Source organism: Xanthomonas sp. AC360 (assembly GCF_979258225.1).
The window spans coordinates 3,444,125-3,557,427 of the sequence record NZ_OZ409846.1; the positions used below are offsets into that span (position 1 = coordinate 3,444,125).

Consider the following 113,303-nt stretch of genomic DNA (forward strand, 5'->3'; position numbering starts at 1 on the left):
CGTTTGAGCTTGTGCAGGTAAGCGGTGTCGGGCGGTGTGTCCGAGCCGATCGACAAGCTGACGCCATGCATGACGATGGGGGTCTCGGCCGCCAGCTTGCTCAACATGGCGCGCTGGTAGCCGGCGTCATCGAGATAGTTCTCGGAAATGATTTCGAACCAATCCACCCGCGCTCCCCCGGCCAGGATGGCCGGGAGATGCTGCGGACGGAGCCCGACACCGAATCCAAGGTTGGGCAGCCCCAAGCGTGGCAGCGGAGCACCTTCTTCCGCTGCGTCGTGGGCATCTCGTGCTTGGGTAAGGCCTGAGTGCATCACCTTGGCAGCCCGTCAGGTGGACGGAGGCAGGGCGATACGCAGATCGGTTGGATTGGGTTTGGTGCCAGGCGGCAATTTTCGGTTCGCCATCACTTGTTCGAACGCTTGCCATGCGATGTCATAGACAGAGTCGCCCACAGCGAAGGGCAGTTTCGCTATCGGCGTGGGCGTGTTGTCCGAACCGGTGAAATCGAACAGCTCCATCGTGCCGGCGGTGGGATACAACTGCGAGGCGGAGATGGGCACGGCGCATCCACCCAATCCTCCGCATTTGTTGTCTGCGGGCGCGCTGAAGAAGTCCGGCAGGCCGCAGGTGCCACCTACCGCCGAAGCACGCGGCGCAGATTGGCCAGCACCCGCCGCGTCCTCCGAGCGACTGCGAGCAATTGCCGCCTCCACTCACCCCATGAGCAAATCCGCAGCCTCCTTGGGTGGCGCAGGTGTTGGAGCCTTTGCAGCTGTGATAGATGGCGGGTGCCGCACAGTTTCCGCCGGATGCATCCAGTGCCAGGCCCTGGCAGGCGTGCTGCAAGGCGCTCGTGGGTTCTGGCGCAACTCCTTGCCGCAAGGTCGGGGCGCTGCCGTAGACGGCCCAATACAACCCCATGCGATCACCCGAGCCAACCATGGAGGGGAACGGGAACTGCACGGACAGATCGCCCCAGGATTTGGTCAGCACGGTGGTGATGCCGGCCAGTGAGCCTTGTGCGACGTTGTCCAAACCGACCGGATCGACCAGCTTCAAGTTGTTGAGCGCAGTCGCTACTTCGGACGGCTTGGGAATGCTGGTCGGTGCCGTGGCAGGATCGAAATCGGCACTGGTGAGCAACGCCTCTGTCCAGACGTTGCCGGAGACTGCGTGCCACTCACTCCACGTCTCCACCTGATCGACCAGACCAAGCAACTCCTCGAAGCGCTCGTAATGATCCTGTCCGCCATTGCTCGATCGCGCTGCTGCATCTGCCGAGGGCGCGGGGTCGCCCGCGTCGGTGTAGGACGGATAGTTGTTGGCCAACGCCGCCTCGTCGGGCTGGAACTGCACGATCACGCTGTTGAGCGTCACAAGCGTGGCTCCCGTTTCCAGTGCGCGCTCATGGATCATGCCCAGGAACGCGCTGGTGGTCTGCCAGTCGATCCCGCCTTCGCCTTGATCGCAGATGGCATACATCATGTAAATGGCCTGCGCTGCCGCAGCCAGGGGATGGGTTTCGGTGATCTGGGTGTTGAGCTGCGGGTATTCTTTTTGGATCTTGTCGGTGACGCCATTGAACAAATCGCGCTGACCTGTGGGGCCGGCAAACACCTTTTCCCACAAGGTCTGGTTGTCTTCGTATTTGAGCGTGATGTATTGGAAGATGCAAAAATACATCCAGCCAATGGTTCCGAATTTCGGCAGATCCACTTCCGTATCTGTCGCAGTCCAGCTGTTGAACGGCACGGTCGGGAAATAGGCTGTTTCCAGCACCGATGGCTTGATCTTGGCACGTGCGGTGTCGTGGTTTTCCTCGATCACCGTGAACAGCGCCACTTGCGCGTCTGTCAGTCCTGCAAGGTCGACCGTCAGCCCGCTGCCCACCGTGCCTTCTTCCAGGTCTTGCAGATCGATGATGTGCGGAATGACGGTTTGTGTGGGGCCGTAGCAGATCCAGTTGTAGTTGGCGTCCTGCAGCAGCGGGCTGTTGAAGCTCGGGGTGACACCGACCGCGCCACACAGGTTGGCAGCCATCTGAAGATGCAGCATCTCGTCGATGAAGACCGAGAAGAGTAGGTTGTAGGCGCGCTGCGGGGCGGTCTTCTCCGGTGGGGCGCCCAGTGGCAGTGTCCCGGTGGCCATGCCCGGCCAGCGGCGGCCCTTGTAGTAGGAAATGCCATTGGCATTGATCGCATGCGTGCCTTGTATCGACTTCATCGTGCACATATAGAGCGGGACGGTGAACAGCTCTACATTGACCGCCGCTTGGACTAACGCCTGCAACGCGGCCTTGTCGGCGGCGAGATTGGCGATCGGCTGATTGACGATCTGACGGGGTGCTCTGGGGATGCTGCCCAAGACGGTGTGCGTTTCGGTCGCGCTCATACAAACCTTCTCCATGGATGTCCTAGCATTCGGCTGGGTGGCGAGATTGCATGCGTGTGAAGCGCATCCATCCGTCCCAGTGGCGACGAGAACCGCAGCCGTTCGCGCAGTCCTTGCGTCTAGGCACACCTGGAGATCAAGGGCGCTCTTTTGGTTTCCTGAGACCCTTTGAAGATGTAGGCGATAGCATCGACGTATATGCCTGGCCCTGAGGCGAGTCAATTGCTCAGTGCGCCCGGGAATGGCAATGCGTGACCAAGCCGACTGGGATTTCGTGACCCAGCGCATCAGTGGCACCATTGGCCTTCGTTGAGCATGCCGAGTGTGGCACTGAGCCTGCTGCTGGTTGTTTGCACGATGGGTCGCGCCGACTTAGGCCTAAGCGCTCATGAAGGTCTGGCTCAGCACCGGGAAATCAGGTTCCATGTGCTTGTCGAACAAGGGTGCAGGACAGTTTCCCTCGGCTCGGATAACGGCTGTTTCATCACCTCCTGACAGCACGGGAGACGTGATGCTTACGGCGTTTGAGTCTGCTGAGGCCTAATCTGACTCTGCTGGACGCAAGACCGAAGGTTGCTCACTCTGCGGGAGGTGTGAGCAGCGTCTTACCGGCACACGCCTTGGATACGACAGGTGCCTGCGTCTCGACGGCTGGCGGTCGCTGTGCCGAATGTTGCAGGTGAGTCCAGCCGCAGCCACGACTCGACAGGCATCTAGCTCCTTGCGTTATTGGCCCGCCAACATGCAGCTTGTTCACCCGTCCGGTGAGGGACGTCTCATGCGATGCGACAGTGCTGTCGATACTCAATGCAATGGACAGAGCCGAGTTGCGCATCCACCTCAATCATCTGGACGATGCAGTGCCAGCACTGCGAGCATCGAGTCCTGATCGAAGCCATTTCTTGCGCGCGTTCGCGGGTATGGCGCAGCTCATTGAAGCGAGAGCACTCACGTTAAAGGACGCTGAGTTCGTTGAACGGCGCATCGACGAGATTTTGACTTGGCACGGACTGAAAGAAGCCGAAGGCCAGACCTGAGTCGAGCAATGTGTTGTCACAGCCCAGCCATCCCGATGGCTGTGTGCTTTCCACGCGCAGCGACGCGAGCGTTAGGCAAGCACTTGTCCGAAAACGCCGCATTACGGGTCACAGAGCCCAGCAATCGCTTCGGACATACCTCTGTCCCGTCCACCCGAACGCTGTTTAGTCCGCAAGCTTTGTGGGGGTGGGTCAGCAATCCCGGTTGATTGGCGAGCGGAACCATGTTGCTGATAAAGTAACAGGCAAGGAGAGTCGGAGATCTCATTCTTAGCGTGCCTGCAGATCAGACAATTCCTACACAGATGCCAATGCCCATCCGATCTGAGCAGGTGGCCTGATCCTGTAATCTTGCGAGCGGACGGTCGTCTCAAACAAGCCAGGGATCACAGATGGAAGGCAGCGCGTCATGACCGGCAAGATCAAGCTCAGCGCCGCCATCGCGCTCTTGCTCCTTGCCCTTATCGCAGGGGTCTACCTTTCCGGTCAGTTGATTTTGATGCTGTTGAAGGTGGCTGGGCCGCTTAACGTCGGCACCTACTGGTCATATTTCAAAGTGCTCGACCTCCCGCAGTTCGCTCCCTATGCCAGCAAGATCAAGCTCGCCGGCGCCCTCGGTTTTGGCATGCCGCTCCTGGCCTGGATCGCACTGCTAATCCCGCTATTCAAACCGAAAGCCGCTGCCTTGCATGGCGACGCACGCTTTGCCTCCGGCAGTGATCTTGCCAAAAAGGACATGCTCAAACCGTCGCCCACCGGCATTGTGGTTGGCAAGCACGGTGGCAAGTTGGTGCGTCTGCCTGGTCAGCAGTTTGTGATCCTGGCCGCACCCACGCGCTCGGGCAAGGGGGTGGGCATCGTCATTCCCAATCTGCTCGACTACCAAGGATCAGTGGTAGTTTTGGACATCAAGCAAGAAAACTTCGATCTGACTTCCGGCTGGCGCAAGAGCCAAGGCCAAGAGGTCTTTTTGTTCAACCCCTTTGCCGAAGACGGGCGCACCCACCGTTGGAACCCGCTCAGCTACATTTCACCGGATCCCGCGTTTCGCGTCTCTGACCTGATGAGTGTGGCGGCGATGCTCTACCCGGATGGCTCCGACGCGCAGAAGTTCTGGGTGAGCCAAGCGCGCAACGCCTTCATGGCATTGACGCTCTATCTGTTCGATAGCCTGGACGATCAGATCAAGCGCAAGCATCCGAAAGAGACCTGGATGTTCCCAACCCTTGGGATGCTCTATCGCGTGTCATCGGGCGATGGAAGCGACTTAAAGGGCTACCTCAAGAAGCTTTCGCAGCGCGACTTCCTGGGCCGCGACGCCAAGACGGCGTTCGACAATTTGCTCTCGCAAGCCGAAGAAACCTTCGCTTCGATCATGGGCACGTTCAAAGAGCCGCTCAACCAGTTCATCAACCCGATCCTGGATGCATCAACCAGTGACAACGATTTTTTGCTAACCGATGTGCGCAAGAAGAAGATGAGCATCTACATCGGCATCCAGCCGAACAAACTGGCCGAAAGCCGCTTGTTGATCAACCTGTTGTTTAGTCAGCTCATCAACCTCAACACCAAAGAGTTGCCGCAGAACAACCCGGCGCTCAAACACCAGTGCTTGCTGTTGATGGATGAGTTCACGGCCATCGGCCAGGTCGACATCATTGCAAGCGCAGTGAGCTATATGGCCGGCTACAACATCCGCCTGCTACCGATCATCCAGAGCATGGCGCAGCTCGACGCGACTTACGGCAAGGATGTCTCGCGCACCATCATCACCAACCATGCCTTGCAAATCGTCTACGCCCCACGGGAGCAGCAAGACGCCAACGACTACTCGGACATGCTCGGCTACACCACGGTGCGCAAGAAGAACAAGTCGCACACCAGTGGTAAGCAAAGCAGTGTGTCCTACTCTGAGACCGAGCAACGCCGCGCATTGATGCTGCCGCAAGAGTTGAAGGCGATGGGCTTTGATAAGGAAGTCTTCCTCTATGAAGGCATCCCAAGCCCGGTGCTTTGCGAGAAGATCAAGTATTACGAAGATGCGTATTTCATCAAACGACTACTACCCAAAGCCGAAGTGAAGAGGCTAGTTGCTGCCGTCTCGGGCTCATAAAATTAGCACCTGAAAAAATTTCGAAATATTGCTGGGAAATCGATATGCCATTTATAAATGAATTCATTCCTGAGCCGGATGTTGTGAAATACGACTTAGAGGCAATCGATAGAGACTTCGTAGTCGGTGGCACCAACGCAAGAGACTGGACAATTGATCGTGATCGCTACATGTATTTGCGCAATGTCGCAAACGATGGCGGCACCGAAATTGAAGTCAGAAACCAGACGAAGTTTTCATTTTATTGGCATGGCGAGCTCCTGACGCTGAGACTGGATTTGGTCGACGGTGGAGGTGCGCGAGGTCAGCCCGGTTGGTCTCATTGGAGACTGATGTGGATCAATGGTGGGGATGGACTGCCTGAGCATCTCAAGGCTGACAAGGAACAATTCATGGCTGAACTCAAAGAGGCCTTGCTCACATACAAGGATTTTGGCGTCCATTCCAGAAATACGGACTATCACATCGTTCTTGAAGTCAATGATAACTTATTTTCTAAGATGTAATTCTGTCATAAAGTAGGGTGTCACCATGGCATTCGTAAGCGAGTTTATTTCCCCAGATGATGTTGCTAGATACGATATTTTATCGATTGATCGTAAATTTCTGATTGGAGGAGCCAACGCCAGGGATTGGGTCATTGATCGTGAGCGTGAAATCTATTTGCGAAACGTGGCGCATGGCGGGGGGAGTGAGCCTGAAATTCGTAATCAAACGCACTGGACATTTTATTGGCGCGGTGAACTGCTGACGCTGCGACTTGATATGCTTGAAAGTGGAGGAGAAAGAAAAGGGGCTGGCTGGTCTCGTTGGATGTTAATTTGGATCAATGGCGGGAAAGGCCTCCCGGCTCATCTCAAGTCAGAAGCATCACAAATCATTGAAGACTTAGGCGTGGCGCTGACGGCACATAAAGGATTTGGAGGAGTTCACTCAAAGCATATCGATTACAACGCCAAAATTGAGATATCGGAAGGCTGTGCGATATGGTAAATTCATTGAGTGCGGAAGAAGCTATTACTTTACTGAAGGAGCGACCCGATGCGTATCGTTCAGGCGAGGATCTGCGCACACTTGCAGCACAGGTAGATGCAGATGCACGAGGCCGTGTGACGGTTCTTTATAGCGGTCCGGCGGCGAAGGGGGGCTGGTCAACGGATGTCATCGCCGCGATGGTTGAGATGTGCGAAGACGTTAGAATCATCAACTGCTACCTTAAGCTTGGCATCACTCACCAGGCGCAGCGAAGATGGAACAATGCGTGTCGCTATATTCAATCACTATCATTCTCATGGATGGTGGGACGATCCGTAGATGAGCGATGCTCCCGAATCCCGTCAGGCAATGGGCTTCCCGGCAGGTCAAGCATAAGCCTAGGCGTACGCCGTGGGAGCAACCTGTGCAGGATGCGCTTACGCTGGATACTGATGTGCCTATTGCGTCTCAGTAATCCGCTTCTAATAGGGAAACCGCTGACATGGTAAAAATCAAAAATCCATCCATGAAAATTTCGCTGCCTCCTCCTCCGGTGCCGCAGAGGATGCGCGAAATACTAAAGGACTATCCGGATCTAATTGAGCGCGTTCAGGAAGTATTGGATGCTTATGTCGAGAAGCCATATAATTTAATGCCGTTTGAGGGCGCTATTTGGGCTCTTGAGGGTAGGTTGGAATCTTTTATATCCGAGACCCGCGAGGAGCTCGAGAAAGCACAAGCTAGTGGTGATCCTGACGCGATAAGATACGCGGAAGAAAAAGAGCGCGCTACGCGTCATGCGAGTTCAAAAAATCGCGGCATGTCAGACTTAAATGAGATCTGGGACTACATGGAAGCCCATAAGGAGTCTCTGATATGAATGAAGAGGAATCTCGCCTCAGTGACGCCGAGCATCGCAAAGTATTTGAGCAGAAAATTCTCGATGATGCGGCGCTGGAGACAAAGTCATCTTTTGAAAAACCAAAGGCAATCATCCTCGCGGGTCAGCCTGGCTCTGGGAAGGGAGGCCTTGCAAGAATCGCAGATAATGAGCTGGGCAGGGATGCCGTTTCGATTGATGCCGATGAATTGCGTAAATCACATCCCCAGGTAGAAATCCTTCGCAACGCCCACCCTTATACCTGGTCCGACTATACCCACCCCGATGCCAGTCGCTGGGCCAAGGAACTGCTGCAGACCACTATCGAAGGCAAGAAGAACCTGATCTTCGACACCACGCTCAGCAAGGGCGACTCAAGCGCGAGCCTGATCAAAGATTTGCAATCCAGAGGCTACGACGTCGAGGTGCGCGTCATGGCCGCGCACAAGCTGGAAAGCGAGCATGGTGTTGACGCCAGATTTTCTCGGCAACTGGATCAAGAGGGTTACGGCCGCTATGTGCCTGAAGGTACGCGTGAGGACATTTACACCAAGCTACCGGTCAGTCTGGACACCGTGCACGCGCAGACCAGCGCGCCAATCCGCATCTTCAACCGCCAGGGTGCAGAGCTCTACGACAGCCGCACCGATGCACGACCACCAGGACAGGTCCTGGAGCAGGCACGTAATGCGTGGTTCAAGGATCCTGCTTTTACACAGCAGCTACGCGAGCGCTGGCAGCAACAAGCTAATTGGCACCGTGATTTGCCGGAGCATGCGCGAGAAATCCCGAATTCCAACGCTGCGATTCAGGAGCAATTGCTCGCAGAGCACGCCGAGCTCAAGGTGAGCGATGGAGTCGCTAGTCGTCTGGAAGGCATCGCCACCATCGACGAACTGGTGCGTCCAGGTGCTCCGCCTGCGCGCACACCCGTGCCGGAGCCGGAGATTCCGGGGCTGCGTCGTGCCGGCATGACGGCCGGCCTGGCGGGTGTGGGAGTTGCGGCAGGTGCCTTCGATGCGGTGCATACCGGCGAGCGCGTGAGTACGCTGTTGGCACAAGACAACCTCACCGCTGCGCGCTCAGAAGCGTTGCATTTTGCTGCCCGAGGCGCTGGCGGCTGGGCCGGAGGTGCTGCTGCCGCTGCCGTTGTTGGCACAACCGGCGCCGGTCCGGTCGCGCTGGTGGTGGCCGATGGTTATCTGTTCAGTGCCGCTGCTGACAAGGCCGCTACCCTGTGGGACAACCGTCAGATCTATGCACAGACCGACAAGCAGGGTGTGAGCTGGGAGTTCAACGGCAACCAGTGGCTTCGCCAAGAAAAAGCCGATCTGCCCAACGATGGCGTCGATGCGCCGCAGAAGGAGGCCATGTTCGCACTGCCTGAAAAGGCGCGCGAGCTGAACTATCACGCTAGTGGCGAAGCGACCGAGCAGGCGCTGGGCAAGGTGCAACCCAGTAATCCTTATGTGCAGCCATCCAGTGAGGCAGATGCTGCGCATCTTTACGCACGGGATTGGCGGCACGATCCGGCAAGTGGCCAGTGGTCACGGATGATCGCCGACGAAGTTGATCTGAACGATCGGCCCATCTGGACATTGGATCCAGCAAGTCCTGAGCGCAATGCTGCGTTGGATCAGCAGGCAGCTCAGGTGGTAGACGCCAACATCGCCCGTGGCCCAGCTGCAATTGCGGCAACCTATCAAGCTGCCCATCAGCGCAATGGCTGGGACGATTTCGGTCCCGTGCCAGCTGCGGTGCAAGCAGCCTTGAATCCGGATTCGCTGCAAGCATCGGACGGCAAGCAGTATCAGCGCGATACGCAGGGCCAGTGGCGGCATGACGGCGTTGCTGCCGAAGGCAATGTTTCGTTGGAACTCAACGCAACGCGCGAACGCTTGCAACCGGCATTGGAGCAGCACGCGCAGGCAATGGCACAGATGCCCGCGCGGCAAGCACCAACGCTGCAGCAGCAGGATCAGGCCAATACCGAGGCGACTTATGCTGCCTATGGCGTTGCGCCAAATGCCCAGACCGCAGGGGCGATCCAGCTCGCGGTGCAGAAGACGCGCGAGGCAAACGGGATTGATGCAGCGACCAGTTCTCTGGCATTGGAGCATGATGCGACCGGGCAATACTCGGTGGACAGCCCCATCCAGCATCTGAGCCGTGGCGCTGACGGTGTGGTGCGCGTTGCAGCAACCACCAGCGCCGCCGATATCCATCAGGCGCTTGGCCAGGTGCAGTCGCTTCGGCAGGAACAACCGCCTTCGGCCAGTGCACCAGAGCTGCGCATTGATGCGCAATCGCCCCAAGAACGCGATGCCTACGAGCAAGCGTTGCGCGAGGCCAATCGGCAAGGTGTGTCCACGCAAGAAGCGCAACAGGTCGCAAGCTTTGCGGCTACGACCGTTACCGCTCCCCGTGTGGATGAAACCCAAGCGCCTCAGGCAGCCATTGATGCGCAGCGGGATCGAGACGTTGCACGCGCTGCTGAGCAGCCTGCTGTTGCGGAGACGGCAACGCCTGCCCCGGCCGTGATTCCTGCACCCGTCAATGCGCAAGCGCAGGAAGAGCCGCGCCCGGTCGCCAAGCCTGCTGAGCCGAAGCCCGAACCTGTCCCACAACGCGAACCCCAAGAGACCCACACACCTGTTGTTGCTGCACCCTCTACGCCATTCCCGGCCCAGTCTAAGGCGGAGGCATTGGTTCCAACGATGGCGAGCGCGTCTGCGCCGAGCGTGGGATCAGCATCATTCGCTTCGACCTCTCCCGTTCAAGCGTCTACTCAGGCCAATGCACCGACGCAGCCGGCATCAAGTGACGTGGAAGGGCTTCGCCTCGGCGATCGGGGGCAAGAGGTCGAGTTCTTGCAGTATCGATTGCAGCAAGTTGATGCGCGCGGTCCCAATGGTCAGGCCGTGCCGCAAGACGGGCACTACGGTCCGGAGACCGAACACGCGGTAAGGCAGTTCCAGCAAGACCAAGGTTTGCCGGCAACGGGCATTGCCGGCCAAGACATGGATGCAGCGTTGTCCCAGGCACAACACACGCGCCGAGAAGCTTTGAAGCCCACAGAGCCAACATCGGTGAATGCGGCGGTGGAGCAGGGCGGTGAGCAGCAAGCCCGAGTAGCCACGTCACAGAACGATGCGCCATCGGCTGTTCGATTGCAGGCGGATCAGCAAGAGGCCATGCGAACCTCGTCGCCGGCAATCCCAACCCAGAGCGAAGTGCCGGCACAGACCGTCTTGCCTGAGCGCACGTCCTCCTCCTATGCGTCATCGCCTGGCTTTGGTGGGACAACCGCGCGTTCAAGCGCAGGTGAACAAGAAGAGGGTCGCGTCGAGCAAGCGAGGCCTTCGCAAGATGTCGCTCAACACGCGGTTCCTTTTAATCATCGGGATTACGCGCTGTTCTCTGCCATCCAGGCGCAGCTCCCAAAGGGCACGTCTGATGAGAAAACGGTCGAAGTGCTGCATGCCCTCAAAGAGTCAGGGATTGAGCGCGCGGATGAACTGCGGAAAGTGACCATCCACGAGGATGTTGCTTTTGTCTTTGGCAAAACGCCGGGGTTCCATTCGGAAGTCGCACTCAACACGCCATCGCCTGGCATCAATGAGACCTTGCAGAAGACGGAGGCGTTGGATCAACAACGGGCGCAGGAAATGGTGCAATTCCAGCGCGAGCGCGAAGAGATCGACAAGAAACCAACGGGCCCAGTGATGACGCTTGCTGCGCGCTCTCAGCAGCACGTGATGTCGGACGCGTCCGGTGGTGACGGAGGCGGTTGAAGTTCAAGGTTTAAAACGCTTTTTTCGCTAAGGGTGCAGTAGGTAGTTTGTTACTGCTTGCAGAAAAGTTACGCCCCGCAAACCCAGCCTCATACAAAGAAGATCGCGAAGCCAGCCATCGCTCATTGCGGTCTGCCACCGCCTCGCAGTCGCCGGTTGCCGCATTCTTGGCAGTGCATCGGCAAAATTACCTCAGACGCCGTTGTAAGCGTCTGCGATGGGCGCGGCCTGATCTACCTGCCGAAACAACGCTGGCGTTTTTGTTGTCGAGTAGGTCAGGGCAGCAAGCAGTCTTTCTGCGAGCGATAGCGCCGCCAACAAATAGCTGACCATCACGGCACATCAAAGGCTCAGATCACCGCAGCCTTGACCTTAAACACTTCCACAGCACGGATCAGCTGCACGGAATGGTCCTCCAGCGCACGCGCGGCGGTGCTGGCGGCTTCGACCAGGCGGACGTTTTGCTGGGTGGTTTCGTCCATCTGGGCGATGGTGTGATTGACCTGTTCGATGCCGCCGGCCTGTTCCTGCGAGGCGGCGGAGATGTGGCCCATGATGTCGGTGACGTGCTGCACGCTGGTAACGACTTCGCCCATGGTGGTGCCGGCCTTGTGCACCAAGGCCGAGCCATCGGCCACGCGCTGTACCGAGTCGTCGATCAGGCGTTTGATTTCCTTTGCGGCATCGGACGAGCGGTGCGAGAGCGTACGTACCTCCGAGGCGACGACGGCGAAGCCGCGGCCTTGCTCGCCTGCGCGTGCGGCTTCGACCGCTGCATTCAACGCCAGGATATTGGTCTGGAAGGCGATGCCGTCGATAACCGAGATGATGTCGGCGATGCGCCTGGACGAGGCCTCGATGCCAGACATGGTGTCGATCACCTGGCCGACCACATCGCGTCCCTCCGAGGCGATAGTGGCGGCGCCGCGTGCGAGCTGGTTGGCGCGGCCGGCGTGCTCGGCGTTTTGCTTGACGGTGGAGGTCAGTTCTTCCATCGAGGCTGCGGTTTCTTCGAGATTGGCAGCCTGTTGTTCGCTGCGGCGTGCCAGTTCCTGATTACCGCTAGCGATGTCTTCGGCGGCAAAACCAATACTGTTGGAGGTTGTTTGTATCTGGCTGACGATGTCGGTGAGGCGATGCACGGTGCTGTTGGCATCGTCGCGCATGGCAGCGAATACGCCGTGGAAGTTGCCCGACATGCGCACGGTCAAATCGCCGTCGGCGATAGCGCGTAGCAGCTGCGAGAACTTGGCCAGGTTGCTGTCTGCCGTGGCCATCATGGTGTTGAGGTTTTCCACCATCAGGCGGAAGTCGTGCTCGAACTTTTCCGGTTGGCCGCGCAGCGCGAAGTCGCCCGCGCAGGCGGCCTGGGTCAGTGTGTGGATCTGTGCGTTGATGGCGCGCAGGTTCTGCTTGACCTGCTGCATGGTGGTGCTGATGGCGGCTTTTTCGCCGGGGTAGTGCTCGATTTCCGGGGCGAGGTCGCCGATTGCATAGCGGCCCATGACCTCGGTCATGCGCAACTGGGTCTGTACGTGTGCGTGTACCAGCGCGTTGGTGTCCTGCACCATGTGCGCGTACTCGCCAGGGAACTGCTGCGCGTCGGTGCGGTAGCTGATCTGGCCGGCGTCGTGACGCGCTGCCATGGTGCGCTGCGCCGAGATGACATCGCGCAGGCGGCGTTGCATCTGCTGCATGGCTCGCAGGAGCTGGCCGGATTCGTCCTTGCTTGCCGCGGTATCGGGTGTCCCGAGGTCGCCTGCGCTGATGCGCTCGGCCAGTTGCAGCGACAGACGCAGGGGCAGCACCACGCTGCGAGTGAGCAGCAAGGCAATCGTTGCGCCCAGCAGTAGCGCGATCACGGTGGAGATCACCATCAGCATGGCAAAGCCACGTGCGGTGGCGACGGCCTGCTGGGCGGCTTGGCGGTTCTTCTGCTCTTGCAGATCGATGAAGGCATTGATGCTGGCCAGCCAATCGATGAAGGCCGGGCGTGCTTCCTGCAGCAGGCGTTGCTCGGCATGCGGCCGGTCCGATGCGTCGCGGAACGCGCGCACCTGTGCGATCAATGGCAGGGTGCGCTGCTCGATGGATTTGATCTGCTGCAGAATCGTTTTTTCCCGCGCGTCGGTCGAGGCGGCGATCATGGTGTCGAGCGGCTGCGCGGAGCGCGCATAGTCGGCGGTGAGTTTGTCGATCAATTGCTCCGCAGCGTGGCGGTCGGCCGGCGCGTCCATCAGCACGACATCGCGCAAGGCGATTGCGCGGTCATGCACACTGCCGCGGAAGTTGATCGCATACCGTTGTTTGACGCTGTTGACTTCATTGATCGCGGTCAATTGCCGATCGATGCTGCGCACGCGCTGGATGCCGACCACGGTGAGGATCACCATCAGGACGATGATCGCGAGAAAGCCGAGGGACAGGCGTTGACCAATGCGGAGATCGGAGAGGGTGTGCATAGGGGAGATCGGTGATCCGGAGAAACGGAGCGCTGGGGAATCCCGGCATGGGCAGGGATGCGGGGGCGGGAGCAGATCGTCGAGAGGGCGGCGTTGCTACCCCGATCGTGTCTCGCCTCGTTCGTTAGCGACCTCAACTATTGGAACTGTACGCATCGCGTATCCGATATTCAGGCGCGGTTGGATCGCGCTGCATCGGCGATGGCTGACGATTGAGCCGGCGATGTTGGATTCTGCGCAGCCGCGAGATGGCGATGGGCTTGCTGCAGAGTGCCGATGCGGTGTGGTCAGCGACGCAGGCATTGCTTGCGCGAGTGGCTGCTGCATGCGGCGCGCGCATATTTGATATGCGTACTTTGATTATCCAAGGCAGCGACGTGGTGTGCGTTGGTCGGCACGCACCGATACGGTGGTGCGGTCGTCACGGGTCTAGCGCGTAGCCGCGAGTGCGCTGTTTGCGCTGGCTTCTTCGCAGATCCATTGCCGGAAAGCGGCAATCCGCGGCAGGTGGGAGCTCTCTTGGCGGTTGACGAGGTAATAGGCCAGGGGCGAGGGGAACTGCATCTCCGGGAACAAACGGATCAGCCGGCCGGTAGCGATGTCGTCATGCGCCATCACGCTGCGCGCCAGCGCGATGCCGTGTCCCTCGATGGCGGCCTGCAGCACGGCGGCTGCATTGTTGATCTTCAGGCCCCGGATCGCATCCACGCCGACGACGCCTGCCTTATCGAGCCACGCGGTCCAGGATGGGAAGTTGGGATGCGTCTCCATCGAGAGGTCGTGGATCAGCGTCTCGCCTGTCAGCTGCGCCGGTGCGCGTAGCCGGCCGATCAGCGCTGGCGAGCAGACCGGATAGACCTCCTCGTCCATCAGCTTGAGGGCCACCAGGCCCGGCCACTGGCCAGCGCCATAGCGCACGCCGATGTCGATCCGTTGCGTTAGGAAATCCACAGGTTTGAGGCTGGTCTCAAGCCGGATGTCGATGTCGGGGTGCGCGGTCTGGAAGCGATCGATGCGCGGGAGCAGCCACTTGGCTGCAAAGGCCGGGCTGACGGTCATGGTCAGCATGGTGCCGCCGGACTGTTCCTTCAGCCGTTCCAGCCCAAGGGTCAGGCGATCCAGCCCAGCACGCACATCGGGCAGCGCCTGCTCGGCGGCGGGCGTGGGCAGCAAACGGGCGCGGCCAGCCTGGCTGCGATGAAACAAGGGGGGGCCTACCCAGTCTTCCAGTGTTCGTACCAGCTGGCCGACCGCCGCCGGTGTGACATGCAGCTCGGCCGCAGCCGCCGAAAAACTCTGATGGCGAGCGCTGGCTTCGAAGGCACGTAGTGCATTGAGGTGGACGGGCGACTTTTTCACGATAAAGATTTTCTTTCAGGTCGGGACACATTAACTGGTTTGTGGCCATGCCGCCCCAGCCGAACAATGGCCGCCATCCCACGGCCTACCCGCCGCGCCTTCGTTGGCGATGCAGGTGGGTGGTGTTGGCTCATCCCGGCGACCAGTTCGCCGGCTGTCTTTCTGACCTGCCTGACGGCAGGCACGTCGAGGTTTGATCATGGACACGCAATTCAACGGTAAGAAGCTATTGGTCGTCGGTGGCACCAGCGGCATGGGGTATGCAGTGGCCCGGCACATCCTGCTTGGTGGCGGGCATGCGGTGATCGTCGGCCAGCGCGCCGAGAAGACCGAAGCAGCCCGCCACGCGCTGGCCGCACTCGGATCGGTGGAGGCATTGAATGCCGATCTGACCAGCCAGCAAGGCATTGCCGAGTTGTTGGCGGCGATCGACCGCTCGCATCAGCAGATCGATCTGCTGGTCAATGCAGCGGGCGTGTTTTTCCCCAAGCCGTTTCTGGAGCACCAGCAGGACGACTACGACCGCTACATGGCGCTCAACAAGGCGTTTTTCTTCATCACGCAGAAGGTCGCCGCCAATCTGGTCGCACACGGTCGCAGCGGTGCGATCGTCAATATCGGTTCGATGTGGGGCAAGCAGGCGATTGCGGCCACGCCGTCATCGGCCTACTCGATGGCCAAGGCCGGTCTGCATGCGTTGACCCAGCATCTGGCGATGGAATTGGCGCCGAAGGGCATCCGCGTCAATGCGGTCTCCCCGGCGGTGGTGGACACGCCGATCTACGAGGGGTTCATTCCGAAAGCGGACGTGCATGCAGCACTGCAAGGCTTCAATGGGTTCCACCCCATCGGCCGTGTCGGCACTGCGCAGGACGTGGCCGAGGTGATCGCGTTCCTGCTATCGGACAAGGCCGCTTGGGTCACCGGTGCAGTCTGGGACGTCGATGGTGGTGTGATGGCTGGCCGCAACTGACATCGACAACGCGTTGCACTCGGCGTCGCCTGCACGCTGCTGCATCGGGGCCTTGCGTGGCGTCAGCTGTCTGCCAATCTTGGCGCCATGGATTGGCTGCCTCGCTCGATGGCGCCAACCGCGTGATAGCTATGTTCCGTGTGCGCGCTGAGCTGGGAACATCGGTATGCCGCGCGGTGAGCGGAGGTCGCGCTACAGAGTTTGTAAGCAGCTTTATTGAAAACCGCGCCCACCGACCATCACGACTGGTCCTTGCCCGCCTGCCGCCGCGGGACCTTATGCGGCATGGATGCCGCATAAGAGCCTCCATGGACGGATTCACGGCGTGTCCCGCGGCGTTAGGCGGGTAAGGGCCATGCAGCCGGGGCGCAGATCAGCGGCTCTCCACTAGCAAATGCAAAGCAGCCAAGCACACCGAAAGCAACCGAATTAGAGCCTCAATGGAAGGATTCACGCCGTGTCCCGCGGCGGCAGGCGGGCAAGAGCTTTTGCAGCCGGCGCGCAGATCAGCGGCACTCCACTAACGCATGCAGAGCAGCCAGTCACGTCCAAGGCAACCGTGAGCTTCCGTTCTTGAAGACGCCGAAAAAAGTCGCGAGCCATGGGCCGATAAAGATGAACTGAGAACGCGAGAGCGCATGTACGCGATCTACACCGCGAACACGCCCATCGCACGGCCCAACCGGCAGTGACGCGCCAAATCCCTGTTGGTTAGCACATGTCCTCACACGCGGCGCAGTACCGTGGCGCATCGGCAGCACCAACGGCTGGATATACGTCGCCTGCCGCAGGTTGGGTGATGACGGTGGTGTGAGCGGTCGATCGTGCCTGTTGGCGATACGTCGCGCGGTCTTGGGCTCTCTTCTAATGGTTTGGCACAGATGCACGGATGGGTGAACAGTCATCAGGGCGCAGGCGGTGAAGCGATGCGGTGGTGTCGTGCGGGCGATCTGCGGCGTGGCGTGATCGTGCGGATGCGCGCGGTATGACCACTGCATTTCCGCATGGCGACAGCGCCATGGCGCAGGCGGTGCGCGTATACGACTGGGCTGCTACGCCGTTGGGGCCGAGCGCGCAGTGGCCGTCGCCATTGCGCAATGCGGTCAGCTTGATGCTCACCTCGCCGGAGAGCATGTACGTGGTGTGGGGCGAGGCGCTGACGTTTTTCTATAACGATGCGTACGCGCCGATTCTGGGGCCGCGTCGGCCGCAGGCACTGGGCGCGCCGCTGCGCGAGCTGTGGGCCGATGCGTGGGATGCGGTACGTGCGCCGATCGAGGCAGCGTTTGCCGGAAGCGCCTCGCGCTTTGAAGAAGTGCCGATTGGTATGAACCGCTACGGCACGCCGGAAGAGACCTGGTGGACGTTTTCGTTTTCGCCGATCTATCTGGACGATGGCAGCATCGGTGGCGCGTTCTGCGTGACCAACGAGGTGACCGCGCGCAAGCTGGCCCAGGCGCGGTTGGCCGACGAGCACGAGCGCTTGATCCGCTTGTTCGAGCAGGCGCCAATGTTCATGGCGTTTTTGAGCGGGCCGCAGCATCGCGTCGAGTTCGCCAACCCGTGCTACTCGCGCTTGGTCGGCCACCGCGACGTTTTCGGGCGGCCGCTCGCCGAAGCGTTGCCGGACGCACTTGAGCAAGGGCATCTGCGCCATCTGGATGAGGTGTATCGCTCCGGGCGCGCCTATACGGCCAATGCGGTGGTGTACGACGTCCAGGCAGTGCCAGGCGGGCCGACCGAGCGACATCTGCTGGACCTGGTGTATCAACCGATTGCCGGTGCCGACGGCACGGTCTCCGGCATCTTCGTGCAAGGGTTGGATATCACCGATCGCATCAGCCTGGAACGCGCGGTGCGCGAGGCAGAAGTGCGCAACCGGCAGATCCTCGATAGCGTCATGGACTACGCGATCATCGCGACCGACATGCGCGGCCAGGTGACTTCATGGAACGAAGGCGCGCGCCGCATTCTGGGCTGGAGCGAGGCCGAGATGCTCGGGCAATCGCTGGAGCGCACATTTACCCCGGAAGATGTGGCGAATCGACAGCTTCTGATTGAAGCCGCCGCAGCGTTGGAAAGCGGTAGCGGCATGGACGAGCGCTGGCATATGCGTAAATCCGGCGAGCGGTTCTGGGCCAATGGATCGTTGATGGTGCTGCGCGAAGAAACTGGCGTAGCGATTGGCTTTGTCAAAGTGCTGCGCGATCGCACCGCCGAGCGCTTGGCCGGCCAAGCCTTGATCAAAAGCGAGCGCCGGCTGGACGCCTTGGTGCGCGCGTCGTCGCAAGCGATCTTTTCTGCCACTGCCAACTGGGGCGCGTTGCGCCTGCATGCCGGCGATGGCTTGTTGGACGATGGTCGTGCGGCCAATGCGCGCTGGCAGCAGGAATGGATTCATCCGGATGATCGTGCGCCGTTGCTAGCGGCCATCCATGCTGCGATCGACGATAAGGCTGCGCTGGAGCTTGAGCTTCGCGTACTGGATCGACAACAGGTGCGCTGGACGCTGCTGCGTGCAGTGCCCTTGCTCGATGCAGAGGGCGAGATCGATGAGTGGTTCGGTACGGCCTCGGACGTCAGCGATAGACGCGAGGCCGAAGAGCAATTGCGCGTGCTGACCGAAACCCTGGAACAGCGCGTGCGTGAACGGAGCGCGGCGTTGCTGCTGGCCGAAGAAAAACTGCGCCAGAGTCAAAAGATGGAAGCCGTAGGCCAGCTCACCGGCGGCCTGGCGCACGACTTCAACAATCTGTTGACCTCCATCACGGTGGGCCTGGAGCTGCTGCAGGCGCGAGTCGAGCAAGGCAAGTACGACCGCTTGGAACGCTATGTGGAAATGGCGCAAACCAGCGCCGCTCGTGCCGCTGCGTTGACGCAACGCCTGCTGGCATTCTCGCGCCGGCAGACGCTGGCCCCCAGCGCGTTGGAAGTGGACGCGCTAGTGCACGGCATGCGCGAAATCATCTCGCGGACCTTGGGGCCATCGATCACGTTGCAGGTGACGCCGGCTCCGCAGCCGTGGAAGGTGCTGGTAGACGCGCCGCAGTTGGAAAACGCGCTGCTCAATCTGTGCCTCAATGCGCGCGATGCCATGCCCGATGGCGGTGTACTCACCATCCGGCTGCACAACCGCTCGCTGGATTCGGTGGCGGCCCAGCAGTTGGATTTGCCGCCTGGCGATTATGTGTGCCTGAGCGTGCAGGACACCGGTACCGGCATGACGGACGAGGTCATGTCCAAGGTGTTCGAGCCGTTTTTCACCACCAAGCCGATCGGGCAGGGCACCGGTCTGGGCCTATCGATGATCTACGGGTTTACCCGGCAGTCCGGCGGGCACGTGCGCATCGATTCGGAAGTGGGTCTGGGCACCACCATGGCCCTGTATTTGCCACGTTTCAGCGGGATAGATGCGCAGGACGAGGCAGTCGCCGCACCGCAACAGCCGCAGCGCGCAGCAGCGCAGAGCTGCACCATCTTGCTGGTAGAGGATGAAACCGCAATCCGCATCTTGATCTCGGAGGTGCTCACCGAGGCCGGTTATCGCGTCATCGAAGCGGCCGAAGGCAGCGCTGCGGTGGAGCGCTTGCGCTCGTTAGAGCCAATCGATGTGTTGGTGACCGATGTCGGCCTGACCGGTGGCTTGAACGGGCGCCAGGTGGCCGATGCGGGCCGGCAATACCGACCCACGCTACCGGTGCTGTTTGTGACCGGCTACGCGGCAACCGCGGCCGTCGGCGCCGGACAGCTGGACGACGGCATGGAAGTGTTGACCAAGCCGTTCCTGGCGGCCGACCTGAAGCTGCGCGTGATGCAGTTGCTGGAGCGGCGTTTGCAATGACCGTGGCTGCCGCGCGGGTAGCGGAGCCATCGTCGCGCTCGAGTCGTCGGCGTTGGGCGCGTTCACGCTGCAGCTTGAGAACGCAACACGTCGGCTGCAGTCACGTGTGCAAAGCGCTTTGTACGCCTGGCCTGCGAGGCATGAGAGTGCCTTGGTTGCGCCCGGTTACAGCGTTGTCTGCACGATGCCCAGCAAGTCACGTAACGAGAATGGCTTGGTGAGCAAGCGCATGCCGGTATCCAGAAAGTCCGCCCGTTGGGCGCTGGCGCCTGCGTAGCCGGTCATGAAGATGATCGGGAGTGCGGGGTACAACCGCCGCGCATTGTCGGCCAGGTCGCGTCCGTTCATGCCCGGCAGGCAGATATCCGACAGCAGCAGGTCGAACGGACAGGCCGTGACGAGCTGCTCCAGCGCCTGTTCGGCATCGGCAGACACGACGACCTGATAGCCCTCTTCGCACAGGATATCCGCGGTCATTGCGCGAATGGCGTCGTCGTCTTCCACCAACAGAATGCGTGCATTACATGATGCGTCGTTCACCGCTATCCTCAAGCGATCGCAACAACGCGACCTGCTTCACTGCCAAGGCTATGCGTGCGCCCGTGACGAATGTGTCGGAGTTGTCACGCAGCGCATCACAAAAGCCCGGGGCACGCCGCAGATTGACACCCCAAAGCAGCGAAAATTCGCCACTGCGGTCACGGCAAAAGATGGGCAGAACGCACAGCGCGTCAAGCTAGGCAAGCTGATCAATTCAGTCTGTGGCAACGGACGATCACGCGCGCGTGTTAACTTAAATGGCATGAAAAATGTAAAGCCGATGATCGCAAACCGCATCACGACCGGGACGACGGGGCTTGACACGATCCTCCGCGGAGGACTGCCGGCCAATCGGCTCTATCTGCTCGAAGGCCAGCCCGGCTCCGGCAAGACTACGTTGTCGCTGCAATTCTTGCTCGATGGCGCAGCCAGAGGCGAGAGCTGCCTGTACGTCACGTTGTCGGAAACCATCGACGAGCTCAACGAAGTTGCCGCGTCGCACGAATGGTCGCTGGAACCTTTGCACATCTTCGAGCTGGCCTCGGCCGAAGCGTTTCTGGGCGACGGGCGCCAGCAGTCCATTCTGCATCCTTGGGAAATGGAACTGGATGGCACGATCAAGTTGATCCAGGCCGAAGTCGATCGGGTCAAGCCGACGCGCGTGGTCTTCGACTCGTTGTCCGAACTGCGTCTGTTGGCGCAAGACTCGCTGCGTTACCGACGGCAGGTGTTGGCGCTGAAGCAGTTCTTCGCACCGCGCAACATCACCGTGTTTCTGGTCGATGACCTCACCGACGAGAATGGCCAGCGCGATGCGCATCTGCACAGCCTGTGTCATGGCGTGATTTCGCTGGAACGCATGACGCTGGACTTTGGCGCAGCGCGGCGACGCATGCAGGTGCAGAAATTGCGCGGGGTCAACTTTACCGCCGGCTACCACGACATCACCATCGTGACGGGCGGCATGCGGATCTATCCGCGTCTGATCGCCTCCGATCATCACGTGCCGTTTGTCGGCGATGCGGTGTCCAGCGGGGTGGAGCGTATCGATGCACTGCTGCACGGTGGCCCCTTGCGCGGCACCAGCACCTTGCTGACCGGTCCGGCCGGCTCGGGCAAGACCAATGTCGCCCTGCAATATGTCAGTGCAGCCTGCGAACGTGGCGAGCATTGCTGCGTGCTGCAGTTCGACGAGCGCACCGGCACCTTGCTGACGCGTGCCGAAAACCTGGGCATGGATTTACGCAAGCACCTGGCCACGGGCATGTTGGAACTGCACCAGATGGACCCTGCAGAACTGACGCCCGGCGAGTTCTCCTGGGCGGTGCGCGAAAGCGTGGAGTCGCGGAACTGCCGCATCCTGGTGATCGACAGCCTCAACGGCTATCTGTCGTCGATGCCGCAAGAAAAGCAGCTGATGCTGCAGATGCACGAGCTGCTGTCCTATCTCAACCAGAGCGGCGTGACCACGTTCCTGATCAACCCGCAGCATGGTCTGGTGGGGACGATGTCGACCGGCAATCTCAATATCTCCTACATGGCCGACACCGTGATTCTGTTTCGCTTCTTTGAAGCGCAGGGACGGATCCGCAAGGCCTTGTCGGTCATCAAGAACCGCAGTGGCGCGCATGAAGATTCGATTCGCGAGATGCGCATCAGCAGCGGCGGTCTGCATTTGAGCGAACCGCTGGAAAGGTTCCATGGCGTGCTGACCGGCACCCCACAGTTTGTCGGGGACAGCACGCCCTTGCTGGATCGTGCACTTGACCAACTGTGAAGCGGATGGGTCTGTGGTCCACATCATCGCGCCGTTCGGCCGCGATGCGGAAAGTATTGCAAGCATTGTCGGTGAGCGTGGACTGACGCGCCGGGTCTACGGTGCGTTGGCGGCATTGTCCGGCGACCTGCTCGACAGTTCCGGCGTGGTGGTGCTGACCGAAGAGGCCGTCGGCGGCGATCTGCAGCAGTTGCAGCAGATCCTGCAGGGTCAGGCGGCGTGGTCGGATATTCCATTCGTGCTGCTGCGCGCCCCGCGTGGCAGCCAGCATGGTCGCCGGGTGAGCCTGCCTGCCGAGATGACCAATGTCATCGAGCTGGAGCGGCCGCTCAGTTCATCGTCGCTGTTGAGCGCGATTTCCAACGCATTGCGGTCGCGACAAAAACAGTTTGTGATCCGCGACCAGATGGCAGAGCTGGCCGAAGGCCGTGCTGCACTGGCATTGAGCGAAGCCGAGTTGCGCCGCGTCACCGATGCCTTGCCGGTGTTGATCGCCTTTATCGACAAACACCTGGTGTATCGCTTCGCCAATCGCTCGTACGAAGACTGGATCGGTATCCCGCCGCAAGAGGTGATCGGACGTCCGCTGGTGGATGTGATGGGGCCTGCGGTGGTGGCCGAGCGGCGCGCCTGGATCGAAGCCGCGCTGTCCGGTCAGGCGCTGACGGTGGAAGCGAGCTGGCCGCATGCCGATGGGCGCCGCCGCGATGCCGAGATCCGCTACATGCCGCGCTTCGATGCAGAGGGCAAGGTGGATGGCTTCCACGTGTTTGCGACCGACATCACCGCACGTGCGCTGGCGCTGGAGTCGATCCAGGAGCAGGCCAACCTGCTGGAGGCCAAGGTGGCCGAACGCACGGCCGAGTTGCAGCAACAGATGCTGGCGCGCGAATCCAGTGAGGCCGCGCTGCGTCAAGCGCAAAAGATGGAAGCGGTGGGCCAGTTGACCGGCGGCATTGCGCACGACTTCAACAACATGTTGACCGGCATCCTGTCGGCCTTGGATCTGGCGCGTCTGCGCATCGATCAGGGGCGGACCGAGGGACTGGGACGGTTTCTGGATGTGGCCTCGGCCTCGGCCTTGCGCGCGGCCGCATTGACCCAACGCCTGCTGGCGTTTTCGCGCAGGCAATCGCTGCAGGCGCGGCATCTGCAGTTGAACGATCTGGTGGTGTCGCTGCAGGAATTGCTGGCGCGCACGCTGGGCGAGTCGGTACGCATGGAAGCCGATCTTTGCGATGCGCTACCGCATGCGTATGTTGACGAAAACCAGCTGGAAAGCGCGTTGATCAACCTGGCCATCAACGCCCGCGACGCCATGCCGGACGGCGGCCAGTTGCGCATTTCGACCCGGCATCTGCATGTCGACGAACACCGTCTTGAACTTGGCCGTGGCATCAGCCTGGCGCCGGGCGACTACGCCGTGGTGTCGGTGGCCGACACCGGCACCGGCATGCCGGCCGATGTGCTGGAGCGCGTGTTCGAGCCGTTTTACACCACCAAGCCGATCGGGCAGGGCACCGGCCTGGGCATGTCGATGATCTATGGCTTCATGCAGCAGTCCAACGGGCAGGTCTGGGTGGAGTCGGAAGTGGGCGTGGGCACCACGGTGAGCCTGTATCTGCCCGCCGGTGTCGCCGTGCAGAGCGTGGCGATGGGGCCGCAAGGCGGAGCGGTGGTGGCCGGGCAGGGACAGCAGGTGCTGGTGGTGGAAGACGACGAACAAGTGCGTCTGCTGGTGACCGAACTGCTCGGCGAGTTGGGCTACGAGGCCGAGGTTGTGGCCGATGCCGACGCCGCGCTGCCGATCCTGGCCTCGCAGCGACGGATCGATCTGCTGGTGACCGATGTCGGGTTGCCCGGGCTCAACGGACGCCAGTTGGCGGAGATTGCGCGACAGTCGCGCCGCGATCTGCCGGTGATCTTCATGACCGGCTACGCCGAGACCGCACGCGACCGCGGCGAGTTTCTTGCCGAGGGCATGAGCATGATCGCCAAGCCCTTTACGCTGGGCGAGTTCAGCGGGAAGTTGCACGAGGTGCTGGGGCCGTCGTCCTGAGCGATGCAGATGCGGGATCTGCTGCATTGCTTGCGCATTGCTTCTTGGTAGCCGCGTCGACTGCCTTCACCCAGGAACAAGTGCGGGCTGTCCACGCAACCTCGCGTGGTCCGCTTCAGCCTATGTCTCTGCGTCTACCTACCGCCGCTGCGCACCATGACACCCGGCAATGCGCCTAGCGAGCTGACGTCGCCGCCTCAGGCACGCCTGCACGTGTTTTGCGCTGCTATCTTCAGCGTGCAGCACGCCCGGATTGCCGCGCGCTTGCCATCGATTCGGCCACGGCAATCTTGTCCGCCACCGCGTTCTGCATCGGCGAGCCGGGTTCCAGCAAGCCATGCAGATGCCGCCAATGGGTGGTGGCTGCGGCGTAGTTGTGCTGCTGGAAATCACTGATGCCCAGTAGCCACAGCCCACGCTGATTGTCCGGCTCGCGCGCGATCAGCTGCTGCAACCGCGTCCGCGAGGCCGCATCGATGGCGAAATCGCTGTGTGTTGCCATGTCGGCGGCGATCCAGCCGACGATGGCCGCGCTGGTGTCGGGCGCGATCTTCAGTGCCTGCGCGTAGGCATCGCGCGCCTCGGCGGAGCGGTTGTTCTGCTCATGCGCTTTGGCCTGTTCCATCCACGAAGTGAGCGCTGCCAGTTGCGCCTGTTCGGCAGCGCTAGGTTGTGGTGGTACCGCATCGGCTGCAGCAGCCGTTGCGATGGGCGCCGTCTGCGGTGCCGTCACGTAGACCGCATGTGCGATCGCATCTGGTGCGCCAACCAGCCGATACAGGCCGGCGGTGGCGATGGGCAGGCCCAGTACCAGCAGAACCGGCAGCGTGTAACGTGCATTGCCATTGCGCGTGGGTGTGCGCATCAGCGGCAGCAGTAATAGCAGTAGCGCAACCACCACCAGCGCAGCGCTCAAAAAATAAAAACCCGTCATCACCATTCTTCCTCTGCCTGCGGTGCCACCGCAGTGCCGACACGTGCGCGTTTACGCACGGTGTGAATCACTACCGCAGCGCCGGCGCCCAACATCAGCAACGGCCCGAACCACAACAGCCAGGTGCCGCGCTTGACCGGCGGGTCGTACAACACAAAATCCGAATAGCGGTCGACCATGTACTGCTTGATCTGCGCATCGCTCTTGCCGGCCTGCAATTGCGCGAACACCTGATGACGCAGATCGCGCGCCAGGGTGGCATTGGAATCGGCCAGGTTCTCGTTCTGGCACACCAGGCAACGCAGTTGCGCGGTCAGTTGTTGATACCGCGCTTCTTCGCTGCGGTTCTTGAACGGCAACGGGTCCACCGCCTGCGCCTGCACGCAGGGCGCGAGCACTATTCCCAACAGCAGCACCAGCAACAGGCGCAGCTTGCGCGCCTGGTCACGCCGATGCGCCTGAAATACGCCATATCCCAGCATCACGGTGCGCCCTTGGGCAGTGCGGCGATGGCAGGCAGCAGCTCATCGTTGATGACATCGGGGGTGAGCACGCCGATGTGCTTGTAGCGGATCATGCCCTGCGCATCGATCAGGAAGCTTTCCGGCGCGCCGTAGACGCCGAAATCGATGGCGGTCTGGCCGGCTTCATCGGCGATGACCACCGCGTACGGATTGCCCAAGCGTGCCAGCCAGGCAGTCGCATCGGCCGGCGCGTCCTTGTAGTTGTAGCCGACCAAGGGCACACCGAGCCGGCTGGCCTGCGCCATCAGTACCGGATGCTCGTGCACGCATTCGGCGCACCAACTGCCGAACACGTTGAGCACATACGGCTTGCCCAGCAGTTGCTCACGGGTGACAAGCTGGTCGGGCGCATCCAGCCGCGGCAGCGAGAAGGCCGGTGCCGGTTTGCCGATCAATGGGGAGGGCACATCACGCGGGTTGTGCTGCATGGTCCAGTAGATGCCGAAGCCGAACAGGGCGGCGACCAACAAGAACCCCAGCAAGGGCAGCATGCGCTTCACGGGTGCGACTCCTGCGCGATGATGGGCGCTTGGTATGCGGGCGATGCAGCCGCCTTGGCTGCGGAGACCGGCGCGCGAAAGCGCCGAGCGCAGGCGCTGACGAAGCCGCCCAGCATCATCAACAGGCCGCCGGCCCAGATCCAGCGGATGAAGGGCTTGTAGTACAGCCGCAAGGTCCAATCGTGTTCGATGTGCTGGTCGTCCAGCGGCTCGCCGAGCGCGACATAGAGATCGCGGGTGATGCCGGGATCGATCGCCGATTCGGTCTGGATGCGTTCGCTGCTGTACAGGCGTTTTTGCGGATGCAATTGCGCAATCACCTTGCCATCGCGGCTGACCTGCACGCTGCCTTGTTCGGCCTTCCAGTTCGGCCCGTCGACCAGCTGCACACCGTCGAAGCGGAACGCGTAGCCGGCAATGTCCGCGCTCTGGCCGGGCGACAGCCGTACATCGCGTTCGACCGACAGGCTGTCGGAGATCAGCACGCCGGCGACGAACACCGCCACCCCCGCATGCGCGATCAACATGCCGGCCATCTCTGCCGGAAAGCGCCGCCCACGCGGCATCTCGCGCCAACGTTTATAGACATACAGCGCCGTGCCGGTGGCCACCCAGGCTGCCACGCCAATGCCGGCGATGGCCTTGGCCTGGCCCTCGGCAAACAGGCTGCCGACCAGCGCGCAGGCGATTGCAGCGATGCCGGCGCGGGCACCCAGCGCCTTCAAGGGGGCGGCGTCGGCCTGGCCCCAGCGCAGGTAGGGGCCGAACGGCAGCAACAGCACCACCGGCAACATCAGCAACGGGAACAGCAGGCCGAAATACGGCGGCCCCACCGACACCTTGCCCAGGCCGAAGGCATCGGCAATCAGCGGGAACAAGGTGCCCAGCAACACCATCGCTGCGGCGACGGTAAGCAATAGATTGCCGATCAGAATCCCAGTTTCGCGCGAGGCGGCGGCAAACGGTTTACCGCTGGCGATTCTGGGTGCGCGCAAGGCGTAGAGCAGTAACGAACCACCGACCACTGCGACCAGGAAGATCAGGATGTACAGCCCGCGGCGCGGGTCGGCGGCGAACGCATGTACCGAGGTCAGCACACCCGAGCGCACCAGGAAGGTGCCCAGCAGCGACAGCGAGAACGCCAGGATCGATAGCAGGATGGTCCACGCACGCAAGCTGCCGCGTTTTTCGGTCACCGCCTGGGTGTGGATCAACGCGGTGCCCACCAACCACGGCATGAAACTGGCGTTTTCCACCGGGTCCCAGAACCACCAGCCGCCCCAGCCCAGTTCTGCATACGCCCACCAGCTACCGGCCACGATGCCGGCGGTGAGGCAGGCCCAGGCCACATTGGTCCATGGCCGCGCCCATCGCACCCAGGCCTGCTCCAGTTCGCCGCCCAGCAGGGCCGCCACCGCGAACGCAAAGGCCACCGAGAAACCGACATATCCGGTGTAGAGCACCGGCGGGTGGAAGGTCATGCCCGGATCCTGCAACACCGGATTGAGCTCGTTGCCGTCCAGCGGAATCGGCGACAGCCGCCCGAACGGATTGGAGGTCAGCAGGATGAAGGCCAGAAAGCCCACCGACACCAGGCCCAGCACCGCCAACACGCGTGCAGCGAAATACTGCGGCAGATGCCGGCTGAAGGCGGCCAGCAACACCGTCCAGGTGGCAAGGATGGCGATCCACAGCAGCAACGAGCCTTCATGCGCGCCCCACACCGCGGCGAAGCGGTAGTACCAGGGCAGGGCGATGTTGGCGTTGGCGGCGACATAGCCGACCGAAAAATCCAGCGACAGCAGCGACCAGGCGAGCAGGCCGAAGGCCATCCACACAAACACGGCCTGGCCCACCGCTGCCGGCCGCGCGACGCCCATCAAGGCGGTATTGCCGCGCCAGGCACCGATCAGCGGCAACACGCCCTGGGCAAGCGAAAGCAGCAGCGCCAGGATCAGTGCGATCTGGCCGAGTTCAGGCGTCATGAGTGGGTCGCAGCGTGCGGCAAAAAGAGATTGGCGAGTGAGCGGCGCGCAGCCAACGCCGCCTCAACGCGGCGCGGCCAGCGGCATGGCGGTGGCGGGGATCGGCTTGCCGACATGGCCTTCGGCCATCGCGTCCTTGAGTTCTTTCGGCATGTAGGTTTCGTCGTGCTTGGCCAGCACTTCGTTGGCGACAAAGCGTTCGCCCTGCATGCGCCCGTTGGCGATTACCGATTGGTTGTCGCGAAACAGGTCCGGCAGGATGCCGGTGTACTCGACCTGGGTGGCCGCATGTTTATCGATGACGGTGAAGCTGACTTTCAGCGAGTCGCTGGCGCGCTGGATCGAGCCGGCCTTGACCATGCCGCCGAGACGGAACTGTTGATAGCTGGCCGCTTCGCCGGCGTGCACCTGGCTGGGCGTGAACAGGTAGCTCATGTTCCGCTGCAGCGCGAACACGATCAGCGTCACCGCGAGCGCGGCGGCGGCGATGACGCCAAGCACCAGCCACAGACGTTGTTTGCGCGTGGCATTCATGGCGCGTCGCGCTCCAGCGTTGGCGCCGGTTGATCGCGCGCACGACGCGGAGTTTGCCGTTGCAACTGGCCACGCAGTTCGCGCGGCAGGCGTCGGCGGCGCAACCACGGCGCGGCCAGGTCGGCCAACAGCACCAGCACGAACAACGCGTAGGACGTCCACACGTATTGGCCGTAGCCGCCCATCGCCAAAAACGTATTCATGCGGTGCGCTCCGTCAATACGATGCGGCGCGCCCAGTCCTTGCCGCTTTCCAGCGCCAGCAGGTCCACGCGCACGCGGCCGAACAGGCTGGCGACGTAGTAGCACTTGGTGGCCAGCATCATCGTCAGTAACGGCCACAGCATGTCCGCGCCCATCTTTGAGGGGCCGAGCAGGCGCACGGTGGAGCCCTGGTGCAGCGTGTTCCACCACACCACCGAGTAATGCACGATGGGCAGATTCACCAGGCCGACCAGGGCAAGCAAGCCGGCGGCACGCATCGCCTGACGACGGTCTTCCACCGCGTGGTACAGGCCCAGCACGCCCAGATACAGAAACAGCAGCAGCAACTCCGAGGTCAGTCGCGCGTCCCAGGTCCACCAGGTGCCCCACATCGGCTTGCCCCACAGCGAACCGGTGCACAAGGTGATGAAGGTGAACGCCGCACCGATCGGTGCCGATGCCATGGTCACCACTTCGGCCAGCTTGATCCGCCACACCAGCGCGATAAACGCCGACACGCCCATCGCTGCGTAGATGAAAAGACTCATCCAGGCACTGGGCACGTGGATGAAGATGATGCGGTAGGCATCGTGCTGCTGATAATCCGGCGGCGCCAGCACCAGCCCGCCGTAAGCGGCCACCGCGCCGAGCAGCAAGGCCAGGCCCAGCGCCCACGGGCGCACGCGTCCGGCGAAGCGGTAGAACGTCGGCGGCGAGCTGAGTTTATGCAGCCACAAGGGAATCCACTTGGCCATGCCGGTGTCGTCAGTTGGAATGTTTGGAAGGCGACAGCGCATCGACGGCGGCGCCTGCATTGACCTGCAGCTGGCCGTCGGAGACCTTGCTGGTGCGTTGCAACAGGTCGCGCAGCGCAGTGGCATCCATCGACGGCGACAGCGACAACAGCAGTGCGGCCATGCCGCTGACATGCGCGGTGGCCATCGACGAGCCGGAGGTGAAGTCGTAACGGCCGTTCGGCTGGGTGGTCAGAATGTCCTTGCCGGGTGCGCTGAGCACGCCGGGCATGGCGGTGGTGGCGCTGCTGCTGCGAACCACCAGCACGCCGGGCACATCATTGGGAAAGCCATCCAGCCGCCCGTTCGGCGGCATTGCCGCGACCACGATGCGGCCTTGCTGCACCAGATGCAGCAGCATCTTGCTCAGCAGCGGGTCGGCCGGGCCGCCCAGGCTCAGGTTGACCACGCGTGCGGAGCTGTTGTTGATCGCCGCCAGCGCCTTGGCCAGGGTGAAGGTGTTGCAGCGTGCGGTGGCGCCGACCGTGGGCGCATACCAGCACGCCTTGTAGACGCTCAGCATGGCCTTGGGCGCCATGCCGACGATGCCTTGATGGTTGTTGCTGCCGGCCGCAATGATCCCGGCCACTTCGGTGCCGTGCGAATCGCTGCTGGTCATGCCCGGCTTGTCGTCGACCAGGTCGTGCACGTCGCGGATGCGCGATTTCAGATCGGGGTGGTTGGTGTCCACGCCGGTATCGACCACTGCCACCAGCACACCGCGCCCCTGGGTGACAGCCTGCGCGCTGGCGGCATCGGTATCGATGAAGCCACGCTGCATGTCCACGTATGGGTCGTTGTAGCCGGACAACGGCGTGGTCTTTTCCGCCGCATCGGTAGAAAACACCGAGAAATCCTGCACCGGCTGCACTAGCTCCACGCCCTCGTCGTCAGCCAGCGCGGTGACCAGCTCGTCGCGCGACACGCCCGGTGGCGGCTGCAGCACCGCGCAATACAGGCCCAGCGAGGTGATCGGCCAGCCGGACACTTCGCGCAGCTTGTAACGCTGCTTGATGGCTTCCATGCGCACGGCGGCCTTCTGGCCGGCGCCGTAATAGCTGGAGGCGTAGCCGATCAGGCTGGAGCCGGCACGGGCCGGCGGCGCGCTGAGCGGATTGGCCACCGCCAGCAGGATGTCGCGGCTGCTGTCGGGCGTATGCGCATCGGCGGACGTCGCGTTGGCGTTGGCCACATCCTCAGCAGTGTTCTGCAACGCTGCGGCATGCGCATTGCCATGCACGCCCATGCTGAGCAGTGCGGCGACCAGGCCGATGGCGAAGAAACGGCTCATGGGGCGGAGACGATCTCGGCCAGCCGGATGCCCGGATTGGCGCGCAGTTGCTGCACGGTCCGTTGCGGCTGGGCCGGCGGCTGCGGCGCAGCAGGCACCACGGTGTAGGCGCCCATGTCGTTGGGCCCACCGATGACCTGCAGCTGCTGCGCATGCAGCAGTCGATCCCAGTCGGCCACGGTCATGCTGGCATCCGGCACCACGCGGATGGCGCCTTGCGGCACCGGCAGCGCAGTGGCGCTGCTGAGTGTGCGGTAGTCGTGCGACGGTGCCGGCGAGGCCAGCTTGACGCCCATGACACCCAGGCCGATGGCCTGTACCAGCGCGGCGGCGGCCAGCGCACGCACGGTCCAGCTGCCGGAGCGGCGCACGGCCGGTGCCGGTGCGATGCGTACCTCGGGTGCATCCAGACGACCGAGCAGGCGTTGCAGGCCGGCGTTGGCGTCCAGCTTGACCGCCGACGGTAGCGCCAGCGCCTGACGCAGGCGATTTTGCTGGGCGAACTCGGCGCTGCACGAGGTGCATTTGGCCACGTGCGCGATCAGCCAGGTGTTTTCTTCCTCGGTCGCGCTATCCAGCAGAACGGCCGGCATCAGTTCCCAGGCGTGCGAGCATTCCTTGCCAGGCGCGATGAAAAACGTCTTCATTGCAGGGTCTCCGTGTAAGGGGTGTTGCCGGCCAGGCCGGGCAGCACATTGCGTAATTTGACCCGCGCATGAAACAGCCGGGCTTTGATCGTGCCCACCGGGCACTGCATGATTTCGGCGACTTCTTCCAGCTTGTGGCCGACGCCGTAGACCAGTTCGATCACCAGGCGCTGATCCGGCGACAGCCGTTCCATGCCCTTGTCCAGCCAGTCGCGTAGCTCGCGGTCGTCGTTGTCGTCGGTGCTGGGGGCGTGGTCTTCCACCAAGACGGTATCGTCGATGGACTCGCCATCGTGCTGGCGCAGGCATTTGAGCCCGCAGCGGTAAGCGATGCCCATGATCCAGGTCGACACTTGCGAGTCGCCACGGAAATCGCCCGCTTTTTGCCAGGCAATCCAGAAGCAGTCGTTGATGGCCTCTTCGATGATGTCCGGGCGGCGCGTCAGGCGCGACAAAAACCGGCACAAGCGGCCGTGGTAGCTGTGGTACATGCTCGCCAGTGCGTCACGATCGCCCGCAGCCATGCGGCGCAACAGCATGCGGTCGGTGGCATCGCCAAGGGTGTCGGACTCATTCATCGAAGCAGGCATGGGGTAGGACACCTCTAGGTGCCCGCAGGCGGGCGAAAGGTTGCGGTTGAATCAGAAACTGCGGGACACCATGCCCACCCACGGCGTTTCGCCGGGCCCGCCTTGCGCGCGCGGGGTGTTGTTGCTGGTGACGACCCGGTCCAGCTTCACTGTCCATGCCGCGCGGCTCCACTTCAGGCCAACTTGCCCATACCGATAGCGGCCGGAACTCTGGGCGCCGTAGGACATCGCCGGAAAGTCCGAGATGCCGGCACCGGCCGAGAGGCTGAAATCCCCCGTCAGCGGCACGTTGGCGGTGACGTCGACCACCATGTTCCAGGGCGAGCGTTGCGCGCGCGGGAAATTGAAGCTGGAGAGCGAGAAGGTGAGCGTGTCGCGGTAGGACCAGGCCAGGCTGGCTTCCTGGCGGTCGAAGCTGCGCGACTGGCGGTCGGCCGGATAGGCGTAATACAGCAGGCTGGCCTGCATCTGCCAGCGATCGCCCAGCATCCAGCCACGCGCGCCCTGGAACGTGAGCGCCACCGGGTCGCTAAAGGAGGGCGACTGCAGCGCCGCGGAGGCCGATATCGACCAGCCGGGCGAGGGCAGCCAATAGCTGGCTGCCTGCAAGGTGACGCGGTTGGGTGCGATGGAGATGCCGCGGTCGATCAAGGTGGACGCCACCGCCACTGCGCCGCCGACGTTGTCTGCCACTGCAGTGCCGCAGGGGCCCATGACCAGCGCAAGCAGCAACGCGCGACGCAACCCCAGCTGCCGGCACCGCTGTAACTGGCAAGGCACCCTCGGCAGGATGGGAAGGCGCGGCTGTCGTGCCGAGCCACTCGCGGGCCACGGCTGCCCGTCGCAGACGGTGTGGCGTCGCGGTCGGCAAGGGGACGGCTTGGCGGGCGAAACGTTCGGCAAGGGCGTGGGACGTGGACCGTAGCGGTGCGCGATGGTGACCCATCACGCGGGGCGAGACCGCCGTGTCTGTGGCGGTTCCGTCCGTATACGCGAAGGGTTCGTGTCAGGCAACGCGGGCCGTGCACCTGTGCAGGTGCAGCGGTGACCCGCATGCAGGCCGCGGACACTGCGGCCGGCACGCTGTACCGGGCTTGAAGCGATCCTCATAATGGCACGCGTCGCGTTCAGGCCTGCGCGGGCGATACCGCACACCGGCACGTCACTTCTGACCGCGCCGATTGCGCTTGCGCCATGCGTGCCGGCCCGGCCAGTGGTGCCAAGGCGGGCCGGCACACTCTCAACGCAGGTTGCTGAGGTAGGTGACCAGGGCGTCGAGTTCCTTGTCGTCTTCAAGCCCTTCGTACTTCATCTTCGTATTCGGCAGCGTGGCCTTGGAATCTTTTTTGAGGAAGTCCTTGAGGCTGGCGGTATCCCAGGTGCGCTTGCTTGCCTTGAGATCGGCCGAGTAGCCGCTGAAGTCCGCCACGGTGGCTGCGGGACGATTGACGATGCCGAACAGCGACGGGCCTTTCTTGTTCTTGCCCTGCGTCGCGCTGTGGCACTCGGCGCATTCGCTAATGAACACACTCTTGCCATCGGCGGCGCGTGCCGAGCCGGGCAGCAGTGCGCCGGCCAGCAGCAGGCCGGCCAGCGACGCGCAAAACAGGGTTGGGTGGAATGACTTCATGGGGGTCCTTACGTGTGGGGGGATCAGAACGTCAGATTGACCGACATGGTGAAGCTGTCCAGATCACGCGGGTTGGTGATCGGCGGGCCGCGGAACACGTTGGAGGTGCTGCCGTTGAACTTGTCGAACCGGAACCAGCCCGCAGACAGACGCAGGTTGGCGATCGTGGTGTAGGTGCCTTCCTTGCCGAACGGAGTCCAGTACAGAAGGATCAGATTGCTGGTGGTGTCCGGAATGCCCACCGGCGAATAACGCGCCGCATCGAACGAGCCGGTGTTGATCATGTGCGCGGCCAACACGCCGTAGGTCTGCTTGAACGCGTAGTTCATGCTGATGGTCTGATCGCGCACGTTGCCGCGCTCCAGCGCGGGCATGGTCGGGTCGGCCGACATCAGCGGGGTGCCGTATTTGCGGCGCTCGTAGATGTTGACGTAGGCCAGCGACATCACGTGCTCGCGGGTGCCCAGGAACTGATAGGTCAGGTCGTAGCCGAAGTCGGTGAGGTCGTCGCTGGGCCCGTTGCGCGGACGCTGGCGGCGCGTGTTGAGCGCAGTCAGGCCGACCGAGAAGAACTGCCGCTTCATGTCCTTCATATAGGCAAGACGCGCATAGCTGGTATCGCTGAGCTTGCCCGGGTCGCCGTTGATCGGCCAGCCGAGGCGATCCTGCGCAGACGGCGACAACGCGCTGTAGCTGCCCACTTCGCCGTACCAGTTGCGGTCGTACAACCCGTACACGCTGGCACCGATGACGCGGTTGGACAGCGACGAGGAGCTGAGCATGGTGGACGCGCCGCCGTTGGAGGCCGGCGTCAGGGTGGAGGCATTGGGCAACACATGGATCGGGTCGGAGATGCCCGGATTGTTGTTGACGCTGACGCCGATCATGGTGTCCTTGCCGGCCATCTGGAACGGCTTGCTGACAAAGCGCAGATCCACATCGTCCAGGCGCGTATCGAAGGTGGCGTTGCCGCTGTTGTTGGAGCGGATTTTGGAGTAGCCGCCGATGTTGTCGTTGACGCGGCCGGCCAGATACAGATCGGCCTGGGTCAGGCGTGCGGTGCTGTCACCACGGCTGGGATTGCTGCGCGCCCAGGTGAGCTGACCGGACACCGGAATCTTGGTGCCTTCGCCATTGGTATCGGTGAAACCGCCCAGCTTGAAGCGCATGCCGTAGGGCGTCAGCGACGGACCATAGGAGCCGATATGGCAATCCGCGCATGAAGAACCGGTTTGCCGGGCGAACGAGGGAATCGCCTGTGCCTGCGTGCTGGCCAGCAGCAACAACGGGCCGGACACGCATAACAAGGACGTCAGGGAAGCGGTGCGCGATGCGCTGGTGCGGCGCGGAGCAGGCTGGGAGATAGGCATGGAAAGTCCTTGTTCGACGGTGCGGGGTTCAACGGAGAGAGAGCGGACGAGGGCGAGGGAGGTGCGGCGACTCATGCGCGCTTGCCCGGCAGCACGCGGTACAGCAGGCCATCGCGCAGCACCAGGTGATGCCAGAGCGCAGCGCCGATATGCAGGGTTACTAATGCCAGCAACGCCCAGGCGGCATTCAAATGCCACACGCCCAGGGTGTCGCCCAGATCCGGGTCTGCCTCGATGAGATTCGGCAGCGCCAGCCCGAACAGATAAACCGTCTTGCCGAACGCGTTGCTCAGCGACCAACCGATCAACGGCAACGCAAGCATCAGCCCGTACATCGCCAGATGGGTGCCGCCTGCGGCCAGGCGCGTGATCAAAGATGCGGGCGGGCCGGGTGGCAGCGTGCGCAAACGCAGCCGCAGGCCGACGCGCAACACGAACAACAGCAGCACCATCAGGCCGAAATGGCGATGGCCTTCGAGCAACCATTGACGCAATGCGCGTCCATCGAGCTCGGCGCGCAGCAGAATCAGGCTGGCCGCCATCACCAGGCATAGCACGGTGAGCCAGTGCAGCACCCGCATCGGTTTGGGTAAAGGCGTCGCGCCCGCCGCAGGCGCCGCCTGTGTCGAGGAGGGCAGCGCTGTGGCGCTGCCGGTGGCTGCCGTGTCGGGAGCCTGGGGGGATGGGTGCATCTGGTTGGTGTCCTCACCGGTGGTGGTCGTTGGTTCCGGCAGTGCGTGCTGCGCTGCCAGGCCTGGCTCCCCACGCCGGCCGGAACTGCGGCCAGGTGAACGTGCACCGATATGTGCGGAGCTACCGATGAAAGGTTGCGTCGCCACAACGAATTTTTATCGTTCCGGAATGCGCTCGAAGGCGAAGCTGCGCTTGCACGCACGTGGCTTCGCAGGGTCGTGACGTCGCGCAACCTTTCGCGCATCCCGGCGCACTCAGGCATGTCGCACTACGTGCAGTCAGCGCTTACGCCCCGGATCATGGCCTTCGAACCCATCCAGTTGCATACCCACGGCGACGATCGTGGCCTGCTCATTTCGTTGGAGCAGCAGCGCAATGTCCCGTTCGAGATACGCCGCGTGTATTACCTGTTCGGTACCCGCAGCGGCGTCCACCGCGGCCAGCACGCGCATCGCCAGCTCAATCAGCTGGCGGTGGCCCTGCATGGCTCGGTGACGATCCTGCTGGACGAAGGCAAGGGCGATGGCCCGACCGAGGTGACCTTGAACGACCCCTCGCAAGGCCTGCTGCTGGGCCGCATGGTGTGGCGCGACCTGCATCATTTCAGCCCCGACTGCGTGCTGATGGTGCTGGCCGACCAGCTCTACGACCCGGGCGATTACATCCTGGATTACGACGAATTTCTGGGCGAAGTGCGTGGGGAGCAGGAACAAGCGCGTGGGGAACAGGAACAGTTGAGTGCACACGCCAGCATTGTCGCGGGCAGGATCGCACTGCTGGGAGCGCAGTCGTAAATGGTCGGCTTGATGGATGTGCCGTTCCTGGATTTACGCGCGGTCAACGCACGTTACGCGGATGAACTCAAAGCCGCTGCCGCGCGGGTGATCGATGCTGGCTGGTATGTGCTCGGCCAGGAACTGGCTGCATTCGAAGAAGAGTTCGCCAGTTACTGCGGCGCGGCGCATGCGGTCGGGGTGGGCAATGGGCTGGACGCGTTGTCGCTGATCCTGCGCGGCTACCGCGAGCTGGGCGTGCTACGCGAGGGCGATGAGATCATCGTGCCGGCCAATACCTTCATCGCGACGTTTCTGGCGATCAGCCAGAACCATCTGGTGCTGGTACCGGTGGAGCCGGACCCGGTCACCTTCAATATCGACCCGGCCAGTGTGGAAAAGGCGATCGGGCCACGCACCCGCGCCATCATGGCGGTGCACTTGTACGGCCAGCTGGCTGACATGGCGGCGCTGCAGACGCTGGCGCATCGCTACGGGTTACTGCTGATCGAAGATGCAGCGCAAGCGCATGGTGCAGCGATGCAGGGCAAGCGTGCAGGTGCTTTCGGCGATGCCGCCGCGTTCAGTTTCTTTCCGACGAAAAATCTTGGTGCGCTGGGCGATGGCGGCGCAGTCGTGACTTCCGATACGCGATTGGCCGAGCGCATCCGCGCGCTACGCAACTACGGCTCGGAAGTGAAGTACCAGCATCTGTATCAGGGCGTGAACTCGCGCCTGGACGAGCTGCAGGCCGCCTTGCTGCGCGTCAAACTGGGTTATCTGGACGAAGAGATCGCGCTGCGGCGCGCGGTGGCGCGGCGTTACCTGCAAGGCATCGACAGCCCCTTGATCGTCTTGCCGACAGTGGTCTCCGACGAACAACATGTCTGGCATCTATTCGTGGTGCGCAGCCCACAGCGCGATGCCTTGCAGGCGCATCTCTTGCGCCATGGCATCCACACCCAGATTCATTACCCGGTGCCGCCGCATCGGCAGCCGGCCTACGCAACACTCGGCGATGCGTGCCTGCCGGTGAGTGAGCGCCTGCACGCCGAAGTGCTGAGTCTGCCGATGGGACCCGCGCTGGATGCAGCGTCGGTGGAACGCGTGATCGCCGCCTGCCAATCGTTCGGCACCGGCGCATGAATCTGGTGCGCAGCAGCGCCTACACCGGCGTCGCGACGCTGGCGAAGTTGCTCGCTGCGCTGGTGGTGGTCAAGCTGGTGGCCGTCTACGCCGGGCCGCAGGGCGTGGGGCGACTCGGCCAGTTTCTCAATGTGATGTCGGTGCTGGCGGTGTTGGCGGGTGGTGGCATCAGCGCTGGTATCGTCAAATACGTCGCCGAGTACCGCGACGACCCGCCGGCCCAGGCGCGCTTGCTCAGCGCGGCGTTGTGGTACGCGTTCTGTGCGTCTTGCGTGCTGGCGGTGCTGGCGGTGGCGTTCAGCGGGTTGCTTGCCGAGCGGCTGTTGGGCGATGCCAGCTACCAACCGCTGATTTGCGTGCTGGCAGTCGCGCAGTTGGGCATCGCGCTGGTCAATTACATTCTTGCAGTGATCAACGGGTTTATGGATGTGCGCCGCCTGGCCATCGTGCAGGTGAGCGGCGCGGTAATCAGCGTTGCGCTGGTTGCATGGCTGTCCAGCATGGCGCAGCTGCAGGGTGCATTGCTCGCACTGGTGCTGGGGCAGGTGGTGTGGCTGTTGGCGGGGGTGCCGGCGCTGCGGTGCAGCCCATATTTTCGGCGCGAGATGTTGCGCCCGCGCTTCGATGCGGTGATGACACGCAGGCTGGCGGCCTTTTCGGTGATGACGCTTACCTCCACCTTGGTGCCGCAGCTGGTAATCATTCTGGTACGCGACCATCTTGTTGCCCGGTTTGGGTGGGAGCAGGTGGGCTACTGGCAGGCAGTGAGCCGGGTGTCGGATGCCTACCTGCTGTTTTTCACTACCGCCATCAATGTGTATTACCTGCCCAAGCTGGCCTCACTGCATGCGCGTGCCGCATTGGGGCGCGAGCTGCGCGCTGCGTATCGTTACGTGATGCCGGCGGTGATCGTGATGGCGTTGGGTGTGTATGTCTGCCGCGATTGGGTGACCTGGCTGTTGTTCGACCCGCAGTTTGCTGCGGCCAGAGCGCTGTATGGCCCGCAGCTGGTGGGCGATGTGGTCAAGATCGCCGCCTTCGTGTTGTCGTATGTGATGTTGGCCAAGGCCATGACGCGCTTGTTCGTGGTGTCCGAATGCGTGTTTGCCGCTAGCTATCTGGGGTTGGTGTACCTGTTTACCGGGTACTTCGGGCTGATCGGTGCGATGTACGCCTTCGTCGCCAACTACGTGCTCTATCTGCTGTTCAATATCGTGGTGGTGCGGCGCTATCTGGTGCAGCCGGCATGAACGATCTTACGCAACCGGCAGGGCGCGCGCGCTGGCCCTTGGTGTCGGTGTTGATCCCCGCGTTCAACCATGAGCGTTTCGTGCAGCGTTGCCTGGACAGCGTGTTGGAGGACCCGTACCCGTGCAAGGAGATCGTCATCATCGACGATGGTTCCAGCGATGCCACCGGCGAAAAGATCGCCCAGTGGATCGCCGCTCACGGGCATCGGCTGCCGGTGCAGTTCGTGCAGCGCGCGAATCGCGGTGTGACAGCGACGCTGAATGAGGCTGCGCGATGTGCGCGGGGTGACTATCTGCGCATCGTCGCAAGTGACGACTATCTGATTCGAGACGGTCTCGGCAGGCAGGTCGCTTATCTTGAGGGCAATTTCCGTAAATCCGCTGTCATTGGCGATGCGATCGTTGTCGATGCGGAGGGCAGGCAATTGCACCAAAGTGCGATGCGTGACCTTCACTTGGCTAACAAGAAATTGTACGGATCCGATGCAGGGATCCGTCGAGCTGTTATCAGTGAATGGGCGGTGAGTGGCGCCGTCATGATGCTCAGGCGTAGCGCCTTCGATAAAGGGATGACGTGGGATGAGACGCTCAGGATCGAGGATTGGGATTTCTTTCTTCGATTGGTTGCCGGCGATCATCTAGGGTTTATTGACGTTGCCGTGTGTGCATATCGGTTGCATGAGACCAATGTGAGTAAGACGCGAGATGTCGAGAGGCGATTGGAAAATCTGAGTGAGTTTGCAAGGGTTGCAGCGCGCAGCTGTGATCTATTCACAGGTGTCGAGTCGTGGATGCTGCGTGCCAAGTTGAGTTTAATACACGCAAAGATGTCTTTTCTGCGAAGAAGATACCCCTCCGTCCTTTGGCACCTCGCGGCACATTCGGTCAGGAACTTCATTGCTCTGTGCAGTTCGAAGACAGGGGTGTTGGGGTGACCATCACGGTTGGATCGTTGATGCGGAGGCCTTACACGTACTTGGCTATCCCCATCGTCATCAGCTGTTTCATCACAGCTGTCACTTACGAACTTCCACGTGGATACTCGCAAGGACTCGTCTGGCTACTTGCGGCGGCGATGGGCGTGTTGGTTCTGGACTTGGTGGTTGGAACCAAGTTACCGAGCTTCGAACGTTTCCGTCGTCATCGCTACGCCGGAACCCGCGATGCGTTTCTGGCGATGACGCTGGCAACCGTGGTCACGGTGTTTTGCATTGTCGACGTGGTGGTGTTTCCGATTCCGTTATTCAGCGATCCATCGTCGTATGCCACCTTGAGCCCGTTGCGTTCGCACGTGCGGCATATCTCCAACATGTGCTGGATCCTGCCGCCGATTGCGCTGCTCTGCGTACGCCATCGCGGCCTGCGCGCGGCAATGGTGACGTTTGGATTTGTGTTCCCGATCATGGTGATCGACCGCAATCGCATCTTTGCCGGCCTGTTCTCGTTCGTGCTGGTGATGGTGTTGCGGCGGGACCCGGCGCGCACGTTGCCGTGGAAGACCATCGGTGCGCTGGTGCTGGCAGGTGGCGGCGTGTTCTCAGTGCTCGGTGCCTTGCGCTCCGGCTCGCTGGCAACCGTGGCATTGCCGTTCAGCGCGTTTTACCGTGCCATGCCGCAGGGCGTGCAGTGGCTGCTGCTGTACATCAGTGCCGGGCCGTACAACTTTGGCGCCATCCTCGCCAAGGGCTACGAAAACGCCAGTTTTCTGATCAACCAGCTGGTGCCGTTCAGTGGTTCGATTGCCACCGCCGATACCAGCATTCCACTGGATGCGCCCAACATCAATGTGGGCACGGAGTTCTTTCCGTTTCTGATGGCCTGGGGCGCGCCGGGGGCGTTGCTGGCGCTGTTGGCGTTGTATGCCGGCCTGGTGTGGAGCGTCCGCCGCCTCAATAGCTCGCTGTCGATTTTCCACGTGCTGATTTTCTTACGTATCGCCTACGCCTGCCTGATGTCGCCATTCGCGCCTCAGGCGTTCACCTGGACCAACTTTGGCTTCATTGCGCTGTGTTTGGTGCTGCACGCCTGCACCGTGTTGTTGCCCACCCGCCATGCAGCACCCCCATCTGTCGCGTAAGCGCGGCAACCCACTGTCACGTATCAGAGCCTGCGCACCATGAATCAACACGACGAAATCTATCTGATCGATCTGTGGCGCATCCTGCGGCGCGAATGGCGTTGGGCGCTGGCTGCGTTGGTGCTGGTGCTTGGCATGACGTTCGTCTTCCTGCGCGTGGCAAAGCCGCAGTGGGACGCCACCGCGTGGATCCAGGTGGGCGAGATCGGTCCCACGCCTGCCGGCCGCGACCCCAAGGTCGAGCCGTTCCAGCGGGTGATCGATCGCATGAAGACGCGGCTGTTTCAGGACGCTGTCCTGCACCAGGCCGGGGTGCCGCTCAAGAGCCGTGCCGCGCAGCTGTATCGCGGTAGCCTGAAGCCGGATCCGGACCCATACGCCAATCTCATCGGTGTGACCATTCGTGCCGAGTCGGCGCATCAGGCGCGCACGTTGGCGATGGCCACCGTCACTGCATTGCAGAGCTTGCATGGCGACACCAATGCCGCTGCGCTCGCGCTTGCGCGTACTCGCCTGCAGGGGCTTGACGAGGATCTGCGCGTTGCCATGCTCAATCGCGAGCAGCTGCAACAGCAACTGCAAGCCGGCACCGCAGCAAGTCCGGCGCAGGTGCTGGCCGGAGTGTTGCTGACCGACAACACCGCCACCATCCGGGCGATCAAGAGCGAGCGCGACGATCTGATCGCGCGGCTGACCGCGCGTTACACCTATCAAACCTCGCTGGCGTGGCCGTTGTATGTGCCCGAGCAGCGGGCGTTTCCGAATGCGTTGATGGTCTGGGCGGTCGGTCTGCTCGGTGGAGCGGGCTTGGGCGTGCTGGTGGCGGTGGTGCGCAATGCCTGGCGTCGCCGCCGTGCTGAAGGCGCCGGTGCCATCGCTTAAGAGCTAGCAAACACGATTGCGCGCACCGGCATGCGGGCGCAGCCGCATGCCGGTGCGGCATGGACCATGCGTTCGCTCCGGCGTTGGGTGCGCCGTGCAGAATACTCCCAAAGTTCTATTAGCCGCTCCATGACAAGCGCTCGCCGCCGTCCACTGCGCGTGCGTCAGAAGTGGCGGGCCGATCCTTGACAGCGCCGTTGGCACGCGCATGCGCGGCACGTCGTGATTGATACGCGCAGCGCTGCCAGCGGGGTTTTGTCACCGCTGGATCTGTCTCTAGTCCATCCAGGCACTGCTCGTGCGCGCGGTCGGACTGCAACCAAACCGACTAGTGCTGGCACTCACGGGTCTATCAAGCGATACCGCGTTGGCGGTGCCGCGTCTGGAGAGTGTCGTGAAATCAGCAGGACGGGTGGGGGAGGCGATGCATGTCAGTGGTCAGTGAGCATGCCGCGCGCGGCGGGACGGTCGCGCCGGAGCAGTTGCTGGAGACGCAGCGCGCGTTCGACAGCGTCGCCCCCGATTACGACGGTCCGCGCGGCAACAACGCGCTGATCCAGCGCATGCGCACCACGCTGTGGGACACGGTGGCCGCAGAGTTGCCGGTCGGCTCGCGCTTGGTGGATCTGGGCTGCGGTACCGGGCTGGATGCGGGCGAGTTCGCGCGCCGCGGCTACAACGTGCTGGCAACCGATTGGTCGCCGGCCATGATCGAGCGCACCCGCCATCGCGCGGTGACGCAGGGTCTGGAGGAGCGTCTGGCGGCCGCGCATGTGGGTATCCAACAGCTCGACCAGCTGGAGGGCACCTTCGACGGCATGTATTCCAACTTCGGCCCGCTCAATTGCGCGCCGGATCTGCCGGCGGTGGCCGCAGAATGCGCGCGTCTGCTGCGTGCTGACGGCTGCCTGGTGTTTTCGGTGATCGGGCGCATCTGCCCCTGGGAAATCGGCCATTACGCGTTGCGCGGGCGCTTCAAGCGCGCGGCGGTGCGTGCGGCCAAGGGCGCAACCGCGGTGGGCATGAACGGCCACACCATCTGGACCTGGTACCACCTGCCGCGCGAGTTCTATCGCGCCTTTGAAAAGCACTTCGTGCTGGACAGCTACCGTGCCCTGAGCCTGTTCCTTCCGCCGCCGTATCTGGTCGATTTTTGCGAGCGCCATCCGCGCGTCTCCGAGCGCCTTGGCTGGCTGGACGACCGTTTCGGTGGGTTGCCGCTGTTGCGCGACATGGGCGATCACTTCCTGATCGTGATGCGCAAGCGCTGAGTGGAGATGCCCATGTCCATGGCCGATGTCTGTCTGCAGGGCGCGCGATCGATCACGCTCGCGGGCCCGTCGCGCGCAGCGGTGAACCTGCGCGTGGGCCGCTTTGGTGGCACGCTGGGCACCGGGACCTTGCGTCTGGATCTGCAGGGGCATGTGCTGGCGCCAGGCCTGATCAACGCGCACGAGCACTTGCAGGTGAACTGTGTGCCGCCGCTGCCGCAGGGCGCGCCGTTCGCCAACAGCTACGCATGGATCGAGGCGTTTCAGGCGCACTTTCAACATCCGGAAGTGGCTGCGGCATTGCGCGTGCCCAAAGCGGTGCGCTTGCGCCATGGCGGCCTGAAGAATCTGCTCGCCGGCGTGACCTGCGTGGCGCAGCACGACCCCTGGCATGCCACGCTGGATGAGGTCGATTTTCCGGTCAGCGTGCTGCACGAATTCGGTTGGAGTTATGCATTGGGTTGGACCGGCTACGGCCCACCGGTGCAGGGCAGCTTTGCGGCAACGCCGGCGGCGCACCCGTGGATGATCCATCTGGCCGAAGGTACCGACGCAGTGGCGCGTGCCGAGCTCGACGATCTGGATAGGCTCGGTTGCCTGGCGTCCAACACGGTGCTGATCCACGGCGTGGGCATGGGCGAGCAGGATATCGAGCGGGTGATCGCGCGTGGCGCGGCGGTGGTGTGGTGCCCGTCGAGCAATCTGGCGCTGCTGGGGCGCACGCTCGATCCATGGCAGTTGTGCAAGGCCGGGCGGCTGGCGCTGGGCAGCGATTCGCGCGTCAGTGGCGCGCGCGATCTGCTCGAAGAACTGCGCATTGCCGCCCGCAGCGGGCTGGCGCCGGACCTGCTATTGGGCCTGGTGACCGAGCAATCCGCACGCATTCTGCGCATGCCAACACGTGGACGCATCGCGCCGGGCGCTGCTGCGGATCTGGTGATCGTGCGCGACCGCGGGGGCGAGCCCGCCAGCAGCGTGATCGGCTGCGAACGCAGCGAGTTGCGTGCGGTGATTCGCGATGGCAAACCGCGCATCGCCGATCCGGATTTTGCGTCGTGGTTCGACGCCGCCGGCATCCAGACCGTTCCGGTGGTGCTGGATGGACGCCCCAAGTTGCTGGACGCCACATTGGCCGACCCGGCAGTACTAGCGCTCGAACCCGGCCTGCAACGGGTGCAGGACGTCCAGCAAGCGTCTAGCGCAATGGCAGCGATGGGCGTCGCGTCGTGAGCGCGGTTCCGGTACTCGAGCCTGACGCGGCGTATGCGTTGTGGGCCCAGGCGTATCCGCCGCACGCGCACAACCCGGTGATGCAGGCCGAAGAGCGCGCAATGCTTGGCTTGATGCCCGCTACCTTGCAGAACCAGCATGTCGTGGATGCCGGCTGCGGCAGCGGCCGCTACATGCTGCATGCGTTACGCCGTGGCGCACGCCATGTCACTGGTGTCGATCTGTCGCCGCAGATGCTCGCGCGCGCCCAAACCGAACTGTCGCAGCATTGGCCAGCTGCGCGGGTGCAGCTGCAGCAGGGCAGTCTGGACCAGTTGCCGCTTGCCGATGCGGTTGCCGACCTCAGTGTGTGCGGCCTGGTGCTCGGGCACCTGCAGCGGCTGTGGCCGGCGCTGGAAGAATTGCATCGCGTCACCCGCATCGGCGGCATCGTGTTGTGCAGCGACGTGCATCCGATCGGCCATGCATTGGGTTGGCGCCGCGATTTCAAGGCCGATGGCCAGCACTATGCGGTGCGACACATCCAGCATCTGTACAGCCATTGGCATTCGGCATGCGTGGCCTTGGGCTTCGCGATCGAAGCGGTCGCCGAGCCGATGCTGGACCCGGCCGATATCCCCGCTGGCGCACGCTTCGACCAGGCGGCGCTGCAGGTACCGGTGGCGCTGGTGCTACGGCTGCGGCGTCTCGAGTGAGCGTCGCGCCGGGGCTGTCCCTCCGCAATACGCGCGGCATAGGCCCTCAGCAGGATCTGCTGTGGTGCTGCGTGGAGGGCGGCGACGTTCACTCCGCACAGCGCGCCAGCCCAGCGGCGATCGCACCGTGACACGACATGTCGCACAGCTCAACCTGGTGCCGACGCCCGCCGGCCTGAGCGCCGACCAAGTGTTTGCGCAATGGCCTTCGCTTGCCGACATTGCCGAGGCGGTGGCCAGTGCAGATGTACGCGTTTCGGTGATCCAGGCCTCTGCGTTGAATGTGCGCATCGCACGGCAAGGCGTGGACTATCGCTTTGTCGATCTTGGCTTGCGCGGAAGCGCCGCGCGTGCAACCACGTTGTCGGCGCTCTTGCGCGAGATCAACGCCGACGTGATCCATGTGCATGGCCTGGAATTCGCCGGTGATGCGCGCAGGCTTGCGCGCCTTCTGCCGAATGTGCCGATCCTGCTGCAGGATCATGCCAATCGCCCGCCGCGGTGGTGGAGCAGGGCGGTGTGGCGGGCTCGCTATCGCGCCGCTGCCGGTATCGCGTTTACCTCGTTGGACATGGCGCACCCGTTTCTGCGCGCGCGTCTGTTTCAACGCCGCACGCAGCTGTTTGCGATTCCCGAATCCAGCAGCCGCTTTATGCCGGGTGATCGCCTGCTGTCACGCGAGCACACGCAACTGCATGGCGACCCATGTGTGCTATGGGTGGGCCATCTGAGCGCAGCCAAGGACCCGCTGTGCGTGCTCGATGCGGTTGCCATGGCGGCGCGCCTGTTGCCCGGTCTGCGGCTATGGTGCGTGTTCGACCAGGCGCCCTTGCTGGAACAGGTGCAGCAGCGGCTGCGCGACGATGCGCGTCTGGCGGGGTGCGTGCAGCTGTTGGGCAAGGTCGAGCATGCGCGCGTGCAGACGCTGTTGCAGGCGAGCGATGTCTTCGTGTCCGCCAGCCATGCCGAAAGTTGCGGCTATGCCGCGCTGGAAGCGTATGCCTGCGGCGCCCTGCCGTTATTGACCGATATTCCGGCCTTCCGCGCACTCAGCGATGACGGTGCGGTCGGCGAACTCTGGCCGGTAGGCGATGCCAGCGCATTGTCGGAATTGTTGTTGAGCGTAGCGCGGCAGCGGCCCAGCCGTGCGCAGGTGCGGGCGCACTTCGATGCGCGGCTGTCGTTCGCGGCAGTGGGGCAGCGCTGGGCGCAGGCGTATGCAAGCCTGCTGAAACCACTGCGAGCGCACACGCGATGAAGTTGGCGCTGGTGGTGCCGGGCGGGGTGGATCGCAGCGGCGATGTGCGTGTGATTCCGGTGTTTCTGACCTTGATCGAATGGCTGGCACGCAGCCACGAGGTGCACGTGTTCGTGCTGCATCAGGAACCCTTGCCCGATACCTGGATGCTGCGCGGCGCCAAGGTCCACAACATCGGCGCGCGACGCACGCGTCTGCGTGCCATCGGCGCCATTGTCGAAGAACATCGGCGTGCGCCGTTTGCGGTGATCCAGGCAATCTTTTCCGGCTATTGCAGCCTGATCGCGGTGAGTGCGGCAACGCTGCTGCGACGTCCCAGCGTAGTGCATATCGCAGGCGGTGAGCTGGTCGCGCTGGATGCCATCGGTTATGGCGGCCGGCGGCGGTGGCGCGGACGCCTGCGCGAAGCGGTGATCCTGCGCTTGGCCGATCGTGTTACCGCTGCCAGCGTGCCGATCATCGATTCGTTGCAAGCGCTCGGTATCGGCGCGCAACGCGTGCCGTTAGGGGTGGATTTGCGTGCCTGGCAGCCCGTCCCACCGCGTCCGCGCGAAGGCGCGGTTGCACGTTTGCTGCACGTGGCCAGCCTCAATCCGGTCAAGGACCAGAGCACCTTGCTGCGCGCAATGGCCGCACTCAAGCGGGCCGGTGTGGCTTTTACGCTGGACATGGTCGGTGTCGACACGCTGGACGGTGCCATGCAGCACCTGGTGCAGCAGCTAGGCCTGCAGGAGCAGGTACGTTTTCTGGGTTTCAAGACCCAGCGCGAGTTGCGCCCGATCATGCTGGCGGCCGATCTGCTGGTGATGTCATCCCTGCACGAAGCCGGGCCGATGGTGCTGCTGGAAGCGGCCGTGGCCGGTGTTCCGACCGTCGGTACGGCCGTCGGGCATTTAGTGGAATGGGCGCCGATCGCAGCCCTGGCGGTGCCGCCAGGCGATTGGGCGGGCATGGCCGAGGCGATCCGGCAGGTGCTCGGCGATGACGAGCTGCGTCTGCGTCTGGCATGGGCGGCGCAGTGCCGCGCGTTGCGCGAAGACGCGGCCATGACCACGCGTCTGTTCGAGCAGATCTACCGTCAGTTATGCGAGCGCCGGCCGCTTGGCCCAACAAACTAGAGCGACCCCCAAACCTACTGCGCAGCTGCCAGGCGGGCAAAGCTGGTACTCGGTGCGGCATATGGCACGCGGACACGGCGGAGCTGCGCGCGCCGGACATATCCACCTGGCGACTGCTCGCCACGTTGTTTTGATCGCGCTCGAGGGCGCGATTCAACGACACATCGTGCGCAGCCAGTACGCACGATTTGGTCCAGCGGCCATGTAGCGTGGCTAAGCACGCAGCATCCACTGATTGCTGCTTTGGTCAGCCAATTTGAACGCCGCGATCAACGCAGCATGCAAGGCTGGGGTGTCGGCGCATGTTCCGCGCCAACGCAGACATCAGACGCCAGCACCGCATTCCACAGGACACCAACGCAGCTTTATGCAGGCTGCAGATACCCATCGAGCGCGGCACGCACCACATACAGCATGTCGGTGCGCGGGACAGGCCGGGTCAGCCTAGTCATCAGACGACGTGCCTGGGTCTGGCGCACCCACGGCTGGCCCTGCAGCCACAACTGCGTCTGCAACATGTCGGCCCGCTCCTTGCGGCTCTCTGCCGACGGCACTACGCGTTGTCGCAGATACTGGCGCGCCTCACGCAGCGAACCCGACCACTCGATGCCGGGTAGTGCAGACAACCACAGGTTCGAGCACGAGGCGGTGGTGAGCGTTTGCCGCGCCGCGCGCATGCGCAGCAGTCGCGGACACTGCGCATGCAGGCGTGCCATCACCGTCGCTGGCACCACTGCGCGGTAGTAGCGTTGCAACAACAACAGCGGAGGCAGTGCCCACCATGGCGAGATCGCCGGGTCTTCCCACAGCTCCTGCCAATCGCGTGGCCCCATGCGTGTGGCCAACAATGCCAGATCGTGCAGATGCATCAGCCGGATGCTGCGATGGCAGATGCCGCCAGCGGCATGCAGCAGCAGGTGACGCATCAAGGCGCCGATGGAGGGGTACGGGTTCAGTCCCGGCTGCGCGCGCTCCGGCCAGACCAGCGCGGTGATGTCCACGCTACGCACTGGCAGGCGTTCCTGGATGCGCGTATGCAGCTCGATATTGATCGGTGCGTCGCGGTGCTCGCCTAGGCCCGCAACGGCATCGCCCCGCAGCGGTTTGAACACCTGGTGCTTCCATTGTTCGAACGACGCCACGTAGCCAAGTTCGCACAACAACGCTGCCGCCGCAGGCGCGTCGTCCGGCTGCACCAGCAAGTCGATGTCGGCCATCGGGCGATCGCCGGGCAGATACACGCCAAGCCGATGCAAGGCGCTGCCCTTCAGTCCCACCAGCGCAATGCCGGCACTGCGTGCAGCCGCGTCGATCTGCGTCAGCAGCAGCGCGATACGCCGGTGCCGGTCTTCAACATGGCTGCGCTGCTCGCTCAGGAAGGCCGTCCATTCGGCGTTCTGCCACAACGAGCGCCGCTGCAGCAACGGCGACACGCCATGCGCCGCCGCCGCCGCCGCGGCCAGCTGCCACTGCAGCCGGTTCCACTGCGGCGCGTTGTCGCCAGGCTGCGCCAGCTCGTGCGCCAGCTGCTCGGTGGCAGTGTGCAGGCCATGTCTGATGGTGCGAAGCGAAGGCTGCATGCAGGTGATCCGGAAAGTCGAACAGGTTGGCGAACGGGATAGCGATGCTGATTGTTGGTGGTGTTGCTGGCAGGGCGTGACGCCATTGCAGTAGTGCGGAAATGGGGTTTCCGCACATGCGACATGATGGTGATCGGGCGGTCGCTTGCTGCCTCGTTGATCAGCCCACCAGCAGCGTTTCCAGCTGGCGTGGCTGCCGCGTCGCCAGGGTGGCAAGCGGCTCGGTGCGGTGGAGATGTTCCGATGCGATCAGTGCGGCCCAACGCGCTTCCAGTTGCTCTGACGCTTGCGAAAGGGCGTCGGCCGTCATCGTTGCGCGCGCCTGTTGCAGGTCGACCTGGGTATGCAGCAGATTGCGCACGCTGCGGTAGAACTCCGAGTCGTAGGCACCATGGAACATCATGGCCAGGTCGTCGCTGTCCTGCCAATGCGTCTTGCCACCCAACTGGTTCTTCACTTCTTCATAGAACTTGGTGCCGGGCAGGGGATACGACACGCTGACGCCGATGATGTCGGGGTTGGCCTGTGTCACCAGTGCGCGCGTGGCCAGAATGTCCTCGAGCTCTTCGCCCAGATACCCCAACTGGATGAAGAAGCCGACGCGGATGCCATGTGCGCCCAGCCGTTCGCGCGCCGCGATCACTTCGGCCACCTGCGTGCCTTTGGTCATCTTGTCGAGGATGCGCTGGCTGCCGCTTTCCGCGCCGATCCAGGCCTCCGCGCAACCGGCACGCGCTAGGGCGGCAGCCATGCGTTCGCTGGCCAGATCGGCACGGGTCTGGATGGTGAAGGGAATCGCGCCGTCGTCCTCGCTCAAACGCTGCGCAAACGTCTCGACCCAATCGATATGGAAGCCGAAGATATCGTCGGCCATCCACAGATGGTCGGGCTGGAAGTTACGTTTGAGATGGATCATCTCTGCGGCCACGTCTTCGGCGCCGCGGCGTTTGTAATGGTTGCCCCAGATCGGCTTGGCGCACCAGTTGCAACGGAACGGGCAGCCACGCGATGCCGCCATGTTCAAGCTGAAATAGCCATGCCGTTGCTGCCAGAACTGCCGATAGCGCGGCATGTCGACCAGGTCCCAGGCAGGCAACCCGCTCAAACGCGCATCCGGTGGCTGCGCACCGGGATGTGCGCGGACTGCTGCAGGGTCGCTGGTGGCAATGCGTGCAACGCCGGCCAGCCAGGCCTGGTCATCGATCTGCGGATTGGCCTCGACGCGTTCGATCAGTTCGATCAACGGCGCGATGCCTTCGCCGATCAAGGTCGCATGTGCGCCGGCGGCCAGAAACACGTCTGGGTTGTCGGAGGCATCCGAGCCCGCCACCAGCACCCGGCACCCGGCGGCGCGCGCCTGCCGGATCATGTGGCAGGCAGCCTCGCGCATCCGGCTCAGGCACATCTTAGTCAGAAAGTTGAAGTTGTCTTCGTAGAACACCACCAGGTCCGGCTGCGCCTCATGCAGCGCGCCGGCATAGTCCTCCACGTCGTCGGCCAGCATGGCGTCGAACAGGCTCAGCGCATGCCCACGCTCGCGCAGCAATGCGGCAATCTGCAGGGTGGCCAACGGCGGATACGGCTTGCCGCGCTCCCATTGTTTTGGGTCGTAACGCAAGAAATACGAATGACTGACCTGGATCTTTAGCATCTGCACAAGGCTCTCGTTCTGTCGCCAGATGACGCGCAGCGGTGGCGTGCGCAGACACCGGCATTCGGCTCGGCAGTAGGTGCGCACGCAGGCGCCTTTGGTTGCGCTGTTGCGATGCGTCGCAGCGTCGATGGAAGGCGGCGGTACATCGCATTCGACGATGCAACCTTTCTTTGGCGAATCAGCACACACCGGCTGATCGATGCAATGGATGACAGGCATGCCGCAGTCGGCTGCGTTGGCGCAACACACGCCGGTGAGCGAACGCGCATGCGTGGTTCCGCCGAACACTTTTGCACCGGACACTCTCGCGTCAGACCCGTTCGGTGAGCAGCGTGCGCGTCGTTTCAGCGTACAGCGGCAGATTCTCGGCGCGCTCTTCCACTTTCACAGCGATAGCGAAGCGTTGCTGGCGTTGGTGGATGCCGCCTACGCGGGCCTGCCGGCGTACTGCCTGCCTGACGCGCCGCAGTTTCATCTCACCCTGGATCTGGTGCCACGCGCGCCGGGCGCCATGGTCGATACGCCCCCGCCGGTGCGCACGCATGCGGTTGGCGGGCTGGTCTGCGGCGTCATGGATGCCAGCAATTACCTGATGCTCTCGGTGCCCGAGCGCCGCGCGATGCTGGTGGTGTCCGAAGACATGCTGGCGCATGCGTATCACGTGCGCTATGAACTCATCGAATTTGCGGTGTTCCTGCTTGCCGCGCGTGGCATCGGGCTGGTGCCCTTGCATGGTGCCTGCGTTGGCCGGCACGGTCGCTGTGTGCTGTTGCTTGGCGCCAGCGGTGCGGGCAAATCCACGCTGGCGCTGCACAGTCTGCTGCATGGCCTGGAGTTCATCGCCGAAGACGGCGTGTTCGTGGCGCCGGAGAGTCTGCTGACCACCGGGGTTGCCAACTTTCTGCATCTGCGGCCGGAATCGCTTGGCCTGCTCGATGCGCGCACGCGCGCATGGATCGGCGCAGCGCCCACCATTCGTCGCCGCAGCGGTGTGGAAAAGTACGAGGTCGATATTCGCCACGGTCATGCCACCCTTGCGCCCACGCCGTTGCAGCTAAGCGCGGTATTGATGCTGTCCAGCCAGTCTGCCGATGCCTCCGCAGCGGGCCTGGTGCCGGTGCCGGTCACACAGATTGCCGAATCCCTGGCGCGCGATCAGCCGTACGCTGCCGGTCAGCCCGGCTGGCAGCGGTTTGTCGCGCAGGTGCAGCGCGTCGGGATGTTTACCTTGCGTCGCGGCGCGCATCCGCACGCCTCGCTCGAGGCGGTGCTGCGGGTGTTGCGATGACGGCCTGCATGATCGAAAGCGCGTGCAATGCGCTGGATGACACGCGCCGAGCGGCACGGCATGCGCGCGGCGGCGCCGATGCATAAGCCTGCGCACGGCGGCCGGAGTCAGGCAGCGCTACGCAGCTTCATCGACACGCTGGTGCCCACCGACCTGCCGGCTGTCGGGTTGTACGTCGCGCTGTCGCTGGCGGCCGCGTGCGTCGGCAGTATCGTTGCAGTGTGCCTGGTGCCGCTGGTGCAACCGGGCCACAGCGTGCAGTTGGCCGGCTACCAACTCGCATTGCCGGGTGGCCTGCCGCTGCAGGCGAGCCTGTTCGTGGTGGTGAGCCTGTTGTTCGCCGCGCTGCGCTGGTGCGGGGCGCGCCTGGCCGCACGCCTGACCAGCCGCTATGCAGTGGGCCTGCGTCGGCGCGTGCATGCCGCCTTGATCGATGCGCCGTTGCCGGCACTGGCTGGCGCCAGTTCGGCCGAAATCGCCAACGTGCTCACCTACAACATCGAGATCGCAACGCAAGGCTTCAGCGCCGTGCTGCAGTTGCTGGTGGCAGGCATCACTGCAGTGGTCAGCGTGTGCATCGCGGTGTTGATCGCACCTGCGTTGCTGTTTGCCACGCCGTTATTGTTGGTGCTGGCCTGGCTGGGTGTGCGGCTGTCCAGCAGCGATGCGCAGGCACGCATCAGTCGCGACTATGTGGCCGACATGACGCAGCTGTTCTGGTTGAGCGAAGATTTTCCGCGTCGCCTGCGCCATGTGCGCTCGTTCCAGCGCGAAGAGGTCGAAGCACAGCACTACGAACGCATTTCAACGCGGTTGGGGCAGGGCTACGCGCAGCAACAGGAACTGGTGGCCAGCAGTCGGTTGGTCCTGGAATTCACCGCCGTAGCCGCAATTGCCGGCATCCTGGTGCTGGCCAATCTATGGCAAGGCGCCGACCGCGCCGCGCTGATCACCGTCAGTCTGCTGCTTGGTCGCTTGCTGCCGTATCTGGTAACGACGCGGCAGAGCGTGCAGCAGTTACGTTCTGCGTGGCCGGCGCTGCAGTTGTGGCGGCGCCATGTGGATCTGGGTGCACCGCGCATGCAGGCATCGGCCGACGCAGCGCAGCCGCTGCCGGCCGCGTTACATGTCGAGCGCATCGAATTGGCGGCGCCGCTGCCCGCGCTGGATATCGGCCCGCTGTTGCTGGTGCCCGGCGAGATGACCTTGATCGTCGGCCCTTCCGGCGTCGGCAAGAGCAGCTTGATGGACGTGCTCTCCGGGCAGGCGCCGCCCGTAGCGTTCGATGCGCATATGGGCGGGCGTCGGCTGGATTTCGCCGCTTACCGGCAACTGATCCGGCACAGCGCCTACATTGGCCAGGGCGTGCGGCCCTGGCAGCGCAGCGTGCGCGATTGCCTGGAGTGGGCGTTGCCGGGCACCACCGAGACCTGCATGTGGCAGGTCCTGGCCGAGGTCGGTTTGCACGCGCGGTTGCAGCGCGACGGCCACGGCTTGCTCACCGCGATCAATGGCCCGGAAAGCCGCCTGTCCGGTGGCGAGTTGCAACGTCTGCTGTTGGCGCAGGTGTTGCTGCGCGCGCCGACCCTGGCGGTACTGGACGAAGCGACCAGCGCACTCGACGCGCAGGCCGAACATCAGCTGCTGTGCACGTTGCGACAGCGCCTGCCGCACACCGTGCTGGTGGTGGTTTCGCATCGCACCAGCCTGGCCTCGGTGGCCGATCGCACTGTTGCACTTGGACAGACACCGGTTTTGCAGCCGCAGGGCAAGAGCGCGGCCTTGGTGAAACGCCACGGCGCATGACGTGAGACACGTGCATCGCCGAGCTGTCACACCGCTGCGCAGGCGCTAGCCCGCAATCTCTTCCAGCGCACGATTGCGCGTGCGCGGCCCGAACACGGCGATCACGCTCGCCACGATCGACATGCTGATCACGATAAAGGTCAGCACGCCATGGCTGCCGACCTGGGCAAGCAGCCAGCCGATCAACACGCTGCTCACCGCCGTCGACAGACGGCTGAACGAGTAGCAAAACCCGACCGCACGCGCACGCAATCCTGTGGGGAACAGTTCGGCCTGATAGCCGTGGTAAGCAAAACTCATCCAGGCATTGCAGAACGCGATCATCGCCCCGCACAGCACCATGCCGATGGCGTCATGCTGCAGCAAAAACAGCACGCCAAACATCACCGCGCCCAGCGCCGATGCGGTGATCTGCCACTTGTTTTCCCAGCGCTGCGCAAAGCGCAGCAACAGCAGCGGCGCAAGCGGGTAGGCCAGCGAAATCGCAAACGAATAGCCCAGGCTCTTGGTGACACCGGTGCCTTGCGCTGCAATCAAGGCTGGCAACCAGTTGCCGAAGCCGAAGAAACCGATGGCCTGAAAAATGTGGAACACCACCAACATGCCGATGCGCCCGCGATACGGCGCCCGCCACAAGTCCGACACCCGCGCTTGGCTGGCGGGCGCTGCGGCGGCCAGTTGCGGCTCGGGCAACGGCGCGCCGATATCGCGCACGCAGCGCGCTTCCAGTTGATTCAGCACCGCATCCGCTTCGGCATGGCGGCCCTGCGCGGCCAGCCAGCGCGCCGATTCCGGCAAGCGGCTGCGCAACCACCAGATCGCCAACGCAAACACACCGCTCAGCAGCACGACCCAACGCCAGCCGCTCACTCCCAGTGGCGCATGCGGCACCAGCAGCCACGCGGCCAGCGCCACTGCGGGCACCGCCAGAAACTGCACGAAGAAGGCAAACGCGAACGCCGCGCTGCGCATGTGCCGCGGGACCAGCTCGGACAGATAGGTATCGATGGTCACCAGTTCGATGCCCAGCCCGATCCCCACCACAAAGCGCAGCACGATGACCCCGGTGGCCGTGCTCTGCAGACCCATCGCCACGGTGGCGGCGGTGTACCAGACCAGTGCGAAGGTGAACACCAGGCGGCGGCCGAAGCGGTCAGCGAACGGACTCAACAGCGCGGCGCCGACGAACAGCCCAAGAAACGTTGCTGCGGCGAATGCGGCCTGGTCCGACATCCCAAAGACGCCATCGGCACCCTTGGCAAAAATGCCGTCGGCAATCAGCCCCGGGCTGATGTAGGCGGTCTGGAACAGGTCGTACAGCTCGAAAAACCCGCCCAACGCCAGCAGGCCGACCAGCCGCCACAGCGTGGCGCTGGCCGGCAGTCGGTCGATGCGCGCGGAAATCTGAGCGGCACCGGAGTCATGGGCAGGCGGGGCGGTCATGGTCATCGTGGTACCGCATTGCAAGGCAAACCGCATCATAGCCAGCGGCCTGATCCGGCAGCGCCGGCCCTTCGTCGCGCGGTTGATGGGTTCGCGCCTAGGTCACTGCATCTGCTGCAGCGACGCGGCCATCTGTCCATAGAGCAGTCGATACAACGACTGTGCAGCCGCCAGGCGGGCGCGACCGGTGTTCGGCGGGGCAGGCACTGCTCGTGCACTCCCGTTCTTGCGCGCCGTCCTCACCTACCTGACGACTGCCGACGATGGGGTGTCGGCCACTGTTGATGACGCAGGCCGCGCTCCGCACCCGGTGTTCGGCTGCTGGAATGCTGTAATCCCCTCAGCGCCAGACAACCGACTGGCAATGCCGCCCGGTCAGCCCCATCTCTTGCACATCACTTAGTTCCGGAGCCGTCCGATGACGCCCATTTCCGTGCTCGACCTGGCGCCCGTCTGCGAAGGCAGCGACACCACCCACGCCTTCGCCAACATGCTCGATCTGGCGCAACATGCCGAGCGCTGGGGCTATCACCGGTACTGGCTGGCCGAGCACCACAACATGCCGGGCATTGCCAGCGCCGCCACCGCAGTGTTGATCGGCCACGTCGCCGGCGGCACCAAGACCATCCGCGTCGGTTCCGGCGGCATCATGCTGCCCAACCATGCCCCTCTGCAGGTGGCCGAACAGTTCGGCACGCTGGCGTCGCTGTACCCGCAGCGCATCGATCTGGGCCTGGGCCGCGCCCCCGGGACCGATCAACCCACCGCACGCGCCTTGCGCCGCTATTTCGACGGTGCCGACCAGTTCCCGCAGGACGTGGCGGAGTTGCTGCGTTACTTCGCCCCCGCAGTGCCGGGGCAGTTGGTGCAGGCCGTCCCCGGTGCCGGGATCGATGTGCCGGTGTGGCTGCTGGGGTCCAGCCTGTTCAGTGCGCGGCTGGCTGCCGCGATGGGGTTGTCGTTCGCGTTCGCCTCGCACTTCGCGCCCGATGCGATGGACGAGGCGGTGGCGATCTACCGCCGCGAATTCCGCCCGTCCGCGCAGTTGGCCAAGCCGCACGTCATGCTCGCCCTGAACGTGGTGGCTGCCGAGACCGAAGCGCAGGCGCGTCGGTTGTTCACTACCCAGCAGCAGAGTTTCGTCAATCTGCGTCGCGGCAAGCTCAGCAAGATCCCGCCGCCCATCGACGATATCGACAGCTTCTGGCAGCCGCATGAGCGTGTCGGTGTGGAGCGTGCCCTGGCATGCACCGTGCTCGGCGATGCCGACCAGGTTGCGCAGGGCGTGGCCGCCTTTATCGATCGCCACGGCCCGGACGAGTTGTTGTTTACCGCCAACATCTACGATCACGCCGCGCGCCTGCGTTCGTTCGAGATCGCGGCAGAAGCGGTCCGCGAGTTGGACGTGACCACTGCGTGATTCACGTCGCTTTGCGCGTCGATCCGCTCAGATGCATGCATCTCCATTGGGAACACACGCATGCAACTTCAGGAACGTAGCGAGAGCATCAAGCAGTTGGCGGAATTGATTCGCGGCGTGGACATTGCGATGTTCACCACCGTCTCGGCGGACGGCAAGCTGGTGAGCCGCCCGCTGGGCACGCAGGAAGTCGAATTCGACGGCGACCTGTGGTTCGCCACCGCCGCCGACAGCCCGAAAGTGGCGGAAATCGCCGCCGACCCACGCGTCAACGTGTCCTACGCCTCGGCATCCAAGAACACCTACGTGTCGGTCGCCGGCACTGCGCGCGTGGTGCACGACCGCGCCAAGATCGATGCGTTGTGGTCGCCGGCAATGAAAGTGTTTTTCCCCGGCGGCAAGGACGACCCCAACCTGCGCTTGATCCATGTACGTGCCGAGTCGGCAGAGTATTGGGACGGCCCCAGCGGCCTGCTGGGCAAGGCGTTGTATTTCGTCATGGCCGCCGTCACCGACGATACCGCAAGCCTCTCGGATAACCGCGTGGTCGATCTGAAGTAAGCAAGACCTGAGGTAAGCGCCAAGCCCTGATCTGAGCACCAGGACCTGACGTAACCGACAAGTCCCGATCTAATGACCAAGGTTTGGCTTTAGTACGACGATCGGGCGTTCCAGACGATCGGTCCTTCTAAAGGCGGCGAAAACCAATCGCCGCACGGGCCGTTTGGTTTCCATATGGCGCAAGGCTTCGCCTATAACGCAACGTTATCCGCGTGGTGCGTACGCGACACCACCGCAACCCAAGATCGCTCAATCGCACGCCAAGCGCTTTAGCCCCTCTCCTGCGGGAGAGGGGTTGGGGTGAGGGTACGTCCGCCAGTAACGTCGACGTTGAACGAACATCCCAACCAGCGTTCGCCAGCGAAAGAGTGTCACCCATTCCAGAATCAGAGCTGATCCGTCAGCGCCAGCAAGCCCAATCCGGCGCGCACTCTTCGGTAGAACTCAACGCCACGCCACCGGCCACCAGCCACGAATCAGATCCAGCAACTGATCCGAGGTGATGCCGAACACCGCGATCGACACCAGCGCCGCCGCCCAGCCGACCAGCATCAACGCGCCGTCGCGCTCCAGCAAGGCCAGCGCAAACAGCAGCAGGATCAAGCCGAACAGATAGTTGGTAAACGGGATCGGCAGCGTCAGTAAAATGCCGACCAGCACCAGCAGCAACCCGGTGAACACCTGCGCCGGTATCCGATCGAGCACCCCGTGCAAACGCGGCTTGAGCAGGCGGTCCAGCCGCTGCAGCGTTGGCGCCAGCTTCGCCACGAAACGCTGGCTGGTGCGTCGCCGCGGCCCACGGTTGCCGATAAAGGCCGGCACCCACGGCTTGCGCAGGCAGCACATCATCTGCACTCCGATCAGCACCGTCAGCGGCCCGCTGATGCCGCCGGCCACGCCCGGAATCGGGATGAACGACGGCAGGATCGCCAGAAATAAAAACACCCCGAATGCGCTTTGCTGCAGGTCGGCCAGAATTTCGCGCACCCGCAGCACCTGCTCCGGGTCGCCGTCACTGAAGGCCGCCAACAAACTGCGGATGCCTTCATTGCGGTAGCGCATCTGCTCGCCACCGGAGTCGTCGGATGGCGGCGCGCCGTTATCCGACGATGTCATCGCTGTCCTCGTCGCCGACGCGGCTCAGCAACAGCTTGTCCACGCGCGCACCATCCAGATCCACGATCTCGATGCGCCAGCCGGCCCAATCGAAGAATTCGCCGGCCTGCGGAATGCGCCCGAAGTAGTAGATGCACAGCCCGGCCAGCGTGTGGTAATCGCCTTCGTCGGCTTCCGGCAGTTCGGCGCCCAGCACTTCGCGCAATTCTTCCACCGGCAGCGAGCCGTCGATCAGCAGCGAGCCATCCGCACGCGTGATCACTAGGGCGTCTTCGTCGGTGTTTTCCACCGCCTGCAGGCGTCCCACCACTGCGCCCATCAAGTCGCTGATGGTCACCAGCCCGCGGATTTCGCCGTATTCGTCGACCACCAGCGCCATCGACTGCTGTTCTTCGCGAAAGATCTCCAGCAGCTTCATCGCATGCGTGGACTCGGACACGAACAAGGTATCGCGCAGTGCCTGGAACAGGTGCTCGCCATGCCCGCCCAGGCGCGTGACCAGCGATTTGACCTCCAGCACGCCCGCAATGTCCTGGTCGCTGCCGCGATACACCGGGTAACGCGAGAACTCGTGCTCGCGCATCATCTGCAGGTTGCGTTCCGGCTCTGCATTGGCATCCAGCCAGGCGATGCGGTTGCGCGGCGTCATCAGGCTGTCGGCGGTGCGGTCGCCCAGGCGCATCACCCGGTTCATCATGTCGCGCTCGTGCGCGTCGATCACGCCGGCTTCGTGGCTTTCGGCCACCAGCATGCGGATCTCTTCTTCGGTGATCGATGCCGATTCGTCCTTGCCCATGCCCAGCATGCGCAGCACCAACCGCGTGGAGCGCGCCAGCACCCACACCCCGGGCGCGGCGATCTTGGCCAGCCAGGTCATCGGCACCGCGACAAAGCCGGCGATATCTTCGGAATTGCGCAATGCCAGCCGCTTGGGCACCAACTCGCCGAAGATCAGCGTCAAAAAGGTGATCAGCGCCACCGCCAGCGTGCTGCCGATCACCACCGAATACGGTTTGGGATCGCCGACCAGCGAGAAGGTGGCCGACAGCGCAGGGAAGGCCAGCTGCAGCCGCTCACCGATTGCCTCGCCGATGGCTTCGCCGCCGAACAGGCCGGTCAGGATGCCGATCGAGGTGATACCGATCTGGACCGTGGACAGGAAGTTCTCGGGGCTCTCGGCCAAGGCCAGTGCCCGCGCGGCGCGCTTGCTGGAGCCAGCCATCTGCTTCAGGCGGCTCTTGCGCGAGGTCATCAACGACATCTCCGACATGGCGAAGAAGCCGTTCAACACGATCAGCGCGATGACGATCAGAAACTCAACCACGGGCGTCTTCCCCGGTCAGTGAAGGGGAGGGCGGGCAAGCGCGGGGTTGGCCGGCGCGCGCAGGGGCGGGGCGGCAACGGGGAAATATAGGGTCGTCTTCCATAGGGTGCGCCCGAAAGCGCGGAGGCATGTTAGCAAATTACAGGGTGATTCGAGCCGGGAAATGCCGATGTGAAGGCCGTGCGCGGCGCCGAGATACCCAGACAGGTCATGGAACGGTCATAATTCGTCCTTGGCGCCCGTCTCTCCCTCGACGGCAGGAAGTTCTCCACCCATGTTCTCGTTGCAGACCATCTTCGGTTCCGGCAAGCAGTTCTATTCGCTTCTGAACGAAGCGGCGCAGGCCGCCTACGACAGCACCAAGGCGTTGCACGCCATGATGCGCACGTCCGACCGGCAACCCGCGCTAGACGCCTTCAAGCTGGCCCGCCTGCGCGAACGCGCCGCCTCCGACAAAATCGGCCAGGCGCTGGTGGACAGCTTCATGACCCCGATCGAGCGCGAAGACATCGAAGCGCTGGGCTCGGCGTTGTACAAGATTCCCAAGCAGGTCGAAAAATTCGCCGACCGCTATTCGCTGGCCACCAAGCACCTGGAACACATCGACTTCGCTCCGCGCGCGGCGATGCTGGAGCAGGCCGCCGCGGTGGTGGTGGAGATGGTCACCGACCTGCCGCAGATGAACATCGATCGCATGACTGCGCTCAACGACAAGCTGCGCACGCTGGAAAACGAGGCCGACCGCCTGATGCTCGAGTTGTACCGCGACATCTATTCCGGCCGCCTGGACACGCTGCAGATGTTCCTGCTCAAGGAGTTCTTCGAGATCCTGGAGAAAGCCATCGACCGTTGCCGTGAGGCAGGGGTGGTGGTGTACCAGATCGTATTGAAGAACAGCTGAGGTCGCCGCGTGCTTACCCTTGTTCTGGTGGTGATCCTGGCCGCGTTGGTGTTCGAGTTCATCAACGGTTTCCACGACACCGCCAATTCCATCGCCACTGTTGTCGCCACCAAGGTGTTGTCGCCGGGTTGGGCGGTGATGCTGGCCGCCGGCATGAATTTGATCGGCGCCCTGACCGGCACTGCGGTGGCCTTGACGATTGCGTCTGGCCTGCTCAACACCAACGTGGTCGAGGTCACCCCGCAGGTGATTTTGTGCGCGCTGCTGGGCGGCATCATCTGGAACCTGATCACCTGGTGGAAAGGCCTGCCGTCGTCGTCCTCGCATGCGCTGATCGGTGGCCTGTGCGGCGCCGGTCTGGCCGCCGCGCACAACAATTGGGACGCATTGATCTGGTCGGAAAGCGTCGGCAACTGGGCCAAGAACAAGGGCCTGTTGTGGAAGGTATTCGTGCCGATGATCACCTCGCCGATCGCCGGCTTCCTGCTCGGTATCGTGGTGATGCTGCTGCTGTGGGCCATCATCGCCGGTATGTCGCGGCTCGGTGGCCGGATCGGGCGACTGGCGCGGCCGCGCTGGGTCAATGCGTTCTTCGGCAAGGCGCAGATCGCCTCGGCCGCGTACATGGGCTACGCCCACGGCCATAACGATGCGCAGAAGACCATGGGCATCATTGCGATGACCCTGATCGGCGCGCAGTCGGCCGGTGCGCTGGACAATCTGCCGAGCTGGCTGGCATTTCTGCATCCGGGTACCGGCCTGGCCGCCGGTGACGGCATCCCGATGTGGATCGTGCTGACCTGCGCGGTGGTGATGGCGGCCGGCACCGCCTCCGGTGGCTGGAAGATCATCAAGACGCTCGGCCACAAGATGGTCAAGCTGCATCCCATCCACGGCTTTGCTGCCGAAACCAGCTCGGCCACCGTGCTCACCGTGGCTGCGCATTTCGGCATGCCGGTGTCGACCACGCACAGCATTTCGACCGCGATCATGGGCGTGGGGTTTGCCAAGAACCCGCGCTCGCTGCGGCTGGGCGTGATCGAGCGCATCGTCTGGGCGTGGATCCTCACCATTCCCGCCGCGGGCGGTGTGGCGTATCTGATCCTGACGCTGTTCGAGCTGTTTGGCTGGACCTGATGCGATGTCGCGGTGCGGTCACGCACCGCCGTCACGCTGCGCTGTTATTGCGCAAGGGATCTGCCGTGACCGGGGGTGCCTGCGCGTCCTGAGTGAGAGCCTTTCGCGATGATGCTTGCCCTGGTGTGCGTGTTGTTCGGCTTGGCTTGGTTGATCGACCGTCGCGGATCGCGGCGGTTGTCGCGCGTGCTGGCCGGGGCCAGCCTGGCGCTGGTGTTCGCGGTCGGTTGCGGGCCGCTGCCATCGTGGATGCTGCAGAACCTGCAACACACCGGCCTCAATGATTTCAATGCATGGGGCGCGCGCAACGTCATCGTGCTGCTGGGCGCCGGCACCGTGCGTCCGGAAGGCCGCGACGCGGTGGCCGAAGCCAATATGTTCGCCTATGGCCGTATCGTCGAATCGGCGCGGCTGTACCGGCAATGCCGGCACAGCGGGGGAGATTGCAAGATCGAGATCAGCGGCGGCGACGCCCGCGGTCTGGGCCTGTCGGAGGCGGTGGTGTATCAGCGCGTGTTGATCGGGCTGGGGATCGATCGGGCAGACCTGATCATGGAACCGTCCAGCATGAACACCTGGCAGAACGCGCAATTCAGTCAGCCCTTGCTGCGCGCGCACCGGCCCGATCGCGTCGTGCTGGTGTCCTCGGCCACGCATCTGCGCCGTGCCGAGCTGTACTTCCGTCACTTCGGGATCGATGCCATCCCGGTGCGCGCCGACTGGCTCACCGCGTCCTGGTCGATCCTGCCGCAGAGCTACAACTTCACCCTGGCCGATGTCGCCTTGCACGAATACCTGGGCATCGCGCGGTATCGGCTTTACCAATGGATGGGCTGGAACGTGAAAGCGACCGCGCCTGGCGCGGTCTAAAGCGTCACGACGCGGTTGATTCATCGCCGGGCGTGAGTCGCACGCCCGGCACTGCATGCGCCTAGCGCGTTTCGTACATCGCCTTGACGTCACGACGGAACGCGGCCTGGCTATCGGCGCGGTTGTAGAACATGTGGCCGCCCGGATATTCGTGTACCTGCACGCGGTTGGGGTCGCCCATCGCCGGCATCTGATCCACGGTGAGCACCGAGCCCATGAACGGGCAGGAGAGATCGTTCCAGCCATGTGCGATCAGCACTCGCAGCTTGGGGTCGATTGCCACCGACTGACGCAGCTGCGTCACCGCGCCCTTGCGCAGCTCATCGCCCCATTCCCACGCCGTATTGACCTCGTAATTGATCGCCTGATAGCGCGCATCGACTTTCCAGCCGACGATCCGGGTGACGAAGTCCACCATCGCGGTGGTGGTCGGGGCGATGATGCTGTCCAGCAGCGGGTCGCTGGCGCGCTGCGTGGGGTCGTTGGGGAACGGGTCGAAGGCGGTTACGTTGGCGTCGTAGCGGCTGCCCAGCTCGCCCTTGTCGCGAAACACTTCGCGTAGATACGCCTGGGTTTCCAGGCGTCCACCGGAGCGGCGCACATAGGCCGGATCCAGCCCGGTCATGCGGGTGACCTGTTGCAGCATCGCCTCCGTAGCCTGCGGGTCGGTGCGGCCTTTCATCAGCGCCACCGCGTAGTCGCTGCGGGTGTAGTCGATCACCTGGCGCATCGCGCTGTCGCTGAGTTGGCCCTGGCGTTCCAGGTGTGCAGCGGCGATCGAGGGCAGGGTCAGCATCCACGCCAGCGGCGAGACGTCGCTGTTGTCGTCCAGGGTCGGGTTGAGGAACGGCGAGACCAGCACCACACCATTCATCGCCACGCCAAGGCGGGTCTGCAGATACTGGGTGATGCGCGGGCCGCGGAAACCGCCATAGCTTTCGCCGACCAGATACTTGCGCGTCTGCAGGCGGCGATTCTTCAGCAGCCAGTCGTAGATCACGCGCGAAAGATATTCGACGTCGGCCTGCGGGTTGTAGAACTGCTTCTTGGCTTCGTCATCGCCGATCAGTGCGCGGCTGAAGCCGGTGCCGACCGGGTCGATGAACACCAGGTCGGTGAAGTCCAGCCAGGTGCCCGGATTGTCGCGCAAGGTCGCCGGCGCAGATGCGCTGTCGCCTTCGGCGCCGAACCCGACCACCTTCGGCCCGATCGCGCCCATGTTCAGATACACCGACGCCGCGCCTGGTCCGCCGTTCAAGGCAAAGGTCACCGGGCGGTCCTTGCCGTCCACGGTGTAGGCGGTGAACACCACCTCGCCGGTAGTCTTGCCCTGCGCATCGCGCACCGGCAGCGTGCCGACGGTGGCGGTGTAATTCAGCGTTCGTCCGGCAAGGCGCGTACTTTGGCGCACGCTGACATCGGCTGGCAGCGGTGCGGGTTTGCTCGCAGCGGTATCGGCCTTGGCGTCAGGCTTGGAATCGGTCTTGCTGTCCTGCGCGGCGGCGAATGCCGGGACGCCGAACAGCAGGCAGGCCAGCAGGCCGGTATGGAACAAGGAGGGCATGGGCAATCGGCATTCGAACGGAAGAACGCCGATGCTAGGCTGCGGCACCACGCGGTGGATGTGCAAAAAGGCATGCCTGTCGCGCTGACCGATTCCGAGCGGGTCGCTATCATGGCGCGCCCTGGTGATCGAGCTGCAGATGAGGCCTGGTGCCCTTCGACATGCGTGTGCGGTATTGCTGCTGTTGGCTGGCTGTGCGGCAGCGCCACCTGCACTGGTACGCCATCCCAGCGACCCGGATGCGTTGTGGCGCATCGTCTCGACCCGATGCCTGGCAGAGGCGCCGCGGCCGCCCGACTGCGCCGCCGTGTGGTCGGATCCAGCGCGCCGGGCGGTGCTGTTGAAAGACCGTCACGGCAGCTTCCAGTATTTATTGGTGCCCAGCGTGCGGGTCAGCGGAATCGAAGACCCCGCGTTGCTAAGCGCCGACGCGCCGAATTATTTCGCCACTGCCTGGGATGCGCGCAGTTTCGTGGCGCAGGCGCTGCAACGTCCGCTGCCAAGGCAATACGTGAGCCTTGCGTTGAACTCACCGCACGGGCGCTCGCAGGAGCAACTGCATATCCATATCGATTGCCTGCGTCCGGACGTGTACGCAGCGCTGCAGCGTCAGCGCACTGAGATCGGCCCGGAATGGCGTGCCCTGGCCGAGCCGCTGCTGGGCCATGTGTATCTGGCCAGGACGCTGGAAGGCACTGCGCTGGAGCAAGATCCGATTCGCCTGCTCGCAGACGCGCTTCCTGCCGATGCCAGCTTGCGCGATTACTCGCTGGTGGTCGCCGGCGCGCAACTGCAGGACGGGCGACCGGGGTTCGTTCTACTGGCGACGCGGCAGGATGCACCCAGCGGTAACCGTGCAAGTGGCGAAGAGGTGCAGGACCACGCCTGCGGTCTGGTGACCGGTGCAGCGCAGGTGTTGCGGGGCGTACGTTGAGGTTGTGTTGACCAGCTCGTCAGTACGCACTGGTCTTTCAACGCGATACGTTGAAGTTCAAACAGACGGATCGCTGCCGGTAGGTGGCGAAAGTCAGTACCGCACACAGTCATTCGCAGTATCTGCTTTGCCTGCGCAACTACGCCTGCGGCAAGGCGCTTGGCGCCGCGCACGCGCACCAGTAGTAAGCGCGTGTGCTGCGCCTTCTACGCTGAGAGAGGGCGCTTAACCACGCACACGCGTGCAGGAAGGGTACGCGTGTACGTTGCCCTCTCTGTGTTGAGAGAGGGCGTTTTTGCAGGGCTTTAGACTTCCAGCGACGCCAGGTCGCCCTTGGTTTCCAGCCACTGCTTGCGGTCGCCCGCGCGTTTTTTCGCCAGCAGCATGTCCATCAACGAGCGGGTCTGTTCACCGTCGTCGATGGTCAACTGCACCAGTCGGCGCGTGTCCGGATGGATGGTGGATTCACGCAGCTGCTGCGGGTTCATCTCGCCCAGGCCCTTGAAGCGGGTGACGCTGATCTGGCCCTTCATTTTCTCGCGCGCGATCTTGTCCAGCAGCGTGGTCTTTTCTTCTTCGTCCAGCGCGTAGAACACCTGCTTGCCCACGTCCACGCGGAACAGTGGCGGCATCGCCACGAACACATGTCCGGCGGCCACCAGCGCGGGGAAATGCTGCAGGAACAGCGCCGTCAACAATGTGGCGATATGCAGGCCGTCGGAGTCCGCATCGGCCAGGATCACTACCTTGCCGTAGCGCAGCCCTGTGATGTCGTCCTTGCCCGGGTCGCAGCCAATCGCAATGGCCAGGTTGTGCACTTCTTCGGAGGCCAGCACGCTGCCCGATGCCACTTCCCAGGTGTTGAGGATCTTGCCGCGCAGCGGCAGGATCGCCTGGAAATCCTTGTCGCGCGCCTGCTTGGCCGAGCCGCCGGCCGAGTCGCCTTCGACCAGAAACAGTTCGGTGCGCGACAGATCCTGGCTGATGCAGTCGGCCAGCTTGCCGGGCAGGGCGGGGCCCTGGGTGACCTTCTTGCGGACGATCTGCTTTTCGGTCTTCAGCCGCGCACTGGCGCGGTCGATGGCGATCTGCGCGATCTTCTCGCCGATGTCCACGTTCTGATTGAGATACAGGCTGAAGGCATCGTGCGCGGCGCCTTCGATGAAGCCGGCCGCCTGGCGCGAGGACAGCCGTTCCTTGGTCTGCCCGGAGAACTGCGGGTCGGTCATCTTCAGGCTGAGCACAAAGGTGACCCGGTCCCACACGTCTTCCGGTGCCAGCTTGACGCCGCGCGGCAGCAGATTGCGGAAGTCGCAGAACTCGCGCAGCGCATCGGTCAGGCCCGAACGCAGGCCGTTGACGTGGGTGCCGTGCTGCGCGGTCGGGATCAGGTTGACGTAGCTTTCCTGCACCAGCTCGCCTTCGGGTACCCAGGCGGCAGCCCAGTCGACGATCTCGGTGTCTTTCTTCAGGCTGCCTGCGAACAGGTCGGCCGGCAGCATCTCGTGCTCGGCCATCTCGCCCTTCAAATAATCGCGCAGGCCGTTTTCGAAGTACCAGCTGTCCTGCTCGCCGGTGGCCTCGTCATGCAGCTTGACGGTCAGGCCCGGGCACAGCACCGCCTTGGCGCGCAGCAGATGGCGCAGCGCACGCACGTTGAATTTCGGTGTGTCGAAGTACTTCGGGTCGGCCCAGAAGCGCAGCCGCGTGCCGGTGTTCTTCTTGCCGACCGTGCCGACGACCTCCAGCTTGGAGGCGGCGATACCGTCGTGGAACTCCATGCGGTGCTCGCTGCCTTCGCGCTTGATGAACAGCTCGACCTTGGTCGAGAGCGCATTGACCACGCTCACGCCCACGCCGTGCAGGCCACCAGAGAAGGTGTAGTTGCGGTTATTGAACTTGCCGCCGGCATGCAGGCGGGTCAGGATCAGTTCGACACCGGGGATCTTCTCTTCCGGATGCATGTCCACCGGCATGCCGCGCCCGTCATCGGACACTTCGCAGCTGCCGTCCTTATACAAGGTGACTTCGACCTGCCGGGCGTGGCCGGCCAGCGCTTCATCGACGGAGTTGTCGATCACCTCCTGCGCCAAATGGTTCGGGCGCGCGGTGTCGGTATACATGCCCGGGCGGCGTTTGACCGGGTCCAGGCCCGACAGCACTTCAATATCGGCGGCGTTATAACGGGTGTTCATGCATCTCGCTGGCACGTGAAACGACGCACAAGTGTGGCGGCTGGGGCGTTTTTTTGCACGCGACCGGCATTCAGTGCGCGGCCGGGTACCACTGGCTACCCTGGCGTTGGTTTCGGAACCAAACGTCCCCACCTGAGGATGTCACCGACGCCAAAGAGGACGCCATGAAGTTCAAGCACATCCTGATGCTCACCCTCGGTGCGGCCGCGGTCGCAGCACTTCCTGCCCTGGCCCAGGCGGCTCCGCAGCAGACCGGGCAGGGCGCCACCGCGCAAAAGGCCGACGATGCCAAGGCCAAGACCGACGCTGAGCGCAAGGCCGAGCGCCGCGCCGCCGCTGCCGCGCAGAAGCCCAAGGCCGACAACGCGCCGCGTGAGGAAGAGGAAGAAGAGAAGCCCGCACGCTGACGCATCCGCGCAGCACGACGTGTTCCACGGACGCCCCGGCTTCGGCCGGGGCGTCTGCATTTGCGCGCCGTGGCGCGCATTTGCCGCGTGCGACGCCCTGGGCGTCACACAACCCTTGGGCATTCGCCCGTCACCCGCTAAACTATGGCTTTCCGGGAGGCTTCAAGCCCCATGACCCCCCTGATTTTTGTTACCGGCGGCGTAGTGTCCTCGCTAGGCAAGGGCATTGCCGCCGCTTCGCTTGCCTCCATTCTGGAAGCGCGTGGCCTCAAGGTCACGATGATGAAGCTGGACCCGTACATCAATGTGGACCCGGGCACGATGAGCCCGTTCCAGCATGGCGAGGTCTACGTCACTGACGACGGTGCCGAAACCGACCTGGACCTGGGCCACTACGAGCGCTACGTGCGTACGCGGCTGTCGCGCAAGAATTCGGTCACCACCGGCCGGATCTACGAGAACGTGATCCGCAAGGAGCGCCGCGGCGACTACCTGGGCGCCACCGTGCAGGTGATCCCGCACATCACCGACGAAATCCGTCGTTGCATCGACGAGGCCACGGCCGGCTTCGATGTGGCGCTGATCGAGATCGGCGGCACCGTCGGCGATATCGAATCGCTGCCGTTCCTGGAAGCCATTCGCCAGGTCCGCACCGAGCGCGGTGCGGAAAAAGCCATGTTCATGCACCTCACCCTGGTGCCGTACATCGCCGCGGCCGGTGAATTGAAGACCAAGCCGACCCAGCACTCGGTCAAGGAACTGCGCTCGATCGGCATCCAGCCGGACGTGCTGCTGTGCCGCTCCGAGCAGGCGGTGCCGGATTCGGAGCGTCGCAAGATTGCCTTGTTCACCAACGTCTCCGAGCGTGCGGTGATCAGTTGCCCGGATATCGACGTGCTCTACGGCATGCCGCTGGAATTGCTGCGCCAGGGCCTGGACGAGCTGGTCATCGACCAGTTCAAGCTGCGCGACAAGGTCGCCGCAGCCGATCTGTCCGAATGGGCGGCGGTGGTGGATGCGGTCAAGCATCCGCTCGACGAAGTCACCATTGCGGTGGTCGGCAAGTACGTCGATCACCAGGACGCCTACAAGTCGGTGGCCGAAGCGCTGCGTCACGGCGGTCTGCGCCAGCGCACCAAGGTCAACTTGAAGTGGCTGGAAGCGCAGGATCTGGAAGGCAGCGACATGGCGGCCTTGCAGGACATCGACGGCATTCTGGTGCCGGGCGGCTTCGGCGATCGCGGGTTCGAAGGCAAGGTGCAGACCTCCAAGTTCGCGCGTGAGCACAAGGTGCCGTATTTCGGCATCTGCTACGGCATGCAGGCCGCGGTGGTGGACTATGCACGTCATGTTGCTGATCTGGACGCGGCCAACAGCACCGAAAACGATCGCCAGTCGCCGCATCCGGTGATCGGCCTGATCACCGAATGGCGCACCGCCACCGGCGAAGTCGAAAAGCGCGACGAAAAGTCCGACCTGGGCGGCACCATGCGGCTGGGCTTGCAGGAGCAGCGACTCAAGCCGGGCACGCTGGCGCGCGAGGTGTATGGCAAGGACGTGGTGGCCGAGCGTCATCGCCATCGCTACGAGTTCAACAACCGCTACCGTACCCAGCTGGAAGATGCCGGCCTGGTGATCTCCGGCAAGTCGATGGACGACACGCTGGTGGAAGTGGTCGAGCTGTCGCGCGATGCACACCCGTGGTTCCTGGCCTGCCAGGCGCATCCGGAGTTCCTGTCCACCCCGCGCGATGGCCACCCGTTGTTCATCGGCTTCGTGCGCGCCGCGCGCGAGAAGAAGGCCGGCGGCAAGCTGCTGAAGGAAGCGCGTGCGTGAGCAGTGCCTTCTCCGTCGGGAGAAGGTGGCGCCAAGCGCCGGAGCGCCGCAACACACCGGAAGATGGCGGTCCTGATGAACGCGTCGCCACGCGCAGCCAGGGCAAACCATCGGGCTTCGCAAGCGCTTCGCAACCGTACCCGCACCCCAGCCTCTCTCCCGACGGGAGAGAGGCTTCAATCGAAATAAGGTGACCTGATGAAACTGTGTGACTTTGAAGTCGGCCTCGACCAGCCGTTGTTTCTGATTGCAGGCCCGTGCGTGATCGAGTCGATGCAGTTGCAGCTCGACGTCGCCGGCAAGCTCAAGGAGATCACCGGCAAGCTCGGGGTCAACTTCATCTTCAAATCTAGCTTCGACAAGGCCAACCGCACCTCGGGCACCAGCTTCCGCGGCCCCGGCCTGGAAGAAGGCTTGAAGGTGCTGGACGCGGTGAAAAAGCAGATCGGCGTGCCGGTGCTCACCGACGTGCACGAATACACCCCGATGAACGAAGTCGCCGCCGTCGTCGACGTGTTGCAGACCCCGGCGTTTCTGGTGCGCCAGACCGACTTCATCAAAAACGTCTGCGCCGCCGGCAAGCCGGTCAACATCAAGAAGGGTCAGTTCCTGGCGCCGTGGGACATGAAGCCGGTGGTCGAAAAAGCCAAGTCGACCGGCAACGAGCAGATCATGGTCTGCGAGCGTGGCGCCTCGTTCGGTTACAACAATCTGGTCAGCGACATGCGCTCGCTGAGCGTCATGCGCGACACCGGCTGCCCGGTGGTGTTCGATGCCACGCATTCGGTGCAGTTGCCGGGCGGGCAGGGCAGCAGCTCCGGTGGCCAGCGCGAGTTCGTGCCGGTGCTGGCGCGCGCTGCGGTGGCCGTCGGCATTTCCGGCCTGTTCGCCGAAACCCATCCGGATCCGTCCAAGGCGCTGTCCGACGGCCCCAATGCCTGGCCGCTGGACCGCATGGAAGAACTGCTCGAAACGTTGATGGAGCTGGATGCAGTGACCAAGAAGCACGGGTTCGCGCGCTTCGCATGAGTTCCGACGTCGTATGAGTTCCGACCCATGGGCGTTGGCGGCAGCGCGTCGCCAACGCCGGCACTGGCGGCACTGGCCCTGGGGCTGGATGGCGTTGGGGTTGTCGCTCGCGGCATGGGCCTGCCTGGCCGTGATGGCCTTCCTGGTGACCGCCAGCATCGGCATGCCGGGCGACGGCAGCCATGCGATGCAGGCCACGCGCATTCCGATGTTTGTCACGCTGTTGGTAGGTGCGCTGGTCACGCTGGGCGGTCTTGTCGCCAGCCCGGTTGCGTTCTCGCAGCGTCGCCAGCCGGGCGCTGCAGCCATGGGCCTGGCGCTGCTGCTGCTCTTGCTACTGCTGTTTTGTTTGTCGCTGCTGGCCCTGAGGGCCTAGTCGCGCAGTCTTGCCGGTCTGGCACGCATTCGCCCCATGCGATTTGGCAATGGACCGGTGTGCAGCGATAATCCGGCAGCTTGTTTCCGGTGTACTTCCCCCTTACTGGTAACCGATCGACCTATGACCACTATCGCCAAGATCCTCGCCCGCGAAATCCTCGATTCCCGCGGCAATCCCACGCTGGAGGCCGAAGTCACGCTGGCAGACGGCTCGTTCGGCCGCGCGGCCGTGCCCTCGGGCGCCTCGACCGGCACCAAGGAAGCGGTGGAGCTGCGCGACGGCGACAAGACCCGTTACATGGGCAAGGGCGTGCGCCACGCGGTGGACAACGTCAACGGCACCATCGCCGAGACGCTCAAGGATTTCGACGCGGCCGACCAGCAGGGTCTGGACCGTCGCCTGATCGACCTGGATGGCACCGAGAACAAGGGCCGCCTGGGCGCCAACGCGCTGCTGGGTGTGTCGCTGGCCGCCGCGCATGCGGTTGCCGCCTCGCGCAAGCAGCCGCTGTGGCAGTACCTGTCCACCATCACCGAATCCGATGTGCAATTGCCGGTGCCGATGATGAACATCATCAACGGCGGTGCGCATGCCGACAACAACGTCGACTTCCAGGAGTTCATGGTGCTGCCGGTCGGTTGCAGCTCGTTCTCCGAAGCGCTGCGCGCCGGCACCGAAATCTTCCATTCGCTCAAGTCGGTGCTCAAGGGCCACGGCCTGAGCACGGCGGTGGGCGATGAAGGCGGCTTTGCGCCGGACTTCCGCAGCAACGTCGAAGCGCTGGACACCATTCTCGAAGCGATCGGCAAGGCTGGTTACACCGCTGGCGAAGACGTGCTGCTGGGCCTGGACGTGGCCTCCAGCGAGTTTTACGACAACGGCAAGTACAACCTGGTCGGCGAGAACAAGCGCCTGACCAGTGAGCAGTTCGTCGACTTCCTGGCCGACTGGGTGGCGCAGTACCCGATCATCAGCATCGAAGACGGCCTGGCCGAGGACGACTGGGCCGGCTGGAAGCTGCTCACCGACCGCGTCGGCAAGAAGGTGCAGCTGGTGGGCGACGATCTGTTCGTCACCAACCCGAAGATCTTCAAGCAGGGCATCGATTCGGGCACCGCCAACGCGATCCTGATCAAGGTCAACCAGATCGGCACGCTGACCGAAACGCTGGAAGCGATCGCCATGGCGCACGCAGCCAACTACGCGTCCATCGTCTCGCACCGTTCCGGCGAAACCGAAGACACCACCATCGCCGATATCGCCGTGGCCACCACCGCCACCCAGATCAAGACCGGCTCGCTGTGCCGCAGCGACCGTGTGGCCAAGTACAACCAGTTGCTGCGCATCGAGCAGGCGTTGGGCTCCGGCGCGCGTTACGCCGGCCGCGACGCGTTCGTTTCGATCAAGCGATAAGCCGTGCGCAACTGGCGCTGGCTACTGCTGGTGCTGGCGGTGCTGCTGGCTTGGCTGCAGTACCGCTTCTGGTTCGGGCCTGGGAATTCCGGTGAAGTCATGATGCTGGAAGCCCAGGTCGCGCATCAGACACAGGACAACGAAGGTCTGCGCCAACGCAACCAGGCGTTGGCAGCAGAGGTGAAGGATTTGAAGGACGGCGAGGCGGCAATCGAAGAGCGCGCACGCAGCGAGCTGGGCATGATCAAACCGGGCGAGACGTTCTATCGCGTGGTCGAAGATGCCCCGCTGCTGCCTGCCGCAACGACTGAACCTGCGCCCGCGCCGGCCACGTCCGAGCCCGCATCTGCGACGGAACAGCATCCATGACCGGCTCGATCTGGGCCATCGTGCCGGCCGCAGGGCGCGGCACGCGGTTTGGCGGCGCGCTTCCCAAGCAATACCTGCCAGCAGCGGGCCAACCGTTGATGGCCTACGCCTTGGCAGCGCTGGCCGCGCATCCGGCGGTCGCCGGCATCCTGGTGGCGATTGCGCCGGGCGATGCCGACTGGCCGGGCTGGACGGCGGTGCAGTCCAAGCCGGTGTTGACCTGCGTTGGCGGTGCCACACGCGCAGCCTCGGTGCTGGCCGGCTTGCTGGCCCTGCCCGAGAGCGTGCGGGCGGACGACTTCGTGCTGGTGCACGACGCCGCGCGTCCGAATCTGGCATTGGCAGATCTGGATCGGCTGTTGGAAATCGGCCGTGGCGATCCGGTCGGCGCGATCCTGGCCGCACCGGTGCGCGACACGCTCAAACGTGCCGGCGACGATGGCGGTATCGATGGCACCGAGCCACGCGAGCGTCTATGGCGCGCGCTGACACCGCAGCTGTTTCGGCGGCATCAGCTGATCCGTGGTCTCACCGACGCGTCGGCTGCCGGCGTCGACGTCACCGACGAGGCCATGGCGATGGAGCGACTTGGGCTGCGTCCGTTGCTGGTGGAAGGCGCCGAGGACAATTTCAAGGTCACCACGCCGGCGGATCTGGCACGCTTCGAGTTCGAACTTGTACGCCGCGGCGTTGCGGTAGACGCCGATCCGGCCGCTGCGTCCTACGAGGTTGCGCCACCCGCGCGCAGCGATGCCGGGCTGGGTGTCGTTGCCAGCGACGGCAGCGACGCCTCTTAATCACCACGGGTTTTCCATGTCCTTCAATTTCCGAATCGGCCAGGGCTACGACGTACATGCGTTTGGCGATGGCGACCATGTGATGCTTGGCGGCGTGCGTGTTGCGCATAGCCACGGCGTGCTCGCGCACAGCGACGGCGATGTGGTGTTGCACGCGCTCTGCGATGCGATGCTGGGCGCCTTGGCGCTGGGCGATATCGGCCAGCATTTTCCGCCCTCGGATGAGCGCTGGAAGGATGCCGACAGCGCGCAGTTTCTGCAGCACTGCGATCAATTGCTGCGCGAGCGTGGCTGGCGTGTCGGCAATGCCGATATCACCGTGATCTGCGAGCGGCCCAAGGTTGGCCCGCATGCGCTGGCCATGCGCGAACGCATTGCCGGGCTGCTGGGCATCGAGCTCGATGCGGTCAGCGTCAAGGCGACGACCAGCGAGAAGCTCGGCTTCACCGGTCGTGGCGAAGGTATCGCTGCGCAGGCTGCGGTGCTGCTGGGCAAGATCGCGCTCTAAGCACGGCTAACACACATAGCGAGCGGTCGTCAGGTGGGTGTGGACGGCCGCGCTCGCAACTGCAGTGTACGAGTGGCACATGCCGCACCGAGTACCGGGCGCATCCGGCTGGCGGTGAGCGCCGTGGTTTTGTTAGCTGCTCGACAACGCACTCCTGCATGCCGGGTTTTTGGCGTGCACCACCAAATTCCGCGCCGAGAGCTCGGCAAACAGCGCACGATCCGTCGGCGCGAAGGCGAACCACAGCATGAGCGAGACCTCCTCCCTTCCGCGCGCGCATGGCGCAGCGGTCCTCAGCGCGGCAATGCGCAGCACGCCGGAAGATTTCCAGGTCGATGAGCTGCCGTCGTTCGAGCCCTCGGGCGAAGGCGAGCATCTGTTGCTCACCATTCGCAAGCGTGGGCAGAACACGGCTTATATCGCTAAACATCTGGCGAAATGGGCGGGCATCGCGGAGATGGGCGTCAGCTATGCAGGGCTGAAGGATCGCCATGCAGTGACCACGCAACGTTTCAGTGTGCACCTGCCCAAGCGCATCGCTCCGGACCTTGCCGCGCTCGACGATGCGCAGATGCAGGTGGTCCACAGCACCTGGCATAACCGCAAGCTGCAACGCGGCGCGCTGCTGGGCAATCGCTTCGTGCTGACGTTGCGTCAGGTGCAGGGCGAGCGCGGCGCCATCGAGCAACGCTTGCAGGCAATCGCTGCGCGCGGCATCCCCAACTGGTTTGGCGAACAGCGCTTCGGTCGCGATGGCGGCAATGTGGCGTCTGCGCTGGCGATGTTCGGTTACCTGCAGGAGGCCGACGGCACGCTGGTGCCGGCCCCCAAGCGCCGTCTGCGCAACGATCAACGCTCGATCCTGCTATCTGCGGCGCGCTCGTCGCTGTTCAATCGCGTGCTGAGCGCACGTGTGGAGCAGGGCAGCTGGGATGCGGCGCTGGATGGCGAAGCGTGGATGCTGGATGGCTCGCGTAGCGTATTCGGCCCCGAGCCGTGGAGCGAGGTGTTGGCCGAGCGGCTGGCACGCTTCGATATCCATCCGAGCGGTCCGTTGTGGGGCGTGGGCGAACTGCGTTCCACCGCTCAGGCCGCCGCGGCGGAGCAGGGTGCGTTAGCGGATCCGCAATCGCAGGTGTTGCGCCAGGGACTGGAAGCTGCCGAGTTGAAACAGGAGCGCCGCGCGCTGCGCCTGCGTCCGCAAGAGCTGCAGTATCGCTGGCTGGACGAGCAGAGCTTGCAGGTGGAATTCGCGCTGCCACCGGGCTGCTACGCCACTGCAGTGCTGTGGGAGCTGGGCGATGTCAGCGATGTGGGTCGTGCAGCGGCAACCAGTCGTTCCGACGACTGAGCTTGCTCAACCAGAGCGCTATATGTCGCAGATGCCAGGCCCCACGCAGCCATCCGTCTCGTAGGAGCGGCTCCGGCCGCGACCTGCACGACCGATCGCTTGTTAGCCGCACGGCAAGCGCGGTTGCAAGCGAAGCAGCTATCCGGCGCAGCGAATACTAGGGAGTGAAGGCGACTGAGCAGGTTAAGCAATCCGCCTGCTGCCGCACGCACAAAAGCGAGTCCCGCTCTCGTAGGAGCGGCCCCGGCCGCGACCCGCGCGACCGATCGCTTGTCAGCCGCACGGAAGCACGGTTGCAAGCGAAGCAGCCTATCCGGCGCAGCGAATGCTCGGAAGTGAAGACGAATGCTCGGGACCGACTATGGGTGTCGCAACGCAAGCGTCAGGCTGCACGCGCATAGACCGCAACTCATCCCGACACGACGTCTGCCTGTCAGGCAGCAAACACACCCGCACCTACCCACGCATCAGCCCACTATCGCCGCGCCAACAACACCAATAACGCACCGGTGCCGCCCTGCGTCGGCGGCGCCGAATGAAATGCCAGCACATCGTTGCGCTGGCGCAGCAGGCGGTCCATCAGGTTCTTCAGCACTGGCGCGCCATTGTCCGATTGCAGGCCCTTGCCATGGATGATGCGCACGCAGCCATGTTCGTGCGCATGCGCCTCCAGCAGGAACTGCCGCAGCAAGGCCTCGGCCTGCGCTGCCGTGGCGCCATGCAGATCCAGCTCGTCCTGCACCGAAAATTGCCCGCGCTTGAGGCGTTGAAACAAACGAGTGGGAAGATTCTCGCGACGATAGCTGGCGGTGTCGCCGGCTTCCAGCGGTGCGCTGTCGCGTAGCAATCGGGCGAATTCGGTGTGCGCTTGCGCCTCGTCGCGCTCGGCCATGCGCGCGCGGGGTTTTGGGCGCGGTTTGGCATTGGCCGGCGGCGCCACTTCGCGGATCGGCTTCACCGCGCCGATCGCCGCGCGGAACAGCGCGCTGTCGTCTTCGTCTTCAGGATGTGACATCGGTACAGCGTAACCGGTCCAACCGCAGACACACGCGAAGATCAAGCGGCAAGCGCATGGACGCATCCGGTATCATGGCCGGGTTTTCCGAGGAGTCTCATGCGCGTACTGGTTAGCAACGACGACGGTGTCGACGCCCCCGGCATCCAGATCCTGGCCGAGGCGCTGCGGCATGCCGGTCATGAAGTGATGGTAGTCGCGCCCGATCGCGACCGCTCCGGCGCCAGCAATTCGCTGACGCTGGATGTGCCGATCCGCACCCGCCGCATCGACGCGCAAACCTGCGCGGTGGCTGGCACGCCCACCGACTGCGTACATCTGGCGCTCACCGGCATGCTGGATTACGACCCGGACATCGTGGTCTCCGGCATCAACAACTCGGCCAATCTCGGCGACGACGTGATCTATTCCGGCACCGTCTCTGCTGCGATGGAGGGCCGCTTCCTGGGCCTGCCCGCGGTGGCGGTGTCGCTGGTGACGCATCACCACGAAGCCCATCACTACGACACCGCCGCGCGCGCCGCAGTGGAAATCGTCGCGCGGCTGAAGGCCGACCCATTGCCGGCCGACACCATCCTCAACGTCAACGTGCCGGATCTGGCCTGGTCGGATGTGCTCGGTTTCGAAGTCACCCGGCTCGGCAACCGGCATCGCTCCGAGCCCTGCGTGCCGCAGCAAGACCCGCGCGGCCGCACCGTGTATTGGATCGGCCCGGCCGGTCCGGAACAGGACGCCGGCGCCGGCACCGATTTCCATGCCGTGCGCACCGGGCATATCTCGATCACGCCGATCCATGTCGATCTCACCCGCTACCAGGCGCTGGAGACGGTGGCCGGCTGGGTCGGCGGGCTGACCGCTGCGCTGGACGGCCCGGCATGACGCCGAGGCTGCGCATGCTGCAACCGGAATCGGTCGGCATCGGCATGACCTCGCAGCGCGTGCGCGACCGTCTGGTCGAGCGCCTGCGCGAGGCCGGCATCCAGGACGAAGCCACGCTCAACGCCATGCGCACCGTCCCGCGGCATCTGTTCATCGACGAAGCGCTGGCCTCGCGTGCCTACGAAGACACCGCGCTGCCGATCGGCCACGGCCAGACCATCTCGCAGCCCTGGGTGGTCGCGCGCATGACCGAAGCCGTGCTGCAGGTGGCGCCGACCAAAGTGCTGGAAGTCGGCACCGGCTCCGGCTATCAGGGCGCGATCCTCGCCGCGCTGGGTCTGGAGGTCTATACCGTCGAGCGCATCGGCGACCTGCTGCGGCAGGCGCGCAAGCGCTTTCGCCATCTCGGCATGAACGTGCGCAGCAAGCACGACGACGGCCGCATCGGCTGGCCCGAGCACGGCCCGTACGACGCCATCGTGGTCACTGCTGCAGCGCCGGCTCTGGTAGATGCGCTGGTCGATCAGCTCGCGGTCGGTGGGCGCCTGGTGGCCCCGGTCGGCGGCGCGTCCTCGCAGTCGCTGGTGCAGCTCACCCGCGCTGCCGATGGCGAGATCGAGCAACAGGTTCTGGCGCCGGTCACGTTCGTCCCGCTGTTGTCGGGCATGCTGGATTGATCTGATGAGAGTGACTCGATGAAGATTTTCGGGCCGTTGTACGACGTGGCCATCCGTTGGTCGCGCCACCGCCGCGCGCCAGCGCTGCTGACCGGCCTCAGCTTCGTGGAGGGCTTCATCTTTCCGGTGCCGCCGGAAGTGATGCTGGCGCCGATGTCGCTTGCCGAGCCCAAGCGCTCGCTATGGTTCGCCACCTTGAGCCTGGTGGGCTCGGTGTGCGGCGCAATGGTCGGCTATCTACTGGGGCATTTCGCCTTCGCCGCGCTGCAGCCGCTGATCGAATGGCTGGGCTGGAGCGTGAAGATCCAGGTCCAGATCGAAACCTTGCGCGCGCTGGTGGCGGAGTCGCCGTGGAAGGCGTTCTGGGCGCTGGTGCTGGTGGGTTTCACGCCGATCCCGCTGAAGATCTTTACCTGGGCCTCGGGCGTGGTCGGCGTGCCGATCCTGCCCTTCATCGCCAGCATGCTGGTCGGGCGCGGCAAACGCGTCTATCTGGTCGCCGGCGCGATCCGCCTCGGCGGCGCACGGGCCGAAGCGGCGCTGCATCGCTGGATCGAGCCGCTGGGCTGGATGGCGATGGCGGTGCTTGCAGCAGGCGCAGCTTGGCTGGTGTGGAAGACAACGAACGGATGAGCAAGACGCAGATGAATTCGGTACGCAAGACAGCAGTCGTGCTCGTAGTGGCAATCGGGCTGACCGCCTGCAGCAGCGCGACAGTGGTGCGTTCCCCTGGCGCCGGTGGCGGTTCGTCATCCTCGCGACCGTCTGCAGCGCCACGGCCATCGGTGCCGCGTCCCGGTGCGACGGTGACCGTGCAGCGCGGCGACACCCTGTATGCGATTTCTCGCCGCACCAATATCACCGCGCCGGATCTGGCCGCGTGGAACGGCCTGTCCTCGCCCAACACCATCTATCCCGGCCAGACCTTGAAGCTGTATCCGCCCGGTGCCAGCAAGCCGGGAGCAAGCGCGCCGGTGGCTGGCACGGTGGTGCCGCCGCGTCCGGCCACGCCGGTCGCCGCGCCTGTCAGTAGCGGCTTTTCCTGGCGTTGGCCCGCCGACGGCGTGGTGGTCGGTACCTTCGTGACCGGCGAAACCACCAAGCAGGGCGTGGACATCGCCGGCGCCAGCGGCCAGGCCGTGCGCGCTGCGGCCGATGGCGTGGTGGTGTACTCGGGCGCCGGCCTGGTCGGCTATGGCGAGCTGATCATCATCAAGCACAACGACCAGTGGTTGTCGGCGTACGGCCACAACCGCAAGCGTTTGCTCAACGAAGGCCAGAGCGTCAAGGCCGGCCAGCAGATCGCCGAAATGGGCCGCAGCGGTGCCGCCCGCGACATGCTGCACTTCGAGATTCGCTACAACGGCAAGCCGGTCGATCCGTTGCTGTATTTGCCGAAGAAGTGATTGGGGAGTAGGGATTGGGGATTCGTAACAGCCTGAGGCTGTTGGCGCTGCGGGATATCGGGCTTGGTCCCAGCGCTAAGACGGGCTAACGGTGGATTGGGGAAGGTTCGCTTGACAGCGAAACGTGCTGGAACATGCTTTTCCCGATTCCCGATTCCCGATTCCCGATTCCCGATTCCCGATTCCCGATTCCCGTCCCAGCCAATCAGCCTGGTAGCACCATCGCCAGCGCCACCCGCCGGCCTTCGCTGGCCAGCACGTTGTAGGTGCGCGCCGCAGCGGCATTGGTCATCGCTTCCAGCCCGATGCCGCGGGTCAGGCAGGCGGCAAGCACTTGTGCGTTCGGAAAGCGCTGGCGCTCGCCGGTGCCCAGCAGGATGACCGCCGGCGTCAGCGCCAGCACTGCATCCATGTGGCTCGCCTGCAGGTGTTCCAGATCCTGCACCGGCCAGCGTTCCACCAACTCATCCGGCATCAAGATGAAACTCTGCTGCAGGATCTGCTCGTTGACCTTGGCATGGCGGCCGTCGGCCGCGCGCAGCGCGTAGGCGTAATCGGGGTGTTCTTGGCTTAAAGGCATAACAGACTCGGTTGATCAGCCGCGCGGCAGCACGATCTGACGCTTTTCCTTGCTGGGGCGGTACAGGATGGCGACGTGGCCGATCCGCTGCACCAGGGCGCTACCGGTGTGCCCGACCAGTTCGGCGATCAGCGCGTCGCGCGTCTCACGATCCTCGGAGGCCACCTTCACCTTGATCAGTTCGTGGCGCTCGAGCACTTCCTCGAGTTCGGCCAGAAATGCTGGCGTGACCCCTTTGCCGCCGGTTTGCAGCAGCGCCTTGAGATCGTGGGCCTGGCCGCGCAGGAAACGGTTCTGGGCGGAGGTGAGAACAATGGACATGCAGGATCGAAAGGCAGCAAAGGGTGTTCAGGGTATCATGGCGGCCCGTTCGGACCCCCGTTGCCAATGCCTTCCCGTAGTAAAAGCAGCCAGCGCTGGCTCAAGGAACACTTCGCCGACCCTTACGTGAAGAAGGCTCAGGCCGAAGGCATGCGCTCGCGTGCCGCCTACAAGCTGGAGGAATTGCTCCAGCGCGATCGCCTGCTGAAGCCGGACATGGTGGTGGTCGATCTGGGCGCCGCGCCCGGTGGCTGGTGCCAGCAGGTGCGCAGGTCGCTCGGCGACACCGGCCGGGTGCTGGCGCTGGATATCCTGGAGATGCCCCCGCTGGCCGGGGTGGAGTTCCTTCATGGCGACTTCAGGGAACAAGCCGTCCTATCGGAATTCGAAGCGATGTTGGGCGATGTGCCGGTGGACCTTGTTCTGTCCGATATGGCCCCCAATAAGAGTGGCATGGATGCGGTCGACCAACCGCGGATGATGCACCTGGCGGAACTGGCGATGGAATTTGCCGACACCCACCTCAAGCCGGGTGGGGCGTTTTTGATCAAGCTGTTCCAGGGTGTTGGGTCCGACGACTACATTCGCGAGCTTCGCCGCCGCTATGACAAGGTGACGATTCGCAAACCGGCGGCCTCGCGCAAGCGATCCCCGGAAGTTTATGCGCTCGGTCAGGGCAAGCGTGCCCAGATCAAGTAAGCTGCCAATGATCGCTGAATTTCAAGAATAGAAGAGTAGAGGGCACCGGAGCCAATGAGGATGAACGACTTGACCAAGAATCTGCTGCTGTGGGTGGTCGTCGCGGTTGTGCTGATGGTCGTCTTCCAGAGCTTCTCGCCGCGGATGGCGGGCGGCGTCGGCCCCGACTCGATCACCTATACCCAGTTTCTGAAAGAAGTGGACTCCGGGCGCGTCAAATCGGTGGATTACACCGATGAGACCAACCTCGCGGTCAACGCGATCCGCTTCAAGCGTACCGACGGCAGCGAGGCCACCGTGTACGGTCCGCGCGACGACAAGCTGGTCGACGTGCTGTACAGCAAGAACATCGAAATGACCCGCCAGAAGCCGTCCACCGGACCGGGTTTCTGGTCGCTGGTGCTCAACTTCCTGCCGGTCATCCTGATCATCGGCTTCTGGCTGTTCATCATGCGCCAGATGCAGGGCGGTGGTGGCGGTGCCAAGGGTGCGATGAGCTTCGGTAAATCGCGGGCCAAGCTGCAGGGCGAGGATCAGGTCAAGATCACCTTTGCCGACGTTGCCGGTTGCGACGAGGCCAAGGAAGAAGTCGGCGAGCTGGTCGACTTCCTGCGCGACCCGACCAAGTTCACCAAGCTGGGCGGCAAGATTCCGCGCGGCGTGTTGATGGTCGGCCCGCCGGGTACCGGTAAGACCCTGCTCGCCAAGGCGATTGCAGGCGAAGCCAAGGTGCCGTTCTTCAGCATTTCCGGTTCGGATTTCGTCGAAATGTTCGTCGGCGTCGGTGCGAGCCGCGTGCGCGACATGTTCGAGCAGGCCAAGAAGCACGCGCCGTGCATCATCTTCATCGACGAAATCGATGCAGTGGGTCGTCATCGCGGCGCCGGTCTCGGCGGCGGGCATGACGAGCGCGAGCAGACCTTGAACCAGTTGCTGGTCGAAATGGACGGCTTTGAAGGCGGCGAAGGCGTGATCGTGATTGCGGCTACCAACCGTCCCGACGTGCTGGATCCGGCGCTGCTGCGTCCGGGCCGTTTCGACCGCCAGGTCGTGGTCGGGCTGCCGGACGTCAAGGGTCGCGAGCAGATCCTGCGCGTGCACATGCGCAAGCTGCCGCTGGCCGACGACGTGGTGCCGATGGTCATCGCACGCGGTACCCCGGGCTTCTCCGGTGCCGACTTGGCCAACCTGTGTAACGAGGCCGCGTTGTTTGCGGCGCGTGGCAGCGAGAAGGAAGTCCGCATGGACCACTTCGACCGAGCCCGCGACAAGATCCTGATGGGTGCCGAACGCCGTTCGATGGCCATGAGCGAAGACGAGAAGACGCTGACCGCGTACCACGAAGCTGGCCACGCCATCGTCGGGCGGCTGGTGCCGGAGCACGACCCGGTCTACAAAGTCACCATCATTCCGCGCGGCCGCGCTCTTGGCGTGACCATGTATCTGCCGGAAGGCGATCGCTATTCGATGAACCGTGTTGCGATCGAATCGCAGCTATGCTCGCTGTATGGCGGCCGTGTTGCCGAAGAGCTGATCTTCGGTGGCGACAAGGTCACCACCGGTGCGTCCAACGATATCGAGCGTGCGACCAAGATGGCGCGCAACATGGTCACCAAGTGGGGTTTGTCCGACGAGCTTGGCCCGGTCGCCTATGGCGAGGAAGAGGATGAGGTGTTCCTGGGTCGCTCCGTGACTCAGCACAAGAATGTCTCGGACGAAACCGCGCGCAAGATCGACGAAGTCGTGCGTTCGATCCTGGACAAGGCCTACGGCAAGACCAAAGCAATCCTCACCGAGAACCTGGACAAGCTGCACGCGATGTCGCAGTTGCTGCTGCAGTACGAAACCATCGACGTGCCGCAGATCGACGCCATCATGGAAGGCCGCGAGCCGCCACCGCCTGCGGGTTGGGCCAAGTCCGACAAGGACGGTGGCAACAACAACGATAAGGGCAGCCCGCGTCCGTTGCCGCCGATTGCAGGACCCGCCGAGCAGATCTAAGTCAGGTGTTTGCAGTTGCATGTATCCAGCGGGGCCAGGAAGCGATTCCTGGCCCCGTTGCGTTGTGCTGTTTGGAGACGGTGAGCGATCGGCCGACGGCGAGCGATGAAGCGCATTGCGTTCCGTTCTCCGATGCAATCGAAGCTGCATTTGAGTGTGGGCGCAGCCCTGAGTTCTCCACGCACAGGGTGCGACGCGGTGCGGGCTGCGCGACAATGGCAAACGCTCCCTGCAACAAGCAGACGACCCTGCATCAAGCCGCATCCGCTAGCCTCAGCCGTTCAACGGGTGCGCGCAGTCGCTGCAGTCGGTAGCGATTGTCTGCCGATATCCAAATCGGTAGGCAGCTGTCCGCTCACGCCGCACCGGCTCAGATCACCCTCTCTCACTCGCTTCAGGAGAAACCACTGATGTTCGATACCACCCTCAAGCTGGATTGCGCTGGTCGCAGCTTGCGACTGGATGCGCCGCAGGTGATAGGGATCGTCAACGTCACGCCGGACTCGTTTTCCGATGGCGGCCAGCACGCGACCTACGAGGCGGCGATCTCGCACGGGCTGCGGCTAGTGGAGCAGGGCGCTGCAGTGCTCGACATCGGCGGCGAATCCACCCGTCCCGGTGCCACGGCGGTATCGCTGGAAGACGAGTTGCAGCGTGTGATCCCGGTGATCGAGGCATTGGTGCAGCAGACCAGCGTGCCGATCAGCGTGGACACCTTCAAGCCGGAGGTGATGCGCGCAGCGGTCGCTGCCGGTGCCGGCATGATCAACGATGTCTATGCGTTGCGTTCGCCGGGCGCGCTGGACGCAGCATCGGAACTGGGCGTGCCGGTGGTGCTGATGCACGCACGCAGCGCGCCGCATGCGATGCAGGACGCGCCGCAGTACGACGACGTGGTGGCGGAGGTGCATCGCTTTCTGGCCGAGCGCATTTTTGCCGCCGAGATGGCCGGCATCGATAAGCGCCGGTTGATCCTCGACCCGGGCTTCGGCTTCGACAAGACCACCGCGCATAACCTGACCGTGCTTGCGCAGTTGCAGCGCCTGCAGGAGTTCGGCTTGCCGGTGCTGGCGGGGCTGTCGCGCAAACGCAGCATCGGCGAATTGACCGGGCGCGAGGTTGCCGCCGAGCGGGTGTATGGCTCGGTCGCGGCGCATCTGATCGCCGCGCAACACGGTGCCTTGTTGCTACGCGTGCACGATGTGGCGGCGACCGTGGATGCCTTGAAGGTCTGGAACGCGGTGGCGGCGATTCCGACCCCGCGGATCAGTGCGCCGGCCGCGCCGACCATTCGCTGGCCGGACGAGGACTGATGCCGGCCGACCGACGCCCGCTGGCGATCGCCTTGATGGGCCCTACCGCCAGCGGCAAGACTGCGCTGGCCCTGGAGGCGGCGGAACGCTGGAACGGGGAGATCGTCAGCGTCGATTCGGCCCTGGTTTACCGCGGCCTGGATATCGGTGCGGCCAAGCCCGATGCCGCGATGCGCGCCGCAGTACCGCACCATCTGCTCGACCTGCGCGACCCCTGGCAGATTTATTCGGCGGCTGAGTTCGCCGCCGATGCACGCAAGGCGGTCGAGCACATCGTTGCGCGCGGCAAGTTGCCGATCCTGGCCGGCGGCACCGGGCTGTATTTTCGTGCAGTGCTCGAAGGGCTGTCGCAATTGCCCGAAGCCGACCCGACCGTGCGCGCCGCAATCGCCGCCGAGGCCGAACAGATAGGCTGGGCCGGCTTGCATGCGCAACTGGCGCAGGTCGACCCGATCGCCGCAGCGCGCATCCATGCCACCGACCCGCAGCGCATCCAGCGTGCGCTGGAGGTATACCGCCTCAGCGGGCGGCCGATCAGCTATTGGCAGGCGCTCCCGTCCGGGCCGCGCCTGCCGCTGCGGGTCTTGAAAATCGTGCTGGCGCCGCAAGATAGAGCGGTGCTGCACGCACGCATCGCGCAGCGCCTGGACGCGATGCTGGCGCAGGATTTCCTCGCCGAAGTGGAGCGGTTGCGGGAGTTGCCTCAGATGCGCGCCGTGGCTGCGCCGCTGGATTTGCCGGCAGTGCGCGCGGTCGGGTATCGCCAGGCCTGGGACTATCTGGATGGCGCCGGCAGCTTGGCCGAGTTCCGCGACAAGGCGATTCAGGCGACCCGGCAACTGGCCAAACGGCAGCTCACCTGGCTGCGTGGCGAGCTCGACGCACGCTGGTTCGACCCGGAGCGTGATCGGCATCAATTGGACGACGCACTTGTCGGCTTCCTCGCTCATCGTTCCACTGTGCAGCAGGCTTCAGGCGTGTAACATCCCGTTTCCGGGGCCGGCTGGGGATAGCAGGTGTCGACCGGGACAATAAGAACAATAATGAAGAGGATTTTTCGATGGCTAAGGGGCAATCGTTGCAGGACCCATTCCTGAATGCGCTACGGCGCGAGCGGGTGCCGGTCTCTGTGTATCTGGTCAACGGCATCAAGCTGCAGGGCACCATCGAGTCGTTCGACCAATTTGTGGTCCTGCTGCGCAACACCGTGAGTCAGATGGTTTACAAGCACGCCATCTCCACGGTCGTGCCGGCGCGCAACGTGCGCGTGGGGCCGGGTGGTGGGTATGTGCAATCCAATGAAGGTAATCAAGCGGAAGATGACGACGTCGAGCAGTAATGGAGTAACGCGTGTTTGATCGTTCCCGCAAGGGTGAGCACGCGCTGTTGATTCAGACCCACGCAGGTGGGCCTGCCGAAGACGATGTGCTGGAGGAGTTCGCCGACCTTGCAAGGTCGGCGGGCGCCACGGTGGCGGCAACGCTCACCGCGCGCATCGACAAGCCCAGCCCGTCGACCTTGATCGGCAGCGGCAAGCTGGAAGAAATCAAGGCCGCCGCCGAGGCGACTGGCGCGGATCTGGTGTTGGTCAACCACACTTTGTCGCCGGGTCAGGAGCGCAATCTGGAGCGCTACCTGGAGCGGCGCGTGATCGACCGTACCGGCCTGATCCTGGACATCTTTGCGCAACGCGCGCGCAGCCACGAAGGCAAGCTGCAGGTGGAACTGGCGCAGCTGCGGCATATGGCCACACGGCTGGTACGCGGCTGGACCCACCTGGAGCGTCAGCGCGGCGGTGCGATCGGCCTGCGCGGCCCCGGCGAAACCCAGCTGGAAACCGACCGCCGCCTGCTGCAGAAGCGCGTGGAGCAGTTGCAGCAGCGCTTGGAAAAAGTCGAGGTGCAGCGCACCCAGATGCGCCGTGCGCGGATGCGTAGCGAATTGCCGCGCATTGCATTGGTCGGTTACACCAACGCGGGCAAGTCGACGCTGTTCAATGCGTTGACCGGTGCGCAAGCCTATGTGGCCGATCAATTGTTCGCCACGCTGGACCCCACCGTGCGCCGCATCGCATTGCCAGGCGGCAGTGCGATTCTTGCCGATACGGTGGGCTTCGTCCGCGATTTGCCGCACCAATTGGTTGCTGCCTTCCGTTCGACGTTGTCCGAAGCGCGCGACGCCGATTTGTTGTTGCACATCGTCGATGCCGCCGACCCGCTGCGCGAAGAACGCATCCTGCAAGTCGATGAAGTGTTGCAGGCGGTGGGCGCTGGCGATCTGCCGCAGCTGCTGGTGTTCAACAAGATCGACAAGATTGACGGTGCCGAAGTTCGTCACGATGCGCAGGACGGCATTCCGGATCAGGCGCGGCGCGAACGCGTGTGGGTGTCGGCGCGCGATGGGCGTGGCTTGCAGGAACTGCAGCACGCACTCGGTCAACGCCTGGATCTGCGTCATTTGACCGGACAGCTGCGCTTGCCGTCGTCCGCCGGTCGCCTGCGTTCCAAGCTGCATCAGCTGGAAGTGGTGCGCAACGAGCAGTCCGACGAGGACGGTTGGTTGCTGGAAGTCGATCTGCCGATGGTCGAAGCCGAACGGCTTGCCGCCGGAGATGACGGCGCGCCGTTGCGCGCGATGCTGCCGGACCGCCGGGAAGACTGGGAAACCTGACGCGGCATTCGACGGGGCTGGCCGCAGTCAGCTGCGTGGCAGCTGCAAATTGCAGGCCCCGTCCACCGATCGCAGGCGTCACCATGCACGGGCTACCGCATCCCGAGCATGTCGGTGCGGACCGTCAGGTCCGCCGTGACTTCAGTGTCGTGTGCGCTCCCTGGATCGATAATCTGTTGCTGCGCAGATCAGCGGAAAACAGTCACTTAGGTGCGATGTCAGGCTGCACCTCCATCAGCGGCGTCCCGCACTGCGTGGGCACTTGCCGAAACAGGCGGGCGGTCCAAAAACCGATCGCTGACCAGGCAGCTGGCGGAAGACAGCGCGGGCAAATTCGGATAAAAGTGACCGCTGTTCAATCCTGACCCCCGCAATGACGTCTCCCACTGATCACGACCTTCTGCAGCTCGCCGAATCGCTGAGCGCCCGATTACGCGCGGCGCGCGAGCGGCTGGTGACCGCCGAGAGCTGTACCGGCGGCTGGATTGCCAAGGCAATGACCGATATTGCCGGTTCTTCGGACTGGTTCGATTGCGGCATCGTCGCCTACAGCTACGAGGCCAAGCAGGCGCTGCTGCGGGTCAGGCCGCAGACGCTGGAGGTGCATGGCGCGGTCAGCCGGGAGACGGTGATCGAAATGGTGTCCGGTGCATTGGTGACCTCCGGTGGCAGCATTGCCGTCGCCGTGACCGGCATCGCCGGGCCGGGCGGTGGCAGCGAAGACAAACCGGTCGGCACGGTGTGGATCGGCTGGAAACGACGCGGCGGCTACGCCACGGCGCAGTTGTTCCAGTTCGACGGCGACCGCGATGCAGTCCGTCGTCAAACCGTGGTCGCGGCACTGCGAGGCTTGAGCGCGCTGCTATAGCGGACGTGCGGCAGCGCCTGCACTCACCGATGTTTCACCTCTGACATCCATGACATCCATCCGGCAGCGGTCAATGTGCGTGCCCACGCCGGTATCGCTCAAGTTCCACGGTGTAGCGCTAGAGTTCGCTAAGGGAGCGCCGTGTTCGGATTGATGTCCGTGCTCACTGCATATCGGCGTTAACGTCTTTCCTACACGGCTCGTACCATCTGCTGCGCTTGCGCATGTACGCGTCTCTTCATCCGGGGAAGTTGATGAGCATCGAACGCTGCTATTGCACTGCACTTGCGCTTGCCGTTATCGCCGCAATTCAGACCCCGGTGTTGCATGCACAAACGCAGGCAACTGCCGAGCACACCGAGCCGGCAACGCTGGCCGCGATGAAAGTCACCGCGCAAAAACGCGAAGAAGAACTGCAGGATGTGCCTGTGATCGTGTCGGTGCTGTCCGAGCAGCTTCTGCTGGACACGGGCGTGAACGACATCAAGGATTTGCAGGTGCTGGTGCCGGGCTTGATCGTCACCAGTACGCAGAGTGCGGCACAGACCAGCATCCGCATTCGCGGCATCGGTACCGTGGGCGACAATGCGGGCCTGGAAGCCTCGGTCGGCGTGGTCATCGACGGTGTGGCGCGTGCGCGCAATGGTGTGGCGTTCTCCGATCTGGGCGAACTGGAACGCATCGAGGTGCTCAAGGGCCCGCAGGGCACGGTATTTGGCAAGAACACCTCCGCTGGCGTCGTCAACGTGGTGACCCGGCGGCCCAGCTTCACGCGCAGTGCCGATGCAGAAATCACCGCCGGTAATTTTGGCGCATTCGGGCTGGCCGCTGCGTTCAATGACGCGGTGGGTGAAACCGCCGCGCTACGCGTCTACGCGGCAAAGCGTCGCCGCGATGGGTTTGAAGACGTGGTCACCGGTAACGGCCCGCGTACCGATACACGCGACGGCGATCAGAATCTTGAGACCGGACGCGTCCAGCTGCTCTGGGAGCCGTCTCACGATCTGGCGATCAACTTTTCTGCCGATGCCACCAACCGCGCGGAGAATTGCTGCGTCACCGTCACCACCGAACGGGGGCCGCTGGCGGCGGTCATGGATGCAGTCGCTCCGGGAGGTCAGGCCGGTATTCCCATTGCCGACCCGTCGCGCCGGCTGGCCTACAGCAATCGCGGCACCGTTCAGAACATTCGCGATCGCGGCGTATCCGCGCAGGTCGACTGGACTACGCCCTGGCTAAACGAGGCGACGCTGACATCCATCACCGCACTGCGCGACTGGACGGCGGTCAACGGCTTGGACTTCGACTACAGCGCCGCCGATGTGCTGTACCGCGAGCCGCGCAAGGACGAGACGTTCACCGGCTTCAGAACCTTCAGTCAGGAGTTGCGCCTGGCCGGCTCCACCGAACGCGTGGACTGGATGATTGGCTTCTTCTATGCCGACGAAAGGCTGCGACGCAACGAGTCGTATCGCTTCGGAAGCGCCTACGAACCCTATCTTTCGACAGCGCTGCTGGCGCGGATCAACCCGGCCTTGGCAACGCGTGCAGATGCACCGCGTTTTCTCGCCGATGCCACCGGCGTGCCGGCCGGTTCGCTGTTCCGCGGACTTGGTAGCCAGGATCGTTATCGTCAGGATGGCAAGAGCGTGGCGCTGTTCACCAACAACACCTGGCATGCGACCGATGCATTGGATGTGGTGATGGGTTTGCGCTACACGCACGAAAACAAGGTGCTGGCCTCGACCTACGACAATCCGGACGGCAGCCCGGCGTGCGCCAGTTATTTCGCTGCCAACGGGCAGTTGAATCCTGCGGCATTGCGCCGTATCGGCGCCGCCCTGGGTGCGCGTGGCGTGCCTGCCACGGCGGTACCGCTGATCGCGCCGCAGGTGATCGGATTCACCTGCCTGCCGTGGAGTAACGTGGCACATAACGGCCGCAGGACCCGCCAGGAACTGACCGAGCGCGAATGGTCCGGGACCGTCAAACTGGCTTATCGCTGGAGCGACGAGGTGATGACGTATGCCTCGGCCGCTCGTGGCTACAAGGCGGGCGGCTTCAATCTGGACCGGGTGCAGTCGGCCGATGGCCTGTCCAGTGGCGCGCAAGGAATCGTGCCGGTAGACGACACGGCGTTTCCCGGCGAGTTCGTCAACAGTTTCGAATTGGGTGCCAAGACCACCTGGATGGACGGCAATCTGCTATTGAATGCGGCGCTGTTCTATCAGAACGTCAGCGATTTCCAACTCAACAATTTTCTCGGCACCAGTTTCGTGGTTCGCTCCGTGCCTACCGTGATTTCGCGGGGAATCGACACCGAATTGCTCTGGCAGACCGGCGTGCGTGGCTTGATGCTGCAAGGTGGGCTCAGCTACACGGATACCACGTATGGTGATGACCGTTTGCCCGACGCCGATCTTGCGCTGTTGCCGGGTAGCCGCATGAGCTTCGCACCGCGTTGGTCGGGCAATCTGTCGGCTACCTACGAACGTCCGTTGGGCAATCAGCTGACGGCGCGTTTCAATCTGGGCGCCAAATACTCATCCGACTTCAACGCCGGCACAGACCTGGATCCGCAAAAGGTGCAGCCGGCCTACACCATCGTCAATGCCAGGGCCGGTATCGGCGCAGACGACAAGCGCTGGATGGTGGAAGTCTGGGCGGAGAATCTGGGCAACGAAACCTATCGTCAGGTCGTCATCGACGCGCCGCTGCAGGCCGGTTCCTGGAATGCATTTCTCGGTGCGCCGCGGACCTATGGGTTGACCTTGCGCCTTCGGTATTGAAGCCACTGGGCCGCACTGCGTGCTGCGCGATCGAAGCGTCAACTCGCACGCGCACCACACTGTGCGCTAAGCCCGCAGCGGACAGAAGCGCGACAGCGGCGGAGAGATCGGCTACAACCTAGAGTCTCTTCGCCAACCTCTGTGCCGATGTTCGGGTTTTCCGCTGCTGTGTTTGATACGTTGCCATCCATCTTCATCCGGCGTAGTCCGCCTGGTGCGTCGCCGGTTATTGCTGCGCAGGTGCGCCGGCTTGCGCGACGTGAGGCGGGAAGTCACGCGGCTGTCTTGCTGGCACGTGATACTGGTAGGCCTGTGGTCGTGGATCGGTCGCCTCGCGAGGCATCGCTATCGCACCGAGAGATCGCTCACGTTGGGGCCTGCGCGCAGGCGTGTAGCGAGCCAGCCACCCATTTCGAACCTGCGCAGGCGGTGCACTGATGTGGGAAGCGCTTGGCACCGTGCGTGACCTGGGGCGTCTGCAGGAAATCGCCTCGGTCCTGATTCGATACGGCTTTGGCGATGTGGTGCGCCGCATCGGGCTGGCCGATGTGCTCGAACGTGCCGGCAGGTTGCTGCACTGGAACAACGCCGAGGGCCGCTTGCGGATGTCCGCTGCCATGCGTGTGCGTCGTGCGCTGGAGGAGCTCGGGCCAACCTTCGTCAAGCTGGGGCAAGTGCTGGCGACGCGTGTCGACTTGCTGTCGCCGGAATGGATCGAAGAACTGAGCGAACTGCAAAATGCGGTTCCTGCATTGCCGTTCGAACAGATCCGGCCGCAATTGGTCGCCGCATTGGGCGCAGAGCCGGAAAGCGTGTTCGCGCGATTGGACGAACAACCGCTGGCGGCTGCATCGCTGGCGCAAACGCATCGCGCCTGGCTGGCCGACGGCACGCCGGTGGTCTTGAAGATCCGTCGTCCCGGCATCGGCGACACCATCGATGCGGATCTACGTCTGCTTGCGCGGCTGGCCGACATCGTCGAAACGCGCGCACCCGATCTCAAGCGCTATCGCCCGGCTGAAGTGGTGCAGCAATTCACTGTCTCGCTGCGGCGCGAGTTGGACTTCGCCGCCGAATGTCGCAATGCCGAGCGTATCGCCGCCAACTTCGCGCACGACCCGCAGGTGGTAGTGCCCGCGGTGTATTGGCAGTGGATCTGCGAGTCGCTCAATGTGCAGGAGTTCATTGATGGCATCCCCGGGCGCGACATGGTGTCGGTCGATGCGGCGGGGCTGGATCGCAAGGCGCTTGCGCGCACGGGTGCCGGCATCGTGCTCAAGATGGTGCTGCAGGACGGCTGCTTCCACGCCGACCCGCATCCGGGAAATATTTTCTATCTGCGCGACGGTCGTATCGCCGTCATCGATTTCGGCATGGTGGGGCGTGTGTCCGAACAGCGCCGTTTCCAGGTCGCGCAGCTGCTGCACGGCATGGTGAGCTACGACGCCGAGGCGGTCATCGATGTGCTGCTGGAGTGGGCCGGCACCAGCCTGGAGATCGACGAGGCGCGGCTGCAACAGGACATCGGTGCATTCGTCGACGAATACCGTGGCGTACCGTTGAAAGAGCTACGCATCGGCGCGATGCTCGGTGACGTCACCGCCATCCTGCGCGATCACGGACTGACGCTGCCGTCGGATCTGGCGCTGATGATCAAGGCCTTTCTCACTCTCGAAGGGATGGGGCGCCAGCTGGATCCGGATTTCGACATGGCCACCGAAGCGCGGCCGTATCTGGAGCGCGTGGTGTTGCAGCGGTACGCACCCAGCGCCATGTTGCGCCGCAGTCGACGCACTGTGACTGGCGCGATCGATCTGATCGGCGATCTGCCACGCGATCTCAAGCGTCTGATCCAGGCCGCACGGCGCGGCAAGTTGCAGCTGCACGTGGAAACGCGCGCCTTGCGCGAGTTCGGCGAGCAGGTCGACCGCGCCGCCAATCGGCTCACCATGGGCATCGTGACCGCTGCCCTGGTGATCGGTTCGTCGATCGTCATGAACAGCGTCGGCGGGAGCGCCAGTCGCTGGCTGCTGGCGCTGGGCGTTGGCGGATTCATCGGCGCCGGCTTGTGCGGCATCTGGATCCTGTTTTCGATCTGGCGCAGCCGGCGCTAGCGATCGTCAGGGCTGCCGACCTTCTTGAGGAGGGGAAACTAGCTATTGCGCATGGCCTTGTTAGTAGTAATACTACTAACCATGGACCTGACCGATACCCAGCAAGCAATCCTGGCCTTGATCGCCGAACGCATCGATGCCGACGGCGTCCCGCCTTCGCAGACCGAGATCGCCCGTGCCTTCGGCTTCAAGGGCGTGCGCGCCGCGCAGTATCACCTGGAGGCATTGGAACAGGCTGGCGCGATCCGTCGCGTGCCGGGGCAGGCACGCGGCATCCGGTTGGCCGGGCAGGGCGCGCACTCGCGGACGCCGCCGGTCGCCGAGCCACTGCGCGACGACGTGCTGCGCCTGCCGGTGCTAGGGCGCGTCGCAGCGGGCCTGCCGATCGGCGCCGATATCGGGTCCGACGACTTCGTCGTGCTCGACCGGGTGTTCTTCTCGCCGTCGCCGGACTATCTGCTCAAGGTGCAGGGCGATTCGATGCGCGACGAAGGCATCTTCAACGGCGACCTGATCGGTGTCCACCGCACCCGCGACGCGCGCTCGGGGCAGATCGTCGTGGCCCGGATCGATGAAGAAATCACCGTCAAGTTGCTCAAGATCGGCAAGGACCGGATCCGGCTGCTGCCGCGCAACCCGGACTACGCCCCGATCGAAGTGTTGCCAGATCAGGATTTCGCCATCGAAGGCCTGTACTGCGGGCTGCTGAGACCCAATCGCTGAGGGCTGCACCGATGTCTGTGCTGGCGTTTTCCCCAGCCGGCATTGCAGGATTCGCCGCTGCCCGCACAGGATTCGCAACATTACGCTGAGTGTGTCGCCACCAGTCTCAGCCCGTGCGATACACCGCCGTTACATTTGCTCCACACCGAAATCACTGACAAGGATCACCCAGATGGATGAGAACAAGAAGCGCGCCCTTTCCGCCGCACTGAGCCAGATCGAAAAGCAATTCGGCAAGGGCTCCGTGATGCGCATGGGCGATCGCGTGATCGAGGCGGTCGAAATCATTCCGACCGGTTCGCTGATGTTGGACATCGCACTGGGGATCGGCGGCCTGCCGAAGGGCCGCGTCGTGGAAATCTACGGACCGGAATCCTCGGGCAAGACCACCTTGACCCTGCAGGCCATTGCGCAGTGCCAGAAATTGGGTGGCACCGCTGCCTTCATCGACGCCGAGCATGCGCTCGACCCGATCTACGCGGCCAAGCTGGGCGTCAATGTCGACGATCTGCTGCTATCGCAGCCGGACACCGGTGAGCAGGCGCTGGAAATCGCCGACATGCTGGTGCGCTCGAGCTCGGTCGATATCGTGGTGATCGACTCGGTGGCTGCACTGACGCCGAAGGCGGAAATCGAAGGCGAGATGGGCGACCAGCTGCCAGGTCTGCAGGCACGTCTGATGAGCCAAGCGCTGCGCAAGCTGACTGGCAACATCAAGCGTTCCAACACCCTGGTGGTCTTCATCAACCAGTTGCGCCACAAGATCGGCGTCATGATGCCGGGTCAGAGCCCGGAAGTGACCACCGGCGGTAACGCGCTCAAGTTCTACGCCTCGGTGCGTCTGGATATCCGTCGTATCGGCGCGATCAAGAAAGGCGACGAGATCATCGGCAACCAGACCAAGATCAAGGTGGTCAAGAACAAGTTGGCGCCTCCGTTCAAGCAGGTCGTGACCGAAATCCTTTACGGCGAAGGCATCAGCCGCGAGGGCGAACTGATCGACATGGGCGTGGAAGCCAAGCTGGTGGACAAGGCGGGCGCCTGGTACAGCTATGGCGACGAGCGCATCGGTCAGGGTAAGGACAATGCACGCGGCTACCTGCGCGACAACCCACAGGTGGCGGCCAAGCTCGAAGCCGAGCTGCGTGAGAAGTTCCAGCCCGCGGAAGCGCCGCGCGAAGCGGGCGACGACGCCGAGAAGGAATAAGCGCTACCGGCAGCAAGCGATTGCGGTCCGAGTGGGCGGCATGGCGCACAGCCCGTCATGTTCCCGCAGGACATGACGGACTCAAGCGCCTGGCAACAGCTCACTGCTGAGCGACCGGTAAGGCGGAGTTTTTCTATCGCGAGGACGGCGGAGTCAGTGCCGTTGCTTCTCGCGGTAGATCTATCGAAGGCCAGGAGGGCAGGCGCCATGGAAGGCGCATTGATTCAGCGATCGGGGACACGTCACGATGGACGAGCAAGAGCCCGCACCAAAGCGGGGACGTCGGTTCAAAGAGCAGACGCCGGTCCAGCGCGCACTTGGTCTGCTGGTGCGGCGCGAGCACTCGCGCAAAGAATTAAACCGCAAGCTGCTGGCGCGCGGTATCGAGCCAGATGCCGCACAGGCGGCGGTGGAGCGGCTGGCTGGCGAGGGCTGGCAGGACGACACCCGGTTTGCTGCTGCGGTGGTGCGCAATCGTGCCGGCTCCGGCTACGGCCCCCTGCATATTCGTGCCGAACTCGGAACCCATGGCCTGGATAGCGAGGCAATCAGTGCCGCCATGGCGACGTTTGAAGGTGACTGGACCGAGAACGCACGCGATCTGATCCGGCGCCGGTTCGGCGAGCAAGGCCCGGTAGATCTGCCGCAGCGACGCAAGGCCGCCGATCTGCTGGCCCGGCGCGGTTTCGACGGCAACAGTATTCGTAGCGCCACGCGCTTCGACCTTGAGGACTGAGGGCGTCAGGCCTGCTACCCTTTGTGGTTTCAGGTTGTTCCCCTCATCTGCGCCCACATCTCATTGGGTGACCGGGACTGCCGCCCGCCCAATGCCAGCTCATGAACGCACCTGCCAAATTCAGCACTTCCCAGATTCGTAGTGACTTCCTCGCGTTTTTCGAGGGGAAGGGTCACACCATCGTGCCGTCCGCGCCGCTGGTGCCGGGCAACGACCCAACCTTGCTGTTCACCAATTCCGGCATGGTCCAGTTCAAGGACGTCTTCCTTGGCGCGGAAAAGCGCAGTTACGTGCGTGCTGCGGACGTGCAGCGCTGCCTGCGTGCCGGCGGCAAGCACAACGACCTGGACTCGGTGGGCTACACCGCACGCCACCACACCTTCTTCGAAATGCTGGGCAACTGGTCGTTCGGCGACTACTTCAAGAAAGATGCCATCGCCTGGGCATGGGAGCTGCTGACCCAGGTCTGGAAGCTGCCGGCCGACCGTCTGCTGGTGACCGTCTACCACACCGACGAAGAAGCCGTCGCCTTGTGGCGCGACATGATCGGCATTCCCGAAAGCCGCATCGTGCGTATCGGCGACAACAAGGGTGCGCCATACGCGTCCGATAATTTCTGGCAGATGGCCGACACCGGCCCGTGCGGCCCGTGTACCGAAATCTTCTTCGACCATGGCGATCACATCGCTGGCGGTCCTCCCGGTTCGCCGGACGAAGATGGCGATCGCTTCATCGAGATCTGGAATCTGGTCTTCATGCAGTTCGACCGTCAGCCCGACGGCACCCTGGTGCCGCTGCCGGCGCCGTGCGTGGATACCGGCATGGGGTTGGAGCGTCTGGCGGCGATCCTGCAGCACGTCCACACCAACTACGAGATCGATCTGTTCCAGGCCTTGATCGGCAAGGCCAGTGCGCTGACCGGCATCGCCGATCTGGAAAACAAGTCGCTGCGGGTGATCGCCGATCACATTCGCGCCTGTTCGTTCCTGATCGTCGATGGCGTGCTGCCTTCCAATGAAGGCCGTGGCTATGTGCTGCGCCGGATCATTCGGCGAGCGCTGCGGCATGGCTGGATGCTGGGCGTGCGCCAGCCGTTCTTCAGCAAGATGGTGCCCACCCTGGTCGAACTGATGGGCGAGGCCTATCCGGAACTGGTGGTGGCGCAGGAAACAGTGGCGCGCGCTCTGTTGGCGGAAGAGGAGCGTTTTGCCGAGACGCTGGACGCCGGCATGAAGATCTTCGACGACGTCGCGTCGCGCTCGCAGGACGTGATTCCCGGTGCAGACGCATTCCGTCTGTACGACACCTATGGGTTTCCGGTCGATCTGACCGCCGACATCGCACGCGAGCGCGGTATGCGCGTGGACATGGAGGGCTTCGATTTCGCCATGGAGCGTCAGCGCGAGACCGCGCGTGCGGCAGGCAAGTTCGGCGGCGGCGTCGCATTGCCGGCCGATGTGGTTGCGACCATGTCGCCGACCGTATTTCTGGGCTACGAGGCGTATGACGCCGACGCGCTGAAGGTTGTCGCGCTGCTCAAGCAGGGCCGCCCGGTGGAGCGTGCCGAAGCCGGCGATGAGGTCATCGTGTTCACCGATCGCACGCCGTTCTACGCCGAATCCGGCGGTCAGGTCGGCGATAGCGGGCAGTTGAGCACGGCCGATGTTTCCATCGACGTCGCAGACACTCACAAGTTCGCCGGCCAGTTCCATGGGCATGTCGGACGCATCACCGAAGGCGCGCTGGCGCTGGGGGATGTGCTGGCAGGCGGCATCGACGTGCAGCGCCGTGGCAAGACCATCCTCAACCACTCGGCCACGCACTTGCTGCATGCCGCATTGCGCGAAGTGCTGGGCACGCATGTGCAGCAGAAGGGCTCGCTTGTGGCGCCCGACCGCTTGCGTTTCGACTTCTCGCATTTCCAGCCCATCACTGCGGAAGAACTGGCAGTGGTCGAGCGCAAGGTCAATGCCGAGGTACGCACCAACCACAGTGTCGAAGTGCACAACATGGCCATGCAGGAAGCGCTGGATTTCGGCGCGATGGCCTTGTTCGGCGAGAAATATGGCGAGCACGTGCGCGTGCTGAAGATGGGTGGTTATTCCACCGAGCTGTGTGGCGGTACCCATGTCAGCCGCACCGGCGACATCGGTCTGTTCAAGATCACCTCCGAAGGCGGCGTGTCGTCGGGCGTGCGTCGTATCGAGGCGGTGACCGGGCAGGGCGCGCTGGATTACGTTGCCGATGAAGAACGCCGGCTGTTCGAGGCGGCAAGCCTGCTTGGCGGCAACACCACCGAGGTGGTCGACAAGGTGCGCGCACTGACCGAGCGTCAGAAGCGTCTTGAGCGCGAGCTGGAATCGCTGAAGGCCAAGCTGGCCTCCGGCGCGACCGCAGATCTTGGCGCCAGTGCTGTCGACGTGGATGGGGTCAAGGTGGTTGCCGTACGTCTGGAAGGATTCGATGCAAAGGCGCTACGCGAGGCGATGGACCGCTTGAAGCAGCAACTCGGCGATTCGGTGATCGTGCTGGCCGGTGCATCGGCGGGCAAGGTTGCGCTTGTCGCCGGCGTGAATGGCAGCCCAACTGGCAAGGTGAAGGCGGGGGAACTCCTCGGCCATATCGCCAGTCAGATCGGAGGCAAGGGCGGTGGCCGTCCGGATCTCGCCCAGGGTGGTGGCGAGGACGGGCCCGCCCTTGCGACCGCACTCGACGGTGTGCCCTCCTGGGTCAAGCAACACTTGGGCTGAACACTTGTCCTGCTATGCCTTGCTGGCTAGCAGGATGTCCCGCTACCATTTCTGGTCTATTCCCTTTACCTAGGGCGCGTCTCACTCACGAGGCCGTCGATGCTGGTGGGAAATCCACCGGTTCCAGGAGATTTGCAAAATGTTGATCCTCACTCGCCGGGTAGGCGAAACCTTGATGATCGGCGACTCGGTCACTGTTACCGTGCTCGGCGTCAAGGGTAATCAGGTGCGTATTGGCATTACCGCACCGAAAGATGTGGCTGTGCATCGCGAAGAGATTTATCAGCGCATCCAACGTGGGGACGAGCCGGTGGCCTCTGGCGCACATCACGGCGACGATTCTTCGAATTGCCCGTAATAAAGGGTTTACGTTAACCCCTGTTACCCGGTATTCTTCGCGGCCTGCCACGGACATCGCGGCAGGACGCAAAAACTGGAGCGATGCCCGAGCGGCTGAAGGGGCTCCCCTGCTAAGGGAGTATAGGGTCAAAAGCTCTATCGAGGGTTCGAATCCCTCTCGCTCCGCCAGTGTTCTAGACGCCCGCAAATCCTTGATTTGCGGGCGTTTTTATTTGGGTTGATGGGTGTAGTCAGCGGTGATCGCCAGCTGTGACGTCAAATTCCATCGCCACTGCCACTGCCTTTGATGGATTGCGAGCCGTACGCTCGCTCTTGCTCGGGTAGCTGCTCGGCGCTCATGCCTTCCCGTGCCGTTGTTCCTCGATCGCTGCGTTCTTCGTGGCCGCCGCCGGGGATCTTTACATCGCTCATTGTTGAGGGCGCTGAGGTGCGAGCTGTGAAACCATCTTCGCTTGCCGCTTGCCGCTTGCCGCTTGCCGCTTGCCGCTATTTCCCGCCATGCAAAATGCAGACAGCAAACAGTAGGGTCAATCTCCTGCGTTCAACTTCGCAGACCACCTACTGCGCTAACTGCAGAACTAAGGCCTAAGACCTAAGGAAGCTCTGAACAATTCGTTCGCGTGTTTTCGATCCAAACTCCTGGCAATCGTCATTACGCGCAACGGCTTGATGTTCAGTATGGAAGACCACCGCGTTCGAGCGACATCCCAGGATCACTCGTTCCGCGGCGAGTCGCTCAGGCCTTACCCAAGCTGCTGGGCTTGCCTTCTTGCTGGCGTGTTTTGCCCAGCGTCCCCATCTTCCTGCTAGTTGCCGGTTCCTTGTTCAAAGCGGCAACTTTTTTGCCGCACGCGTGTTCCAGTGCGCGTGCCTCGCCGATGCACGACGATGCTGCGAGAGGACATGGCCGATCTTTATCTGAGCCTCGTTCTGCCGATGATCCTGAGCATATTGCCGCGTCGGTGACGCCGCCAGTGATGTCGGCAGTGATCTCTGCAAGGCGATAGATGCAATGGGGCGTGTTGCGATGTCGACGGAGTCGCTATGCAACGGGTAAGTCGTCGGTCGCTCGAAAATGCAGAAGCCAGCGGTCCGGAGAGCCGGTCGCATCCGCCGGTGTGAGCGGCGTTTACGGGTGCTTTTTTCCAACGATGCAAGACGGAGGAGGGTCCATCGCGAGCGATCGCCGATACGCTGGCGCTGCGCGCGCCTTGGCGGCCAACGTACTGCATCAGCCACTGTGTTACAGATCGGAGAAGAAAGTCTGGTCGTCCTTGCACGCCAGGAAACAAGGCCTCGACTTTACGCGGGCGCTGCGCGCACCTTTGCGGCCAACGCACTGCATCCGCCCTTGTCTTGCGGATCGGAGAAGAAGGGTCTGGTCTTCCCTGCACACCCAGGAACAGGGCCTCGACTTCGGGAATGCCGGGGCATGAAGAGGACGATCAGAGAGAGACCGTCTGACATCTGAACCACTCGACTCTGTGGCAAGCGAAGGGGGTCAAGTACGGCGCGTGCGTGTCGCTAAAGACGTGACCCATATCTCGGATTTCGACGTGATGCGCCTACCGTTGCTTGGACGCCTGTTCTCTTCCTGGAGCCGTGGGCTGCAGCACAAGGCCAATGCAGTGGATAGGGTGATGGCGGTGATCGAATTCGATCTGGACGGCCGCATTCTGGATGCCAATCAGAACTTCCTCACGCTCATGGGATATCGGCGTGACGAGGTGGTTGGCCAGCATCACCGCATGTTCGTGACGACGAGTGATCGCGACAGCGAGAGCTATCGCCAGTTCTGGGATGCGTTACGGCGTGGCGACTTCAATGCCGGGCGCTTTTGCCGGCTGGATAAACACGGTCGCGAGGTCTGGATCAATGCCTCCTACAACCCGCTGCTGGATCGTGCGGGCAAGGCCTACCGCGTGGTGAAGTACGCCACCGACATCACCGAGCAGGTCCGTCAGACCGCCGATTTCGAAGGGCGCATCGATGCGATCGACAAGGTGATGGCGGTGATCGAATTTTCGCTGGATGGCACGGTGCTCGATGCCAACCAGAACTTCCTGCAGGTCATGGGCTATCGGCTCGATGAGATCCGCGGCAAGCACCACGGCATGTTCGTGGAGGCGCAGACGCGTCAATCGGCGTCCTATCGCGCGTTCTGGGATTCGCTTGGGCGCGGTGCATTCGATGCCGGTCGCTACAAGCGCATCGGCAAGGATGGTAGAGAGGTGTGGATCCAGGCGTCCTACAACCCGGTTCTCGACGAACTCGGGCGCCCCTACAAGGTGGTCAAGTACGCCACCGACGTCACCCGTCAGGTCATCGATTCGGCCGATGCGGATGGGCGCATACAGGCCATCGACAAGGTGATGGGCGTGATCGAGTTCGATCTGCACGGCCGAGTGCTGAGTGCCAACGATAACTTCCTGGCGATTCTTGGTTACTCGTCGAACGAGGCTATTGGCCAGCATCACGGAGTGTTCGTCGATGCGGCCTACCGCGCCTCCGACGAATACCGGCATTTCTGGGCAAAGCTTGCGCGCGGCCAGTTCGACGCTGGGCGGTATCGGCGGTTGCGCAAGGATGGCGGCACGGTGTGGATCCAGGCGTCCTACAACCCGATCCTGGATGTCTCCGGGCGCCCGTACAAGGTGGTCAAGTACGCCACCGACGTGACCGATCAAGTGCGCTCTGCCGAGCGCATGCGCGACCTGATGCGGCAGACCATGAGCATCGCGCAGAACGTGCAGCGTGAGTCGCATCATATTTCTGCCAGCAACCAGGAGCTGGTCAGCCGGGTGTCCACGCAGTCCAGCGCCGTGGCGCAGACCTCGAGTACGATCGATCAACTGGCTGCCACCGTGCGCACCAATTCCGAAAACGCCGGCTCGGCCCGACGCATGGCCGAGGACTCGGCTGCGGTGGCGCGGCGCGGTGCGGACGTCATCGCGGACGTGGTCAAGACCACCGCCGGCATTCGATCGGCAACCGACCGCATCGGTCAGATCATCGAAGTGATCGACGGCATCGCGTTTCAGACCAACATTCTGGCACTCAACGCGGCGGTGGAAGCGGCGCGCGCCGGCGAGCAGGGACGCGGGTTTGCGGTGGTCGCCACCGAGGTGCGCAGCCTGGCGCAGCGCTGCGGCGTGTCGGCCAGGGAGATTCGTTCCCTGATCGACAATGCGACCAACCAGGTCGGCGATGGCTCGCGCCTGGCCGAACAGGCCGGCGTCGTGATGCAGGACGTAGTGGCCTCGGTACTGCGTGTCACCGCGACGGTGGAGCAGATCGCCGCCGCCAGTCACGAGCAGGCGCTGGATATTTCGACTGCGAACACGGCGCTGCACTCCATCGGCGTGCAGGCGCGCGACCAGGCGCAAATGGTCGATGACCTGGCGCGGTCGGCACGCGTGCTGGAAGCCGATGCGGACGCGTTGTTCGCACTCGTCAACGGCGATGCCGACGGAGCTGCGCAGCCCGACGCGCCGTTCAAATCGCAGGCCGCATAACGGCCAATCGCTGAGACTGCGACCGCGGTGGCCGGGTGTCGAAGCCTTCGTCTTTGGCGCTGAAGACGGACGTCATGTCGTGTCGTGTCGCGGTGCGTGTAAGCCAGGCGTTGTCGCAGCAAGGTAGGGCAAGCGCACCAACCACACGCACAGCGTCACGCCCAGATTTTCGCGCGCAGCACAAAGCCCGCTAGCGCGGGCCTTGTGCGTTGGGGGCAGCGCCGCTTGCAGCACATGCAGGTCGCATGCGCTGCAAGGGCCGTGAGCGGCTTACTTCGGCAGATCGAACACCAGTACTTCGGCGTCGCGTGCATCGGCCAGCACGATCTCCGGCTCGCCGATGACCTGCACCGCATCGCCAGCCGACAACGCCTGTCCATTGACGCTCAGGCTGCCGCGGGCCACTTGCACGTAGCCGATGCGGCCTTCAGCCAGCGGCTGCTGCAGGCGCACGTCGCCATCGAGGATCGATGCATACAGCCGTGCGTCCTGGTGCAGGCGCAGCGAGCCGTCGTCACCGGCCGGCGAGGCGATCAGACGCAGCTGGTTGCGCTTGCTGTCGGCATCGAAATGCTTTTCTTCGTAGCTAGGCTCGATACCGTTGCGCTCGGGCATTACCCAGATCTGCAGGAAGTGCACCGGCTCGCTGGACGAATGATTGAACTCGCTATGGGTCACGCCGCTGCCGGCGCTCATGCGCTGCACATCGCCGTAGTGCAGCACCGAACCGGTGCCCATGCTGTCCTTGTGTTCCAGCGCGCCGTCCAGGACGTAGGAAATGATCTCCATGTCGCGGTGGGCGTGGGTGCCGAAGCCTTCGCCCGGGGTCACCTTGTCTTCGTTGATTACCCGCAGCGGGCCGATGCCCATGTGGCGCGGGTCGTGGTAGCTGGCGAAGGAGAAGGTGTGGCGCGAAGACAGCCAGCCATGCTCGGCACGGCCACGGGTTTCGCTCTTGCGGACATTCAACATGTTGCTTCTCCTTGAAAGATTCGAATTGGCGCCGGGGGTGAATCGGTGTCCCTGCGGCTTGATGCGTAGTCTCCGCCTCTGTCGGCCAGAGAAAAAGCGAGTAGATTTGGCTGCTACCATCGAAAAATTCGAACAATGAAAATCAGCCTGGAAGCGCTACAGATCCTGGATGCGATCGACCGCCGCGGCTCCTTCACTGCGGCGGCCAAGGTGTTGTTCAAGGTGCCCTCGACGATCTCGTACACGGTTTCCAAGCTGGAAGACGATCTGGGGGTTCAGCTGTTCGAGCGGGTGGGGCCGAAGGCAACGCCGACCCAGGCCGGGCGCGAACTGCTGCGTGAAGGACGCAACCTGCTGCGTGCCGCGCAGGAGTTGGAGGTGCGCGTGCGGCGCGTCGCCTCTGGCTGGGAGTCGGATTTTGCGATCGGGCTGGATGCGATGTTGCCGGCTGCGCTGCTGCAGGCGCAGATCCTGGACTTCTACGCCGTGGCCGACAGCACCCGGCTGCGTGTGCTCAGCGAGTCGCTGTCCGGCAGCTGGGAGGCGCTACTGGACCGGCGCGTGGATCTGATTGTGGCGGCGGGCGAGGGGCCAAGCGGCGGCGGTTATGTCGCCGAACAGATCGGCAGCGTGCGCTTTGTGTTCGCAGTGGCCGCGACGCATCCGCTGGCCGGCGCGCAGCTGCTCGGTGCGACCGAGCTGGCCGACCATCGCGCGATTGCCGTGGCGGATTCGGCGCGGCGTCTGCTGCCGCGCACGGTCGGCCTGTTGTCCGGCCGCGATGTGCTGACCGTGCCGGACATGCACACCAAGTTGCTGCTGCAATTGGCCGGAGCAGGCTACGGGTTTCTGCCTGAGCCGTATGCGCAGGGCGCGCTGCTGGAGGGCCGTTTGCGCCAGGTGCCGGTGGAAACGCACAAGGCCGACGAGACCTTCTTCCTGGCGTGGCGGCCGGGCGAAGAGGGTGAGGCGCTTGGCTGGTGGCGGCGCGCGTTGCGGGCCGACGGTCTGTTCGAGCGATGGTTGCAAGCGCTTGCCGAAACGTATCGTTTCGCTGCCGCCGGGCAGTCGCAAACGTGATCAAGAGCGGATAATGACCGTTCGCCGTCGCGCAGGGTCGTCGCATGCAAGGCTTGATCGAACAGTACGGATTGGCGCTGGTGTTTGCCAACGTGCTGGCGTTGTCGCTCGGGCTGCCGGTGCCAGCGCTGCCGACGCTGGTGTTGGTCGGCGCCGGTTACGCGCTGCGCGGTGGTAGCGAGGCGTGGCTGGCGGGTCTTGCCGCGTGGGGCGTGTCGGTGCTGGCGAGTCTGCTTGGCGACCTGGTGTGGTATCTGGCAGGTCGTCGTTTTGGCAATCGCACCTTGCAGTCGCTGTGCCGGCTGTCGCTGTCGCGCGATACCTGCATGAAGCAGACCGAGCGTTTTTTCTCGCGCTGGGGTGTGCGCGTGCTGGCGGTGGCCAAGTTCGTGCCGGGCCTGTCGATGGTGTCGGTCCCGATGGCTGGTGCGATGCGGGTGCGGCCGGGCGCGTTCCTGCGTTACGACGCGTTCGGAGCCTCGCTGTGGGCGCTGGTCGGGCTGGGTCTTGGGGCGGTGTTCACCCATCAGGTGCAGGACGTGCTCGTGTTTTTGTCCGAACTCGGTTCCGGTGCGGTGGTGGTGTTGGCCGCGCTGCTGGCCTGCTACGTCGGGTGGCGCTGGTGGCGGCGTCACACGCTGCTGCGCTCGCTGGAGCAGGCGCGTATTGCAGTGGACGAGCTGGTGCCGCTGCTGGACGGTGACGAGAGCCTGCGGCCGACGGTGCTGGATATCCGTGCGCCGGGATACCGCGACCTGCAGCCGTACACGATTCCTGGCGCGGTGTTTGCCGACGAACGCCAGCTTGCGCAGATTCTGGCCAGCGTGCCGCGCGATCGCAGCGTGGTGATTTATTGCGCGTGTCCCGATGAAGTGTCTGCGGCGTGGCTGGCAGGTCGGATGCGCGAGCGTGGTTATCGCGATGTGCGTCCGTTGCTGGGCGGGCTGGATGCGTGGCGCGATGCCGGGCATCCGGTGACCTCGTTATTGCCGGTGGTGGTGGTCGGCCAGTCGGATGCTGTGGGCGCCACCGCGTGAGCGGTCTGCGTCCTGTTCGATAAGAACAGCTAACCAAACGACTGTGCAGTTGCCTGCCTGCCTGCCTGCCTGGCGGGCGCGGCCGGTGCTCGCTGCCGCGTCGCTTACAGTGTGGTTCTGAGCGCGCCTTCCATACCCATCCGGCAACGCGCGCTACGTCTTGATGGGCGCTTTAACGCGCATCGCAGCGCATTCGTATCGATACGCTGCACAAGCCGCATTCGCGAGCGATGCAGGACAAAAACGACAGGCAAAAAAAAGACCAGCAAGCTGGTCGTTTTCTTCAAGATTGGTGCGCCCGGAGAGATTCGAACTCCCGACCGCCTGGTTCGTAGCCAGGTACTCTATCCAACTGAGCTACGGGCGCATATCTTGTTTGACTTGCCATCCGATGCAGTGCAGTCGGACGTTTTAACTAAAAAAACAGCGGTTCAGTGCTGTCTTTTTTTGTTCCTGAAGATGGTGCGCCCGGAGAGATTCGAACTCCCGACCGCCTGGTTCGTAGCCAGGTACTCTATCCAACTGAGCTACGGGCGCCTCGTCAGGAGCGGAATTATGCGGATGCCCGACGTACTCGTCAATCCCTTTGTGAAATTCGATTGTCGCCGGCCGCATCGGCACGCGTGCGTTGCAGCGCAGCCGCGACGGCTGCGGGTGCCTTCATCCATGCAAAGTGATCGCTGCGCACGCCCAGTTGCGCATCGTCCAACTGCTGCACCTCGGCATGCGCCTGCGGCATCTTCTGCAGCAGTGCATGCAACGCCGCAGCCGGGCCGAAGTGATCGTGGTCGAAGGTCAGCGCCTTGATCGGTATCGTCAGCGCGCCCAGTGCGCGCTCCAGATCCCAGCCGCTGCCTGCAGCGCGATAGCGATTGCTGCGGCCGACCTGTGCCCAGTCGGCGATCAGGCTGCGTGCCTCGGTGCCGCCGAAGCCGAGCGATCGCCCGTGCAGCACGCCTTGTACGCGCGCAAGCCAGGGCAGGGCGCGATACGCCAGCGGTAGCCCGTAGCGCATCGGGCGCGGAAAGTTGCGCCAGTATGGCGAGCCGCTGGCAACCAGCCACAGCTGCGTCAGCGGTGAGTCGCGTTGCGAAGGAACTCGCGACGCCTGCAACGCGGCATGACAGCAGGCCAGCTGCCCGCCCAGGCTGTGCCCGCCGACGATGCGCGGGTACTGCGGGTCATGCCGATCCATCAGCGCCTGGCTGGCCGGGAGGTCGTCGGCAAGCAAGGCGCGATAGCCCCAATCGTGTTGGCGCGATGGGCGCAGCGTGCTGCTGCCATTGCCGCGCCATTCGTGCAGGTAGACAGCGATCCCGGTAGCGGCCAATGCATCGGCAAACGCTTGGTAATGCCGCGCTGCCACGCCCAATGCCGGCAGCCACAGCAAGCTGGCGATCGGTTGCGCTGGTGCACTGCGAATCACCTGCCAGCGATGTCCATCGGCTGCGCTGGCGGGCAGCATGTCGCTGTGCACGCCTTCGCTATGCACGCTCATACCGCTGGGGCGGCGCCGAAGTGGTCGAGCACCAGCACCTCGCTGTGCCCTGGGCGCTGCCCCAGGCGGATGGCGCGCGCCACGTAATCAATCGCTGCTTCGCAGGCATTGAGCAGCGACAGGCCCTGGCACAATTGCGCGGTAATCGCTGCCGACAGACTGCAGCCGGTGCCGTGCGCATCGACATCGATACGCGGATGCATGAACACGTCCTGGGTGACGCCGTCATCGAAGCGATCGATCACGCGCGCGCCCTCATGCAGGTGGCCGCCCTTGAGCAACACCGCGTTCGCGCCCAGCTCCAGCAGCGCGGCGGTCGCGTGTTCGGCGGCGTCGGCCGTGTCGATGCGGCGGCCGGTCAGCAGCTCGGCTTCCGGCGTATTGGGCGTGATCAAGGTTGCCAGCGGCAACAGGCGCGTGCGCAGCGCATCCAGTGCCGCGTCCTCGAGCAGGCGCGCGCCGCTGGTGGCGACCATGACCGGGTCCAGCACGATGAAGGGTGGGCGATGGGCTTCGAGCAGATCGGCCACGCAGTGGATGACGTCGGCATTGGCCAACATGCCGAGTTTGACGGCCTGGATCTGGAAATCGGCGAAGCAGGCATCCACTTGTGCGCGCAGAAATGCGATCGGCGGGATGTGCACCGCGGTGACGGCACGCGTGTGCTGTGCGGTCAATGCGGCAATCGCCGACAAGCCATGCACGCGATGCGCGGCGAAGGTTTTGAGATCGGCCTGGATGCCGGCACCACCGCCGGAGTCTGAGCCGGCGATGGTCAATGCGGACAGGGTGCTGGGCGTGGTCATGCGCCGATTCTGCACTGCCGGCTGGCGGCTGTGCAGGGATGGTGCAGCGATGCTGACGTGTGGGCGGTGTTACGGCGTGCCGTTGACCGCGATCTGCGAGAACGCGCCGGTCTGCGGGTCGTACAGCGCCCCCCAGAAGGCGCTACCGCCGTCGCAAACCTTGATCGCTTCCCTGGCCGGTTTCACTGGCGGGTCGTTGGGCAGCTTGAAGGCGTTGATGTAGATCAGTTGCTGGCCCTCGATCACCACGCCCACATATTGCCGGTCGAACTCGCGCGGCTCGGCGATGCTTGGCGTCAACGCATCCTGCCGGGATTCGAGCTGCTCGATCTGTTGATGGCTCGGTTCCCAATAGCCGGTGATCTGGCCTGGATGACGCGCCGGACTGTCGCGCGAGCAGGTGTCCAGCACCTGCTCGGCGACGCTCTGGCGGGTGATGATCCACGACTGTCCGCTTTTGAGATTGGTCGGTACGGTAGAGGGCGCTTGCGTGGTCGCACAGCCGGCCAGCGCGAGCACTGCAAGGGCAGTAGCGCTGCGAAGCGTTCGCATCACAGCACCTCCGAGGCGAAGTCGGCCAGACGCGAACGTTCGCCACGGCGCAGCGTGATATGCGCGCTGTGTGGCCAGGCCTTGAAGCGATCCACCGCGTAGGTCAGGCCGGACGTCGTCTCGGTGAGGTAGGGCGTATCGATCTGCTCGACGTTGCCCAGACAGACGATCTTGGTGCCGGGGCCGGCGCGGGTGATCAGCGTCTTCATCTGCTTCGGCGTGAGGTTCTGCGCTTCGTCCAGAATCAGATACCGCGACAGGAAGGTGCGGCCGCGCATGAAGTTCATCGAGCGGATCTTGATGCGGCTGGCAAGCAAGTCGTTGGTGGCTGCACGGCCCCATGAGCCGCCGTCCTGGTTGTGGGTGAGCACTTCCAGGTTGTCGGTGAGTGCGCCCATCCACGGCGTCATCTTTTCTTCTTCGGTGCCGGGCAGAAAGCCGATGTCTTCGCCCACGCTGACGGTGGCGCGGGTCATGATGATCTCGCGGTAGCGCTGCTGATCCATCGTCTGCGCCAGGCCCGCGGCCAGCGCGAGCAAGGTCTTGCCGGTGCCGGCGGTGCCGAGCAACGTGACGAAATCGATCTCCGGGTCCATCAGCGCGTTGAGCGCAAAGTTCTGCTCGCGGTTGCGCGCGGCGATGCCCCAGACCGCGTGCTGGGTGTGGCGGAAATCATCCACCAGGCACAGCGTGGCCTTGCCGCCGCCGACCTTAGCCACACGCAGTTCGACGTCGTCTTCGCCCGGCAGATACAGGTACTGGTTCGGGTACCAGTCTTCGTCGTCGGCCAGCACGATCTCGTAATGGGTGCGGCCGCGCTCGTTCCAGCTGCGCAGGTCCTCGTTGTGCTTCTGCCAGAAGTCTTCCGGCAACTCGATGGCGCCGGTGAACAGCAGGCTGAAATCGTCCAACGCGCGGTCGTTCTGGTAGTCCTCTGCCACCAGGCCGCTGATGTAGGCCTTGATGCGCAGGTTGATGTCCTTGGACACCAGGATGACCGGCACATCCGGGTTTTCTTCGCGCAGCGCCAGCACCGAGGCCAGGATCTTGTTGTCCGGCAGCATCGCGCCGAAGGTGCGGCCCGGGTCGATCGGGTGAATCTGGAAATACAGCCGGCCAATCGCGGCCTGGCCCTTGAGCTGGATGCCCTGCGGATGACTGAGCAGAATGCCGGCCTGAATCTGCTCGGCGTTGGTGTTTTCCAGCAGTTCGTCCAGGAAGCGGCTGACCTGGCGCGCGTTGCGGCTGACTTCGGAGGTGCCCTTCTTGGCGTTGTCGAGTTCTTCGATCACCTGCATCGGAAGGAACACATCGTGTTCTTCGAACTTGAACAGCGAGGTGGGATCGTGCATCAGCACGTTGGTGTCCAGCACGTAGATGCGCTTGCCTCGGGTCATTGGGTCTTCCAAGTGATGGAGCAGGGGCGAGCCATCACGCCTGCGTGTGCAGGGTGATGGAGGACAGGGGAAACGAGGGGCGTCACTGTTTGGCGTGCGCCTTCACGGCAGCCAGCACGGCCTCGGCATGGCCGGCAACCTTGACCTTGCGCCAGGCCTGCACGATGCGCCCCTCGGGCGACAGCAGAAAGGTGCTGCGCTCGATGCCGAGCACCTGCTTGCCGTACATGTTCTTTTCCTTGATCACGTCGAAAGCGCGGCACAAGGCTTCGTCGCCATCGCTGATCAAGGGAAAGTTGAAGCCTTGCTTGGCGCAGAAGTTGTCGTGCGACTTCACCGAGTCGCGCGAGACACCCAGGATGGCAGCGCCGGCTTTCTTGAAGTCCGGCAGCAAGGCATTGAAGTCCAGGCCTTCGGTGGTGCAGCCGGGCGTGCTGTCTTTCGGGTAGAAGTACAGCACCACCCACGTGCCGGCATAGCCGCGCAGGGTGGTCTGGGTGCCGCCGGACAGCGCCAGCGGCAGGTCGAGGGTGGTAGCGGGCAGTTCCAGTACAGCGTCGGTCATCGTTGCTCAGCCTGAAGGGGAGAGGCGGTCGGCGGCCGATCAGGCCGGCCCGACGTCCATCCCATCATAAGCAGCTACATGGAAACGTTTGGCGAGTGCATCGAACTCTGCATTGCGCTGATTCAGCGATTCAATGGTGTGGTGTTCGCGCTTGTCCACATGCAGGAAATACGACTCCTCATCGTTGCCGTCGTCTTCGTCGCGTTCGCCGAGAAAGATGTCGATGACGCGATAGCCGTCCTGGGTCAGCTGCTCGGAAAGTTGTTGCAGCGGCTGCTGCGCCGGGTCGGCGAAGAAGTATTCCCAGCGCAACGGGCCGTCGAGATTCCAGTCGGTCTCGGAGCGGATGTGATCGAACATCTGTTTCAGCGCGGATTTGGCGATGGCCATCGGTGCGTCTGCCTTAGAACTTCATCGGGTCCATGATCGCGTCGAGATTGAGGTGATCACAGAATTCCAGGAAATCATCGCGCAACGCGGCGATGTGCATGTTGGCCGGTACCCCGATGGTCACCTGCGCCGAGAACATCTCCGCACCGGTCTGCATGGCGCGGTAGCGGGTGCTCTGCAGGTTTTCGATGGTGATGCCCTGGCGGTCGAAGAAATCGGCCAGCTGGAACAGGATGCCCGGCTTGTCGGCGGCGATCACTTCGACGATGTACGGCAACAGGTTGGACTGGGTCTGCTTGGGGCCGGTGCGGTACCAGACCAGCTTGAGGCCTTCCTCGCGTTCCAGCCGGGTCAGCATCGCTTCGAGCTTGGCGACCGAATCCCAGGAGCCGGTGGCCAGTGCGGTGACCGAGACATCGCGCCCCACCGTGGCCAGGCGAGCGTCCACGAGATTGCAGCCGCTGTCGGCGATGCGGCGGGTGACAGGCAACAGGGGGACTCCGGATGCGTCGTGTAGGCGTTGATCAGGAGGTGATTTTCGGTCGGCGAAGGCCGGGGTGTAGAGTCAGTCAAAGGGGCTTCCGGCATTGCATCAGGCTGAATGGCCGCCCGGACAGGCGCCCTGGCGGTGACCAGCATACTTGCCCGTGGTTTCGCGCCGCAAGTAACATGCAGGCGGTCGCAACCCGCGTGCGCGCGGGCCTCCCCTTGTCACGTAAGAGCAGCAGAATCTTGTCCCTTTCCGGCATCATCACCGCGCTGGCGACCCCCTTCGGGCCGGACGGCGCACTCGACCTGGATGCCTGGCGGCGGCTGCTGGAGCAGCAGCTGCACGGTGGCATCCAGGGAATCGTGGTTGCCGGCTCCACCGGCGAAGCCGCCGCGCTGAGCGACGACGAATACGACACATTGCTGCGCGCCGCGGTGGCCCAGGTCGCCGGCCGGGTGCCGGTGCTGGCCGGTACCGGGCTGTCCGGCACCGCAAAAACCATTGCGCAGACGCGCCGCGCCGCCGCGCTGGGCGCGCAATACGCGCTGGTGGTGACGCCGCCGTACGTGCGCCCGACCCAGGCAGGGTTGAAAGCGCATTTTGTGGCCGTGGCCGACAGCGGCGGGTTGCCGGTGGTGTTGTACAACGTGCCCGGCCGCACCGGCTGCGATCTGCTGCCGGAGACGGTGGCCGAGCTGGTCGATCACCCCAACATCGTCGGCATCAAGGAAGCGCGTAGCGAGCCCGAGCGCGTCGCCGCGCTGGTGGCGTTGCGCAGCGACTCCTTCGTGGTGCTCAGTGGCGATGACGGCAGTGCCGCGCAATCGATGCTGTCCGGCGCCCAGGGGCTGATCTCGGTGGCGTCCAACGCATTGCCGTCGGCGTACCGGCGCTTGTGCGATCTGGCCCGCGATGGCCAGCGCGATGCCGCCCTCGCATGGGATGCGCGCCTGAGCGAATACCATAGCTTCTGCGGGATCGAATCCAATCCCATCCCGGTCAAGGCGCTGCTGCAGCGCGCCGGGATCGGGCACGGCCTGCGCTTGCCGCTGCTGCCACTTTCTGCGGCGCACCAGCCTGCCGCCGACCGCCTTGCCGCCGACGCTGTTGCGTTGGAAGCACTTTCCAGCCGCGAAATGCTCGCGGCCTGACCCAGGAGATCTATCGATGCGTCATTCCGTTTCCCCCGTCCGCGTGCTGTCGCTCGCGTTGCTGGCGACCGCCACCGTCGCCGCCACGAGTGGTTGCAGCTGGTTTCACAAGGGCGCGCGCGGCGACTATGCGTTGGCCCCGGAAGCCCGTCCGCTGGAAGTGCCGCCGGATCTGAACCTGCCCGACACCTCCGGTGCGATGAAGGTGCCGACCCTGGCATCGACCACCCAGCAGACCAACACTCCGCCTTCTGCGAGCGCCAACAGCGGTTTCACCGTGCCGGGCGAGCGCGATGAAGTGTTTGCCAAGGTCGGCACGGCGCTGGCCGAGATTCCCGGCCTGACCGTCGCCAGCAAGGCGCAGATGCTGGGCTCCTACGACGTGAGCTACGAGGGTTCCAGCTTCCTGGTGCGCGTGGTCAAGGTCGAGGCGGGCAGCTATGTGTCGGCAGTGGATCCGCGCGGCATGCCGGCCACGGCTGCCGCACCGGTGGCGGTGATCAGCGCGCTGAAGGGCAAGCTCGGCGGCTGAGTGGTTTGGCCATTGCCGGACAGCAAAACGGGCGCTCAGGGCGCCCGTTTTGCGTTGTTGCGGTGTGGCTAGCGGGCAGCGATGCTGTCGCGCGCCGGGAGAGCGCCTTAGCGCTGCAGCAGCGGTAGCTTGTTCGGCTTGCCGTCCCAGTCTGCCGCATCGGGCAGGGGCTCCTGGCGCACGGTCAGCACTGGCCAGGCCTTGGCCAGTTCGGCGTTGAGCGCGACGAAGCCTTCCTGGCCTGCGGGCACGTCATCTTCCGGATAGATCGCATTAGCCGGGCACTCGGGCTCGCACAGGGTGCAGTCGATGCACTCGTCCGGGTCGATGACCAGGAAATTCGGGCCGACGTGGAAGCAATCCACCGGGCAGACCTCGACGCAGTCGGTGTATTTGCACTTGATGCAGTTTTCGGTGACAACAAAAGGCATGGCGGAATCCGGCGTTTAGCCTGGTAATTCTAAAGCAGTCGGGTGGTGGGTGTGAGGTGGGGTGCAGATTGTTTGCCGCGCAGATGATGGAGTGGTCGTGGTCTGCGGGTGTCGTGATGCCTGGATCTCGCTGGGTGGGTTGGCTGTCTTCCGCCGTACTCTCACCCCAACCTCCGCTCCGCGTCCCGGCCCGCGCTTGCGTCGCGGGCGCTCCAAGGCGCGAGCGCCGCTGGCGCGCAAGCCGTGCCTTCTCGCCCCACGGGGAGAGAGGGGCTTTGCATCCTGTCTCCCCCTCAGG

98 protein-coding genes, 3 tRNA genes, 2 other RNA genes and 2 pseudogenes (2 of these 105 running past the window's edge) are annotated in these 113,303 nt (G+C 63.6%); 63 read left to right on the forward strand and 42 right to left on the reverse strand.

Annotated features, from left to right (window positions below):
• Together bufB and ACZZ0O_RS14835 are read right to left on the reverse strand one after the other, a co-directional pair.
• Positions 1-314: the beginning of an MNIO family bufferin maturase gene (bufB, locus tag ACZZ0O_RS14830; protein WP_463591139.1), read on the reverse strand. 655 nt of this gene lie to the left of the window's left edge; only the first 314 of its 969 coding nucleotides appear in the window; its start codon is at positions 312-314; its stop codon lies off the left edge, out of view.
• Positions 315-435: 121 nt separating this feature from the next.
• Positions 436-2,394 (reverse strand): ferritin-like domain-containing protein, encoded by a 1,959-nt coding sequence (locus ACZZ0O_RS14835; RefSeq protein WP_463602942.1) that lies wholly within the window; start codon positions 2,392-2,394, stop codon positions 436-438.
• A gap of 812 nt (positions 2,395-3,206) precedes the next feature.
• Here ACZZ0O_RS14835 and ACZZ0O_RS14840 point away from each other — a divergent pair.
• From ACZZ0O_RS14840 to ACZZ0O_RS14865, 6 genes are all read left to right on the forward strand, one after another.
• A complete protein-coding gene (locus ACZZ0O_RS14840) occupies positions 3,207-3,431 on the forward strand; it encodes a hypothetical protein (protein ID WP_463592461.1) in 225 nt (74 codons plus the stop codon).
• Between the two features lie 409 nt (positions 3,432-3,840).
• The gene (locus tag ACZZ0O_RS14845; RefSeq protein ID WP_463591141.1) at positions 3,841-5,544 is read left to right on the forward strand and encodes a type IV secretory system conjugative DNA transfer family protein; all 1,704 of its coding nucleotides are present in this window, start codon (positions 3,841-3,843) and stop codon (positions 5,542-5,544) included.
• Positions 5,545-5,582: 38 nt separating this feature from the next.
• Positions 5,583-6,050, forward strand: a complete 468-nt coding sequence (locus tag ACZZ0O_RS14850) for a hypothetical protein (protein WP_463592462.1) — start codon at positions 5,583-5,585, stop codon at positions 6,048-6,050.
• Positions 6,051-6,075: 25 nt separating this feature from the next.
• Positions 6,076-6,537: a hypothetical protein gene (locus tag ACZZ0O_RS14855; protein ID WP_463591142.1), complete on the forward strand. Its 462-nt coding sequence runs from the start codon at positions 6,076-6,078 to the stop codon at positions 6,535-6,537.
• A gap of 508 nt (positions 6,538-7,045) precedes the next feature.
• Complete coding sequence (locus ACZZ0O_RS14860) at positions 7,046-7,399, forward strand: hypothetical protein (protein WP_153066758.1); 354 nt, start codon at positions 7,046-7,048, stop codon at positions 7,397-7,399.
• Positions 7,396-11,193 carry a zeta toxin family protein gene (locus ACZZ0O_RS14865; RefSeq protein ID WP_463591143.1) on the forward strand — a complete coding sequence of 1,266 codons (3,798 nt, stop codon included), beginning with the start codon at positions 7,396-7,398 and terminating at the stop codon, positions 11,191-11,193. The genes ACZZ0O_RS14860 and ACZZ0O_RS14865 overlap by 4 nt, the downstream gene beginning before the upstream one ends.
• 350 nt (positions 11,194-11,543) lie before the next feature.
• Here the strand turns inward: ACZZ0O_RS14865 and ACZZ0O_RS14870 are convergent, their stop codons facing one another.
• Together ACZZ0O_RS14870 and gcvA are read right to left on the reverse strand one after the other, a co-directional pair.
• Entirely contained in the window at positions 11,544-13,655 is a 2,112-nt protein-coding gene (locus tag ACZZ0O_RS14870; RefSeq protein ID WP_463591144.1) for a methyl-accepting chemotaxis protein, read from the reverse strand.
• 429 nt (positions 13,656-14,084) lie between these two features.
• Positions 14,085-15,014, reverse strand: a complete 930-nt coding sequence (gene gcvA / locus ACZZ0O_RS14875) for a transcriptional regulator GcvA (RefSeq protein WP_463591145.1) — start codon at positions 15,012-15,014, stop codon at positions 14,085-14,087.
• Positions 15,015-15,213: 199 nt separating this feature from the next.
• On the opposite strand from gcvA, the gene ACZZ0O_RS14880 reads away from it, so the two are divergent.
• Together ACZZ0O_RS14880 and ACZZ0O_RS14885 are read left to right on the forward strand one after the other, a co-directional pair.
• Positions 15,214-15,987 (forward strand): SDR family NAD(P)-dependent oxidoreductase, encoded by a 774-nt coding sequence (locus ACZZ0O_RS14880; RefSeq protein WP_463591146.1) that lies wholly within the window; start codon positions 15,214-15,216, stop codon positions 15,985-15,987.
• 985 nt (positions 15,988-16,972) lie between these two features.
• A complete protein-coding gene (locus ACZZ0O_RS14885) occupies positions 16,973-19,828 on the forward strand; it encodes a hybrid sensor histidine kinase/response regulator (protein ID WP_463591147.1) in 2,856 nt (951 codons plus the stop codon).
• Positions 19,829-19,993: 165 nt separating this feature from the next.
• On the opposite strand, the gene ACZZ0O_RS14890 is transcribed toward ACZZ0O_RS14885, so the two are convergent.
• A complete protein-coding gene (locus tag ACZZ0O_RS14890; protein WP_055846156.1) occupies positions 19,994-20,338 on the reverse strand; it encodes a response regulator in 345 nt (114 codons plus the stop codon).
• 292 nt (positions 20,339-20,630) lie between these two features.
• Here ACZZ0O_RS14890 and ACZZ0O_RS14895 point away from each other — a divergent pair, with 292 nt between their 5' ends.
• Together ACZZ0O_RS14895 and ACZZ0O_RS14900 are read left to right on the forward strand one after the other, a co-directional pair.
• Complete coding sequence (locus ACZZ0O_RS14895) at positions 20,631-22,145, forward strand: ATPase domain-containing protein (RefSeq protein ID WP_463591148.1); 1,515 nt, start codon at positions 20,631-20,633, stop codon at positions 22,143-22,145.
• Positions 22,132-24,204: a PAS domain-containing protein gene (locus ACZZ0O_RS14900; protein WP_463591149.1), complete on the forward strand. Its 2,073-nt coding sequence runs from the start codon at positions 22,132-22,134 to the stop codon at positions 24,202-24,204. The genes ACZZ0O_RS14895 and ACZZ0O_RS14900 overlap by 14 nt, the downstream gene beginning before the upstream one ends.
• A gap of 232 nt (positions 24,205-24,436) precedes the next feature.
• Here the strand turns inward: ACZZ0O_RS14900 and ACZZ0O_RS14905 are convergent, their stop codons facing one another.
• From ACZZ0O_RS14905 to ACZZ0O_RS14970, 14 genes are all read right to left on the reverse strand, one after another.
• Positions 24,437-25,144, reverse strand: a complete 708-nt coding sequence (locus ACZZ0O_RS14905; protein ID WP_463591150.1) for a tetratricopeptide repeat protein — start codon at positions 25,142-25,144, stop codon at positions 24,437-24,439.
• Positions 25,138-25,620 (reverse strand): cytochrome c-type biogenesis protein, encoded by a 483-nt coding sequence (locus tag ACZZ0O_RS14910; RefSeq protein WP_115527569.1) that lies wholly within the window; start codon positions 25,618-25,620, stop codon positions 25,138-25,140. The genes ACZZ0O_RS14905 and ACZZ0O_RS14910 overlap by 7 nt, the downstream gene beginning before the upstream one ends.
• Positions 25,620-26,162 carry a DsbE family thiol:disulfide interchange protein gene (locus ACZZ0O_RS14915; RefSeq protein ID WP_463591151.1) on the reverse strand — a complete coding sequence of 181 codons (543 nt, stop codon included), beginning with the start codon at positions 26,160-26,162 and terminating at the stop codon, positions 25,620-25,622. Before ACZZ0O_RS14915 ends, ACZZ0O_RS14910 begins: the two co-directional genes overlap by 1 nt.
• Positions 26,159-28,147, reverse strand: a complete 1,989-nt coding sequence (locus ACZZ0O_RS14920) for a heme lyase CcmF/NrfE family subunit (RefSeq protein WP_463591152.1) — start codon at positions 28,145-28,147, stop codon at positions 26,159-26,161. The genes ACZZ0O_RS14915 and ACZZ0O_RS14920 overlap by 4 nt, the downstream gene beginning before the upstream one ends.
• Positions 28,148-28,210: 63 nt before the next feature.
• Positions 28,211-28,681, reverse strand: a complete 471-nt coding sequence (gene ccmE / locus ACZZ0O_RS14925) for a cytochrome c maturation protein CcmE (protein ID WP_463591153.1) — start codon at positions 28,679-28,681, stop codon at positions 28,211-28,213.
• Positions 28,678-28,884 carry a heme exporter protein CcmD gene (gene ccmD, locus ACZZ0O_RS14930; RefSeq protein WP_115527573.1) on the reverse strand — a complete coding sequence of 69 codons (207 nt, stop codon included), beginning with the start codon at positions 28,882-28,884 and terminating at the stop codon, positions 28,678-28,680. The genes ccmE and ccmD overlap by 4 nt, the downstream gene beginning before the upstream one ends.
• The gene (ccmC, locus tag ACZZ0O_RS14935) at positions 28,881-29,639 is read right to left on the reverse strand and encodes a heme ABC transporter permease CcmC (RefSeq protein ID WP_055844428.1); all 759 of its coding nucleotides are present in this window, start codon (positions 29,637-29,639) and stop codon (positions 28,881-28,883) included. The genes ccmD and ccmC overlap by 4 nt, the downstream gene beginning before the upstream one ends.
• A gap of 10 nt (positions 29,640-29,649) precedes the next feature.
• Positions 29,650-30,969, reverse strand: coding sequence for a S8 family peptidase (locus ACZZ0O_RS14940; RefSeq protein ID WP_463591154.1), 1,320 nt, complete (start codon positions 30,967-30,969; stop codon positions 29,650-29,652).
• Positions 30,966-31,616 carry a zf-HC2 domain-containing protein gene (locus ACZZ0O_RS14945; RefSeq protein WP_161961783.1) on the reverse strand — a complete coding sequence of 217 codons (651 nt, stop codon included), beginning with the start codon at positions 31,614-31,616 and terminating at the stop codon, positions 30,966-30,968. The genes ACZZ0O_RS14940 and ACZZ0O_RS14945 overlap by 4 nt, the downstream gene beginning before the upstream one ends.
• A complete protein-coding gene (locus ACZZ0O_RS14950; protein ID WP_193552531.1) occupies positions 31,613-32,206 on the reverse strand; it encodes an RNA polymerase sigma factor in 594 nt (197 codons plus the stop codon). The genes ACZZ0O_RS14945 and ACZZ0O_RS14950 overlap by 4 nt, the downstream gene beginning before the upstream one ends.
• A 51-nt stretch (positions 32,207-32,257) precedes the next feature.
• Positions 32,258-32,920, reverse strand: coding sequence for a TorF family putative porin (locus ACZZ0O_RS14955; RefSeq protein WP_323522185.1), 663 nt, complete (start codon positions 32,918-32,920; stop codon positions 32,258-32,260).
• 526 nt (positions 32,921-33,446) lie between these two features.
• A complete protein-coding gene (locus ACZZ0O_RS14960) occupies positions 33,447-33,836 on the reverse strand; it encodes a c-type cytochrome (protein ID WP_463591155.1) in 390 nt (129 codons plus the stop codon).
• Positions 33,837-33,859: 23 nt separating this feature from the next.
• The gene (locus ACZZ0O_RS14965; RefSeq protein WP_323517018.1) at positions 33,860-35,206 is read right to left on the reverse strand and encodes a cytochrome C; all 1,347 of its coding nucleotides are present in this window, start codon (positions 35,204-35,206) and stop codon (positions 33,860-33,862) included.
• Positions 35,207-35,277: 71 nt separating this feature from the next.
• Positions 35,278-35,898 carry a cytochrome b gene (locus ACZZ0O_RS14970; protein ID WP_463591156.1) on the reverse strand — a complete coding sequence of 207 codons (621 nt, stop codon included), beginning with the start codon at positions 35,896-35,898 and terminating at the stop codon, positions 35,278-35,280.
• 300 nt (positions 35,899-36,198) lie between these two features.
• Between ACZZ0O_RS14970 and ACZZ0O_RS14975 the strand changes: the two genes are divergently transcribed.
• The 11 genes from ACZZ0O_RS14975 to ACZZ0O_RS15025 all read left to right on the forward strand — a co-directional run bounded on the left by ACZZ0O_RS14975 (position 36,199) and on the right by ACZZ0O_RS15025 (position 47,599).
• The gene (locus tag ACZZ0O_RS14975; RefSeq protein ID WP_323522147.1) at positions 36,199-36,693 is read left to right on the forward strand and encodes a sugar 3,4-ketoisomerase; all 495 of its coding nucleotides are present in this window, start codon (positions 36,199-36,201) and stop codon (positions 36,691-36,693) included.
• Positions 36,694-36,705: 12 nt separating this feature from the next.
• A complete protein-coding gene (locus tag ACZZ0O_RS14980) occupies positions 36,706-37,818 on the forward strand; it encodes a DegT/DnrJ/EryC1/StrS family aminotransferase (protein WP_463592463.1) in 1,113 nt (370 codons plus the stop codon).
• Complete coding sequence (locus tag ACZZ0O_RS14985; protein ID WP_115511982.1) at positions 37,815-39,068, forward strand: O-antigen translocase; 1,254 nt, start codon at positions 37,815-37,817, stop codon at positions 39,066-39,068. The genes ACZZ0O_RS14980 and ACZZ0O_RS14985 overlap by 4 nt, the downstream gene beginning before the upstream one ends.
• Positions 39,065-40,003, forward strand: a complete 939-nt coding sequence (locus tag ACZZ0O_RS14990; RefSeq protein ID WP_115527581.1) for a glycosyltransferase family 2 protein — start codon at positions 39,065-39,067, stop codon at positions 40,001-40,003. Before ACZZ0O_RS14985 ends, ACZZ0O_RS14990 begins: the two co-directional genes overlap by 4 nt.
• Before the next feature lie 20 nt (positions 40,004-40,023).
• The gene (locus ACZZ0O_RS14995; RefSeq protein ID WP_463592464.1) at positions 40,024-41,145 is read left to right on the forward strand and encodes a hypothetical protein; all 1,122 of its coding nucleotides are present in this window, start codon (positions 40,024-40,026) and stop codon (positions 41,143-41,145) included.
• Positions 41,146-41,184: 39 nt separating this feature from the next.
• Positions 41,185-42,027, forward strand: a complete 843-nt coding sequence (locus ACZZ0O_RS15000) for a Wzz/FepE/Etk N-terminal domain-containing protein (RefSeq protein WP_463591157.1) — start codon at positions 41,185-41,187, stop codon at positions 42,025-42,027.
• A 428-nt stretch (positions 42,028-42,455) separates the two neighbouring features.
• Entirely contained in the window at positions 42,456-43,298 is an 843-nt protein-coding gene (locus ACZZ0O_RS15005) for a class I SAM-dependent methyltransferase (protein WP_463591158.1), read from the forward strand.
• Between the two features lie 12 nt (positions 43,299-43,310).
• On the forward strand, positions 43,311-44,528 hold the full coding sequence (locus ACZZ0O_RS15010; protein WP_463591159.1) for an amidohydrolase family protein: 1,218 nt from the start codon (positions 43,311-43,313) through the stop codon (positions 44,526-44,528).
• The gene (locus ACZZ0O_RS15015; RefSeq protein WP_463591160.1) at positions 44,525-45,223 is read left to right on the forward strand and encodes a class I SAM-dependent methyltransferase; all 699 of its coding nucleotides are present in this window, start codon (positions 44,525-44,527) and stop codon (positions 45,221-45,223) included. The genes ACZZ0O_RS15010 and ACZZ0O_RS15015 overlap by 4 nt, the downstream gene beginning before the upstream one ends.
• Before the next feature lie 127 nt (positions 45,224-45,350).
• Positions 45,351-46,481, forward strand: a complete 1,131-nt coding sequence (locus ACZZ0O_RS15020; protein ID WP_463591161.1) for a glycosyltransferase family 4 protein — start codon at positions 45,351-45,353, stop codon at positions 46,479-46,481.
• The gene (locus ACZZ0O_RS15025) at positions 46,478-47,599 is read left to right on the forward strand and encodes a glycosyltransferase family 4 protein (RefSeq protein ID WP_463591162.1); all 1,122 of its coding nucleotides are present in this window, start codon (positions 46,478-46,480) and stop codon (positions 47,597-47,599) included. The genes ACZZ0O_RS15020 and ACZZ0O_RS15025 overlap by 4 nt, the downstream gene beginning before the upstream one ends.
• A gap of 365 nt (positions 47,600-47,964) precedes the next feature.
• Here ACZZ0O_RS15025 and ACZZ0O_RS15030 read toward each other — a convergent pair whose 3' ends face one another.
• Together ACZZ0O_RS15030 and ACZZ0O_RS15035 are read right to left on the reverse strand one after the other, a co-directional pair.
• Positions 47,965-49,179 carry a nucleotidyltransferase family protein gene (locus ACZZ0O_RS15030; protein ID WP_463591163.1) on the reverse strand — a complete coding sequence of 405 codons (1,215 nt, stop codon included), beginning with the start codon at positions 49,177-49,179 and terminating at the stop codon, positions 47,965-47,967.
• A 160-nt stretch (positions 49,180-49,339) separates the two neighbouring features.
• Positions 49,340-50,894, reverse strand: a pseudogene (locus tag ACZZ0O_RS15035) (B12-binding domain-containing radical SAM protein).
• Between the two features lie 156 nt (positions 50,895-51,050).
• Here ACZZ0O_RS15035 and ACZZ0O_RS15040 point away from each other — a divergent pair.
• Entirely contained in the window at positions 51,051-52,121 is a 1,071-nt protein-coding gene (locus ACZZ0O_RS15040) for a phosphoenolpyruvate carboxykinase (ATP) (RefSeq protein WP_463591164.1), read from the forward strand.
• Between the two features lie 78 nt (positions 52,122-52,199).
• Positions 52,200-53,927 (forward strand): ATP-binding cassette domain-containing protein, encoded by a 1,728-nt coding sequence (locus ACZZ0O_RS15045; protein WP_463591165.1) that lies wholly within the window; start codon positions 52,200-52,202, stop codon positions 53,925-53,927.
• A 45-nt stretch (positions 53,928-53,972) separates the two neighbouring features.
• Here the strand turns inward: ACZZ0O_RS15045 and ACZZ0O_RS15050 are convergent, their stop codons facing one another.
• A complete protein-coding gene (locus ACZZ0O_RS15050) occupies positions 53,973-55,376 on the reverse strand; it encodes an MFS transporter (RefSeq protein WP_463591166.1) in 1,404 nt (467 codons plus the stop codon).
• 195 nt (positions 55,377-55,571) lie between these two features.
• Between ACZZ0O_RS15050 and ACZZ0O_RS15055 the strand changes: the two genes are divergently transcribed.
• The 3 genes from ACZZ0O_RS15055 (at position 55,572) to ACZZ0O_RS15065 (ending at position 57,351) form a co-directional block, all read left to right on the forward strand.
• Positions 55,572-55,647: non-coding RNA, sX9 sRNA (locus tag ACZZ0O_RS15055), on the forward strand.
• Between the two features lie 141 nt (positions 55,648-55,788).
• A complete protein-coding gene (locus tag ACZZ0O_RS15060; protein WP_115511972.1) occupies positions 55,789-56,790 on the forward strand; it encodes an LLM class flavin-dependent oxidoreductase in 1,002 nt (333 codons plus the stop codon).
• Positions 56,791-56,850: 60 nt separating this feature from the next.
• Positions 56,851-57,351, forward strand: a complete 501-nt coding sequence (locus tag ACZZ0O_RS15065; RefSeq protein WP_115527591.1) for a pyridoxamine 5'-phosphate oxidase family protein — start codon at positions 56,851-56,853, stop codon at positions 57,349-57,351.
• A 444-nt stretch (positions 57,352-57,795) separates the two neighbouring features.
• On the opposite strand, the gene ACZZ0O_RS15070 is transcribed toward ACZZ0O_RS15065, so the two are convergent.
• Together ACZZ0O_RS15070 and ACZZ0O_RS15075 are read right to left on the reverse strand one after the other, a co-directional pair.
• Entirely contained in the window at positions 57,796-58,467 is a 672-nt protein-coding gene (locus ACZZ0O_RS15070) for an exopolysaccharide biosynthesis protein (protein WP_055844356.1), read from the reverse strand.
• Positions 58,451-59,791: a hemolysin family protein gene (locus ACZZ0O_RS15075; RefSeq protein ID WP_055844353.1), complete on the reverse strand. Its 1,341-nt coding sequence runs from the start codon at positions 59,789-59,791 to the stop codon at positions 58,451-58,453. Before ACZZ0O_RS15075 ends, ACZZ0O_RS15070 begins: the two co-directional genes overlap by 17 nt.
• Before the next feature lie 274 nt (positions 59,792-60,065).
• Here ACZZ0O_RS15075 and ACZZ0O_RS15080 point away from each other — a divergent pair, with 274 nt between their 5' ends.
• The 3 genes from ACZZ0O_RS15080 (at position 60,066) to ACZZ0O_RS15090 (ending at position 62,699) form a co-directional block, all read left to right on the forward strand.
• Positions 60,066-60,692, forward strand: a complete 627-nt coding sequence (locus tag ACZZ0O_RS15080) for a DUF47 domain-containing protein (protein WP_055844350.1) — start codon at positions 60,066-60,068, stop codon at positions 60,690-60,692.
• Positions 60,693-60,701: 9 nt separating this feature from the next.
• On the forward strand, positions 60,702-61,829 hold the full coding sequence (locus tag ACZZ0O_RS15085; protein WP_055844347.1) for an inorganic phosphate transporter: 1,128 nt from the start codon (positions 60,702-60,704) through the stop codon (positions 61,827-61,829).
• Between the two features lie 108 nt (positions 61,830-61,937).
• Positions 61,938-62,699 carry a YdcF family protein gene (locus ACZZ0O_RS15090; protein WP_115511968.1) on the forward strand — a complete coding sequence of 254 codons (762 nt, stop codon included), beginning with the start codon at positions 61,938-61,940 and terminating at the stop codon, positions 62,697-62,699.
• A 61-nt stretch (positions 62,700-62,760) separates the two neighbouring features.
• On the opposite strand, the gene ACZZ0O_RS15095 is transcribed toward ACZZ0O_RS15090, so the two are convergent.
• Complete coding sequence (locus tag ACZZ0O_RS15095) at positions 62,761-64,263, reverse strand: S10 family peptidase (RefSeq protein ID WP_463591167.1); 1,503 nt, start codon at positions 64,261-64,263, stop codon at positions 62,761-62,763.
• 139 nt (positions 64,264-64,402) lie between these two features.
• Here ACZZ0O_RS15095 and ACZZ0O_RS15100 point away from each other — a divergent pair, with 139 nt between their 5' ends.
• Complete coding sequence (locus ACZZ0O_RS15100) at positions 64,403-65,197, forward strand: CDP-diacylglycerol diphosphatase (RefSeq protein WP_463591168.1); 795 nt, start codon at positions 64,403-64,405, stop codon at positions 65,195-65,197.
• 305 nt (positions 65,198-65,502) lie between these two features.
• Here ACZZ0O_RS15100 and parE read toward each other — a convergent pair whose 3' ends face one another.
• Positions 65,503-67,392: a DNA topoisomerase IV subunit B gene (gene parE / locus ACZZ0O_RS15105; RefSeq protein WP_055844337.1), complete on the reverse strand. Its 1,890-nt coding sequence runs from the start codon at positions 67,390-67,392 to the stop codon at positions 65,503-65,505.
• Positions 67,393-67,556: 164 nt separating this feature from the next.
• On the opposite strand from parE, the gene ACZZ0O_RS15110 reads away from it, so the two are divergent.
• The 8 genes from ACZZ0O_RS15110 to ispF all read left to right on the forward strand — a co-directional run bounded on the left by ACZZ0O_RS15110 (position 67,557) and on the right by ispF (position 74,130).
• Complete coding sequence (locus ACZZ0O_RS15110) at positions 67,557-67,799, forward strand: hypothetical protein (RefSeq protein ID WP_055844334.1); 243 nt, start codon at positions 67,557-67,559, stop codon at positions 67,797-67,799.
• A 171-nt stretch (positions 67,800-67,970) separates the two neighbouring features.
• Complete coding sequence (locus ACZZ0O_RS15115) at positions 67,971-69,635, forward strand: CTP synthase (RefSeq protein WP_055844331.1); 1,665 nt, start codon at positions 67,971-67,973, stop codon at positions 69,633-69,635.
• Between the two features lie 198 nt (positions 69,636-69,833).
• Positions 69,834-70,664, forward strand: coding sequence for a 3-deoxy-8-phosphooctulonate synthase (gene kdsA, locus ACZZ0O_RS15120; protein ID WP_005992423.1), 831 nt, complete (start codon positions 69,834-69,836; stop codon positions 70,662-70,664).
• A gap of 13 nt (positions 70,665-70,677) precedes the next feature.
• Positions 70,678-71,040: a hypothetical protein gene (locus ACZZ0O_RS15125; protein WP_463591169.1), complete on the forward strand. Its 363-nt coding sequence runs from the start codon at positions 70,678-70,680 to the stop codon at positions 71,038-71,040.
• Between the two features lie 123 nt (positions 71,041-71,163).
• Entirely contained in the window at positions 71,164-72,456 is a 1,293-nt protein-coding gene (eno, locus tag ACZZ0O_RS15130; protein WP_115511964.1) for a phosphopyruvate hydratase, read from the forward strand.
• 3 nt (positions 72,457-72,459) lie between these two features.
• The gene (ftsB, locus tag ACZZ0O_RS15135) at positions 72,460-72,825 is read left to right on the forward strand and encodes a cell division protein FtsB (protein WP_115511963.1); all 366 of its coding nucleotides are present in this window, start codon (positions 72,460-72,462) and stop codon (positions 72,823-72,825) included.
• A complete protein-coding gene (gene ispD / locus ACZZ0O_RS15140; protein ID WP_463591170.1) occupies positions 72,822-73,622 on the forward strand; it encodes a 2-C-methyl-D-erythritol 4-phosphate cytidylyltransferase in 801 nt (266 codons plus the stop codon). Before ftsB ends, ispD begins: the two co-directional genes overlap by 4 nt.
• 16 nt (positions 73,623-73,638) lie before the next feature.
• Positions 73,639-74,130, forward strand: coding sequence for a 2-C-methyl-D-erythritol 2,4-cyclodiphosphate synthase (gene ispF / locus ACZZ0O_RS15145; RefSeq protein ID WP_055844320.1), 492 nt, complete (start codon positions 73,639-73,641; stop codon positions 74,128-74,130).
• A 4-nt stretch (positions 74,131-74,134) separates the two neighbouring features.
• Here the strand turns inward: ispF and ACZZ0O_RS15150 are convergent.
• Positions 74,135-74,211, reverse strand: a non-coding RNA gene (locus ACZZ0O_RS15150) — sX9 sRNA.
• A gap of 166 nt (positions 74,212-74,377) precedes the next feature.
• On the opposite strand from ACZZ0O_RS15150, the gene truD reads away from it, so the two are divergent.
• Positions 74,378-75,481, forward strand: a complete 1,104-nt coding sequence (gene truD, locus ACZZ0O_RS15155) for a tRNA pseudouridine(13) synthase TruD (RefSeq protein WP_463591171.1) — start codon at positions 74,378-74,380, stop codon at positions 75,479-75,481.
• 475 nt (positions 75,482-75,956) lie between these two features.
• Here truD and ACZZ0O_RS15160 read toward each other — a convergent pair whose 3' ends face one another.
• Positions 75,957-76,496, reverse strand: coding sequence for a Smr/MutS family protein (locus ACZZ0O_RS15160; RefSeq protein ID WP_115553572.1), 540 nt, complete (start codon positions 76,494-76,496; stop codon positions 75,957-75,959).
• A 99-nt stretch (positions 76,497-76,595) separates the two neighbouring features.
• Here ACZZ0O_RS15160 and surE point away from each other — a divergent pair, with 99 nt between their 5' ends.
• The 4 genes from surE to ACZZ0O_RS15180 are packed head-to-tail and all read left to right on the forward strand — an operon-like array spanning position 76,596 to position 79,458.
• Positions 76,596-77,375, forward strand: a complete 780-nt coding sequence (gene surE / locus ACZZ0O_RS15165; protein WP_115511958.1) for a 5'/3'-nucleotidase SurE — start codon at positions 76,596-76,598, stop codon at positions 77,373-77,375.
• Positions 77,372-78,052, forward strand: coding sequence for a protein-L-isoaspartate(D-aspartate) O-methyltransferase (locus tag ACZZ0O_RS15170; protein WP_055844310.1), 681 nt, complete (start codon positions 77,372-77,374; stop codon positions 78,050-78,052). Before surE ends, ACZZ0O_RS15170 begins: the two co-directional genes overlap by 4 nt.
• An 18-nt stretch (positions 78,053-78,070) precedes the next feature.
• Positions 78,071-78,685 carry a YqaA family protein gene (locus ACZZ0O_RS15175; protein ID WP_463591172.1) on the forward strand — a complete coding sequence of 205 codons (615 nt, stop codon included), beginning with the start codon at positions 78,071-78,073 and terminating at the stop codon, positions 78,683-78,685.
• Positions 78,682-79,458, forward strand: a complete 777-nt coding sequence (locus ACZZ0O_RS15180; protein WP_161963036.1) for a peptidoglycan DD-metalloendopeptidase family protein — start codon at positions 78,682-78,684, stop codon at positions 79,456-79,458. The genes ACZZ0O_RS15175 and ACZZ0O_RS15180 overlap by 4 nt, the downstream gene beginning before the upstream one ends.
• Positions 79,459-79,663: 205 nt before the next feature.
• On the opposite strand, the gene ACZZ0O_RS15185 is transcribed toward ACZZ0O_RS15180, so the two are convergent.
• Entirely contained in the window at positions 79,664-80,038 is a 375-nt protein-coding gene (locus ACZZ0O_RS15185) for an Mth938-like domain-containing protein (protein WP_115527603.1), read from the reverse strand.
• 15 nt (positions 80,039-80,053) lie between these two features.
• Positions 80,054-80,359, reverse strand: coding sequence for a ribosome assembly RNA-binding protein YhbY (gene yhbY / locus ACZZ0O_RS15190; protein ID WP_104616163.1), 306 nt, complete (start codon positions 80,357-80,359; stop codon positions 80,054-80,056).
• Positions 80,360-80,425: 66 nt separating this feature from the next.
• On the opposite strand from yhbY, the gene rlmE reads away from it, so the two are divergent.
• The 16 genes from rlmE to ACZZ0O_RS15270 all read left to right on the forward strand — a co-directional run bounded on the left by rlmE (position 80,426) and on the right by ACZZ0O_RS15270 (position 102,104).
• Positions 80,426-81,058 carry a 23S rRNA (uridine(2552)-2'-O)-methyltransferase RlmE gene (gene rlmE / locus ACZZ0O_RS15195; RefSeq protein WP_055844288.1) on the forward strand — a complete coding sequence of 211 codons (633 nt, stop codon included), beginning with the start codon at positions 80,426-80,428 and terminating at the stop codon, positions 81,056-81,058.
• 60 nt (positions 81,059-81,118) lie between these two features.
• Positions 81,119-83,059 carry an ATP-dependent zinc metalloprotease FtsH gene (ftsH, locus tag ACZZ0O_RS15200; protein WP_055844285.1) on the forward strand — a complete coding sequence of 647 codons (1,941 nt, stop codon included), beginning with the start codon at positions 81,119-81,121 and terminating at the stop codon, positions 83,057-83,059.
• 410 nt (positions 83,060-83,469) lie between these two features.
• On the forward strand, positions 83,470-84,372 hold the full coding sequence (gene folP / locus ACZZ0O_RS15205) for a dihydropteroate synthase (RefSeq protein WP_463591173.1): 903 nt from the start codon (positions 83,470-83,472) through the stop codon (positions 84,370-84,372).
• Positions 84,372-85,355 (forward strand): tRNA (adenosine(37)-N6)-dimethylallyltransferase MiaA, encoded by a 984-nt coding sequence (gene miaA, locus ACZZ0O_RS15210; RefSeq protein ID WP_463591174.1) that lies wholly within the window; start codon positions 84,372-84,374, stop codon positions 85,353-85,355. The genes folP and miaA overlap by 1 nt, the downstream gene beginning before the upstream one ends.
• Positions 85,356-85,432: 77 nt before the next feature.
• Positions 85,433-85,711, forward strand: a complete 279-nt coding sequence (hfq, locus tag ACZZ0O_RS15215; RefSeq protein WP_005915027.1) for an RNA chaperone Hfq — start codon at positions 85,433-85,435, stop codon at positions 85,709-85,711.
• 11 nt (positions 85,712-85,722) lie between these two features.
• A complete protein-coding gene (gene hflX / locus ACZZ0O_RS15220; RefSeq protein WP_115511951.1) occupies positions 85,723-87,042 on the forward strand; it encodes a ribosome rescue GTPase HflX in 1,320 nt (439 codons plus the stop codon).
• A 373-nt stretch (positions 87,043-87,415) separates the two neighbouring features.
• Positions 87,416-87,910: a CinA family protein gene (locus ACZZ0O_RS15225; RefSeq protein WP_463591175.1), complete on the forward strand. Its 495-nt coding sequence runs from the start codon at positions 87,416-87,418 to the stop codon at positions 87,908-87,910.
• 254 nt (positions 87,911-88,164) lie between these two features.
• Positions 88,165-90,699: a TonB-dependent receptor gene (locus tag ACZZ0O_RS15230; protein ID WP_463591176.1), complete on the forward strand. Its 2,535-nt coding sequence runs from the start codon at positions 88,165-88,167 to the stop codon at positions 90,697-90,699.
• 437 nt (positions 90,700-91,136) lie between these two features.
• Entirely contained in the window at positions 91,137-92,813 is a 1,677-nt protein-coding gene (gene ubiB / locus ACZZ0O_RS15235; protein WP_463591177.1) for a 2-polyprenylphenol 6-hydroxylase, read from the forward strand.
• A gap of 81 nt (positions 92,814-92,894) precedes the next feature.
• Entirely contained in the window at positions 92,895-93,536 is a 642-nt protein-coding gene (gene lexA, locus ACZZ0O_RS15240) for a transcriptional repressor LexA (RefSeq protein ID WP_055844265.1), read from the forward strand.
• Between the two features lie 172 nt (positions 93,537-93,708).
• The gene (gene recA / locus ACZZ0O_RS15245; RefSeq protein WP_115511948.1) at positions 93,709-94,743 is read left to right on the forward strand and encodes a recombinase RecA; all 1,035 of its coding nucleotides are present in this window, start codon (positions 93,709-93,711) and stop codon (positions 94,741-94,743) included.
• A gap of 247 nt (positions 94,744-94,990) precedes the next feature.
• The gene (gene recX, locus ACZZ0O_RS15250; RefSeq protein WP_055844260.1) at positions 94,991-95,479 is read left to right on the forward strand and encodes a recombination regulator RecX; all 489 of its coding nucleotides are present in this window, start codon (positions 94,991-94,993) and stop codon (positions 95,477-95,479) included.
• A gap of 101 nt (positions 95,480-95,580) precedes the next feature.
• Positions 95,581-98,229, forward strand: coding sequence for an alanine--tRNA ligase (gene alaS / locus ACZZ0O_RS15255; RefSeq protein ID WP_463591178.1), 2,649 nt, complete (start codon positions 95,581-95,583; stop codon positions 98,227-98,229).
• 139 nt (positions 98,230-98,368) lie between these two features.
• Positions 98,369-98,587 carry a carbon storage regulator CsrA gene (csrA, locus tag ACZZ0O_RS15260; protein WP_115527611.1) on the forward strand — a complete coding sequence of 73 codons (219 nt, stop codon included), beginning with the start codon at positions 98,369-98,371 and terminating at the stop codon, positions 98,585-98,587.
• Between the two features lie 77 nt (positions 98,588-98,664).
• Positions 98,665-98,757: transfer RNA gene (locus ACZZ0O_RS15265), tRNA-Ser, on the forward strand.
• Positions 98,758-100,172: 1,415 nt separating this feature from the next.
• Entirely contained in the window at positions 100,173-102,104 is a 1,932-nt protein-coding gene (locus ACZZ0O_RS15270; RefSeq protein WP_193552883.1) for a methyl-accepting chemotaxis protein, read from the forward strand.
• Between the two features lie 270 nt (positions 102,105-102,374).
• Here the strand turns inward: ACZZ0O_RS15270 and ACZZ0O_RS15275 are convergent, their stop codons facing one another.
• Complete coding sequence (locus ACZZ0O_RS15275; protein WP_055844255.1) at positions 102,375-103,076, reverse strand: pirin family protein; 702 nt, start codon at positions 103,074-103,076, stop codon at positions 102,375-102,377.
• 135 nt (positions 103,077-103,211) lie between these two features.
• Here ACZZ0O_RS15275 and ACZZ0O_RS15280 point away from each other — a divergent pair, with 135 nt between their 5' ends.
• Entirely contained in the window at positions 103,212-104,156 is a 945-nt protein-coding gene (locus ACZZ0O_RS15280; RefSeq protein WP_463591179.1) for a LysR substrate-binding domain-containing protein, read from the forward strand.
• 44 nt (positions 104,157-104,200) lie between these two features.
• Entirely contained in the window at positions 104,201-105,193 is a 993-nt protein-coding gene (locus tag ACZZ0O_RS15285; protein WP_463591180.1) for a DedA family protein/thiosulfate sulfurtransferase GlpE, read from the forward strand.
• Between the two features lie 290 nt (positions 105,194-105,483).
• Here the strand turns inward: ACZZ0O_RS15285 and ACZZ0O_RS15290 are convergent.
• The 9 genes and pseudogenes from ACZZ0O_RS15290 to ACZZ0O_RS15330 form a co-directional block, all read right to left on the reverse strand.
• Positions 105,484-105,560 (reverse strand) — tRNA-Arg (locus tag ACZZ0O_RS15290).
• 93 nt (positions 105,561-105,653) lie between these two features.
• Positions 105,654-105,730: transfer RNA gene (locus ACZZ0O_RS15295), tRNA-Arg, on the reverse strand.
• Between the two features lie 40 nt (positions 105,731-105,770).
• Positions 105,771-106,691 (reverse strand): alpha/beta hydrolase family protein, encoded by a 921-nt coding sequence (locus ACZZ0O_RS15300; RefSeq protein ID WP_463591181.1) that lies wholly within the window; start codon positions 106,689-106,691, stop codon positions 105,771-105,773.
• Entirely contained in the window at positions 106,688-107,497 is an 810-nt protein-coding gene (gene thiD / locus ACZZ0O_RS15305) for a bifunctional hydroxymethylpyrimidine kinase/phosphomethylpyrimidine kinase (RefSeq protein WP_463591182.1), read from the reverse strand. The genes ACZZ0O_RS15300 and thiD overlap by 4 nt, the downstream gene beginning before the upstream one ends.
• Positions 107,498-107,566: 69 nt before the next feature.
• Positions 107,567-108,049 (reverse strand): hypothetical protein, encoded by a 483-nt coding sequence (locus ACZZ0O_RS15310; protein ID WP_055844240.1) that lies wholly within the window; start codon positions 108,047-108,049, stop codon positions 107,567-107,569.
• Positions 108,049-109,446, reverse strand: a complete 1,398-nt coding sequence (locus ACZZ0O_RS15315) for a PhoH family protein (protein ID WP_055844239.1) — start codon at positions 109,444-109,446, stop codon at positions 108,049-108,051. The genes ACZZ0O_RS15310 and ACZZ0O_RS15315 overlap by 1 nt, the downstream gene beginning before the upstream one ends.
• 82 nt (positions 109,447-109,528) lie before the next feature.
• Positions 109,529-110,011, reverse strand: coding sequence for a peroxiredoxin (locus tag ACZZ0O_RS15320; protein ID WP_115511940.1), 483 nt, complete (start codon positions 110,009-110,011; stop codon positions 109,529-109,531).
• 39 nt (positions 110,012-110,050) lie between these two features.
• A complete protein-coding gene (locus tag ACZZ0O_RS15325; RefSeq protein WP_463591183.1) occupies positions 110,051-110,401 on the reverse strand; it encodes a ribonuclease E inhibitor RraB in 351 nt (116 codons plus the stop codon).
• A 13-nt stretch (positions 110,402-110,414) separates the two neighbouring features.
• A pseudogene (locus ACZZ0O_RS15330) lies at positions 110,415-111,040 on the reverse strand (glycine cleavage system transcriptional repressor).
• A 93-nt stretch (positions 111,041-111,133) separates the two neighbouring features.
• On the opposite strand from ACZZ0O_RS15330, the gene dapA reads away from it, so the two are divergent.
• Together dapA and ACZZ0O_RS15340 are read left to right on the forward strand one after the other, a co-directional pair.
• On the forward strand, positions 111,134-112,042 hold the full coding sequence (dapA, locus tag ACZZ0O_RS15335; protein WP_463591184.1) for a 4-hydroxy-tetrahydrodipicolinate synthase: 909 nt from the start codon (positions 111,134-111,136) through the stop codon (positions 112,040-112,042).
• A gap of 16 nt (positions 112,043-112,058) precedes the next feature.
• On the forward strand, positions 112,059-112,574 hold the full coding sequence (locus ACZZ0O_RS15340) for a hypothetical protein (RefSeq protein WP_055844218.1): 516 nt from the start codon (positions 112,059-112,061) through the stop codon (positions 112,572-112,574).
• Positions 112,575-112,681: 107 nt separating this feature from the next.
• Here ACZZ0O_RS15340 and fdxA read toward each other — a convergent pair whose 3' ends face one another.
• Positions 112,682-113,005 (reverse strand): ferredoxin FdxA, encoded by a 324-nt coding sequence (gene fdxA, locus ACZZ0O_RS15345; RefSeq protein WP_005994928.1) that lies wholly within the window; start codon positions 113,003-113,005, stop codon positions 112,682-112,684.
• A gap of 293 nt (positions 113,006-113,298) precedes the next feature.
• A protein-coding gene (locus ACZZ0O_RS15350) for a 2-dehydro-3-deoxygalactonokinase (protein ID WP_463591185.1) crosses the window boundary here: on the reverse strand, positions 113,299-113,303 show its final stretch. It continues 883 nt past the right edge of the window; the window shows 5 of its 888 coding nt (coding positions 884-888); its start codon lies off the right edge, out of view; the stop codon is at positions 113,299-113,301.

Excerpts from the sequence above, each read along its gene's own strand:
- ACZZ0O_RS14835 (WP_463602942.1), bottom strand. The coding sequence starts at position 2,394 with ATGAGCGCGACCGAAACGCACACCGTCTTGGGCAGCATCCCCAGAGCA.
- ACZZ0O_RS14840 (WP_463592461.1), top strand. The coding sequence starts at position 3,207 with ATGGACAGAGCCGAGTTGCGCATCCACCTCAATCATCTGGACGATGCA.
- ACZZ0O_RS14845 (WP_463591141.1), top strand. The coding sequence starts at position 3,841 with ATGACCGGCAAGATCAAGCTCAGCGCCGCCATCGCGCTCTTGCTCCTT.
- ACZZ0O_RS14855 (WP_463591142.1), top strand. The coding sequence starts at position 6,076 with ATGGCATTCGTAAGCGAGTTTATTTCCCCAGATGATGTTGCTAGATAC.
- ACZZ0O_RS14860 (WP_153066758.1), top strand. The coding sequence starts at position 7,046 with ATGAAAATTTCGCTGCCTCCTCCTCCGGTGCCGCAGAGGATGCGCGAA.
- ACZZ0O_RS14865 (WP_463591143.1), top strand. The coding sequence starts at position 7,396 with ATGAATGAAGAGGAATCTCGCCTCAGTGACGCCGAGCATCGCAAAGTA.
- ACZZ0O_RS14870 (WP_463591144.1), bottom strand. The coding sequence starts at position 13,655 with ATGCACACCCTCTCCGATCTCCGCATTGGTCAACGCCTGTCCCTCGGC.
- ACZZ0O_RS14880 (WP_463591146.1), top strand. The coding sequence starts at position 15,214 with ATGGACACGCAATTCAACGGTAAGAAGCTATTGGTCGTCGGTGGCACC.
- ACZZ0O_RS14885 (WP_463591147.1), top strand. The coding sequence starts at position 16,973 with ATGACCACTGCATTTCCGCATGGCGACAGCGCCATGGCGCAGGCGGTG.
- ACZZ0O_RS14895 (WP_463591148.1), top strand. The coding sequence starts at position 20,631 with ATGAAAAATGTAAAGCCGATGATCGCAAACCGCATCACGACCGGGACG.
- ACZZ0O_RS14905 (WP_463591150.1), bottom strand. The coding sequence starts at position 25,144 with ATGGTGATGACGGGTTTTTATTTTTTGAGCGCTGCGCTGGTGGTGGTT.
- ACZZ0O_RS14910 (WP_115527569.1), bottom strand. The coding sequence starts at position 25,620 with ATGCTGGGATATGGCGTATTTCAGGCGCATCGGCGTGACCAGGCGCGC.
- ACZZ0O_RS14920 (WP_463591152.1), bottom strand. The coding sequence starts at position 28,147 with ATGACGCCTGAACTCGGCCAGATCGCACTGATCCTGGCGCTGCTGCTT.
- ccmE (WP_463591153.1), bottom strand. The coding sequence starts at position 28,681 with ATGAATGCCACGCGCAAACAACGTCTGTGGCTGGTGCTTGGCGTCATC.
- ccmD (WP_115527573.1), bottom strand. The coding sequence starts at position 28,884 with ATGAATACGTTTTTGGCGATGGGCGGCTACGGCCAATACGTGTGGACG.
- ccmC (WP_055844428.1), bottom strand. The coding sequence starts at position 29,639 with ATGGCCAAGTGGATTCCCTTGTGGCTGCATAAACTCAGCTCGCCGCCG.
- ACZZ0O_RS14940 (WP_463591154.1), bottom strand. The coding sequence starts at position 30,969 with ATGAGCCGTTTCTTCGCCATCGGCCTGGTCGCCGCACTGCTCAGCATG.
- ACZZ0O_RS14945 (WP_161961783.1), bottom strand. The coding sequence starts at position 31,616 with ATGAAGACGTTTTTCATCGCGCCTGGCAAGGAATGCTCGCACGCCTGG.
- ACZZ0O_RS14950 (WP_193552531.1), bottom strand. The coding sequence starts at position 32,206 with ATGCCTGCTTCGATGAATGAGTCCGACACCCTTGGCGATGCCACCGAC.
- ACZZ0O_RS14955 (WP_323522185.1), bottom strand. The coding sequence starts at position 32,920 with ATGGGCCCCTGCGGCACTGCAGTGGCAGACAACGTCGGCGGCGCAGTG.
- ACZZ0O_RS14960 (WP_463591155.1), bottom strand. The coding sequence starts at position 33,836 with ATGAAGTCATTCCACCCAACCCTGTTTTGCGCGTCGCTGGCCGGCCTG.
- ACZZ0O_RS14965 (WP_323517018.1), bottom strand. The coding sequence starts at position 35,206 with ATGCCTATCTCCCAGCCTGCTCCGCGCCGCACCAGCGCATCGCGCACC.
- ACZZ0O_RS14970 (WP_463591156.1), bottom strand. The coding sequence starts at position 35,898 with ATGCACCCATCCCCCCAGGCTCCCGACACGGCAGCCACCGGCAGCGCC.
- ACZZ0O_RS14975 (WP_323522147.1), top strand. The coding sequence starts at position 36,199 with ATGGCCTTCGAACCCATCCAGTTGCATACCCACGGCGACGATCGTGGC.
- ACZZ0O_RS14980 (WP_463592463.1), top strand. The coding sequence starts at position 36,706 with ATGGATGTGCCGTTCCTGGATTTACGCGCGGTCAACGCACGTTACGCG.
- ACZZ0O_RS14985 (WP_115511982.1), top strand. The coding sequence starts at position 37,815 with ATGAATCTGGTGCGCAGCAGCGCCTACACCGGCGTCGCGACGCTGGCG.
- ACZZ0O_RS14990 (WP_115527581.1), top strand. The coding sequence starts at position 39,065 with ATGAACGATCTTACGCAACCGGCAGGGCGCGCGCGCTGGCCCTTGGTG.
- ACZZ0O_RS14995 (WP_463592464.1), top strand. The coding sequence starts at position 40,024 with ATGCGGAGGCCTTACACGTACTTGGCTATCCCCATCGTCATCAGCTGT.
- ACZZ0O_RS15000 (WP_463591157.1), top strand. The coding sequence starts at position 41,185 with ATGAATCAACACGACGAAATCTATCTGATCGATCTGTGGCGCATCCTG.
- ACZZ0O_RS15005 (WP_463591158.1), top strand. The coding sequence starts at position 42,456 with ATGTCAGTGGTCAGTGAGCATGCCGCGCGCGGCGGGACGGTCGCGCCG.
- ACZZ0O_RS15010 (WP_463591159.1), top strand. The coding sequence starts at position 43,311 with ATGTCCATGGCCGATGTCTGTCTGCAGGGCGCGCGATCGATCACGCTC.
- ACZZ0O_RS15025 (WP_463591162.1), top strand. The coding sequence starts at position 46,478 with ATGAAGTTGGCGCTGGTGGTGCCGGGCGGGGTGGATCGCAGCGGCGAT.
- ACZZ0O_RS15030 (WP_463591163.1), bottom strand. The coding sequence starts at position 49,179 with ATGCAGCCTTCGCTTCGCACCATCAGACATGGCCTGCACACTGCCACC.
- ACZZ0O_RS15040 (WP_463591164.1), top strand. The coding sequence starts at position 51,051 with ATGCCGCAGTCGGCTGCGTTGGCGCAACACACGCCGGTGAGCGAACGC.
- ACZZ0O_RS15045 (WP_463591165.1), top strand. The coding sequence starts at position 52,200 with ATGCATAAGCCTGCGCACGGCGGCCGGAGTCAGGCAGCGCTACGCAGC.
- ACZZ0O_RS15050 (WP_463591166.1), bottom strand. The coding sequence starts at position 55,376 with ATGACCATGACCGCCCCGCCTGCCCATGACTCCGGTGCCGCTCAGATT.
- ACZZ0O_RS15060 (WP_115511972.1), top strand. The coding sequence starts at position 55,789 with ATGACGCCCATTTCCGTGCTCGACCTGGCGCCCGTCTGCGAAGGCAGC.
- ACZZ0O_RS15065 (WP_115527591.1), top strand. The coding sequence starts at position 56,851 with ATGCAACTTCAGGAACGTAGCGAGAGCATCAAGCAGTTGGCGGAATTG.
- ACZZ0O_RS15070 (WP_055844356.1), bottom strand. The coding sequence starts at position 58,467 with ATGACATCGTCGGATAACGGCGCGCCGCCATCCGACGACTCCGGTGGC.
- ACZZ0O_RS15080 (WP_055844350.1), top strand. The coding sequence starts at position 60,066 with ATGTTCTCGTTGCAGACCATCTTCGGTTCCGGCAAGCAGTTCTATTCG.
- ACZZ0O_RS15090 (WP_115511968.1), top strand. The coding sequence starts at position 61,938 with ATGATGCTTGCCCTGGTGTGCGTGTTGTTCGGCTTGGCTTGGTTGATC.
- ACZZ0O_RS15095 (WP_463591167.1), bottom strand. The coding sequence starts at position 64,263 with ATGCCCTCCTTGTTCCATACCGGCCTGCTGGCCTGCCTGCTGTTCGGC.
- ACZZ0O_RS15100 (WP_463591168.1), top strand. The coding sequence starts at position 64,403 with ATGAGGCCTGGTGCCCTTCGACATGCGTGTGCGGTATTGCTGCTGTTG.
- parE (WP_055844337.1), bottom strand. The coding sequence starts at position 67,392 with ATGAACACCCGTTATAACGCCGCCGATATTGAAGTGCTGTCGGGCCTG.
- ACZZ0O_RS15110 (WP_055844334.1), top strand. The coding sequence starts at position 67,557 with ATGAAGTTCAAGCACATCCTGATGCTCACCCTCGGTGCGGCCGCGGTC.
- ACZZ0O_RS15115 (WP_055844331.1), top strand. The coding sequence starts at position 67,971 with ATGACCCCCCTGATTTTTGTTACCGGCGGCGTAGTGTCCTCGCTAGGC.
- kdsA (WP_005992423.1), top strand. The coding sequence starts at position 69,834 with ATGAAACTGTGTGACTTTGAAGTCGGCCTCGACCAGCCGTTGTTTCTG.
- ACZZ0O_RS15125 (WP_463591169.1), top strand. The coding sequence starts at position 70,678 with ATGAGTTCCGACCCATGGGCGTTGGCGGCAGCGCGTCGCCAACGCCGG.
- eno (WP_115511964.1), top strand. The coding sequence starts at position 71,164 with ATGACCACTATCGCCAAGATCCTCGCCCGCGAAATCCTCGATTCCCGC.
- ispD (WP_463591170.1), top strand. The coding sequence starts at position 72,822 with ATGACCGGCTCGATCTGGGCCATCGTGCCGGCCGCAGGGCGCGGCACG.
- ispF (WP_055844320.1), top strand. The coding sequence starts at position 73,639 with ATGTCCTTCAATTTCCGAATCGGCCAGGGCTACGACGTACATGCGTTT.
- truD (WP_463591171.1), top strand. The coding sequence starts at position 74,378 with ATGAGCGAGACCTCCTCCCTTCCGCGCGCGCATGGCGCAGCGGTCCTC.
- ACZZ0O_RS15160 (WP_115553572.1), bottom strand. The coding sequence starts at position 76,496 with ATGTCACATCCTGAAGACGAAGACGACAGCGCGCTGTTCCGCGCGGCG.
- surE (WP_115511958.1), top strand. The coding sequence starts at position 76,596 with ATGCGCGTACTGGTTAGCAACGACGACGGTGTCGACGCCCCCGGCATC.
- ACZZ0O_RS15170 (WP_055844310.1), top strand. The coding sequence starts at position 77,372 with ATGACGCCGAGGCTGCGCATGCTGCAACCGGAATCGGTCGGCATCGGC.
- ACZZ0O_RS15175 (WP_463591172.1), top strand. The coding sequence starts at position 78,071 with ATGAAGATTTTCGGGCCGTTGTACGACGTGGCCATCCGTTGGTCGCGC.
- ACZZ0O_RS15180 (WP_161963036.1), top strand. The coding sequence starts at position 78,682 with ATGAGCAAGACGCAGATGAATTCGGTACGCAAGACAGCAGTCGTGCTC.
- ACZZ0O_RS15185 (WP_115527603.1), bottom strand. The coding sequence starts at position 80,038 with ATGCCTTTAAGCCAAGAACACCCCGATTACGCCTACGCGCTGCGCGCG.
- yhbY (WP_104616163.1), bottom strand. The coding sequence starts at position 80,359 with ATGTCCATTGTTCTCACCTCCGCCCAGAACCGTTTCCTGCGCGGCCAG.
- rlmE (WP_055844288.1), top strand. The coding sequence starts at position 80,426 with ATGCCTTCCCGTAGTAAAAGCAGCCAGCGCTGGCTCAAGGAACACTTC.
- ftsH (WP_055844285.1), top strand. The coding sequence starts at position 81,119 with ATGAACGACTTGACCAAGAATCTGCTGCTGTGGGTGGTCGTCGCGGTT.
- folP (WP_463591173.1), top strand. The coding sequence starts at position 83,470 with ATGTTCGATACCACCCTCAAGCTGGATTGCGCTGGTCGCAGCTTGCGA.
- miaA (WP_463591174.1), top strand. The coding sequence starts at position 84,372 with ATGCCGGCCGACCGACGCCCGCTGGCGATCGCCTTGATGGGCCCTACC.
- hfq (WP_005915027.1), top strand. The coding sequence starts at position 85,433 with ATGGCTAAGGGGCAATCGTTGCAGGACCCATTCCTGAATGCGCTACGG.
- ACZZ0O_RS15225 (WP_463591175.1), top strand. The coding sequence starts at position 87,416 with ATGACGTCTCCCACTGATCACGACCTTCTGCAGCTCGCCGAATCGCTG.
- ACZZ0O_RS15230 (WP_463591176.1), top strand. The coding sequence starts at position 88,165 with ATGAGCATCGAACGCTGCTATTGCACTGCACTTGCGCTTGCCGTTATC.
- ubiB (WP_463591177.1), top strand. The coding sequence starts at position 91,137 with ATGTGGGAAGCGCTTGGCACCGTGCGTGACCTGGGGCGTCTGCAGGAA.
- lexA (WP_055844265.1), top strand. The coding sequence starts at position 92,895 with ATGGACCTGACCGATACCCAGCAAGCAATCCTGGCCTTGATCGCCGAA.
- recA (WP_115511948.1), top strand. The coding sequence starts at position 93,709 with ATGGATGAGAACAAGAAGCGCGCCCTTTCCGCCGCACTGAGCCAGATC.
- recX (WP_055844260.1), top strand. The coding sequence starts at position 94,991 with ATGGACGAGCAAGAGCCCGCACCAAAGCGGGGACGTCGGTTCAAAGAG.
- alaS (WP_463591178.1), top strand. The coding sequence starts at position 95,581 with ATGAACGCACCTGCCAAATTCAGCACTTCCCAGATTCGTAGTGACTTC.
- csrA (WP_115527611.1), top strand. The coding sequence starts at position 98,369 with ATGTTGATCCTCACTCGCCGGGTAGGCGAAACCTTGATGATCGGCGAC.
- ACZZ0O_RS15275 (WP_055844255.1), bottom strand. The coding sequence starts at position 103,076 with ATGTTGAATGTCCGCAAGAGCGAAACCCGTGGCCGTGCCGAGCATGGC.
- ACZZ0O_RS15280 (WP_463591179.1), top strand. The coding sequence starts at position 103,212 with ATGAAAATCAGCCTGGAAGCGCTACAGATCCTGGATGCGATCGACCGC.
- ACZZ0O_RS15285 (WP_463591180.1), top strand. The coding sequence starts at position 104,201 with ATGCAAGGCTTGATCGAACAGTACGGATTGGCGCTGGTGTTTGCCAAC.
- ACZZ0O_RS15300 (WP_463591181.1), bottom strand. The coding sequence starts at position 106,691 with ATGAGCGTGCATAGCGAAGGCGTGCACAGCGACATGCTGCCCGCCAGC.
- thiD (WP_463591182.1), bottom strand. The coding sequence starts at position 107,497 with ATGACCACGCCCAGCACCCTGTCCGCATTGACCATCGCCGGCTCAGAC.
- ACZZ0O_RS15310 (WP_055844240.1), bottom strand. The coding sequence starts at position 108,049 with ATGCGAACGCTTCGCAGCGCTACTGCCCTTGCAGTGCTCGCGCTGGCC.
- ACZZ0O_RS15315 (WP_055844239.1), bottom strand. The coding sequence starts at position 109,446 with ATGACCCGAGGCAAGCGCATCTACGTGCTGGACACCAACGTGCTGATG.
- ACZZ0O_RS15320 (WP_115511940.1), bottom strand. The coding sequence starts at position 110,011 with ATGACCGACGCTGTACTGGAACTGCCCGCTACCACCCTCGACCTGCCG.
- ACZZ0O_RS15325 (WP_463591183.1), bottom strand. The coding sequence starts at position 110,401 with ATGGCCATCGCCAAATCCGCGCTGAAACAGATGTTCGATCACATCCGC.
- ACZZ0O_RS15340 (WP_055844218.1), top strand. The coding sequence starts at position 112,059 with ATGCGTCATTCCGTTTCCCCCGTCCGCGTGCTGTCGCTCGCGTTGCTG.
- fdxA (WP_005994928.1), bottom strand. The coding sequence starts at position 113,005 with ATGCCTTTTGTTGTCACCGAAAACTGCATCAAGTGCAAATACACCGAC.